We start from the raw sequence: 111365 nt of genomic DNA, 5'->3' as shown, positions 1-111365 counted from the left end.
GGTGCTCGTCATGGCGCTGATGGACGGCCGCGAGCGCCATGTGTTCGGCCGCCGGACGCTGCCCGAGATGGATCTCGCGTCGGTGGCCTGCGCCATTCAGAACATGTGGCTCGCGGCGCGCGCCGAAGGCATCGGCATGGGATGGGTGTCGCTTTTCGATCCGCAGGAGATCGCCGACGTGCTCGCGATGCCCGCAGGCGCGCGGCCCGCGGCGATTCTCTGCGTCGGACACGTCGAGCGGTTCTACGACGCGCCGATGCTGGAAACCGAGGGCTGGGCCACGCGCCGGCCCCACGAAGAATGCGTCTTCGAGAACCGGTGGCCGGCGCGTTGACTTCTTAACAGGCTGTCGGCCTGACGCGTTCCACTTCCAGCCCGAAGAGCGGGCGCAGGCGCGTGCCGAGCACGTTGCCGAAGAACGCCGCCACGAGCCACAGCCAGCCGTGCAGGCTGCCCGACACGATGCCGCTGAAGTACGCGCCGATATTGCATCCGTACGCGAGCCGCGCGCCGTAGCCGAGCAGCAGACCGCCGACGATGGCGGCGATCAGCGAGCGCATCGGCACGCGCCAGACCGGCGCGTAGCGGCCCGCGAGCGCGGCGGCGAGCATCGCGCCGAGCACGATGCCGATATCCATCACGGACGTCACATCGTGCGAGACCGGCGCGGCGAGCGTCGCGGCGTTCGGCTTGCTCATCCAGTACGGCCAGCTCGCGACGTCGAAGCCGATGGCGGAGGCCGCCTTCGCGCCCCACAGCGCGAACGCGGACGTGACGCCCCACGGCCGGCCCGACAGCGCGAGCGTCGCGAAGTTGAGCACCGCGAGCGCCAGCGCGCCGGCGAGAAGCGGCCACGGACCATGCAGCCACGGCGACGTGTGCGCGGGCTGCACATGTGCGGCGACGAGCTTGCCGTGCCGGCGCTTTTCGATGACGACCGTCAGCGCGGCGATCAGCGCGAACACGATCCAGTTCACCGCGAGCGCGGGCGCAAGACCCAGCGACTTCACGAGCGAGATGGGCTGCAACGAAGGCAGCGCGGTCCAGAACGGCATATGCGCGGTCGCGATCACCGATCCGACGATGAACGCCGCAAGCGTCACGATCATGCGCCTGCTGCCGCCGCCGACCGTATAGAGCGTGCCGGATGCGCAGCCGCCGCCCAGTTGCATGCCGATACCGAACAGAAACGCGCCCACGATGACCGACGTTCCCGCAGGCGAAACCAGCCCGGTCACGGGCATGCCGAAAAGCGACCCGGCGGCGAGCGCTGGAAAGAACAACGCGACGCCCACGGCCAACATGAGCATTTGCGCGCGCAGGCCGGCGCCACGGCCATCGGCAATGAAAACGCGCCACGCGGACGTGAAGCCGAACGCGGCGTGATAGAGCGCGACGCCGAGCAGCGCGCCGACCACATACAGCGCGGCCTGACGCGCGCCGGCAGTCTGCGCGAGATAGAGCACACCGGCGAGCAGGAGGAGGCCGGCGACGGTCAACGGCTTCGGGTTGATCTCGGTGCGGCGGCGAAGAGGGCTGGCTAAATCGGACATGATGAGTCGAGGCGGTGAATTTGCGTAAACCCCTATATTGTCGGCCTATTTCGGGGTTCTTGCTCGCGGCCGCTCGGTCACCGCTCGGTCACCGCTTCGTCACCGCTTGGTCACCGCTTGCCTGCTTCGGCCTCCTTGCCGTAGCCCGTGAGTTCGAGATAGCCGCGTCCGCCCTTGCCTTCCGCCTGACCTTCGCCCTTCACCGTCACGGCGCCTTCCCAATACACCGCGCCGGTGGATTCGCGCGAGTCGAGTTCCTGATCGTCGATGAGCGGCGCAAGACGCCAGCGCATCGCGCCGACGCGCACCGTCGTCGCGACCGGATAGCGCGTGTTCGTGCGCGGCGAGCGCCACTGGCGTTCCGGCGTGAACTCGACATCGCCAGGGCCGAACTGCATCATGCGGCCATCGCGGTCGCGCAGCGCGGCGTGCGCCCAGACCGCGCGGCCGTCGCGGCTGCGGACCTTGAACGCCATCAGCGCGGAACCGTCGTCGAGGTTCGCGCCGAGCCAGTCCCAGCCGGCGGCGTCGGCGGGTAGCAAGGTGCTCGACCACTCGTGATCCAGCCACGCGCTGCCGTTGACATCGACCGTATCGCCCGTGCCTTTCGCCGAGGGGCGCGTGACGCTTCCCGTCACCTGCAACTGCGGTTCGCTGTAGTAATAGCTCGCTTCTTCCGGCGACGGCCCCTTGCGCGAATAGCCGCCCTCGCCCTGAATCATCGGCGGCTGCGTCGGCGAGAACGTGAGATGCAGCGCGAAGCCGGCGGCATCCGCGCTCACGCTGTAGCGGCCATCGGCTTCGCGGACCATGCGCCATGCGTCGAGCTTGACGTCGGTGTTGCCGTTCGCCGCATATGCGAGCCCAAAGCCCTGCCGCGCGATGTCCTGATCGTGCACGAGCCGCCCGAACGCCGGATCGGAGAGCGCGGCGTGCGCGACGATGACCTGCGACGGATCGAACGCGCCGCCGCCGCCCTTGCCCGTATTCGAGCGAAAGAACGTGATCTGGAAGCCGAGCGGCTTCTTGTCCGGCGTTTGCAGCCAGCCGGTCGCATACCACCACTCCGTGCGGTACGCGGGATGCGCGCCGCTGTCCTGCGGCCAGTCGATCGCCCGGCCCGGCACGACCGCGGCGAACGGCGCATCGGCGGCGAGCGCGCTCGTCGAGAAGCACGCGGCCAGCGCAAGAAGCATCGCGATGAAGGAGCTGAACGAGCGCATCACCAGTCCTCCCGCACGGCGCGCACCGCATCGACCGATACGGCGCGCCGCCCCGCCAGCACCGCCGTCGTGCAGGAAGACACGAGCATCACCACGCCGATGACGACGAGCATCGTCCACGGCACATGCAGCGACATGGTCCAGTGGAACGATTGCGGATTGACCACGAAAACGAGGATCAGGCTGATGGCGAAGCCGAGCACGCAGCCCATGACGATACCGAGCAGCGTCAGCAGGCCGCCTTCGGAGGCGAGCAGCGCGAGGATCTGTTTTCGCGTCACGCCGACATGGCGCAGCATGCCGAATTCGCGCGAGCGCGCGAGCGTCTGGACCGAGAACGTCGCCGCGACGCCGAACAAGCCGATGATGATCGCCACCGCTTCGAGCAGGTACGTCACCGCGAAGCTGCGGTCGAAGATCGTCAGCGTGCGCGAGCGGATGTCGCCGGGCTGCGAGAACTCCAGCGCGTCGCCGAACGGCAGGCTTTGCAGCGCCGCGATGACCTGCCCTGCCCGCACGCCGGGGCGCAGCGTGATGGCCACTTCGGTCGCGCCCATGTCGCCCGTCAGCCGCCGATAGTCCGCGAGCCGCAGTTGCAGCGCGCCCGTCTGCCGCACATAGTCGCGCCAGATGCCCGCCACGACGAAATGTTCGTCCGCGCCGCCGAGCGGCAGTGTCACGCGCTGGCCAGTGCGATAGCCGTACAGATCGGCCATCGCCTCGGACGCCCACACCGGCGTTTCGTCGGCGCGCCACGCTTCGGGCGGCAACGTCGCGCCGGTCATTTGCAGCATCGCGCCGGGGTCGGCGCCGTTGATCTCGCGGGCGATCACCGCGACGGGCGGTTTCGAGGCATCGAGCGTCACCTGCGACGAGCGCGAGAACGCCGCGCGCGCGACGCCGCCCGTGGCCGCGATCTGCGCCTGCTGCTGCGGCGTGAGGCCGCCCGTATCGCCGGTGGATGCGAGCCGCGCATAGACATCGGCGGAAAGCAGATGCTCCAGCCAGTCAACCACCGATATCCGGAAGCTCGCCACCATGATCGCCATTGCGACGATCAGCGTGAAGCTCGACAGCACGCCGCCCATGGCGATCGACGCCTGGCCCGGCGCGTTCGCAAGCCGCGCGAGCGCGAGCGTGCCCACCGCGCTGCGGCTATGGTTGCGGCGCAGCCACGCGTAAGCCGCGCTCGCCGCGCCGAAGACCATCGCCGTGAGCCGCGGCATCAGCGCGATCCCGCCCACCAACAGAAGCGCGACGGCGAGATAGCCCGCGATGGGCGCATCGTCGATAGGCGGCGCCTGCGTGAGCGCCGCGCCCGCGACGAGGCACAGGAGCGCGGGCCACGGCGTCGAAAGCGGCGAGAGCGCGGCTTCCTCGCTGCCCGCTTTCAGCGCCGGCGCAGGGCGCGCGCGAACCGCTTCGAGCGCGGGAACGAACGTGCCCGCGAGCGCGACGCCCAAACCGAGCGCGAGAAAGATCGCGGTCGAGACCGGCTCGAAATGCACGCGCGGCTGCACGCCCGGGAAGTAGCCGCCGCCGAGATCGCTGCCGAAAAAGCGCAGTGCGAGCCCGGCCACCGCAAAGCCGAGCGCGATGCCCAACAGCGCGCCCGCCACGCCGAGCAACGCGCCCTCGGTCATGATCTGCCGCACGAGCTGGCCGCGCGTCATGCCGAGCACGCGCAGCATCGCGAACTGCGCGCGGCGTCGCACGACGCCCGCCGCCTGCGTCGAGAAGACGAGGAACGCGCCGGTGAAAAGCGCAACGAGCGCGAGCACGTTCATGTTGATGCGGTAGGCGCGCGACAGCCTGTCGGTGCGGCTTTCGGTGTCGCGCGTCTCCGCGACGACGAAGCGCGGGCCCAGTTCGTCCTGCAACGCGCGGCGAAACGCTTCGCGATCGACCCCGCGGGCGAGTTGCAGGTCCACGCGCGAGAGCCGCCCCTGCACGCCGAAGCGCGACTGCACGGCGGCGATATCCATCACGCCGATACGCTGACCCGGCAACGCCCGCACGATGCCGCCCGCCACGCGCAAGCGCACCGGCGACGTGCCGTTCTGCAAATCGACGTCCGCGCCGACGCGCGTGTTCAGCCATTGCTGCGCGGCGGTCGACAGAAAGATGGCGTCGTCCGACAAGACGTCGAGCGGCGTCTGCGGCGACGGCACGCCGGTCAGATCGGGCGCGATGCGCTTTGCGCGAAACACGTCGATGCCGAGCACCTTGAGCGGCGCGCTCTGCTTCGGCACCGCGACATCGAGTTCCAGCACGGGGCTCGCCACGACGACGCCCCGGCGCATGGCGAGCATCGGATAAAGGCGCTCATCGATGAACTGTTGCGCGCCGCGCACCTGCAAGTCCGCCTGCCCCGACAGACTGCGCGCGGCGGCGGAGAATTCGTTGAAGGCCGCGCTGTTGATGAGTTGCACCGCGTAACCGAGCCCGACGCCGAGCGCGATCGTCAGCACGGCGACGAGCGCCCGCCCGCGATGACTGCGCCATTGAGCGCCCAGCAGCCAGCGCGCGAGCATGCGATGACCGGCGGCACGCGCCGTCATCGCGCGCGCGACTCGTTGAACGCCGCAAGGGACGCGGCTTCGTGCAGCGTGCCGTCGGCGAGGATCAGCACACGGTCGGCGAATGCGGCGGCAGCTTCGGAATGCGTGACCATGATCACGGCCGCGCCGGTCGCTTTCGTTTCAGCGTGAAAGAGGCCGAGGATTTCGTGCGCGGTTTGCGGATCGAGATTGCCGGTCGGTTCGTCCGCAAGTATCAGCCGCGGGCGATGCACCAGCGCCCGCGCGATGGCCACGCGCTGAAGTTCGCCGCCGGAAAGCTGGCGCGGCAGATCGTTCTGACGATTGAAGAGACCGACGGCGGCGAGCATGCCGTGGGCGGGCGTGGTCGGCAGGCCGTTCAGGAGCAGCGGCACAGCGACGTTCTGCACCAGCGTGAGATGCGGCAACACGTGGAACGCCTGAAACACGAAGCCGAGCTTTTCGCGACGCGTTTTGGTGGCGGCTTCGTCGCTCATCGCGGAGATGGGCACGCCGTCGATCAGAATCTCGCCGCTGTCGGGGGCGTCGAGGCCCGCGATCAGATTGAGCAGCGTGGATTTCCCCACGCCCGAGTCGCCCATGATCGCGATGAATTCGCTCGCGCCGAGCGTGAAGTCCAGCCCTGCAAGAATGGTTCTGCCGGGACCATAGGTTTTGTGAAGGCGGCGGCATTCCAGGGCGGGGCGTGTCATAGGCAAGCGCGCTCAGTATCCTCGGGTGACGAGTATTATGCCTAAGGTGTTTCTTCCGATGTGAAAGCTCGTTCGCGTTGCTCATTCGACTGATGTTTCGGCGGCCATCGGAATGTTGGATGGCGTCGTGTCATGCCGCGACCCCAATAATGGGGCGTTCGTTAGGAATGCTTGGCTTTTTTGGCGAGATTCGAAGACACCGCACTTTAATTCGATGTGCGAACGATCGAGCGAGGACCGCGACTAGCGCCATTCGCGCCCTCACTGCGCCGGCTTCGCCGCATCGGCTTCGGCCGGCTTATCCCAGCCGAACGCCTGCACATCCGTCACCGCGCCGCCGACCGCCACGACGCCGCGGATCTCGCCGGGCATCGGCAGCACCACTCCATGCCACGATGCATCCGCGCCGCTCTCCCCGCGTTCGGCGCGCGTCTTCGCGATGCGCGCTGCATCCGCGAGCGCATCGACCGCGAGGCCGACCCCGACGCTCGCCGCGCCCAGCGCGATCACGATCCAGATGCCCGAATACGCGACATCGACGTGAACGCTGCGCTTGCCGCGCGGGTCGGTGGCGATGATGCGCTCGTCCGGGCCGTCCTCGACCTGAACTTCTTGCGGACGGCAATCGAACATCTGCGAGACGACGAGCCGCAGCGTCGCGCGGGCCACGCCGAAACGCCGCCCGATGGCCGAATGCGGATGCAGCCGCGCGCGCCTGCGCTCCGCGACACTCAGCCAACTCCCGACATTCGACGCCGACGCGAAGCGGAATTCGCTCGTGACAAGCCAGACGCACAACTCGCCGCTCGCGGGCGGCCGGTCAACGGCGCGCGATTTCGCGAGGTCGTGATAACGCCACGCGGCGTCATTGGCCAGTTTCAGCGGGAACGACGTGCAGACGCCCTGCATCATGCACAAAGGCTCAGTCGAAGGGCGAAGGAATGCGGCATGGCGGCGACCTCTCAGGTTGTTTTTGTGGGGCGCCCGCCGGGCGGGCCAACCTGCATTTTCCGGAACGGTTCCTTAACAAACGCTTATGAGATGGCCTTCATTCAGCATGCAATGATATGCAGTTGGCGCGCATGGCACCCGCATGCCGGAATATTGATTGCTGCCCTCTCCGACCACCTGTCATTCCGGAGACTCCCTATGCCACAAGCCGCTCTGTTCACTCCCACGCGCGTGCGCAACCTCGAACTGGCGAACCGCATCGTCATTGCACCGATGTGCCAGTACTCGGCCGAAGACGGCTGCATGAACGAATGGCATCTGATCCATCTCGGCCAGCTCGCGTTGTCGGGCGCGGCGCTGCTCACTATCGAGGCGACCGCCGTGCTGCCCGAAGGCCGCATCACGTGGGCCGATGTCGGCCTATGGAATGACGAAACCGAAGCCGCCCTCGAACGCACGCTGAAGGGCATTCGCCGCTGGTCCGACATGCCGATCGCCATCCAGTTGAGCCACGCGGGCCGCAAGGCATCGACGGAAGTGCCGTGGGAAGGCGGCGCGCAGCTCCCGCCCGACGACGCGCATGGCTGGCAGACCGAAGCGCCTTCGTCCGTGCCGTTCGAAGAGAGCGAAACGCCGCCCGTCGCGCTGGATCGCGCGGGGCTCGAGCGCATCCGCGATGCCTTCGCCGCTTCGGCGAAACGCGCCGCGCGACTCGGCATCGACCTCATTCAGATTCACGCGGCGCACGGTTATCTGCTGCATCAGTTTCTGTCGCCGCTTTCGAACCGGCGCGACGACGAATATGGCGGCTCGCTCGAAAACCGCATGCGCTTTCCGCTCGAAGTCTTCGACGCCGTGCGCGGCGCCTTCCCCGAGGACCGGCCGGTGACGGTTCGCGTGTCCGGCACGGACTGGGTGGAAGGCGGCTGGGATATCGAACAGACCATCGCCTTCGCGCGCGCACTGGAGGCGCGCGGCTGCGATTCGATCCACGTGTCGAGCGGCGGCCTGCACCCGGCGCAAAAGATTCCCGTCGGTCCCAGCTATCAGGTGCCGCTTGCGCGCGCGGTCAAGGGCGCGGTGAAGATGCCGGTCGTCGCGGTCGGGCTCATCACCGGCATCGAGCAGGCGGAGAGCATCATCGGAACGGGCGACGCGGACATGATCGCGCTCGCCCGCACCGCGCTCTACGACCCGCGCTGGCCGTGGCACGCGGCGGCGCAACTGGGCGCGCACGTGCGCGCGCCAAAGCAGTATCTGCGCTCGCAGCCGCATCAATATAGGGACTTGTTCGAAGAGGACTGAGGCCCCGCGCGAACGTCGCGGCGTGCTATCTTCAAGCCGTCGCGCGTCGCCGCGTCATGTGGTGCGATCATGAGTCAAGTCCGCTATCCGCTCGGACCCGACGACCGGGTGCATCTTCTCTGCTGGCTCACATGCGGCTTTCTCGGCGCGTACTATCTCGAAGGCGCGTGGCCCGAACCGTCGTTTCAGGTGCGCGCGGCGCATCGCTGGCTGGACAATCACAACCGCGCCGCCGACTGGATTGAGACCGCGAAGCTCTCCGTCACCGCGCAGGCGCTCGCGTCGCGCTTCTGTCCGCTGCTCGATACCGAAGCCGGACGCAGCGCTATCGAAAAGATCATCGAAGGCGACGATCTCGACTACGAGAGCGAACTCGTTCAGCGCATTTTCCACGCCTGCGTCGTCCAACTGACGGACCGGCGGCGGCCCTCGCGCTAAGGTCGCGCACCCCCCGCGCGCGGCGTTGTATTCGTCCGACAGAACGCCCTTCTTCCCACGCTTATTTCACTTGACAAGCCGGTTGCCCGCGCCTTGCAGCAAGCCTTCGGCCGCGCGGTTTTTTTCTGCGGCGCGAATGTGCGGTAGCACACACTTCGGCGCTCGGGCGCGTTGCTAAATTCGTGCCGCCTGCTCGCACATCGATGTTCGCCCTCTCGCTAGCCGATGACGGCGCGGCTACACCGTCAGCGGCCAAAAGACGACAAAACAAATCGACACAGCCCGGAGGGTGTATGCAGCGCAGCATCGGTTCTTTCAGTCGCGCCTCGCGGCTTCGGCCGCTTTCGGCCATCGTGCCGCTTATCGTCGGTCTTCACTGCGCGCACGCCGCGCCCCCGCTTCCGAGCGGCGGCCAGTTCGCCGTGGGCAGCGGCTCGATCACCGGCGGCGGCCGGTCGCTCGTGATCGACCAGACTTCGCCGCGCGGCGTGATCGACTGGAAGAGCTTTTCCATTGGCAGCGGCCGGCAGGTCACGTTCAACAACGGCAACGGCGCGACGCTCAATCGCGTGACGGGCGGCGATCCGTCCACCATTCTCGGCCAGCTCACCGCGAGCGGCAGCGTGTATCTCATCAACCCGCAAGGCGTGGTGATCGGGCCGGGCGGCGTAATCGCGACGGGCGGGCGCTTCGTCGCGTCGTCGCTGAACGTGAGCGATGCGGCCTTCATGAAGGGCGGCGATCTCACCTTTTCCGGCGACGGCCGCGGCGTCGTCGTGAATCTCGGCAAGATCGGATCGAGCGGCGGCGATGTCTTCCTCGTCTCGCGCACGGCCGCAGTGAACGCCGGCTCCATCGACGCGCCCAAGGGCAGCGCCGAACTGGCGGCGGGCGCGCAAGTGCTGCTGCACGATTCGTCGAGCGGCCAGCAGATTTTCGTGCAGACGGGCAGCCACGGCACGGTCGCGAACGCGGGCGTGATCCACGCGGCGCAAGCGAGCCTTCAGGCCGCCGACGGCAACGTCTACGCGCTCGCGGGCAACAACGCGGCGATCCGCGCGACCGGCACCGCGAAGCGCGACGGCCACGTGTGGCTCGTCGCCGACCAGGGCGCGGTGCATGCGGCGGGAACCCTCGCCGCGACGAATGCGAACGGCAGCGGCGGCACGGTCGAAACCCGCGCGGCCACGCTCGACGTCGCGAACGCAAACGTTGTCGCTGGCGAGTGGTCGCTCTCGTCGCCGACGCTCGCCATCGACAGCGCCACCGGGAACGCGTTGTCGCGCAGCCTCGCAAACGGCACGTCCGTGAATGCGCAGTCCGGCGGCGATCTGACCGTGAACGGCAACGTGCAATGGAACGGCAACGCGTCGTTGACGCTCGGCGCAGGGCATGGCGTCACGGTAGCGCAGACATCAACTATCGCGAACACGGGCGGCGGCAATCTCACCCTGCGCGCCGATGCGAAAGGCGTCGACAATGGCGGCAGCGTGATCAATCGCGGCAAGATCGACTGGTCGGGCAGCACGGGCATTGTGAGCGCGCTCTACGACATGAACGGCAGCTACGCGCCCGGCACGCTGCTCACGCACGCCGGCTGGACGGCCGCGCCGTATAGCGGCGTCGTCACGCAGATCACAGCGTACAAGCTCGTCAACACGCTCGCCGATCTCGGCCGCGTCTCGGAGAACCTCGCGGGCAACTATGCGCTCGGCAAGGACATCGACGCGAGCGCGACCGCGTATCCCAACTTCTTTACGCCGATCGGCGCGACGCCCGACACGCCGTTCACCGGCCAGTTCGACGGCTTCGGCCACACCATCGACCGGCTCGCGTCCAGTGATTCTTCGTCGTCGGGATACGTCGGCATGTTCGGGGTGATCGGCGCGAGCGGCGTCGTGCGCGACATCAAGCTGACGAACGCCAGCGTCGGCGGCGGCGCGCCCGGAACCTACGGTCTGCTCGCCGCGCAGAACAACGGCCTGATCACGTATGCCTCGACCTCGGGCGACGTGTCGTACGGCGGCTTCGGCGGCGGAGGAAACGGCGGGCTCGTCGGCGCGAACAACGGCCGCATCGAGCGTTCGTCGAGCAGCGCGACGGTCGGCTATCAGGGCCCGTCCGGCGGCCTCGTGGGCGTGAATACCGGGACCATCGCGCAGTCGTATGCGACCGGCGACGTCAGCGGCGGCTCGCATGCATCGGTGGGCGGGCTCGTCGCGTTCAATACCGGCACGATCACGCAGTCCTACGCGACCGGCAGCACGGGCGGCCAGACCGGCGACGGCGGACTGGTCTACGACAACGGCAGCACGGGCGTCATCAACGAATCGTTCGCGGTCGGTCAGGTCGGCGGCGGCGGACCTCCGTTTGCCGTGTACGGCGGCATCGCGGCGATGAACGAAGGCGTGATCAACAACGTCTACTGGAACCGCGACACGACGACGTTCACGAATGCCGTGGGCGCGAACAACGGCACCGCGCCGGGCGACGCGAACGGACTCTCGAGCGCGCAAATGCGCGTGCCGGGCAACTTCGCGTCGTGGAACTTCAACGCGGGCGGCGCGTGGACGCTGCCTGCAGACGCGACGCACCCGGTCCTCAGCTGGCAGCAGGCGCGCCCCTGAGGCGTCTAGCACGAAGCGCGAGGGGCGGGCAGCCGCCCGCCCTTCAATTTCCGATCAACTTCCGATCACGACGAACACTTCGCCGAGCGGCGCCTTCGATCCGTTCGGCACCACCGCTTTCAGCGGGAACCCGAACGTTCCTCGCACGCTGACGAAACGCCCCATCTGAGAGCGAATGCCCGCGCCGACGCTCGCGAGCGATGCGTTGTTGACCTCGCCCGCTTCGGGAATGCGGTTCCACACGTGTCCGGCATCGAAGAAGACGAACGGCTGCAACGCCGCGACGCCCAGCGTGAACGCGGGCGCGCGCATTTCCGTCTGTACGTTCCAGCCGCGATCGCCTTGCGCCGCATACGGCTCGTAGCCGCGCACGGTCGCATCGCCGCCTAGCCCGAGTTCTTCGCTCGGCAAAAGCGTGTTGCCGGTCCACTGAAATAGCCCTCGCGCGGACACCGAAAATCCCGACGCCCCCAGCGCCGACTCATGCTGTCCCGACAGTTGCACGTACTGATAACGCGGCGTCGCGCCGAGCCGCGCGGCATCGAAGGCGGCTTCGTTGTTGCTGCTGTCGAGACGGCCGGGACTCGCAAAGAGCGACGCGTTCAGATGCGTGCCGCCCGCCGGGTCGCTGTTCGTGAGATCGTAGGCAAGCACGAACTGGTGGATATGCGTGTTCGCGTTGAACACCTGAAAGCCGCCGAATTCGAGGTCGTTGTTCGAGCGCTTGAAGTCATAGCCGAACTGAATCTGCTGCTGCCACGCGCCCGCGTTGTCGAGCGGCGGAAGCAGGCGGTCGTAGCGAAAGCTCAACTGCGAACTAATGCCGGTCTGTCCGTAACTGTCTGGCAGGCGCGGCGTGCTTTGCGCGAATACGCCGAACAGTTCGATGCGATCGAGCCACGGCAGCGGCGCGAAGAAGTTGAATGAGTGCGCAATGAAGCGCGCGCGGTCGGGCCGTCCTTCGATGTCCGGATTGCCCGAAAAGAGGTCGTTGCTGGCCGTCGCCTGATAGCCGATGCGCGCGTCGATGCCGAACAGGTTGCCGTAGTCGAAGCCCGCGAGAAACCGGTCGCGTCCCAGATCGCGCACACCGTCGTTGTTGTAGCCGCCGTAGAGGCGCAGTGGCAGGCGGTCTTCCGTTTGCAACACGACGTCGGTCGTGTTCTGCGCCTCGCCCGGCGCATAGATCACGTCGACGCGGCGATACGGATTCGCGTTGAGCAGCGCGAGTCCCGCTGCCACATCGGCTTCGTGGATCGGCTCGCCGCTCGCAAGCGGCATCTCGCGCGTGAGCAGCGCATCGGAGAAATAGCGGTTGCCCTTCGCCATCACGCGCCCCGCGCGGAACTCGGCGACCGCGACGGTCACCACGCCGTCGCTCACGTCCTGCTCGGGCACGTAGACATCGACGAGCGGCTGTCCCGCGTCGCGATATCGCTGCACGACCGCGCGGCGGATCTGCGCGAGACGCGCGAAGGTAAGCGGCTTGCCGAGATCGGCGGCGAAGGTGTCGAGAAAGGCGGCGTCGACGAGCGGAAGGTCCGTGGACGTGATCGCGCCCTGCGCGGCGGACTGCGCGGCGGATCGGCGATGGCCCGATGCGGCCTCGCCTGCGCGCGCGAACGCAATGCCGCGCAAGTCTTCGATCGCGACGGCATGCGACTCGTCGGCCGGCTGCTGCGGCGGCTGTGGCGCGCGCGGGCGCTCGGCGGCGGGCGGCGCGATCGGCGCGACATCGCGATAAGCCTGCGCGGCGGCATCGCCGATATGCGCGCACAGCGCCGCCACCGCGACGGCCAACGCGCGCATCGGCGGGAAAAGACGCGTCATGCGCCGCGAATGCGCATGGCCGAACTCTCGACGCGGCGGGCAGGCGAGCCGCGCCGCGCATTGTCAGCGTGTGTCACGCCGCCTCCGATGCTGTCCGTTGCTGGGCCGCCGACTATATATCGGCGGCGGTCCGGCCCGCCAGCCTGCGTCCGGCGTGAATGTGCGAAAGCGCACGGTAAGCAGACGAATCGCTCGCAGCCGCTGACGCGCGCGCAACGCATCACGCGCTCACGGCTTCAGCACGACCTTGATGCAGCCGTCTTCCTTGTCGCGGAACGTCTTGTACATGCCCGGGCCGTCCGCGAGCGACACCGTGTGCGTGATGACGAACGACGGGTCGATCTGTCCGTCCTGTATGCGCTTGAGCAAGTCGTCCGTCCAGCGGTTCACGTGCGTCTGCCCCATGCGCCACGTCAGTCCCTTGTTCATCGCGGCGCCGAACGGAATCTTGTCGATGAGTCCCCCGTATACGCCCGGCACCGACAGCGTGCCCGCCGGACGGCACACGTAGATCATCTCGCGCAGCACGTGCGGGCGGTCCGTCTCCAGCATCACGGCCTGCTTCGCGCGGTCGTACATGGCATCGACGGAACGCGTCGCGTGCGATTCCATGCCCACTGCGTCGATGCACTTCTCCGGACCCTTGCCCTGCGTGAGTTCGCCCAGACGTTCCAGCACGCTTTCTTCCTTGAAATTGATGACGGTCGCGCCGCCCGCGCGCGCCATCGCGAGGCGCTCGGGAATATAGTCGATCGCGATCACCTGCTTTGCGCCGAGCAGCACCGCGCTGCGAATCGCCATCTGGCCGACCGGGCCCGCGCCCCAGATCGCGACCGTGTCCGTCGGCTCGATATCGCATTGCACGGCGGCCTGCCAGCCGGTCGGGAAGATGTCGCCGAGAAAGAGCACTTGCTCGTCGGTCAGGCCGTCCGGAATCTTGACGTGCGTCTTGTCCGCAAACGGCACGCGCACGTATTCGGCTTGTCCGCCGGGATAGCCGCCCGTCAGGTGCGTGTAACCGAAGAGGCCCGCTGTCGTGTGGCCGAACACTTTGTCCGCGACATCCTTGTTGCGATTGCTGCGTTCGCACACCGAAAAATTGCCGCGCTTGCACTGATCGCACTCGCCGCAAACGATCGTGAACGGCACGACGATGCGATCGCCCTTTTTGAGCGCGCTGTTGCCCGAGCCGACTTCGACCACTTCACCCATGAACTCGTGGCCCATGATGTCGCCGGATTCCATGCCAGGCATGAAGCCGTCGAAGAGATGCAGGTCCGAACCGCAGATTGCGCACGTCGATACCTTGATGATGGCATCGCGCGGGTGCTCGATGACCGGGTCCGGGACTGTCTCGTAGCGGATGTCTTTCTTGCCTTGCCAAATCAGCGCCTTCATTGTTTGCCTCCAGCGGGAGTGAAAGGTCGGAACGCGTGTCGAATCACTGAGTAGCAAGAGCGTCGACCGCAACGCAAGTGCAGCAACGCGTGTTCCGCGTGACCAGCCGCCAGGATGTCCATGACGAGCTTGCGTCATCGCATACAGCACGTAAGCAATGCAATAACGCTACTCGCGCGGACGGGCCCGCGCATCGAGCGGCGACCTGCCCCAGGCTTGGGAAACGACCGCGCGAACCGCGCCGCGCGTCGCCCCTATCGACGCGATTGGAAAAATCCAACGGCTCAGCGCGCCGTGGGAATACCCACTGCTATTCACTCGATGCGCCCATCCGGTTCTAGCGCTGGACGCTCGATGGCGCTTCCCCGCATCGCTTGTTTGGACCTCTCGCACTTTCATCGAAGGAGCCTGCCATGTTCATCCACAACAAACGTCTGCAGTACACGGTGCGCGTTGCCGCGCCCAATCCCGGCCTCGCCAATCTGCTTCTCGAGCAGTTCGGCGGCCCGCAAGGCGAGCTTGCCGCCGCCATGCGCTACTTCACGCAAGCGGTTACCGAAGACGATCCGGGCCGCAAGGACATGCTCTTCGATATTGCGACCGAAGAGATGAGCCACCTCGAAGTGATCGGCAGCATCGTCGCGATGCTGAACAAGGGCGCGAAGGGCGCGCTGGCCGAAGCGGTGGAGCAGGAAGCCGAGCTGTATCGCTCGATGACGGGCAACGGCAACGATTCGCACACGACCGCGATCCTGTACGGCGCGGGCACGCCGCTGACGAACTCGGCGGGTTATCCGTGGACAGCGGCGTATATCGACACGATCGGCGAGCCGACGGCTGACTTGCGCTCGAACATTGCGGCCGAAGCGCGCGCGAAGATCGTCTATGAGCGCCTCATCAACGTCACGGACGATCCCGGCATCAAGGACGCGCTCGGCTTTCTGATGACGCGCGAAATCGCACATCAGAAGTCGTTCGAGAAGGCGCTGCATTCGATCCAGCCGAACTTCCCGCAAGGCAAGCTGCCGGGCGTGCCGGAGTTCACGAGCGTGTACTTCAACATGTCGAAGGGCGACGACGCACGCGGCCCGTGGAACGAAGGCGGCGACTGGAAGTTCGTCGAAGATCCGCAACCCGCAGTCGATGGTGGCGACGGCACCGCGAGCGTGACCGTGAGCGAGATGGAGAAGGACGCGCTCACCACGATGGCAACGCGCACTGCGTCCGACCCCGCCGCCGACCCGGTGACCGGCGCGGACCTGGGCTCGGGCAAGGCAGTCTGACGCGCGCATCGCGCGACAGCGCCGCAAGAACAAACGGCCGCGATCGTCATGATCGCGGCCGTTTGTGTTGGTGAAGCGTTGGTGAAGCGTTGGTGAAGCGTTGGTGAAGCGTTGGTGAAGCGTTGGTGAAGCGTTGGTGAAACTCAGTGCAGCTTAGAACCGGTGACGCAGACCCACCGCAGCGGCGACCTGATTCTGCGAGGTCGACGGCGACAGCGTGTTGATGATCGCGACGTTCGCGCCTGCGTTGCCGAGCTGGCCGGACGCATGCTGATACACGCCTTCGACATAAACGTCCGTGCGGCGCGACAGCGAGTAGTCGGCTTGCAGCGAAACGGTATGCCACTTCGGATCGCCCGTGCCGTTCGAGCCCGTGAGCTTGCCGTCCGTGTAGGTGTAGGCGGCGTCGAGGTTCAGCGCCGGCGTGAGCGCGTAGCGGCCGTTCAACTCGAAGTTGTTCAGATGCAGGTTCGTGCCGGTCGGGAGCGTGAACGACGTGCCGCCCTGCGACGCCGCGATCAGGCCGTCATAGTGCGTGTTCGTCCACACGAAGCCCACCGTCGCCGGACCGTACGCGTAGTTTACGCCCGCGCCGAACGTGCGTTGCAGGTCCGCCGTCAGGTTGCCCTTGTTGCTCTGTCCCGCCGTCACCGCGCCGCCCGTGTTGAAGTTGCGCGAATTGTTCGTTTGCAGGTAAGCCGCCGCGAAGTTCAGCGGGCCGGCTGTGTACGACGCGCCCGCGCTCCATGCGCGGTTATTCGAGAACTGGCCGGCGTCGTTGCTGAAGCCGTACAGACCGCCGAACTTGAAGCCCGCGTAATTCGCGCTGCGATACTTAACCGAATTCTTGATCGAGAACGAGTTGTCGAGATTGTCGTTATCGAACGGATGCGCGCTCAGGTTGTTGCCATAGCCCGCGCCTGCTTCGGAAAGCGGCCCGAGAAAATCGACCATTGAATCATATTGACGGCCGAGCGTGACAGTACCGAACTGATCGCTTTGCAGACCGACATACGCCTGGCGATTGAACATGCCGTCCTGATTGAAGCCGCCGTTATTCAGGTTGAAGCCGCTCTCCAACTTGAAGAGCGCGTGCAACCCGCCGCCCAGATCTTCGCTGCCGCGCAAGCCGAAATACGTATCGGAGACGGAACCGCTGCCTTGCTGCCAATTGCTGTGGCCACCGGCGTTATTCGCATACACGAGGCCGGCGTCCAGCATGCCGTATAGCGTGACGCTGCTTTGTGCCTGTGCAGAAGCCGCAAAGGCGCCGAGCACGCCCACAATGAGGAGATTTCTTTTCATGATTGCTGTGTGTCCTGATTTAGAGCAAAGGCTTCCCGAGGCGATGCGCCTTGTCCCCGGGAGGCTCGACACACTTTAAGCAATGCGCTCTCATACGTCGCGTTATTCGACGCGTTTTGCCGGGTAAGAATCTATTGCTAAAACTGGAATGAGCATGCTTGAGCGCGGGTTAATGCTTTACGGTCAATCGCTTAGTGCCATCGAAACTCGACGCTCGCTCATTTCGATGTTGCACATGGACCACGCTATTCATGCGCCATCTGGAGAGGTGCTTTGCAGATGAGCGCGTTGATCGACGCAATCGCGCTCGCTAATCTTTCGAAGGTCTAAAGTCTTTGACACGAGTTGCAGTCTGAGGACACGGGGCGGTTTCGCGAGAGGAGACCGCCCCGCTTTTCCATTGCCCGTCAAGCTGCAGGATCGAGCTTCACCTTGATCCATCCCGGCTGGCGCAAATCGAATGCCTTATAAGCCTCGATGACGTTCATCATCGGCTCGCGCGTCGTCAACACGCGAAGCGGATCGAACGAGCCGTTGCTCACGCGCTCGATCAACGCCGGCGTGATCGAGCGATGGTTGCAGTTGCCCATCTTGATGGTGAGGTTCTTGTTCATCGCGATGCCGAGCGGGAAGAAGCGATCGTTCGGCGGGTATACGCCGATCACGCCGAGCGTGCCCGCCTTCGCGAGCGCGGCAACGGCCCAGTCGATCGCCTGCGTCGGCGCATTGCCGGGCGTCCAATTGTTGCCGTCCTGATTGCGCTCGGGCGTGACCGTCTGGCTTTCCTGTTCCGCCTGCTTGATCTTGTCTTCCGACGCGGCCGGCCCGCCCTCTGGATGCACCGCATCCACGCCGACCGCGTCGATTGCACGATCCACGCCGATGCCGTTCGTCAGTTCCAGAATTGCCTGCACCGGGTCTTCCTGATCGAAGTTCACCGTTTCCGCGCCCTGCGCGCGCGCCATATCGAGACGATCCTGCAAGCGGTCCACAGCGATCACGCGGCCCGCGCCGAGCATCCATGCGCTCGCAATCGCGAATTGGCCCACCGGCCCCGCGCCGAACACCGCGACGGTATCGCCCGGACGCACTTCCGCCAGTTGCGCGCCGAAGAAGCCGGTCGGGAAGATATCGGAGATGAGAATGGCGCGCTCGTCGTCGACGTTCTCCGGCAACTTGATCAGGCTCGCGTTCGCGAGCGGCGTGCGCGCGAACTCGGCTTGCAGGCCGTTGATCGGACCCGTGGCTTTCGGTCCGCCATAGAACGCGGTGCCCGCGGACGGACCGTTCGGGTTCGCGAGGTCGCATTGCGCGGTGTAGCCCTGCCGGCAGTATCCGCAGCATCCGCACGAAATGGTCGACGGAATCAGCACGCGATCGCCGCGCTTCAGGTTGCGCACGCCCTTGCCGATTTCTTCGATGATGCCCACGCCTTCATGACCGAGGATCGTGCCCGGCACCATGCCGGAAAACGTGCCGCGCACCATGTGCAAGTCCGTGCCGCAGATGGCGCTCGCGGTGAGCCGGACCACCGCGTCGTGATCGTGCTGAATCGTGGGGTCCGCTACGTTGTCGAGCGATATGTTGCCTATGCCGTGAAACACGACTGCTTTCATCGTCTGACTCCCGGAAAGATTGATCGAACGATGATTCAGCAACACGCGCGCCCGTGAGTTCGGGCATAACCGTTGCGACGAACGGTATGTTGAAACCGCTAATTCCGAAAGGAGAGTCACATGAACAAGGACGCGACCGAAGGCATCAAGGAACAGGTGAAGGGTTGGGTGGATACGGCCATCGGCACCGTGACCGGTGACGAGGACCGCAAGCTCAAGGGCGATGTCGAGATCACCAACGGCGCGAGCCGCAAGGACTACGCCGATCAGAAGGACAACATCGAAAAGGGCGTCGAGGATCCGGGCGAACCGACCAACACGTAAGCCCTTTTCTTTCCGTCACGCCGCGCGCTTCACATAGCGCGCGATGAAGGTGCGCGTCTCGTCGTCCGGGAAGCGCACCGCCACGCGATCCGCGCTCACCATTTCCACCACGCCATCGCCATAGCGGCGCACGCGCACGCGGTCGCCCTGATTGAACGTCGGTGCGCTGCGCTTCGGCTTCGCTTCTTTCTCGTGCTCTTCCGACAGCGCCTGTTCGCGCACTTCGCGCGGGCTCTCCTGCACTTCCGGCGGATGCAGGCAGTTGTCGCACGAACCGCACGCGCCGCCGCCGAGTTCGTCGTCGGGCGCCTGATAGTTCACTTCCGGCTTGCCCGCGGACGGCTGCGAAGGAACGTCGTCGTCCACGTCGTCGGCGAAGTAGTCGAGCAACATGCGCCACCGGCACTGCGCGCTCTGCGCATAGCTGATCATGCGTTCCAGCACGGCGCGATCGCGTCCGGCGCGCGCCGCGTAGCCCTGAGCGGCATCGTCCAGTTGCGCGATGGCCGCGCCGTCGTCAATCAGCTTCATGCCGCCGCGCCGCGTGCGACGCGTCACGCCCATATCGTTGAGCAGCGTGGCCGCGACGCGCAGCTTGTTCACGCCGACGTGCGGCAACGCTTCGCGCAGGCGTTCCAGCGGCTTTTCGAGCGTCTGGCTCGCGTTTTCGCGCGCGAGGTCGCGCACCGTCTCGGCCACGCGCCGGATCGTCTCCGCGCTCGGGTAGCGGCCGCCGAGAAAGAACTGCTGAACCTGCTTGTCCTTCAGTTCGAAAAGCAGGATGCACTGGGCCGGCTCGCCGTCGCGGCCAGCCCGCCCGGCTTCCTGATAGTACGCGTCGAGACTGCCCGGCACCTGCGCATGCAGCACGAAGCGAATGTTGGGCTTGTCGATGCCCATGCCGAACGCATTGGTCGCGACCATCACGCGTGCTTCGTCGGCCATGAACGCGTCCTGCGCTTCGGACCGCGCGCTCGCCGCCATCTTGCCGTGGTAGCGCTGCGCCGCGACGCCCGCCTCGCCGAGCGCGGCGTGCAGCGCATCGCATTCGGCCACCGTCGCGCAATAGATGATGCCGCTGCCTTCCAGCGTGCTCGCGAGCTCGATGGCGCGCCGGCGCTTGTCCTCGGGATTCGTCAACTGTTCGACCGAGAAATGCAGGTTGTCGCGGTACACGCCCGTATGGATGACGTTGGCTTGGCGCATCTGCAATTCGCGCACGATGTCCTCGATGACGGCGGGCGTCGCCGTCGCGGTCAGCGCGAGCACGGGCGGGCGGCCGAGCGTCTTCACGGCGTGGATCAGCTCGACGTAAGCCGGGCGGAAGTCGTGGCCCCACTGCGAGATGCAATGCGCCTCGTCGATGACGACGAGCGGCACCGACGGCATGTCCTTCGAAGTGAGCGTCGCGGTGAATTCCGCGTTCACGAGCCGCTCCGGCGTGACGAAGAGAATGCGGACCTCGCCCTCCGTGACCGCTTGCATGGCTTCGCGTTCTTCTGTCGTGGACAACGTGCTGTTAAGGACCAACGCTGCTACACCGGCTTCGGTCAGCTTTGCGGCCTGATCGCGCATGAGCGAGATGAGCGGCGACACGACGACCGTCATGCCGTCCAGTTGCAAGGCGGGCAATTGATAGCACAGGGACTTGCCGGCGCCGGTAGGCATGACGGCGAGGGTGTCGTGGCCGTCGAGAACGCTGCGGATGACTTCGTCCTGGCCCGGCCGCAGATGAGGAAAGCCGAAGACTTTGCGAAGGGCGGTTTCGAGTTCACGGTCGAGCGGTTTGCGCGCGCGGGTGGCGATGCTGCGGGTGGTGTCGTTCATGTCGATGGGCTCGAGTGGCGCGCTGCGCGGTTCGCATCCGGTGGATTCACTAAGGAAGGATGGCACGCGGCGAAAGGAGCAAGCGCCAGACCCACGGCAAACGTTTGAAGAAACCACCATGCCGCGTGTAAAAGTTTTCGCATCGGTCCGTGCGCTAGCCGACGCACGACTGCATTTGGCGTCTGAGTTATCGGCCAAATAAAGTCCAGACGAATAAGGGTGAACGCTAATACCGGCGGGCCTGAGCGCACGTCCGTTTCATTTGGAAACACATTTATCGGTGCGAAAAAGCTTCGAAGGTACGCACCTTGCTCTTGTAGTTGTTTTCCGAATTCACGCTGGACGCTTCCTTATGACACGAACTCTCGCCGCCGCCCCCGCCTTCCGACAGCGTCGCCCGGCCCAGCTCGCAGAGCGCGAACTCAAACACCTCGAACTGATCCTGGCGAGTTTCGTGGAAGGCAGCGCCGCGCCGGGACGCCTGCCGACGAAGTATTGGGATATGCGCGTGGCGCAACTCGACAGCGACTACGAGCTCGTCCCCTCGCAAAGCCAACGCGTCGCCACGCTGCAACGCAAGCTGGCCTTGCTCGATTCGGCGCTCGGCTCCGCCGCCGCCGATGCTCAAGAGAAGCAGAACCGCCGCGTGGCCGCCTGAGCCTTCTGCCGGCAGCAGTTTCCCGCCTATCGACGCACGCTGTGCCAGCGGGCGTCAGCCAAGACTGAGTGAACCGAGCAGCGCTTACTTAGCCCGCCGGATTAGCGCGCGTGCCACGTTGGCCGCGAGATCCGCGCGGAGCTCGGCCCACTTGCCGAGCAGCGACGCATCGTTGGTGAGGAAGTAAGGCGCTTCCGCAAAATCCGTGTTCTTGCCGTCCTGACTTGCGACTTCGAAGACGCGCATGTCCAGGTCATCGCACGTGCCCATGCTTACGAGTTCGCCGAACGAATGCACGCCCGCGATGGCGACATTCTGCACGCCCGCGCCATGCACTACCGCGATGACCGTCTTTCCCATGCGCCAGGCGGCTTCGCGGCTGTCGGCCATGACGAACGCGATCCCCTCGACAGGCGCTGTCAGCGTCACGCGAAAGAGCCGTGATTTGCATACGTCACTGAGTTGAGTGGTCATGTTGGCCGCCGGCGGAAGAAGGAACTCGATAAGCGCGAAGAGCGACATGTTAGCAAGTCATGCTCCCGCCTAGCCACCGCTTTAACGGCAATGGCTTTGCGAGTTCCGCCGACACACGAACTTCGATCACAGCTCGGGGCGCGCGAGATCGGCCTGCACGACCTCGTCGCCGCGGCGCTGCGCCGCTTCGATCGCATCCGACTTCGACGCGTAGGGCCCGAGCGTGTCCGCGCCTTCGAACGGAAACAGCAATCGCCCGTCCGTTTTTCGCACGACCTTCAAGGTGCCGTAATAGCCGCTTGCCGCACTACCGCGATACGACGCATAAATCTGGAAATCACTCTCACTCGCGCCTGGCGTCGGCGCGACGATGCGTGTGGGGAAATAAACTAGCTTGGGGCGTCTGCCACTCGAATACGTCACGAAAATCACCGGTTGAACGCGCGTGAACCTATGTATTTGTTTCGGACGAGTCAGCCCGGGCGCGGTTCGTCGCATCACGATGCGAACTAGCTGCGCTGCGCCTGCCGTCGGAAACGAACATAGGAAAGAAAAGGCCGCTGCGTTTACGGTGAGCAATTGCCAAGCCGGATCGGCTGTCCAAGACGCGCGCCTCGGGCTATGCGCGCGGATCGTCGCAGAACACGGTCGTCGCGTGCTTTCTTTCCACGGTCAGGTTCACCGAGCGCGCGCCGAGCGGACGCGTGCGATGACGCACGCCCGCCGGGACCGTCAGCAGTTGCCCGGCGTGAAGGTGCATCGAGCCGTCTTCGAGGTCGATCACGAGCGTGCCTTCCGTGACGATGAAGGTCTCGTCGGAATCCGGATGCACATGCCATTCGTATGGCGCGCTCATCACGCTCACGTGAACTTCATGGTCGTTGACGGTGGCGACGATGCGATTGAGATAGCCGTCGTTCGGGGTGCGAGCGAGCGTCGTCAGATCGACGGGTGAGATCATTGCGGCTCCTTTCGTGCGAAGCGGTTCGTTCACCGAGCCTAGTCGAGCGTGAGCGCGCGGCGCAAACGAATCGTTTTCGCTTCGTTGCGAAGCGGGCTCACACAACCAGTCGCACGGGATGCAGGGCAGCGGCATCGCGCTCGTTCGTGCCTCAAGACGCCCGAGTCAAGCCGCAAACGCCCGATGAGCAGCAGAGGAAACGGAACGAATCGTCACACACGCCACCCCATACCGCCGCAATGCAGTTACGATAGATCGCGAGCGCTATGCGTCCATCGCTGCGTGCGCGAACATGACGCCGGTCCACAGCCGGCTTCCACTTCAACACTGCGACTCGCCACACCATGCGTCGAATCACTGTCCGAACATCGCCCGTTCACGGCCGGGGCGTCTTCGCCCTCGCGGATCTGCCTGCGGGCGCGCTGCTCTTCGAATACAAGGGCAAGCGTCTTTCGTGGAAGGAAGCGCAACGCATGTACGAGCGCTCCAACGCCGAGGACGGACATACGTTCCTCTTCGGACTCGACGACGGCCGCGTCATCGACGGTGCCCGTGGCGGGAATTCCGCGCGCTGGCTGAATCACAGTTGCGCGCCGAATTGCGAAGCCGAGCAGGACGGCGAGCGCGTCTTTATTCGTTCGCTTCGCCCGATCGGCAAGGGGCAGGAACTCTTCATCGACTATCGGCTCACGGTCGAAGGACGGCGCACGGCGGCGCTCAAGCGCCTCTACGCGTGCCGTTGCCTCGCGGCCAATTGCCGAGGCACCATGCTCTCCGACGAACGCTGACGCGCGCCGCACGGCGCGCATGCTCAGGATTGCCGCGCCGCCGCCGTAAACACAGGCTCACGTTCCCCGCGCGCCGCGCGTCAACCGAATGAGCCTCATGCAGCCCGACAGTCCGCTCAAAGCCGCGTTCCTGCGTCACGAAGCATCGCTCGCGCCGTCCGGCCGCGCGTTCGGCGAGGAAGACAGCGCCGTTTATCGCACGCTGCTCGAATCGACGAAGGCGATCCCGTGGAAGATCGACTGGGCCACCATGCAGTTCAGCTACATTGGGCCGCAGATCGAGCAGTTGCTGGGCTGGCCGCCGTCGTCGTGGAAAACGGTCCATGACTGGGCCGAGCGCATGCATCCCGACGATCGCGACGCGGTCGTGAACTTCTGCGTATCCCAATCGAAGGCGGGCACCGATCACGAAGCCGATTACCGCGCCCTCACGCGCGACGGCGGCTACGTCTGGCTGCGCGACGTCGTGCATGTCGTGCGTGACGCGCACGGCGATGTCGAGGCGCTCATCGGCTTCATGTTCGATATCAGCGAACGCAAGCGCACGGAGGAGCAACTGCTGCAATTGCAGGCGGAACTCGAGCGCCTCTCGTTCAGCGACAGTCTCACCGGCGTCGGCAATCGCCGCAAGTTCGACAGCGTGATCGCACGCGAATGGAAGGCGGCGCAGGCGACGGCGAAACCGCTCTCGCTCGTGTTGACCGACATCGACTTCTTCAAGTCCTACAACGACTACTACGGCCATCTGCAAGGCGACGAGTGCCTGAAGCGCATCGCGCGCGTTCTCGGCGAGGCGGCCGGGCCTTCGCACTTTCTCGGACGCTTCGGCGGCGAGGAGTTCGTCCTCGTGCTCGCCGATACGGACGCCGATGCCGCGCTGGCCGTGGCGGAACGGTGCCGTGCGCGCATCGCCGCGGAAGCCATCGCGCATCTGCGCTCGCCGCATGCTCAGTGCGTGACGGCGAGCTTCGGCGTGGGCACGGTGCTGCCGCGCGACGGCATGGATATCACGGCCTTCATCAATCTCACCGACGCGCAGTTGTACCAGGCGAAAGAGAACGGACGCAACCGGATTGCGGCCGTGGACAGAGCGGCGATGCGTGGCGAGGGCTTCAGGCAGCAGTCGCGTTAGTCGACGGCGCGGCGCGCGGCATCAGCCCGATACGAGCGCGCCAGTTCCCGAGCACGCTGCCTGAGCACCTCGCGGTCGGCGCTCAATGCATCGCGCATGGCCGCTTCGAGTTCGTCGATCGACACGGCACCCGGCACGTTCTTGTCGTCCCAGGTCTGCGCATAGGCGGCCTGCTTGCCGGTTCGCGCCGCTTCGTCCGGATGAAGCATGTTGATGCGAGGCAGTCCATACGCCATCGCGACGATCCGTCCGTGCAGGCTGCTGCCCGCATAGCCCGCGCTCGTCGCGATCAATGCGCAGATATCCCAAATGTCCAGCGACCGGAAGACGAGCGCGCGCTGATGCATGCGGGCCGCAAGCCGCACGTACGCGTCGATGTCGTCGTGCCACGGCGCCGCGCCCGCGCGAAACAGCGCGATGCCGAGGCCGGTCGATGCGGCGAGCGCATCCAGTTCGCGCGCCAGCCGGTCGAGCGTGGCGTCGTCGCCGAAGTCGGCGCTGAACTGCACCGCGAGATGGCCGCGCGGACACGCGCGCCGCACGTCGGCCGCCGGGCCGAGGCGGGCGCGCGAGGCGACGCGTGAATCGAAGAGTTCCGCGATCATCGTCACCGGGTCCGGAACGAGCCTCGCTTCGATGCCTGCGGCACGCAGCATCGCTTGCGTGTGCACGTCGCGCACGCTCAGGTCGTCGCCGCTGCGCAATGTGCTCACGACCTCGTTGCGCAGCGCGGGCTCGCGCGTGCCGAGCGACACGCCGCCCACCGCGTTGAAGCGAATCGACGACGCCTGCGGCCATGTCTCGCGGCCGACGACGTAAGGCGCTAGCGCATTTGTTTTCAACAAAGTGCGCGCATACGCCAAGCGTTCCTCGGCTCGCGCGCCGTATCGCGCGATGGTCGCCTGCGCGTCTTCCGGTTCGTTGAGCATCACGGCGGCTTCCCACGCGTCGCAGGTCAGGAGTTCGCCGCCGGCATGCACGAGCGCGACCGGCTTATCGCGCAGGCGTCCGGCGAGCGTGCCCAGCGCCGCGACCGCATGGCCGCCGTATCGACGCAGGTCTCGCGCGGCCAGTCCCGCGAAAAGCGGTCTGGCGTCAGGCAGGCGTTCGAGAAGCAGACGCTGCTCGACATGCGCGAACAACATGTCGCCGAAGTTGTGGCGGTCGAATGCGCCGAAGATCACGACGGTGGCATTGAGCAATGGGCTTCCTCTGTATGTCCGATCTTCGTTCGCTTCTTCGTTTGCTTGACGCGCCGCAGTGCTGCGCCTATACAGGACGTTCCCGCTTCGAGCACGCGAGGCGGCCGACCGCGACCGGAGCCTTCGATGACGAGCACGACACGCGCCGCGCTGTTCCCTGCCTCGCTTGCCCTACCCTCCGTCGTGTTGTTCGCCGCCTGTTCGACCAGCCCGCCGCCCGTCCCGCCGACGCAGGCCGTCACGACGACGCTGCCATCCGGTGGCGTCTACAAGGGCACGCTCGGCGACGCGGACGCCACGTTGCTCGTACTCTTCGACGGCACCGCCTACCTCTTCTACGCGAGCGGCGGCGCGGGCGTCGGAGGCGTCGTCATCGCGACGAACGGTTCGCAGACGAGCGACGGACGCTTCACAAGCGCGACCGCATTAAATTACCGCATCGGCGCAGCGCCACCGTCGCCGGTGTCGTTCACGGCGGACTTCGCGCACGCGCCGGCCGTCGAAGGAGCGATCACGCGCGGCAGCGGCGGCGAGAGCCAGAGCTTCTCCGCGACGGCGGCGCCGCTGCTCGATACCGCGCCCACGCTCGCCAATGCGGGCGGCCTCTATAGCGGACGCGGCATGGCGCTCGGCGGCTCGACGACGACGCGCATCACCGTCGCCGCCGATGGTTACGCCGCCGGCACGACCAGCGCCGGCTGCATCTTCAAGGGGACGCTGCGCCCGCGCCCCGGCGTCAATGCCTACGCGGTGTCAGCCACCTTTGGTCCCGCGCCCTGCCCGCTACCCGATGCGACGGTGGACGGCAGCGCCATCGTCGACGGCGCGCGCCTCCTGGTCGCGCTGCCGAGCCCGGACCGCTCGAACGTCTTCATCTTCGACGGGCGGAAGTAGCGGCGGCATCGACAATATTCACGCGCCGCTTACATACGGCGTTTCGTGTCCTAACATTGCTTTACCGGGCCAGCGGCGCCGTACCTGCCGGCGCACCGACGCGGAGGCCCGGCGAAGAAAGTCCTGTGGTCGAACACCCTCTTCCGATGCCGTAAATAAAGGAGACAACCGGATGAACGCAACGCTCAAGCTCTTGCCATTGGCCTTCGGCGCGATGCTCGCCTGCATGCCGCCCGCCGACGCAGCGCAGGACAACGTCGGCACCCTGTCCAACTTCCGTCAGACCGGCAATACGCAGCCGCCGGAAACCGTCCCGCAAACCGGTCAGACTGCGGACGCGCTTCGCGAAAACCTGAAGCAAATCAAGCTGCCGCCGGGCTTCAAGATCGACCTGTATGCGGTCGTGCCGGAAGCGCGGCACATGGCGATCGAGCCATCCACGGGCGTGGTGTTCGTCGGCACGCGCAAGAATCGCGTGTGGCAGGTGACGGACAGGACGAAGCAACGCGTCGCGAGCGACGTCGTGCAGTTCGCCTCGTCGGTGACGTTCAAGGTGCCCAACGGCGTGTGCTTCTCGCCGGACGGCGTGCTCTACGTCGCCGAGCAGAACCGCGTGCTAGGTTTTCCGGCCGCGCAGTTCTTCGGCGAAGGGGGCCCGGACGTGGCCGCGGCAGTCGTGGTGCCGCAAGGCAAGCTGATCCCGACGCAGTTCGAGAGCTTCAATCACGGCGCGCGCGCGTGCCGCATCGGACCGGACAAGAAGCTGTATATCGCGCTCGGGCAGCCGTGGAACGTGCCGCCGAAGGACAAGCTCGCGGAACTCGACCGCAACGGACTCGCGGGCATCATCCGCTTGGATCAGGACGGCAAGAACCGCGAAGTGTATGCGCATGGCGTGCGCAATTCCGTGGGGCTCGACTTCAATCCGAAGGACAAGACCTTGTGGTTCACCGACAACCAGGTGGACGGCATGGGCGACGACATGCCGCCCGGCGAGCTGAATCACGCGACGAAGGCCGGCGAGAATTTCGGCTTTCCGTGGTACGGCGGCGGCAAGGTACGCACGGTCGAGTATAAGGATCAGAACCCGCCGGCGGGCGTGGTGTTCCCGCAAGTGGAGTTCGCCGCGCATGCCGCCGACCTCGGCATGTCGTTCTACACCGGCAAGATGTTCCCGCAGAAGTATCAGGGCGGCATCTTCGATGCGGAGCACGGCTCCTGGAACCGCACGAAGCCCATTGGCGCGCGCATCATGTACACGCCGATCAAGGACGACGGCACCGCGGGCGAAACGGAAGTCTTCGCCGAAGGCTGGCTCACGCAGAGCGGCGAATACATGGGCCGTCCGGTCGACGTGCAGATGCTGCAGGACGGATCGCTGCTCGTCTCCGACGACTACGCCGGCGCCATTTACCGCATCTCGTACTCGGGGGCCAAATGAGGCGCGTGAAGCAGACGGCAGCGCTCGCGGCGTTGGTGACGTTGCTTGCGGCGATATCGGACGCGTCGCTCGCGGCGGGAGATATCAAGGCGGGACGCACGAAGGCGGCGCAGTGTCAGGCGTGCCACGGGCTCGACGGCATCTCGAAGCTGCCAGAAGCGCCGAATCTCGCCGGCCAGACGGAGGAATATCTCGTGAAGGCGCTCAACGATTTTCGCTCGGGCGCGCGGCAGAACGAGATGATGTCTGTGGTGGCGAAAGGCTTGTCGGATACGGATGTCGCGAATCTGGCGAGCTATTACCACAGCCTCGGCAAGCAGTGAGGGCGTTGGAATTTTTTCGAAATGAACGCTTGACTTGGCGGACTAAGGGTTTATACTAGCCCTTGTCTCCTCCATGTCTCAACCGATGTGGATTCAAGCCCGCTCTCTCGAGCGGGTTTTTTTTGGTTTTTCGCGCCGAGACTATCCACAGAAATCGGGGAAAAGCCTGTGGACAACGCGCTGACGAATGGCCTAAGCCGTTGACCCGAAAGCATCTAGCACTCGTGCTTCCCAACGCACCCGCTCACTTCCCGTCGCCGACGCACGACAGAACCATCGCGTCCGCGCGGCTCACGTCGGCGGCGAATATCGCTTGGGGCGCAATCGCGATACTCAACTCTTCGGCAGCCGACCCCGGCAGCGCGTAAAGGATCGTGCCCGTCGCGACGAGCGCCACGATCATCGATAAGAACCAAGAAAAGACGTACATCGCCGGCACCTCGCCAAAGAACGCTTCGTCTGGACAGGCGCGTCGAACGTCAGCGCCTGACGCGCAGAGTAAAGCGTCGCGGCGGGTCGCACAGCCCCACGGAGGGAGGGACGTGAAGGAGGGAAGCGCTCGGTCAGCGCGTGTCCGGCGCGGGCACCGGCGAGACGCCTTGCGCCCGGGCGGCGGCGTCCTGGGCGCGCATCGCGCGGATAAAACCGTCGCGTTCGCGCAGGCGGGCCCAGTAACGCGCGACCGGTTCGGCGAAGCGCGCGCTCAAGTCCAGATGCTCCGCCAGCATCAGCGCATAGCCGACGGAAATGTCCGCCGCCGTGAAGCGGCCCGCGCAGAGAAAGTCCTGGCGTTCCAAGAGCGGCGCGAGCGCGCGCAGCCGCGCGTGGAACCATCGCGCGTAGTCTTCCGCGACTTGCGGCTGCCGGCGCTCGGGCGGCTCGAAATGCGTGTAGCGCAGCACGAGCGTCTGCGGAAACGTGAGCGTCGCCTCGCCGAAATGCAGGAAGTTCAGATAGCGGCCGAAGTCGGCCTCATGCACGGAGACATCCAGCACGCCGGGCGAATAGCGCGCCGCGAGATACTGGCAGACCGCGGCGGATTCGGTCATGAAGAGCGCGTCATCGGCGAATGCGGGCACCGTGCCGAGCGGATTCACGTCCATGAAGGCGCGCGCCAGCATGCGCGGCGGGAACGGCAGCATCTTCAATTCATACGGCAGGCCGATTTCTTCGAGCGCCCACAGCGGCCTGAAAGAGCGCGCGCTGACGCAGTGATGGAGCGTGATCATCGCCGTGCTTCCGCGCTCAGGCCAGCCACGAGGGCTTGCGCTTTTCGAGGAAACTGCGCACGCCCTCGCGCCCTTCGTCCGATGCGCGTATCCGCGCGATGCGATCCGCCGTGTCCGACATCAGCGTCTCGTCGATAGCGCTGCCCGCGAGATCCGCGACGAGCCGCTTGCATTCGCGCACCGCGTTCGGGCTGTTCGCGGCGATGCTCGCGGCAATCCCGTCGACGGCGGCGTCGAGCGCATCCGCTGCGACGACCTGATGCACGAAACCGATTCGTAGCGCCTCGGCCGCGTCGAAGCGCTCGGCCGTCACGAAATAGCGATGGGCCGCGCGCGCGCCCATCGCGCGGATCACGTACGGCGCGATGGTCGCGGGCATCAGGCCGAGCTTGGCTTCCGACAGGCAGAAGTGCGCCGTGTCCACGCTCACCGCGATATCGCACGCGGCGACGAGGCCCACGCCGCCCGCGTAGGCGTCGCCTTGCACTCGCGCGATGACCGGCTTCGCGCTCGTATAGATGGTGTTCAGCATGGTCGCGAGACCGAGCGCGTCGGCGCGGTTCTCGGCGTCCGTGAAGCCCGCCATCCGTTTCATGTAGTTCAGGTCCGCGCCCGCGCAGAAAGCCGGGCCGTTCGCGGCGAGGATGATCGCCCGCACGTTGGCGTCGTCGTTGAGCGCGCGAAATGCGGCGGTCAGCTCGACGATAGCCGCGTCGTCGAACGCATTGCGCACGTCCGGCCGGTCGAGCGTCACGCGGGCGATCGGGCCATCGACGGCGAGTTTCAGGCGTTGCAGGTTCATTGCATCGCTCATGTCTTGTCTCCTCGTTTGCCGCAGCATGTGAGTAACGCTCATTTCCTCACGGGCGCAAATCCGCGCCATGCGGCACAGTTTCGTCGATAACGGTAATCGCGGTCAATCGCTTCCTGTGAGGCAGGCTCACACGAAGCCAGCGCCCGCTGGACCTTTATCATGTCACGAACGCGCGTAATATATTCGGCTATATTACGCGGGCTCGTCCGGCCGAACATGCCGCGACACACCAACACAACGAAGAACAGGAGCCGTTACGTGAAGACCCGTTTCATGCGCACGATGCTTGGCACGTTGCTTTCGCTCGCAGCCGGCATGGCCGCGTCCGCTGCGTTCGCCGGCGAAGTACAGGTCGCGGTCGCCGCCAATTTCACGGCGCCCATGCAGGCCATTGCCGCCGACTTCGAGAAGGACACAGGCAACAAGGTCGTCGCCTCGTACGGCGCGACGGGCCAGTTCTACGCGCAGATCAAAAACGGCGCGCCGTTCGAAGTGTTCCTCGCCGCCGACGACACCACGCCCGCCAAACTCGAAAGCGAAAGTCTGACCGTGCCGGGCAGCCGCTTCACCTACGCGACCGGCGCGCTCGCGCTGTGGTCGGCGAAAGACGGCTACGTGGACGACAAAGGCGACGTGCTGAAGAAGAACGAGTTCACGCACCTCGCGATAGCGAATCCGAAGGCCGCGCCCTACGGGCTCGCCGCGACGCAGGCGCTCGACAAGCTCGGGCTGACGCAGGCCGTCGCGTCGAAGATTGTGGAAGGACAGAACATCTCGCAGGCGCAGCAGTTCGTCGCCACGGGCAACGCGGAGCTCGGCTTCGTCGCGCTGTCGCAGATCTACAAGAACGGCAAGATCACGGGCGGTTCGGCTTGGATCGTGCCCGCCTCGCTGCACGAGCCGATCAAGCAGGACGCGGTGATCTTGAGCAAGGGCCGCGACAATCCGGTCGCGAAGCAGTTCGGAGACTATCTGAAGGGTTCGAAGGCTGCGGCGGTCATCAAATCGTTCGGCTATCAACTCTGAGCGGACCATGCCGATCGATTCCGCCGACCTTCAGGCGATCGCGCTGACGCTGGAACTCGCGTCGCTCGCGACGGTGCTGCTGCTCGTCATCGGCACGCCGGTCGCGTGGTGGCTCGCGCGCACCGCATCGCGCATGAAGGGCCCGGTCGGCGCGGTCGTCGCGCTGCCGCTCGTGTTGCCGCCGACGGTCATCGGCTTCTATCTGCTCGTGCTGATGGGGCCGAACGGCATGGTCGGCAAGCTCACGCAGGCGGCGGGCATCGGTCTCTTGCCGTTCACGTTCGCCGGGCTCGTCGTGGGTTCGGTGATCTATTCGCTGCCGTTCGTCGTGCAGCCGCTGCAAAACGCGTTCGAAGCCATCGGCCGCCGTCCGCTCGAAGCCGCCGCGACGCTGCGCGCGGGGCCTTGGGACACGTTCTTCACGGTGGCGTTGCCGCTCGCGCGGCCGGGCATCGTCACGGCGACGATCCTCGGCTTCGCGCATACGGTCGGCGAATTCGGCGTCGTGCTGATGATCGGCGGCAATATTCCGGGGCGCACGCGCGTGGTCTCCGTGCAGATTTTCGATCACGTCGAAGCCCTGGAATACGCGCAGGCGCACTGGCTCGCGGGCGGCATGGTGCTGTTCTCGTTCGTCGTGCTTCTTATGCTCTATTCGACTCGCCGGACGGCGACGGCGCATGTCTGAACTCACGTCACCTTCGCTCATGCTCGACGGCGCGCGCAACAACGCGACGCACGCGGCCATCGAAGCGCGGTTCGTCGTCGAACACGGCGGCTTTTCGCTCAATGTCGAACTGAACTTGCCGGGGCGCGGCGTCACCGCGATCTTCGGCCAGTCCGGTTCGGGCAAAACCACGCTGTTGCGCTGCATCGCCGGGCTCGCGCGGCCGACGCGCGGTCGGCTCGTCGTGAATGGCGACGTGTGGCTCGACACCGAGCGCCGCGTTTTCCTGCCGACGCATCGGCGCGCGCTCGGCTACGTCTTTCAGGAAGCGAGCCTTTTTCCTCACTTGAGCGTCGAAGAGAACCTGCGATTCGGGCTCAAGCGCGTGCCGCCCGCGACGCGCCGCGTCGATCTGGCGCAGGCCGCCGAACTGCTCGGGATCGCGCATTTGCTCGAACGGATGCCGGCGGGTTTGTCGGGCGGCGAGCGGCAACGGGTGGGCATCGCGCGGGCGCTGCTGACGAGCCCGCGTCTGTTGCTGCTCGACGAGCCGCTCGCCTCGCTGGACCACAAGCGCAAGCTCGAAATCCTGCCGTATCTCGAACGCCTGCACGACGAACTCGATATTCCGATGCTCTACGTGAGCCACGCGCCCGAGGAAGTCGCGCGGCTTGCGGATCATCTCGTGCTGCTCGACGCGGGTCGCGCGCTGGCGAGCGGTCCGATTAGCGAGACGCTCGCGCGGCTCGACTTGCCGATCGCCCTCGCCGACGATGCCTCCGTCGTGCTAGAAGGCACGGTCGCTGGCTACGACGCGCGGTATCGGCTGCTGACGCTTGCGCTGCCGGGAGGACGCGCGACGCTGCGCGTGCTACACGAGCCGGTCGCGGAAGGAAAGCAAATGCGCGTCGCGGTGAAGGCGCGCGACGTGAGCCTCATCACCGGCGAGCACGACCATACGCTAAGCAGCGTCCTGAACGTGCTGCCCGCGACGGTGAAGGCCATTGCCGAAGACGCGAATCCGTCGCAGGCGGTCGTGCGGCTGGACGTCGACGGCTTGCCGCTGCTTGCGCGCGTGACGCGCTACTCGATGGATCGCTTGCACATCGCGCCCGGCATGCGCGTGTGGGCGCAGGTCAAGACCGTGTCGCTGCTTGCCTGAGCGCGAGGTGCTGCAACAGCATGATCGTCTTGCCGTCCATGATCTCGCCGCGGTCGATCATCGCCATCGCTTCGTCGAGCGGCGGTTCGATCACCTCGATCTCTTCGCCCTCGTCGATCACGCCGCCGCCGTCGCCGACGCGCATCGCGCCGTCGTACTCGCCGACATAGAAGTAGAGCTTCTCCGTCACCGATCCGGGGCTCATGAACGCCTCGAAGATCTTCTCGATGTGGCCCACGCGGTAGCCCGTCTCCTCCTCCACTTCGGCGCGGATGCGAGCATCGGGCGTTGCGTCGTCCAGCAAACCGCCGGGGGCTTCGATCAGCATTCCGTCATGGCCGTTGACGAACGCGGGCATGCGGAACTGGCGCGTCAGAAGAACGGTGCCGGTACGCGGGTTATGCAGGAGGATGGTCGCGCCATTGCCGCGGTCGTACGTCTCGCGGCTTTGCCGCTGCCAGGTGCCGTCGCGGCGCCGGAAATCGAAGATGACTTTTCTGAGCACGTACCAGTCGTCGGACAGCGTGACTGTCTCGACAACGCGAACGCGTTCTTTCGTGCCGCCTGCATCGGTCATGATCGCCTCGGTTTCAAGTGTTCTTGACACGCATTATTACCGGGTAACACGCCGAAAGAATGCGTCGCCGTGCCGTAATTGAAATTCTTCCGCAACTGGAATAGCGTAGAAGAATGCACGCGTGGCGGCCATGTGGAAGCCGGAAGTTTCCTGCCGCGACGCAAGCAAGCAAGAATCTTTTTTGGAGAAAGTCGTGAATCGCCTGAAGGCTCTTATCGCGATGTCGGTGCTCGCTACCGCCGGTGTGTCGACCACCGCGAGCGCGCATGGCGGCCATGTCGGTATCTGGTTCGGCGCGCCGCTGTATTACCCGGTGGCGCCCGTGCCGTACTACTACTATCCGCCCGCGCCGGTGGTCGCCGTGCCCGCTGCGCCGACCACGTATGTCGAACAAGGACAGGCCGCGGCCGCTCCCGCGCAGCCGAGCGGTTCCTGGTACTACTGCGACGGATCGCGCACGTACTACCCGTATGTGAAGGAGTGCCCCGGCGGCTGGCGCGAAGTGCCGGCGCAACCGCCTGCGCCGTCGAACCAATGATGAAGTGCTAACGAAGTCACGCCCATGAACTACCGAAGGCTCGTATTTCTTCTCGCGCTCACCGGCCTGTCGGCATGCACCGTCATGCCGAGCGGGCCGAGCGTCATGGCGCTCCCCGGCTCCACCAAGACGTTCGACCAGTTCCGCGCCGACGATGCCTCGTGCCGTCAGTTCGCGCTCCAGCAGGTCGGCGGCGTCAGCGCCGATCAGGCCGCGACTAACAGCGCGGTCGGAAGCGCGGTCGTGGGCACCGCGATCGGCGCGGCGGCGGGCGCGGCGTTCGGCGGCGGCTCGGGCGCGGCCATCGGCGCGGGCGCGGGCTTGCTCACGGGCAGCGCGTTTGGCGTCGGCGCGGCGCAGTCGTCCGGCTACGGCGTGCAGCGCAGCTACGACTACGCGTATCTCCAGTGCATGTACGCGGCGGGCGACAAAGTGCCCGTCAGTGGCGCCGTGCGAACCGTCACGCCCAATGGCGCTTACTCGGCCCCGCCGCCCCCGCCACCGCCGCCCGGCGTTCAGCCGCCTCCGCCGCCTTCGACCTGAGTCGAATCAGCGGCGTCGGCGCCAGCTATCGTCGGCGGGGCGCGCGTGTGGATCAAGCGGAGCGACCATTCCCGGCGCCACCAGAAGCCCCGTTACCCAGCCGATGTAAAACCGCAGGTCGCTCCAGAACTCCGCGTTCGTGTAGATGCGAAAGCTCTGCACGTGCGGGAGCCACAGCGCGAGTTGCAGCACGCCGGTCAGTGCGAGCCACGTCGCCGCGACGACAGCCGTCGCGCGGGCGCAGCGGCGAAACGTGGACGGGTCCCATTGCTCGCGCACGACCACGGAACCCGCGATCAGAATCAGCACTGAAGGAATCAGCGTCGTCGCGATGACGCGCCCTCCCCACTCGAAAGTCAGACCGCACAAATAGCCGATCACGACCGCCAGCAATGCCGCCGGCCATGCCGTCGAGCGCGGCCCACGCGCCGCGAGCCACGCGATGGTGATGAAGAACGGCATCGCCGCCCATTGCATCGCCTGCGCCACCGCTTTCGCGAGATTCTCGCCGGCCTGCTCGTTCGAATGGCTCGCGGCGACATACACGGTGATCGCCTCGTGCACGCACACGGCCACCACCGCGAAGCTCAGCGCTTCGCACGCGGCGAAGGCGGGCGACTTGGCGGGCCGTCGATGCGTCGCATCCTCGCCGAGCGCGCGCACGCGCTCCAGCACCGGATCGACGAAGAACGCGAGGATCGCGCCGATCAGAAGCGCCGCGGCGGCGTCTGTCAGCGAAAAGTGTCCGACAAGCGAGACGAGTCCTTGCCACAGAAACTCGGGCGCGGCCGCGCAGACGGCGACCCAAAGCGCAAAAAAGAAGCCGTTCGATGCACGTCTGAGCGGCATGGCCACCTCGATGCGGTTGAAACGGACAGCGACCAGACGCTCAACCTGTCTCCGGCAGCGAAGCCCGCGCAAGACGCGCGGCGAGCGCATCGCACACGCGCGCGCGCAGGTCGGCGGGAATCTCGAAGCATTCGTACGCGAGCGCCTGCGCGACGGTGACGACTTTCATCTCCTGATAGCGGCGTCCGCTGCCGATGAGCGTTTCGAACGCGTTGGCGCGCTCGTTGATCTCGACCGGGTCGGCATCGACCAGCAACACGGCGTGGGCGAGCACGGCGTAGAGCGGCGTGTCGCGTTCATCGGCTGGTTGCGGCGCGCGCCGCCAGTACTGCGCGGTGCCCGCGATCTTGCGCGCATCGTTGCCGGGCCCCCACGCCAGATTGAAGCGTCCATCGCAAAAGGAGCCGTCCACCGCCTGATGATGCGTGAAAACGCCGAGCGTTTGCAGCGCGTCGGCCAGGATGCCGCAGAGATGCACGTAGACCGTCTCGGCGAGCGCGCCCATCGGAGCGCGCACGGGATAGGCAAGGCTCACGTTCACGATGCCCGGTCCTTGCGGCACCAGGCCGCCGCCCGACAGACGCTGCCATACCGGACAGCCGCGCCGCGCGAAGTTCGCGCGGGCATCGGCGAGCGCCGGGTAGCGTTGATAGCTGCGCGGCACCGAGAGCGAGACGGGCGCGGTCCAGATGTGCGCGACGGCATCGCCCGATGCGGCGCGCGCAAGAAGTGCTTCCTCGGCGTCGAGCGGATCGCCGGCAAGCATGGCGGGATCGAGCAAAACGAAAGGCATGGGATCAGGTGAGGGCCGCGCCGGTATCGACGCCACCGGGAGATGGTAGCGAAGATCGGCGGCGGCGGCCAAATGCGTGCAGCGGCTTCGCGTTACACCGGTTCGGACGAGCCGCCCGGCGCGCCGCGAGCACTCGAACCGCGGGTAAACCGCCCCGCGCGCTTTATCGTTCAGGCCATATGATGCTCGAATCAGCACACGAGACATGCGCCGGCTCGCCGAAGCCGGCGGCAAGAACATCAAGAAGGAGACGACCGATGACGAAGATCGCCTACGAAGACTTCGAGCGGCAGGTAGTGCAGCATCACCTGATCAAAGGCAACGTGTACGAAAACGGCGCGGCGCTCGTCGAACGCGCGAACCGGTGGATCGCTGAGAACCGCATCGACGTGTTGAACGTGGAAAGTCTCTCCACCTTCGGCGCCGGTGACGATACCAGCGTCAGCCACTGGTACTCGGGCATTCGCGTCTGGTATCGCACCGAATAGCGCGCTCAGCCGCGGCCGACGAACGGCATCTTGGTCGCCATCACGGTGTGGAACAACACGTTCGCTTCGAGCGGCAAGTTCGCCATGTAGAGCACGGACTGGCCGACGATCTTCACGTCCATCATCGGCTCGACGGCGATCTCGCCGTTCGCCTGCGGCACGCCGCGCGACATCCGCTCGGAGAGTTCGGTAAGCGCGTTGCCGATATCGATCTGGCCGACCGCGATGTCGTACTTGCGGCCATCGAGCGATGCGGACTTCGTCAGGCCCGCGACCGCATGCTTCGTCGCTGTGTAGGCAGCCGAATTCGGACGCGGCGCGCTCGCGGAAATGGAACCGTTATTGATGATGCGCCCGCCTCTCGGCGACTGCGCGCGCATCGTGCGAAACGCCTGCTGCAGGCAATAGAACATGCCGTTCAGATTGACGTTGACGACGCCCTGCCACTGCTCCGGCGTCCAGTCCTCGAACGGACCGGGCGGATTGCTCACGCCCGCGTTGTTGAACAGCAAATCGACGCGTCCGAAGCGCTCCACCGCCGCCTGAAAGAGCCGCTCGACCGATTGCGGATCGGCCACGTCGGTCGGGACGGCCAGACCGCGTTCGCCGGCGCCGGATTCGGCGATAACCGCCTCCAGCGGCGCGCCGCGGCGGCCCGCCAGCACCACCGACCAGCCATCGCCTAGCAGCGCGAGCGCCGCCGCGCGTCCGATGCCGCTTCCCGCTCCGGTCACAACCGCGATCTTCGAATTCTTGTTGGCTGCTTCAGGCATGTCTCCGTTCTCCTGTCGACCGGAGTGGGCGCGCGAGCGTCGTTCTCCGGTTCCATGTGTGGAAGTGTTGGGTGGCGCGCGACAGTGCGCGCGTCGTCGATCAGGCGAACATTATCGGCGAAATGCCTTGCAACGCCGTTTCAATGACTGCTCGTCGCGTCGGTCGCGACCGTGCCGGCCGTGTTGCGCATGGGGCTGCCGTTGCAGAAGATGGCGGTCATCAGCATCGGTACGACTTCGTGCACCACGGCCGTGCTGCCTGCATCGCGCACGCGCGCCTCGACCGACTCCTTCGATCCGACCACGACGACGCCGTACGCCGAATCGTTGATCGGCTCGCCCTTGCCCTGCTTGAAAAGCGCGTCGCCTTGTTCGTAGCCGAGCACGGCGTAGACGCGAAAGCCGTACGCGGTGAGATCGCTGCCGTGCGTCGGCCGGAAAGCGTTGACCGAGTTCGCTTCGACGCGCATTGGGCTGGCGTCGATGTACTGCTCGTCGCGCAGCGGCGCGATGAAGCGATGCGCGCTCGACTTGCAGTCGAGCTGTTGTTCGAGCGGGTAAGCCTGCGACACGCTGGGCAGCAATCCCCCAGCCACAGCGGCGAGCGCGGTAAGCGTTGCGAGAGGAACGGTTTTCATGGCAGCGGCAAGGCAGCGGTTGAGGAGTCTGGTCGTTGAGGTTCCGGCTGTCGGCGCCGGTTTTGTCGCGGAAGTCGCAATTTCTGAGCCAGGTTTCGCGGAATGCGGCACGGTGAACGTTGCGGCGGCATGGAGAACGTGATTCGCGTGATGTGCGTCGAGTGGGCGAACTCGCTATATTGAGCGATTCCCATCGAACAGGACCCGCCATGCCCGCGCTCTCCGACTTTCCGATCACCCGCAAATGGCCCGCGCAGCACCCCGACCGTATCCAGCTTTACTCGCTGCCCACGCCGAATGGCGTCAAAGTGTCGATCATGCTTGAAGAAACCGCCCTGCCCTACGAGCCGCATCTGGTGCGCTTCGATACGAACGATCAGATGTCGGCGGAATTCCTGTCGTTGAATCCGAACAACAAGATTCCAGCGATCATCGACCCGAACGGCCCCGGCGGTGAGCCGCTCGCGCTGTTCGAGTCGGGCGCGATTCTCATCTATCTCGCCGACAAGTCCGGCCAGTTGCTGCCCGAAGACTCGGCGCGGCGTTACGAAGCGATCCAATGGCTCATGTTCCAGATGGGCGGCATCGGTCCGATGTTCGGCCAGCTAGGCTTCTTCCACAAATTCGCGGGCAAGGACTACGAGGACAAGCGGCCGCGCGATCGCTACGTGGCGGAGAGCAAGCGTCTGCTCGGCGTGCTCGACGCGCGGCTCGCTGGCCGCGAGTGGATCATGGGCGACGACTACAGCGTCGCGGATATCGCGGTGTTTCCGTGGGTGCGCAATCTGGTCGGCTTCTATGAGGCGCGCGATCTCGTTCAGTTCGACGCCTACGCGCATGTGCAGCGCGCGCTCGATGCGTTCGTCGCACGGCCGGCGGTGCAACGCGGGCTCGACATTCCGAAGCGCGGGTGACGCGAAGACCGTCGATGCACTGAGACCGTCGCGCGACGCATGATTGCGCGACGTCTGAGGAAATGCGTGAAGCATCAAGCGCTTAGCTGCTCGATGCTCAGGATATCCACATGGTTGATCACTGAAACTGTGGACAACGATACTGCGTTGTCGTGAGCGAGCCGTTCAAAAGATACGAGAGTGAACGCGCTTTTTGCAACCGGTCCACAATAGGCGTTTAACGCGCGCATTTCGCACGACGGGCGAAACACGTTTCGCATCAACGCGTTGGCTCGGCGATGCTCAGGATATCCACACGCTTGTGCACGGAAACTGTGGACAACGCGGTGCTTTGCGACCGCTATGGATGAGCCCGGCGCGCCATGTCTCGATGCGATGCTTCGTTGGACTGGGACGCCATGAACACTCCTTCCTTCTTTGATCTCCGTAGGCGCAGCGCGCGAACGCTGGCCGCCGCTGCGCTCGTCGGGTCCGCATGCGCGGGCGCGCACGCGCAGGCGGTCGGTCAATGCCCCGGTTACGTCGAAACAGATGGCGGCAGCGCATTCGACGTCGCCGCCATCGTGAAGGACAGCGGCTCGCCGCAGTCGGCGCTGGAGCGCGTGCGCCGAGCGGTATCGAAGATAGACGCGGGCGGCGGATGCTCGATCTTCGCCAACGTCCACGCTTGCGAAGAGACGGTGACGCTCGCGCGGAAGGCGATCATCGCGCTGCAGGCGTGCGCGGCGGCATCGGCGCCGAAGGGCACGACGCGCGGCTGAGCGGCGCAGGCGAAAAAAAACGCGTGCCGTCCACTGGACGGCACGCGTTGCGGCCCTGCTCGTACTACTGCGCTCGGGCTTAGCGATCCAGGAACGGACGCAGCTTGTCCGCGCGGCTCGGATGCATGAGCTTGCGCATCGCCTTGCTTTCGATCTGGCGAATACGCTCGCGCGTCACATCGAACTGCTTGCCGAGTTCTTCGAGGGTGTAGTCCGACGCCGTGTCGATACCAAAGCGCATGCGCAGCACCTTTGCTTCGCGCGGCGACAGCGCGTTGAGCGCATCGTCTATGGCGGCACGCATGTTCGCGTGCACGGCGGCATCCGCCGGCGACGCGGCGCCCTGGTCTTCGATCATGTCGCCAAGCGTTGCATCGGCGTCCTCACCGACCGGCGTTTCCAACGATACCGGCTGCTTCGCGATCTTGAGAATCCCGCGTATCTTCTCCTCGGGCATTTCCATGCGCTCGGCGAGCACCGACGGATGCGCTTCCTGGCCGGTCTGCTGCAGAATCTCGCGCGAAATGCGGTTTAGCTTGTTGATCGTTTCGATCATGTGAACCGGCACGCGGATCGTGCGCGCCTGATCGGCGAGCGAGCGCGTCACGGCCTGACGAACCCACCACGTCGCGTACGTCGAGAACTTCCAGCCACGGCGATATTCGAACTTGTCCACCGCCTTCATCAGACCGATGTTGCCTTCCTGGATCAGATCCAGGAACTGCATGCCGCGGTTGACGTACTTCTTCGCGATCGAAATCACGAGACGCAGGTTCGCCTCGATCATCTCGCGCTTCGCCTGACGCATCTTCAGCTCGGCAGCCGTCATCTGACGGTTGATCTGCTTCAGTTGCTTGAGCGGCATGGCGACAGCGGCTTCGATGTCGATGAGCTTTTGCTGCTCTGCCTGAATGGCCGGCAGACTGCGCTCGAGCGATGCACCGTATTGCTTGGCGCTTGCGGCCGTGCGCGCCGTCCATTCGAGATCGGTCTCATGTCCCGGGAACGACTCGACGAACTTCTCGCGCGGCATGCCGCAGCGGTCCACGGCGATCTGCAGAATGCGACGTTCGATCTCGCGTACTTGCGCGACTTGCTGCTGAACGTTCGCGCACAGACGGTCGATGGTCTTCGCCGTAAAGCGGATCGATCCCAACTCGCGTTGAATCTCGGCGCGCGCGCGTTCGACCGCCTTCGTTGCTGCGGCACCCGAACCTTTCGGATGACTGGCTTGTTCGGCCAACTCGCGCACGCGAGCGAAAATTTCGAGGCAGTCCGCTTTCAGTTGCTTCAAACGCGCTTCGTTCGATGCACCGGCATCGCCACCTTCGATGTCGCCGTCGTCGTCTTCGTCGCTATCCGATTCTTCGGCGTCCGTATCGATGTCCGTCGAATCCGTCACTTCGGAGGCCGAAATTTCTTCTTCCGCTGCGTCGTCTTCCTTGAGACCGTCGACGAGTTCGTCGATCTTGAGCTCGCCGGATTCGACTTGCGCCGCGTCCGCCAGAATGCTCGCCACCGTCGACGGGCATGCGGCGATCGCCTGAATCATCTCGTGCAAGCCGTCTTCGATGCGCTTCGCGATAGCGATTTCCCCGGCGCGCGTGAGCAGTTCGGTCGCGCCCATTTCCCGCATGTACATGCGAACCGGGTCGGTCGTGCGGCCGAATTCCGAGTCGACGGTCGAAAGCGCGTTTTCGGCTTCCTCTTCCGACTGTTCATCGGTCACCACCGTCGGCGCGTTGTCGCTCAACAGAAGCGTTTCGGCGTCCGGTGCTTGCTCGTAGACGGCCACGCCCATGTCGTTAAACGTGCTGACGATGGTTTCCATCGCCGCCGTCTGCGCGAAGTTGTCGGGCAGATGGTCGTTGATTTCGGCATGCGTCAGATAGCCACGCTCCTTGCCCAACTGAATCAACGCGCGCATTTGACGCTGACGCTCTTCATCCTGCTCCGCCGTCATCACGACATCGGGCTGCACGTTGCCGGCCTGGCCCTTTGCTTTGCCTGCGCGTCGGCCCGGCGACTTGCGCGCCGGCGCGACGATATCCAGCTCCGAATCTTCCCGATCAAAACTTGCCATACTTTCTCCTCGACAGGTTTGCTCGGCGATGACAGGTCCCCGGAAGCGAGCGTACGGCCCGCATGGATATCGAATCACTTTCGATCACGGACGGCTTGCTGAGAATCGCATCGAGCAAAGCGCGCAAACCGCGTTCGCGCAGCTTGCGTATTTCAATCGCCTCTAGAGGCGGAACCTTAGAGTATATCAGGGTTTGTTGCGACGCAGCAGGTTTTTCAAAAGGTCTGCTTGATGCGACATGTCGCACCGCGCGGGTCGTGAGATCACGAGTTCACGCAGGTTTTCCGACTCCCGCCTCGATGTCGATTTGGGGACGGCACCGACTGTTTTCAACCTGAGGAGTCGTTTCAGGGCCGTGACGTGTTCCGTGCTGCTCGGCGCTTGCTTGTCGACTTCGTGCTCGCAGATGTGGTCGAAATCCTCCTGCCGCTTAACGCCTTCGACGTTCAACGCCTCGTGCGATACCGGCGAGATGTGGCCACCGTCGAGCGCTGCCACGAAATCGGTGGCCCAAGATCCCACTCGCACGCGAGGACGCGGCTCGTCACGGTGATGCGCCGTGAGTTCCGTGGCATCGGCGGAAACGACATAGCGCGTGAGCCCGTCGCGGCTTACGAATGTTTTGCCGGCGATCGCCCGAGTGGTGTTCACGATGTGCAAGTCTTGCGATTCGCGCGACTGTCGCTGTTCCGTCTCAGCGCGAAGAGTGCGAACTCGGTAGGCGTAATCGATCGGCTTCTTCAGCAGAGCGCGCAGGTAGTTGATCGGATGCTTTGCCCGCTTCAGATGCTCCCATGTGGTCTCTACGACGTCGGAGAGAAGCTTTCCGTGTTGTCGCGCCTCCCCCATGAGTTTGAAGATTAGAAATTCACGAAATCCCAGCAGCCGCAGGCGTTTGAGATCGGCGGGGAGGCGGGCCGGTTGTCTCTTTTGATTAGTAGGGGATAGATCCTTATATATAGCACCGTCTGCCAGGGTGACAGACGGTGCGGTCAAGAAATCGCCCGCGGAGTTGTACACGGGCGCCTGGTTTGACTCGCGCGCAGAACCACTGTCAATCGCGGGCTTCTCGGTCAAACCGAGCAAGTCGGCCGCTTTAGGTGTCAGGTGCAGATAGGCTCTACCGAACAGACCGGCGCTTTGATACCGCGTTTGCGGAGGGCGCGTGATGAATCCCGCTGATTGGAGGTCTTCGAGGCTCCGATAGAACGTGCGCATGGATTGAAGGGCTCGCCCTGTCAAGAGCTCACGTCGGGCGAATATGGCTGCGAAGGGGCGAGCAGCATCGACAGTCCGAGCAAGGGCGGCGAGCACCGCGCGGGCGCGGGCAGGCAGGGCGGACAGGTGATTGGCGCGATGCGCTGCGCGGAAAATGATCCAGGGCAGATTCGACCGGTCACAAGCGTATTCGTCTAGCGCCTGTCGGTCTTCTGGCGCAGGAAGCAGGTCACTATTTTGCGGACGAGAACCAACCTCGCCTGCAACGGAAAGTTGCGCGATATGCATGTCAAGTGCGTCCATTTCGAGAAATGGAGGACAAACGCTTGACTGCCGATCGCGATCCGCTAAACTTCGAGATGTGCACTCGTGACCCGATTGGCGTCGGGAAGCGAACCGGGCGAACAGCAGTTAAGCCCGAATTCAAAAGCCTTCGGTTGGCGCCGAAGGCTTTTGTCTTTATACAGCGTGTCGGTTACATGGCTACCTCGGCCAATTGATGCTTTTCGGACGTTTCCAGCGCAGTGTTAGCGCTTGCCTGACTGCAAAACTCTAAGTCGTTGATTTTTAACGAGTACCTAGTAGGTCACTCATCTTCGGCGGTCTCGCTTAGCGACTTGCTAATGAAATCCGCTATCCGCTGCCCCCAATCATTCGCAGCGCCGGCGTCTTTCTCGAAGAACCGGACTCCTACCACTCCATTCCGAGTCGTTACTTCGCATACCTTCCGCCGTCCTGCGCGCACGACTGTCGCGCTAGGCTGCGCGACCTTGGGCTTCTCAGCAACGAGTGCCACCGCTTTGTCCTGAGTGAAGCTCTCATCGTCGACGAGGCGCTTCACTGCTTCGACCACCTTCTCACTTTTCCCGGCTTCCGCAAGCGCCGCGAGCTTCTGGGCAGCGTTACTCCCGAGGCGCTCAGGCTTTGCGGCCAATATTTCCTTCGCTGCGTCCGGCAGGGCGTCGAACGAGAAAATGCGGCTTACGTGGCTTTTGCTCAGTCCGGCGCTTTCGGCTATCTCAGTGCGCGACAGTCCGCTCAACTCCTGCAGCCGTTTGAAGTTCCAATACTTTTCAAAGTCCGTAAGGGATGGCGATAGCAGGTTCGAGAAGAAAGCGGCGAACTCAATCTCGCCTTCCTCGATGGATGCAACGTTCGCGCGAATGGTGCCGCGTCCGAGTTCGCGATACGCGGCGACCCGGTTGTGTCCGGCCACAATCTCGTACCGCCCGTCTGAAACGGACCGAACCAGAATCGGCGTAGCGAGGGCGTGCTGCGCGAGATTGGTCTTCAGTTCCTGAAACTGCTCGGCCGTGAGCTTTCGGCGACGTCCCGGTACTTCTACGAGCGCGTCGAGCGGCACTTCAAGCGCCGCCCGTTCTTCAAGTTGCGATTCCAGTTCCTTAATGCGAGCCTGCGCCGCGTTGATGCGATGCTGCGCATCCATCAATCTTCCGGGCGAGGTCCGCGGCTCGGTGTTCGCGGGTCGTTGAGACGTGTCAGTCGGCTTGCTGCCGACGTTTGCAGTCTTCGCGAGGAGCCTATCCCCAATCCCCATTTATTCCTCCTTCTGGTTCCACGCGCGGACGAATTGCGCGTCGAGATGCTCTGCGAGCCGGTCGAGCGGCTCTTTGAACCGGTTGTATGCGGCCGTGCTTCCATCCGGTTTTGACAAGTCGTAGACGGTAGAGAGTTGGGCGGATGCTCCCTTCGGCACAGTGGACTCGGGGATCTCGAACGGCAGGACGCGATCGCCGTAGGCTTTTTGCAACCAGCCCCGCACCACGCGAGACACATCGTCCGACTTGGCTTTAGTCAAGATCACGTTCACGAAGTCGAAGCGCTTCTGCTCGAGCACGCCCGGAAGCTTCTTCGCGATGTCCGCGAATAGATGCCAGAACTGAGTCGAACTCGCGAAGTCGAGAGCTTCGGGCGGGCAGGGGAGCAGAATGGCGTCGGACGCGAGCAGCGCATTGATAGTTAGATAGCTGAGCGCGGGCGGCGTGTCGATGACGATCGCGTCATAGTCGTCCGTCAAGGGCAGCAAGCCCTTGCGAACGATCTCCCAGAACTCGAACGTGCTGTCGTTGAGGACCTTCGCGGGTATCTCGAATTCGGCGTCGAAAAGCGACGAGGAAGCCGGAATCAGATCTAGGTTGTGCCAATACGTCTGCTGCACGGCGTAGCGCAGTGTCTCCTGGTCGCCATAGATGAGCGGCAAGAGCGTCTGGTCGTCGGAGATCTCAGCGTCGGGCGCCCAACCGCACAGTTGCGTCGTGGTGCCTTGCGGGTCGCAGTCGATTACCAGCACGCGTCGGCCGAGAAGCGTCAGCGCCTGCGCGGCCGAGACGGCGGTCGTCGTTTTCGCGACGCCGCCCTTGAAGTTCGCCACCGTCACGATCCGCCCGCGCTTACCCTCGGGCCGCCTGACGCGCTCTTTTGTCGCCCGTATCCAGGTGAGTGTTTCTTCCAGCGTGAACTCTTTGCTTCGTCCCGCACCCTTCGACGTTCCTGCCGGCAGTTCGCCCTTGGTCGTCAAATACTGAAACCGTTGCTTGTCGATGCCGCACAGCGACGCAACCTGCGCGCTCGTGAAAGTGGGCGCGCTCTTGCGCGGGTACGGCTCCAGCATCGCGTCGCGGATCTGGTTGAGGATGTCAGTGGCTTGAGCGGCCACCCCCAGCAGCGTTTCGATGGAAACGGATTGATCGACTTCGGGAAGCCGGGCGCTTAACATGGAGTTCGCAGTCACTGGCGGGCCTGGGTAAGCAAATAATTCTTCGGTTTGTGGAAAACATGCTGCAAACCGAAGAATAAACGCCCAACCGGTAAACCTCAAGTAAACTCTGAAGTCGTTTTCCCGCGCTCTCAGGCATTTTTACAACGTTCCCAGCGGCCGCAACGTTGCGTTAAGCGGATTCTGATGACTGTCCGAGCGCGAAAGTCTCTCTTAGAAGTCGTTCGACGCCAAGTAAACGCCGCGAACTATCGCCCTGCAAGTAAACCGATGTGGTCGAAGAGCTTGCATGCCCGAGGCCCCTGCCGATCTCGACGATGTCCGCCCCGTGCGCCAGCGCGTGGGCCGAGTGCGTGTGCCGCAACCAATGCGTGCTCGCGAGCGAGAGGAGCCGCCCGGAGCCAGGGACCTTTTTTTCCGCTGCAGCGGCGGCGTTCGCGAAAATCGCCCTGAACAACTTGCCAATACCGTCGGGCGTGATCGACCCGCCGTTTCGCGCCTGCGCGAGCAGCGGCGTGCGTTCCGGGCAGTCCAGCACGCTGGGAAGCCCGCGCATGGTCAGGTTTTCTTCCAGCGCCTCGACCACGATGGGCGGCAGCAACACGGATCGAGCTGCGCTCCGTCGCGACGCATCGCCGACGCTCAACCGCCAAACCGGCGCGTCGACGCCCCGAAGGCGCCCGACTGACAGCATGTCGGTCGTCGCATGCGCCAATTCGGCGCGGCGCAGGCCTGTGGCGTACGCGAGCAGCAGCGCGAGGCGGTCGCGATGCTCCACAAAGGTGTACTTACGCCGGGTCACGGCGTCGAAAACGAGCTTCCACTGCCCGAAGTCGAGCGACCGCGTCTGTGCATCGAAAATGGGCGGCGTCGCTGCCCGGTCCATTCCGCTGAACGGATTCGTCGCTAAGTAACAGATCCCGACGAGCCATTCGCACATCGCGTTCAATATTGAGCGCGCTGTCTCCCGGCTGCGATCGGACAACGGACCGGCGAACGGCCGCCATGCGGCGAGGCACCGCTCGACGCGGCCTTTCGCGACCCAACGCCCGGGACTCGGATTCAGAAGAAAAGTATGAACATACTCGCTGCAATCCGGCGAAGTCAGTGACGACAGCGGCTTCCTCTTTTCGACCAATGCCCACAGCAGCAGCCGTTCAGCCTCCCGCCGATAAGCCCGCCGCGTGTGGTCGCTTGCAGAACGCGCGTCGAGCCACGCGTTAATCGCCTCGATATCGGTGCGAAGAAGGCAGTTTGAGCCTCGAGCCCGATTCGTCCCGTCCGAGCCGTCGAGCGGGGCAGGGACGCGAATCGCTTCGAGCGGCGCGATAGCAACCGCGTCACCGTTCGCAATGGGACGCTCGGGCACCGCCGGCGTCCACTGTCGCCGCGGCACCAGCGCCAACGGCGAAAGCCTGTGGCCGAGCGCGTCCGAGTGCAGTTGCAGCCAGTCGACGATGCGCTGCGCGCCCTTGGGACCGAGTCGCGGCACTGCGGTGTACCAGCGATGCCGGCGGCGCTCGACCAACGCGATCAAATCCGAGATCGTCTCAATTCCCGCGGCGGTGAGCCGCGCCGCGACTGCCGGCTCGAACCAACCGTCGATCGGATGGTCAGGCCGCGGATCGTGGACCAGCGTCGCTTCCATTCGCGCGAGCGCGTCCGCCTGGCGCCGACGCAGGCGCATGTTTCGCGCGGTTCGCCTATCGACAGTCGGCGAGGCGTCCGCCGGGAACGACTCCCGATACAACGCCAGCAATTCCGCTTCGCCGAATACACCCTCAGGATCGACGCGTTCACGGAATGTCTCGAGCGTAGGCGCGTTTCCGGCAAGTTCGGCGGGCGTCGACGGAATGCTTCCCGGGCGCAATCGGAGAAGATGCGCCGCTTCGGTATCGTGCGCGCGACGCGCCAGCACAGACAGCGTGTCGCGCAAAGCAGCGATGAGCCGGCGCGTGCTGCGCACGTCGCTGCCCGAGTCGCCATACGATGCATGAAGTTGCGCCTCCGACACGCCGTCGAGATAGCCGCGATACAGGGCAAAGTGTTGACGCGTGAGCCGTCGCGTTGCGGCGCCGTCCTGCAAATCAGCTTGAGCGGAAGAAGGTTCTTTTTTGAAATCAACCATTTGGCGCGAGGTTATCAACTCAGTCCGAATTTGACAACGAAAATCGCTACATCTGATAAGTAAGATTATCAATACTCGACGCAAACAGCTGCCCCAAGGCTTGTATCTTTATGACGCCCGGCGCATATTCGTCCACTGACAAGCGCCTTACGGAGGCCCGTGCCCATGCGCGACCCTCGCCCCGCGGACAAAGATGCTCGACCGGACGATGTGCGCCCGAGCTTGCCGGAGGTCCACGCGTCGGTGCGAGTGCCGGTCGGCGGCAGTTGGTTTCGGCGACTCCTTGCGTTCGCAGGACCCGGCTACATGATCTCGGTCGGCTACATGGATCCCGGCAACTGGGCGACAGATATCGCAGGCGGATCGCGCTTCGGCTACACGTTGCTCGCGGTCATCCTCTTGTCGAACCTCATGGCGATCCTGCTGCAGGCACTGGCCGTCCGGCTCGGCGTCGCGACGGGCCGCGACCTCGCGCAGGCATGCCGCGACCATTACTCGCGGCCAGTCAATCTGGCGCTGTGGTTAGCGTGCGAAATGGCGATCATCGCGTGCGATCTCGCCGAAGTCATCGGCACCGCCATCGCGCTAAAGCTGCTGTTCGACATCCCGCTCGTGCTGGGCGCGCTGATCACCGCGCTCGACGCCTTTCTACTGCTGCTCCTCGTCAACAGAGGCTTCCGTTTCCTCGAAGCATTCGTCATCGCGCTGCTGGCCGTCATCGCGGTCTGCTTTGCGTTGCAGATCGCCGCGGCGGCGCCGCCGGTCGCGCAGGTGCTGCGCGGCTTCGTGCCGTCCCCGCAAATCGTCGCGAACCGCGAGATGCTGTACCTCGCGATCGGCATTCTCGGCGCGACGGTCATGCCGCACAACCTGTATCTGCATTCTTCGGTCGTGCAGACGCGCGCCTATGGCGCTTCGGTAGATGCGCGCCGCGACGCCATCCGCTGGGCGACGATCGACAGCACCCTCGCGCTGACGCTCGCGCTGTTCATCAACGCCGCAATCCTCGTCGTGGCGGCGGCCGTCTTTCATAGCAGCGGTCACGATCAGGTGGCGGAAATCGCCGACGCGTTCCATCTCCTGTCGCCGCTGCTCGGTCTCGGCATCGCGTCGACCTTGTTCGCGGTCGCGCTGCTCGCCTCCGGTCTGAATTCGACGGTCACGGCCACGCTCGCCGGGCAAATCGTGATGGAAGGCTTCCTCCAGCTGCGCCTGCCGAACTGGGCGCGCCGCCTCCTGACGCGATCGATCGCCATTACGCCCGTGATCGCCGTCACCGCGATCTACGGCGAAAAAGCCACCGGCCAACTCCTCGTTTTGAGCCAAGTGATCCTGTCGATGCAGCTGCCGTTCGCCGTCGTGCCGCTCGTGCGCTTCGTGTCCGACCGCCAGAAAATGGGCGTCTTCGTCATCGGTCGATGGCTGGCGGCGCTCGCGTGGCTGGTCGCCGGCGTGATTGTCGTGTTGAATGTGAAGCTGCTTGCCGATACGCTGCTTTCCTGACCGACGACTCCGGAGACGCCTGACATGGCTGGGACTTTCATCGACATCGCCGCCCGCGAAGGCGGCCCGATTCGCGCGTACGTGACGCGCCCGGCGCAAGGCTCGGGACCGGGACTGCTGCTGTTGCACGATGCCGCAGGCCTCGACGACTTCGCGCAATCGACCGCCGACCGTTTCGCCGAAGAGGGCTATGTCGTGCTGGCGCCCGACTTGGCGGGGCGCGAGCTGCGGGGCGGCGTGTCGATGGAAAACCTGGCGGCAATCATCGAAGCCCTGCGCGCGCTGCCGGAACATGCTGGCAAAGTGGGCGCGGTCGGCTTCGGCGCAGGCGGACGGCTAGCGGTGCAGGCCGCGGCGAACGCGGACATCGACTGCGCGGTCGCTTACTATCCCGACGACCTCGCCGCCTGCCTCGACGACCTGCGCACCATCCGCTGCCCGATGGTCTTCCATTTCACGGGAACGCAAGCCAGCGACGCCTTCGCCGGCAAGCCACAGATACAGCGCTATATATATAGCGGCTGCGCGTCCGGTTTCGCCGTGCCCGCCGCATCCGCCGACTCGCCGTACGACAAACCTGCCGCGCTGATGGCGTACTCGCGCACGCTCGGCTTGCTGCGCGAGGTGCTCGGTCCGGTCTACGACCTCGACCGCCTGTGGGAACAGCACTGCTACTTCGAATTCGCGACGCGCGACGTCGACGCCGTCATGCCGACCATGGTCGCCGAGCCGTACGTCAATCATGTGCCGACGATGACGGGCGGCGTCGGATACGACGAGCTCAAACGCTTCTACCGATACCACTTCGTCCATTCGAATCCGGCCGACACAAAGCTGATCCCGGTCTCGCGCACGATCGGCGCGGACCGGATCGTCGACGAATTCGTGTTTTGCGCGACGCATGACCGCGAGATCGACTGGCTGCTGCCGGGCCTCGCGCCCACGGGCCGCTATTTCGAAGTGCCGATGCTCGCGGTGGTCCGCTTTCGCGGCGACAAGCTCTATAACGAACACATCTACTGGGATCAGGCGTCGGTGCTGGTGCAGATCGGCGTGCTCGATCCGACCGGCTTGCCTGTCGCCGGTCGCGAAACGGCGCGGAAGATGATCGACGAGACGTTGCCGAGCAACACGCTGATGCGCAACTGGGCATCGAGCGAAGGAAAGCCGGTCTGACACATACATATATAAATGAGGAGACGAACCCGATGACCGACGCAAACACCGCGACAACCGGGACGACACCCGCGACGCAATGCCCTTTCCATTCGACCGCGCCGAACGGCTGCCCGGTGAGCGCGCGCGCCGCGGATTTCGATCCGTTCAGCGACGGCTATCAGCAAGACCCGCCCGAGTACGTGCGCTGGGCGCGCGAAGAGGAGCCGGTGTTCTACAGCCCGAAGCTCGGTTACTGGGTCGTCACGCGCTACGACGACATCAAGGCGATCTTTCGCGACAACCTCACGTTCAGCCCGTCGATCGCGCTGGAAAAGATCACGCCGACCGGGCCGGAAGCGAACGCGGTGCTCGCGTCGTACGGTTTCGCGCTCAACCGCACGCTCGTCAACGAGGACGAACCTGCGCACATGCCGCGCCGTCGCGCGCTGATGGACCCGTTCACGCCCGAGGCGCTCGCGCATCACGAGCCGATGGTGCGCGCACTCACGCGCGAATATGTCGATCGTTTCATCGACGATGGCCGCGCCGATCTCGTCGATCAGATGCTGTGGGAAGTGCCGCTGACCGTCGCGCTGCACTTTCTCGGTGTGCCCGAGGAGGACATGGACACGCTGCGCGAATACTCCATCGCGCATACGGTGAATACGTGGGGCCGCCCGAAGCCGGAGGAGCAGGTCGCGGTCGCGCACGCGGTCGGCAAGTTCTGGCAGTACGCGGGCAAGGTGCTCGACAAGATGCGCGAGGACCCGTCCGGCCCCGGCTGGATGCAGTACGGCATTCGCAAGCAGCAGACACTGCCCGACGTGGTTACGGACTCGTACCTGCATTCGATGATGATGGCCGGCATCGTCGCGGCGCACGAGACCACGGCCAACGCGGCCGCCAACGCGATCAAGCTGCTGCTGCAACACGGCCAGGCGTGGCGCGACATCTGCGAAGACCCGAGCCTGATTCCGAACGCGGTCGAAGAATGCCTGCGGCACAACGGATCGGTCGCGGCGTGGCGGCGGCTCGCGACGCGCGACGTGAAAATCGGCGGCATCGACATTCCGGCGGGCGCGAAGCTGTTGATCGTGACGTCATCCGCCAACCATGACTCGCATCAATTCGCGGACGCCGATCTCTTCGACATCCGCCGAGAAAATGCCAGCGATCAGCTGACGTTCGGCTACGGCGCACATCAGTGCATGGGCAAGAATCTCGCGCGCATGGAGATGCAGATTTTTCTCGACGAACTGACGCGCCGCCTGCCGCACATGCGCCTCGCCGAGCAGCGCTTCACGTACGTGCCGAACACGTCGTTTCGCGGGCCCGAGCATCTCTACGTCGAATGGGACCCCGCGCTGAACCCCGAGCGCACGAATCCGTCGGTGCGCGAGCCGCGCGCGACGGTGCGCATCGGCGAGCCGTCGTCGCATGCGGTGAGCCGCGCGGTGATCGTCGAGTCGGTGTCGATGTGCGCGGATCGCATCGCGCGCGTGCGTCTCGTAGGCGCCGACGGCCGCGCGCTGCCGCGCTGGACGCCGGGCTCGCATATCGACGTCATCTGCGGCGACAGCGGCCTCTCACGGCAGTATTCGCTCTGCGGCGATCCGGCCGATCCGGCCGCCTACGAGATCGCCGTGTTGCGCGAGACCGCGAGCCGCGGCGGCTCGGCATGGGTACACGACAACGTGAAGCCGGGCGCGCACTGGCGCATTCGCGGGCCGCGCAATCACTTCCGGCTCGATCCTGCTGCGCGCAGGCTCGTGCTGATTGCCGGCGGCATCGGCATCACGCCGATCAGCGCGATGGCGCGTCACGCGCGCGAGCACGGCATCGACTATGAGATTCACTACAGCGGCCGCAGCCGCGCGTCGATGGCTTTTCTCGACGACCTGCGCGCGCTGCATGGCGAACGGCTGCGCGTGTACATGTCGGAGGAGGGCGCGCGCAACGACTTCACGGCGCTTCGCATCGAGGCGGGCACGCAAGTCTATGCTTGCGGCCCGGCGCGCATGATGGACGCGCTTTCGACCGCAAGCGCCCGGTGGCCCGAAGGCGCGTTGAAGATCGAACATTTCGAATCCACGCTGGGCGCGCTGGACCCGTCCAGTGAGCACGCATTCGAAGTCGAACTGCGGGATTCGGGTCTGACGTTGACCGTTCCGCCCGATCAGACGCTTCTCGCCACGCTTAGGCGCGCGAATATCGATATTCAAAGCGATTGCGAAGAAGGACTATGCGGTTCGTGCGAGATTCGCGTGCTCGACGGTGAAGTCGATCATCGCGACGTCGTATTGACTAAAGAAGAACGAGTAACCAATACGAGAATGATGGCGTGTTGTTCGCGAGCCAAAGGTATCAAACTGGTATTGGCGATTTAAGCCAGTAGCGGCAAATCGCCGCGATACATCGACACGTCATAACGACGTTACATGTTGGCTGTTTGACTTGGACAAAATGCGCTAATACTAAGCAGATAATGAAAGGTGGCATTGAAGTGGTCCGATGCCTGAAGGAACGGCTGGCGCTGTACGCGCCTGCCGACTGAGCTTCAGCCCGCGAGGGCGACCAAAGCTTTCACAAAGCTTCATCAGACTAGCGCACAATTTCCCCTGCTAAACAGCAGATTTATTGCACGGGCGTTCGACATTCGAGCAAACTACGCGCATCTTTGGTGCGGAATATCTTACCGTAACTAGGGTTATCACCTAGGAATATGAAAACTTTTGTCGATCTTTTGCGTTTAGAATGACTTCTGATTGGTGCGGCGCACAAGCGCACGCCCTGACTTACTTCCCCGACCGGACGAGATTATCGCGTGCAACATTGTATGCGGCGGACTTGCGTTTGCGTATTTTCCGCGCATCGACGCAATCGGGAGAAGGCCGTTGTCGACCTGAGAGTCTAATTAAAAGCCCATGTAAATGGGCACCGTCGTTTGCATCGAAAACGCGTGATTGATTGCGCGAACGAAGCGCATGAAAACCGTGATTCACGAGTTCTGCTGTTCAACGAGGATTGAAGATGAATGACGTAGTGATCGTATCGGCCGCGCGCACCGCGGTCGGCAAATTCGGCGGCTCGCTTGCGAAGATCGCAGCGCCGGAACTGGGCGCGACGGTGATTCGCGCGGTGCTCGAACGCGCGGGTCTAAAGCCCGAGCAAATCAGCGAAGTCATTCTGGGTCAGGTGCTGACCGCGGGCTCGGGGCAGAACCCCGCGCGCCAGTCGGTTATCAAGGCCGGCTTGCCGGAGATGGTCCCCGGCATGACGATCAACAAAGTTTGCGGCTCGGGACTCAAGGCAGTGATGCTCGCGGCCAACGCGATCATCGCGGGCGATTCCGAGATCATCGTCGCGGGCGGCCAGGAGAACATGAGCGCCGCGCCGCACGTGCTGCCCGGCTCGCGCGACGGCTTCCGGATGGGCGATGCGAAGCTGATCGACTCGATGATCGTCGATGGCCTATGGGACGTCTATAACAACTACCACATGGGCACGACGGCCGAGAACGTCGCGAAGGAATACGGGATCACGCGCGAAGCGCAGGACGCGTTCGCGGCGCTTTCGCAGAACAAGGCGGAAGCTGCTCAGAAGAGCGGCCGCTTCAACGACGAAATCGTGCCGGTGTCCATTCCGCAGCGCAAAGGCGAGCCCATCCAGTTCGCCACCGATGAATTCGTGCGCCACGGCGTCACGGCCGAATCGCTCGCGGGACTGAAGCCCGCGTTCTCGAAAGAAGGCACGGTGACGGCGGCCAACGCATCGGGCATCAATGACGGCGCGGCGGCGGTGGTCGTGATGTCGGCGAAGAAGGCCGAAGCGCTGGGTCTCACGCCGCTCGCGCGCATCAAGGCGTACGCGAGCGCGGGCGTCGATCCGAAGATCATGGGCATGGGTCCGGTGCCGGCATCGAAGCGCTGTCTGGAACGCGCGGGCTGGAGCATCGACGATCTCGACCTGATGGAGATCAATGAAGCGTTCGCCGCGCAGGCGCTCGCGGTGCACAAGCAGATGGGCTGGGATCAGGAAAAGATCAACGTGAACGGCGGGGCGATCGCGATCGGGCATCCGATCGGCGCATCGGGCTGCCGCATTCTGGTCACGCTGCTGCATGAAATGCAGAAGCGCGATGCGAAGAAGGGCCTGGCGTCGCTGTGCATCGGCGGCGGCATGGGCGTCGCGCTGGCGGTCGAGCGGCTGTAACGTACATCGCCCGCAGAGTTGGTATCGACGGGCATCGACGGGCAACACATCCCGGCTCCGCGCACCACACCTACACTACAAGCGCGCCCCCGGGAGGCATTCGAGCACCATAGAACCTGAGAGGACTATTAGCATGACTAAGCGTATTGCAGTGGTAACGGGCGGCATGGGCGGCCTCGGTGAAGCTATCAGCATCAAGCTGAACGACGCGGGCTATGCCGTCGTCGTCACGCATTCACCGGGCAACACGATCGTCTCCGACTGGCTCGCCAGCATGGATCGGCAGGGTCGCAAGTTTCGCGCGTATCCCGTCGACGTCTCCGACTACGACGCAAGCCAGCACTGCATCGCGAAAATTCAGCGCGAAGTCGGGCCCATCAGCATTCTCGTGAACAACGCGGGCATCACGCAGGACACCACCTTCAAGAAGATGACGAAGGTGAACTGGGACGCCGTTCTGCGCACGAACCTCGATTCCGTGTTCAACATGACGAAGCCCGTCTGCGAGGAGATGGTCACGCGCGGCTGGGGCCGCATCATCAATATCTCGTCGGTGAATGGCTCGAAAGGGCAGATCGGGCAGACCAACTACGCGGCGGCGAAAGCGGGCATGCACGGCTTCACGAAGTCGCTCGCGCTGGAAGTGGCCAAGAAGGGCGTGACCGTCAACACCATCTCGCCGGGCTATCTCGCCACCAAGATGGTGACAGCCATTCCGCAGGACATTCTGGAGTCCAAAATTCTGCCGCAGATTCCGGCGGGCCGTCTCGGCAAGCCCGAGGAAGTGGCGGCGCTCGTCGCTTTCCTGTGTTCGGACGATGCGGGCTTCGTGACTGGCGCGAACATCGCGATCAACGGCGGCCAGCACATGCATTGATCGCCTTCGCGCGATCACGCATTCCTCGTTCATCGTTCACGGCGGCGTGAAGCAGGCGCTTCGCGTGCGCCTCGTTTGTCCCCCTCGAACGCCGGGCGTTCCACGACGCGCGGCCGCATCTCGCCAATGGAAGACATCCGCCAGGGCACACGTCCCTATAACGTGAATCATCTCGACGCGGCTATCGCGCATCTCGAACAGGTGCTGAATCTGGATGGCGCGAACTCGCTCTTTTCTAAGACTTACTGGCGCTCGCGCGTCGATCAGGCGCTGTCGACGCCGGGTCTCGCGCCGTGCCAGCACGCGCGGCTGCAACGGCTGCTGGATCGCATCAGCGAGTCTTGAGCGATGACGAAGGGCGGCTGCTGTGCCGCGTGATCGTTTCAATCGTCTGATCCGTGAAGGATTCGGCGTACGGCGTTACCATGCGTGCCTCATCGAGATCACGACACGACGCGTATGCCTCATTCATCCCACCAATCATTCGCCGGGCGCGTTGCAGCGGCGCTCAGCGCGGGCTTGTGCATGGCGCTCGCGGCCTGCGGTACGACCACCGCCGTCACCGCCGGCCCGCAGCCCAACGTCTTCACCGTCACGGGCAAGGCCACCGGCACGCGCATGTCATGGGTCACGGCGCGTAACCGGGCGATGGACGCCGCCGACGACTATTGCAAGCAGCGCTCACAGCGCGTCCTCGTCAGATCAGAATCGACGAGCGGCGTGCGATCCCTCGAAGAGCAGACCTCGACGGTGACGTTCACCTGCGTCGCGCAGCCGACGCAGGCGGCAAGCGACTGAGCCTGCACGCTCTTAGCGCGCATGCGTGAGCAGCGAGCGCACGATCGCGGACGCAATCCGACAGCACCAACGGAATGATGCCGCGTTGCATCGCGCCCACGACGCTCGCGCGGACGCAGCCGCTCGTGCCCGCGCCGGCGACGACGTGCGTGTGCACGACTCTTCGACGTCAGCACATCGAGCACTTCCAGCGAGAAGGTGAGGGCATTCGAGTCTTCGCCCGCATTGAGAAACACGGCTACGCGCGACCGGCCAACGCATCTCGTTGGGGAGGCAGCACGCAATCCTGGTCGAGCCGGCGCGGCATCGGTTCAATGGTCCGAGCGGCTTATTCATCAACGCTTCGACTATCGGCACGAAGGCGAGCGATGGCATCTGAACGCCCGCAACGCTACGGCGTTGATGTTTAATGTGGACCTCTAAGCAATCTGCATAGTCCAAAAGAGGAGCAGCGTTTTGCTCGGCATGCATTGCTGCGGCGAGCGCCCCAAACGGAGCGAAGACAAAAGATGCAATGAAACAACTGAGCACGCCGCGTCCAACGCGGCGCACGTCCCGCTACGACATCACTGGCCGATGCCGGCCTTCTTCTGCGCCTTCTGAATGTCCTGCGGATACGACGCGTCGTCGCGCTGCGCCGGGTTGTATCCCGCGCTTTCGAGCTTCTTCAGCTCGGCGTTCTTCTTCGCGCGCGCTTCCTTGCGCGCGGCCTTGCGCTGGGCTTTGGTCGAAGGCGCGGCATCGGTCGTGCTGCTGTTGTCCTGCGCATACGACACGGCCGCGACGGACACGCCGAAGGCGGCCACGATCATCGAGACGGCAAGCTTCTTGGCAAGCGTTACGTTCATATCCTCTCCAGTTTGATTTTCATGGAACATCGGACGATGCACGGCGCGCCGTGATCGACACGGCCGCCGCGCGATGATTGTATGGCGGTTCGCGCCACCGTTCAGCGAACGTGCAACGCGAACGCAGCTTCGCCGCTCAGTCAGATATTGAGCGCGCGCTTGTTCACCGCGAGCGCCGCCTCGCGCATCACTTCCGAGAGCGATGGATGCGGATGCGAAATGATGCCGATATCCTCCGACGCCGCCTTGAACTCCATCGCCACGACCGCTTCGGCGATCAGATCCGACGCGTTCGCCGAGACGATGTGCACGCCGAGAATCTCGTCGGTCTTCGCATCGGCGATCATCTTGATGAAGCCGTCCGTCTCGCCGATGCCGAGCGCGCGGCCGTTCGCCATCATCGGGAACTGGCCGGTGCGGTACTCGCGGCCTTCCGCCTTGAGCGCCTGTTCGGTCTGCCCGACCCACGCGATTTCCGGGTGCGTGTAGATCACCCACGGAATGCAGTTGTAGTCGATATGCGGCTTCTGTCCGTCGATGATCTCGGCTACCAGCACGCCTTCGTCCTCGGCCTTGTGCGCGAGCATCGGGCCGCGCACGACATCGCCGATGGCGTAGACGTTCGGGACCGTCGTCGCACAATGGCCGTCGACGGGAATGAAGCCGCGCTGGTCCGTCGCGAGGCCGATGGAATCGAGCCCGAGGTTGTCGGTGTTCGGCACGCGGCCGATGGACACGATCAGGCGGTCCGCGTCGAGCGTCTGCGCGGCGCCGTCTTTGTCGGTATAGGAGACGGAAACGCCCGCATCCGACGACTTCACGTTTTCGATCTTCACGCCGAGGTGAATGGTTAGTCCTTGCTTCTTGAAGAGCTTGGCGGCTTCTTTCTGGATCGCCGTGTCGGTCGAGGCGAGGAATTCGGGCAGCGCTTCGAGAATCGTCACTTCCGCGCCGAGCCTGCGCCACACCGAACCGAGTTCCAGGCCGATCACGCCCGCGCCGATCACGGCGAGCTTCTTCGGCGCGGAGTCGAAGGCGAGCGCGCCTTCGTTGTCGGACACGATGCGGTTGTCCACGGGCACGTTCGGCAGATGCCGCGCTTTCGAACCCGTCGCGATGATCACATGCTTCGCGGTATGCGTCCCGTCCTGGCCGCCGCCGCCCACTTCAATGCGAAACGCGCCGCCCGCCTTGCCCGCGAGCTTGCCGTGACCTTTGAGCCACGTGATCTTGTTCTTGCGAAACAGGAATTCGACACCGCCCGTGATCTTCTCGACGATGGCTTCCTTGCGTCCGACCATCTTCTTGATGTCGACGTTCAGGTTGTCCATCGAGATGCCGTGATCTCCGAAATGCAGCTTCGCGTTCTCGAACGCTTCGGACGACGCGAGCAGCGCCTTCGACGGAATGCAGCCGACGTTCAGGCACGTGCCGCCGAGCTTGGGCTTGCCGGCCGGGTTGATCCATTCCTCGACGCACGCGACCGACATGCCGAGTTGCGCGGCGCGGATCGCGGCGATGTATCCGCCGGGGCCAGCGCCGATCACGATCACGTCGAAGTCGGCTTTGTTATCCGCAGAGTCTGTCGGGCTCGCCTGTTGCGCCGGAGCAGCGGCGGGCTTTTCAGATGCTGTGGCAGGCGCAGGCGCGGGTGCCGGCGCGGGCGCGGGCGCGGCCGCTGACGGCGCGGCGGCTTTCGCCTCGGTGTCGATGGCGGCGAGCAGTTCGTCGGCGTGGACGATATCGCCTTGCTGCTTGAGCACTTCCGCCAGCACGCCCGATGCGGGCGCGGGCACTTCGAGCACGACCTTGTCGGTTTCCAGCTCGACGAGAATCTCGTCCTGCGTCACGGGGTCGCCCGCTTTCTTTTTCCACGGCAGCATCGTCGCTTCGGTGACGGATTCGGAAAGCTGCGGAACCTTGACTTCAACCCTGGCCATTCAGTTTCTCCTGTCTGCGCTGCTTGATCGATTGAGGACGCGCGTCACCGTTCACCGAAGCACGGCCGCGTCGAAGCCACAGGATACGCCGTGTCCGCGGCGTGCGTGCGCGTCCGTGCGGAGCGTCGCCGCGCAAGCTGCGCCCGGCGGCATCGACAGGTTCAAAAGCAGACTGGGATTGGTGAGCAGGCGGCGCGCCGTTCGAATGGCGGCCGAAGTTGGATGCGGGCGGCGCCGCATGCCCGGAGAGACAATGTACGACGCGCCGCTCGCTGATTGCAGCGAGCGGCGAACATGACCTCAATGCGGCGACGACCAGCCCTTGTAATTGGCGACGTTCTCGCGCGTGACGAGCGTCGACGGCATCAGAATCATCGTGCTGCTCGGCTTCTTGCCGTTCATCAGGTCATAGCCGACGCTCACCGCCTGCTGCGCCATCGACCACGGGTCCTGGCTCGCGGACGCCTGAATCAGCGTATCGGTCTTGAGCGCGTTTTCGATATCCGGCGCGCCATCCACCGACGTAATCACCAGATTCGAGCGATGCAGCTGCTTCGCCGCGAGGTCGCTGCCGATAGCTTGCGGATCGTTGATCGCGAACAGGCCGTCGAGCTTCGGGAAGCGCGTGAGATAGCCCTGCATCGCGTTCATGCCGCCTTCGCGCGAGCCTTTCGCATCCTGATCGTCGGAGAGCACCTTGATGCCCGGGTTCTTCGCGAGCACGGCCTTGCAGCCGTTCACGCGGTCGATCACCGCCGACACTTGCGGCCCGTTCTCGATCACGACGTTGCCCTTGCCGTTGAGCTTCTTCGCGAGGAAGTCGCACGCAATCTGGCCGGCCTGCACGTTGTTGGTCTGCACGGTCGCGTCCGCACCCGCCGCCGCGACGTCCACCGCGACCACGACGATGCCCGCCGCCTTCGCCTTCTTCACCGCCGGCTCGATGGCCTTCGGATCGACGGCGTTCAACAGGATCATGTCGACGTGCGCCGAGATGAAGTTGTCGATCTGCGTGAACTGCTTGTTCATGTCGTAATCGGACGAGACGGCCGTGACCTTCACGTTCGGATTGATGGCCTTCGCCTTGGCTTCCGCGCCCTTCGAGATGGTCACGAAGTACGGGTTGCCGAGCGAGCCCACCGTGATGCCGATGGCTTTGAGCTGCTTATCCGCGGCGTGCGCGGCGAACGTCATCGTGCATCCGAGCGCGAGGGCCATGCTCGCGAACAGCTTGTTGTGCTTGCGCATAGGGTTGTCTCCGGTTGTTTGGTTGATGTTGATGTTGATTGTTGCGACTCTAGGCGATTCTGAGCGGCGCGACCCGACAAGAGTTCATCACGTACGCGCCGATCCTCGCTGGCGATAACGGTCGAGCGCCACCGCGCCGATAATGACGAGGCCCTTGATGATGTACTGCCAGATGTCCGACACGCCGAGCAGCACGAGGCCGTTGGACAACACCGCGATGATGAGCGCACCGACCAGCGTGCCGACGATCGAGCCGACGCCGCCCACGAAGCTGGTGCCGCCGAGAATGACCGCGGCGATGGCGTCGAGTTCATATGACTGGCCGAGTTGCAGGCCGTTCGCCGCATAAAGCCGCGCGGCGGACATCACGGCGCCGAGTCCGGCGAGCAGGCCCGACATCGCGTAGACGAACATCTGGATGCCCCACACCTTGATGCCCGAAAGCCGCGCCGCCTCCGGATTGCCGCCGACCGAATAGATGCGCAGGCCGAGCACCGTGCGGCGCAGGATAAACCACGAGACGATCACGACCGCGAGCGCGATCACGACGAGCCAGGGCACGCCGAGAATCGAATCGTTGCCGATGAACGCGAACGACAGTTGCGGATTGAAGATGGTCGTGTCGTGACCGATCAACCGCGCGATGCCGCGCACGGCGGTCAACGAGCCGAGCGTCACGATGAAAGGCGGCAGCTTGAGCAGCGCGATTAACGCGCCGTTGATGACGCCGAAGCCGAGCCCGACGCCGAGCGCGGCGGGCACGCCGAGCCAGCCCATGCCTTGCAGATTCGACGCGAGCAGCGCCGTGACCGCCGCCGCCGACAGCACCGAGCCGACCGACAGGTCGATGCCGCCCGTCAGAATCACGAAGGTCATGCCCGCCGCAAGCACGATGTTGATCGACGCCTGCTGCGTGACGATCGAGATGTTCTGCAAGCTGAAGAAGCCGTCGGTGACCACGCCGAAGCCGATGCACAGCAGAATCAGCACGGGCAACATGCCCGCCGTGCGCATCAGCACTTGCATGCGCTCGCGATGCTCGATGCGGCGCTGCCGCTGCGTCGCGCTTTCGGCGCTTGCAACGGGTGCCGCGCCGGTGTCGTGGTGTTTCGTCGTGTTAGCCATGTCTGTCTCCCGATAACGTCAAGCCGCCTGACCGAGCGCGGCCCGCGAGCCCGTCGCCAGTTCAATGATTCCTTCCTGCGAGATCGGCGTGCCCGAATGGCCGCCGAGTTCGCCCGCGATCACGCCTTCGCGCATCACCAGCACGCGATCCGCCACGCCGATCACTTCCGGCAGTTCGCTCGATATCACGATCACGCCGACGCCCGATCGCGCCAGGTCGTTGATGATCCGGTAAATCTCCGACTTCGCGCCGATGTCGACGCCGCGCGTCGGTTCGTCGAGGATCAGCACTTCGGGCTTCGTTTCGAGCAGCCGCGACAGCAGCACCTTCTGCTGATTGCCGCCCGACAGCGCGCCCGCATTCACGCGCGCATTCGGCACGCGAATGGACAGCGCCGCGATGGCGTCGCGCGCCCGCGTGTTTCCGCGCGCGATGTCCATCACGCCGGCTTTCGCGTCGCGCCCGGCCACCGCGATGTTGATGTTGTCGCGCACGCTCATGTCGAGGAAAAGACCCTGGCCCTTTCGGTCTTCGGTGAGATAGACGAGGCCCGCGTCGATCGCGTCGCGCGGCGTGCGCAACGCGAGCGGCTTGCCGTGCATCGACACTTCGCCGCGCGTGCGTTCCTCCGCGCCGAAGATAAGGCGCGCAAGCTCGGTGCGGCCCGCGCCGACCAGTCCCGCAATGCCCAGCACTTCGCCCGCGTGCAGATCGAGGCTGCATCCGCGCACGCGGTTGTCGTCGGCCATGTCGCGCACGGACAGCACGACGTGGCCGGGATCGTAAGGCGCGTGCTCTTTCTTGTAGAAGCCGGAAATGTCGCGGCCGACCATCATGCGCACGAGGCTTTCGGCGGACAGTTCGTCGCGCATCAGCGTGCCGACGTAGCTGCCGTCGCGCAGCACCGAGACGCGGTCCGACAACTCGTAAATCTCCGCCATCCGGTGACTGATATAGATGATCGCGATGCCTTCCTCGCGCAGTTGACGCACGAGCTCGAACAGGCGGTCGGTTTCGCGCGACGAGAGCGGCGTGGTCGGCTCGTCCATCACGAGGATGCGGGCGTGCGCGTGCACGGCTCGCGCGATTTCGACCAGTTGCCGTTCCGCGATCGACAAGTCGCCGACGAGCGTATGCGGCTTGAACGCCGCGCCCAAGCGCTTCAACACATCTTCGCAGCCGCGCTCCATGCCGGGCCGGTCGACGAGCGACCACGCGCCTTTACCGCGACGCAGCTCGCGCCCGGCGTAGATGTTCTCGGCCACCGAGAGATTCGGCGCAAGACTCAGTTCCTGATAGATCACGGCGACGCCGAGTGAGCGCGCGGCGAGCGGCCCGTCGATGACGACCGGCTTGCCGTCGATCAGAATCTGCCCGCCGGGGTCCGCTTGATACGCGCCCGAGAGAATCTTCATCAGCGTGGATTTGCCCGCGCCGTTTTCGCCCATCAGCGAATGCACTTCGCCGGGATACACGGACAGGCGCACGTCGTTCAACGCGCGCACGCCGGGAAACGTCTTGCTGATGCCGCGCATTTCGAGCAGCGGCGTGCGTGCCTCCGGCGAAAGGGCAGAGTCATGCGGCATGGTTCACCTCCTGCGATTTGACACCCGCGCCGCGATGCAGCCCCACGCGTGGCGAGAAGTTGAAGAACATCGGCAGCGTGGCCGCGCCGATTGCGCCCGCGTCCGGGCCGAAGTTGCCGCGCACGATTTCCGGCGTGCCGCGCGCTTCGGGCGCGTTCGCGGCCATCGTCGCGGCGAGACGGTCGATCAGGCGGTCGAGCAGGCCGCCGTCGATATCGGAATCGATCACGACCATCGGCACGTCGAGCACGCAGAGCATCGCGCGCAACGCGGGAGCCAGCGCTTCGATGCAGTCGTCGATCCATTCTTCGACCGCGGGCAGACGCCGCTCGATGCACGCTTGCACGTCCATGCGGCTCGCCGCCGGCGCGCCGGAGAAGTGCAGATGCCGCACGAGCGCATTGAGCGATGCGCGCGAGAGCAGGATGTCCCACTGACCGGGCGGCTGCGGTGCGGACGGCAGGCGGCTCGGCCGCACCGGCATCACGCCGATGTCGCCCGCGTTGCCGGTCGCGCCGCGCAGACAGTCGCCGTCGATGGCGACGCCGCCGCCGATGGCCGAGCCGAGAAAGAGATACACGAAGTCGTCGCAATGGCGGCCGTGGCCGTAGAACAGCTCGGCGGTCGCGGCGGCGTTGCCGTCGTTTTCGCCGAAGACGGGCAGGGCGAGCGCGCGGGACAACGCGGCGGGAAAGTCGGTCTGGTCCCACGCGCGGAAGATGTCGGCGCTCGTCGTATCGGCGCTCACGCCCAGTTCGCGCAGCCAGCTGCCGAGGTTGTACGGCTGCGCGACGCCGATTCCGGTCAGACGCTCGCGCTCCGCCACGCTCAAGAGGGCGAGCATGCCTTCGATATCGCGCTGAACGATCTCGAGCACCGCCAACGGATGCGGCAGCACGCGATCCAGCGCGCTTCGGGCGAGCACGTCGCCCGCGAAATTGACGAGCACCGTCTCGATGCTCGTGCGGTCGAGCCGCACGCCGATGCCGAACGCGCCGCGCGGATCGAGCCGGATGAGCGACGCGGGCTGGCCGCGCTGACCTTCGAGCCGCCGTCCGCTGTATTCGATCAAGCCGGCGCGTTCCAGCGACTCGACGATGCTGCCGACCGCCGTGCTCGTCAGGTTCGCGTGACGCGCGAGATCCGCCTTCGACGCCGGTTCGGTGCGGCGCAGCGCCTGCAACAGCAAGCGCTCGTTGTATCGGCGCACGGACGCGGAATTGCTTCCTCTGCCGCTCGGCAATTTCACTGGCTGTCTCCGGTTATCCTGGCAACCGTCATCTGTGTGACGATTAATTAAATCAAGTTGATTTATTTAATACCGGGGCCGACAGGGTGTAAAGCAGGGAAATCCCGAAGGCGGTTTGGCATTCGGCGTGCAGCGATCGGCGCATAGACGCTAAGCTACACCTCGATCGCACTTCGAGCCGCCGCCATGTTCACGCCTTCCACGCCCTCCCACGCCAGCAAGTCCACGCAGTACGACGACCTGCTGCAACAGGCGCGTTCCCTGATCGGCGACGAAGCCGACTTCATCGCGAACGCGGCGAACTTCTCGTCGCTCGTCTATCACTCGCTGCCGGATATCAACTGGGCCGGCTTCTATCTGTTCGATGGCGACGAACTCGTCGTCGGGCCGTTCCAGGGCAAGCCCGCGTGCGTGCGCATCGCGCTCGGACGCGGCGTGTGCGGCACGGCGGCGCGCGAACGCAAAACGCAGGTCGTCCCCGATGTCGACGCGTTTCCCGGCCATATCGCGTGTGATTCGGCGTCGCGCTCGGAAATCGTCGTGCCGCTCGTCGGGAGCGACGGCACGCTGATCGGCGTGTGGGACGTCGACAGCCCCGTGCCCGGCCGCTTCGACGAAGAAGACGCGCGCGGCATGGAAGCGTTATGCGCCGCGTTCATCGCGCTGGCGTGGGAAGAGCGTCCGCAAGCGTGAGTCGTGGTCGCTGCCGTTTGTCTACAATGAGGCGACCGTCGATTCCCGACCCGCCTTCATGATCAGCCTTGCCCGCCGCCGTCTGCTCACCACGTGCGCCCTCGCCGCGAGCGGGCTCGCGTCAGTGCGCCCGACCGCCGCGCAGCCCGGCGGCAAGGCGAGCGTCGCGCTCGTGATGAAGTCCCTCGGAGATCCCTTCGTTCAGTCGATGATCGACGGCGCGAAGAATTATCAGCGGCACTACGCGTCGCAACTCGACCTCACGACCTACGGCACGCTGACGGACAACGACGTGACCGGGCAGAGGCGGATTATCGAATCGCTCGTCGCCGGGAAAGTGGACGCCATCGTGATCGCGCCGACCGATTCCAAAGCGCTCGTGCCGGTGGCCGCGAAAGCGGTCGCGGCGGGCGTCATCGTGATCGCCATCGACAATCCGTTTGACGACGACGCGCAGGAAGCCGCGAACGTCACCATTCCGTTCGTCGGGCCGGATAGCCGGCGCGGCGCGCGGCTCGTCGGCGCGTATCTCGCGTCGAAGCTGAAGGCGGGCGATGAAGTCGGCATCATCGAAGGGCCGCCGAACGACCGCAACGCGCAGCAGCGCACCATCGGCTACAAGGAAGCGATGAGCGCCGCGCAGCTGCGCGTGAGCGCCGTCGACACCGGCGACTGGACCGCGCCGAGCGGCAAGTCCATCGCGCTGCAAATGCTGTATGCGCATCCGGCGCTGCGCGGTTTGCTCTGCGCGAACGACAACATCGCGATGGGCGCGATCGACGCCATTCGCATCGCGGGCAAGAAGGGCCGCGTGCTCGTGACCGGCTACAACAACATCAGCGCGGTGCAGCCGCTCCTCGACAACGGCAGCATGCTCGCGACCGTCGAGCAGTTCGGCGCGCGGCAGGCCGTGTTCGGCGTGGATGTCGCGGTGAAGGCGCTCGTCGAACGGCGCCGTCAGCGCGACTTGTCGCCGTTCATGGAGACGCCGGTGCAGGTGGTGACGCGCGAAAAGACGCGCGCCCCGCGCGCTTAAGCGTTTGCGGCGAGCAAGCCGCGCGCCGCCAGGCTGCGATACAGCGCGCGCACGCCGAAGGTCCACGGCTCGATTTCCGTCGAAAGGCGCACGGTATTGACGAGCGCGCCGAGTTCCGGCGTCGAGATGGTGACGACATCGCCCAGATGATGCGTGAAGCCGCCGCCTTGCGTGTCGCGGTCCTTGATCGGCGAGAACATCGTGCCGAGAAACAGCATGAAGCCGTCCGGATATTGATGATGCGCGCCGTGCGTCTGCGCGACGAGATCGGCGGGATCGCGGCTGATCTCGGTCATGTGGCTCACGCCTTCGAGCACGAAGCCGTCGTCCGCGCCTTCGATGCGCAGCGACACGCTCGTGCCGCGCACCGTATTCAGCGTGAAGCGGCCGTCGAAAAGCCGCACGAACGGGCCGATCGCGCACGACGCGTTGTTGTCCTTCGCCTTGCCGAGCAACAGCGCGCTGCGGCCCTCGATATCGCGCAGATTCACGTCGTTGCCGAGCGTCGCGCCGACGATCTCGCCGCGCCCGTTCACCGCCAGCACGATTTCCGGCTCCGGGTTGTTCCACTGCGAGGTCGGATAGAGGCCGACGTCCGCGCCGAAACCGACCGACGACATCGGCTGCGACTTCGAGAACACTTCCGCGTCCGGCCCGATGCCGACTTCCATGTATTGCGACCACGCGCCGCGCCGCTCGAGTTCTTCCTTCAGCTTCTGCGCGCTCTCCGAGCCCGGCTTGATCTTCGAAAGATCCGCGCCGATCAGCTTGTTGATGGTGTCGCGCACTTCCTGCGCCTTGCTGGCGTCGCCGCCGGCCTGCTCTTCGATCACGCGCTCGAGCAGGCTGACCGCGAACGTCACGCCGCACGCTTTCACGGCCTGCACGTCGCACGGGGCGAGCAGGCGCAAGCCGCCGGGCGCGGCGTCGAGCGTCGCTTGCAGCAGTTCCTGCGCGGTGCCGAGGCGTTCGCCCTGCGCGTTCTTCGCGATATCGAGCGCGTCGGGGCGGTCGAAAAGATCGGCGGTGGTCGGGGCGGCGCGCGTGATGTCGAACACTTCGCCGTTTCGCACCGCGACGACAGCGGGACCATCGACCGGCGCGGGACGCCATACGCGGCCGATCAGCACGGCGTCGGCGAGGTCTTCGGGCAGGCAGGAGGAGACGGAAACGGGCGGCATGGCAGGGTCACCGGGCATCGGAAAAGGGAAAATGATCGTAGCTTGCCGCCCCGTCACTGTCCATTGGGTTGCATGTTTGTCCAACATACTGGACGATGCGAACATCCCCGATGCGACGACTCACATGGAAAAGACCTACGACGTTCCGGCGCTGCGCCGCGCGAACGATATTCTCGAAGCGCTCGCCGACGCCGCCAAGCCCGTGCGCGCCGCCGCGCTCGCGGAGCGCACCGGCCTGTCGCGCAGCACGCTTTATCTGATGCTGGAAACGCTCGCGCGCATGCAGTGGATCGAGAAGCGCGACGACGGCTATGTGATCGGCGTCGGGCTGTTCGAGCTCGGCAATGCCTACGTGCGGCACGATGCGCTGCAGGCGGCGTTTCGCGAGGGCGCGGGCGCGTTCATCAACACGCACAACGAAGTCGTGCAGCTCGCCGTGCTGGATGGCGTGCAGGTGGTGTATGTCGCGCGCGAGGACGCGCACCGGCCGGTGCGACTCGTGTCCGATCTCGGCTCGCGGCTGCCTGCGCACTGCTGCGCGCTCGGCAAGGCGCTGCTCGCGGGACTGGCCGACGAAGCGGTCATCGAGCGGCTGCCCGAGCGCCTCGAAGCGGTCACGCCGCGCACTATCACGCGCCGCGCGGCGCTCTTGCGCGAACTGGCCGCGATACGCACGAGCGGGCTCGCGGTCGAACGCGAGGAAGTGGCCGAAGGACTCGCGTGCTTCGCGGCGTATGTCGGCGTGACGCCGGCGGGCAAGCGCGTCGCGGTATCGACGAGCGTGCCCGTCGGACGGCTCGACGCGAAGCGCGAGAAGCAGATCTCGATGGGCATCGTGCAACTCGCCGCGAAGCTGCGCCAGGCGCTCTGAAGCAATCGCTGGCACGACTGCGCCGTGCAGCTTTTGCCAGCGATTTTGAAAACCGCGCCGGGCAATTAGCGCCCCGAAGACGCGCGGTTTCGTGCCAGTCCGCACGGGCGTTCGGTTCGACCGGTTCCGAGTCATTTGGGAATGCGTCTTGCTCAAATCGTCCGCTCGAATGCCCTGACCGGCAGTCGCATACCGGTCACGCTCGTCACGCAGTATCCGCACGAGGTCCACCCGGCCGCACCGGGATTTCACCCCGAGTCGAACTCCGGACTCCAACCGCAAAGCGAACGCTGATGTCAGATCGAGACGAAACCCAGGACGATGCACGCCCCGGCGCCGCGAAGGACGACGGCAAGCGCGAGTCATCGGAGAAGAACGACCAGGCCGGCAATGACGATAAAGCCAAGAACGGCGACAAGACGAACGGCAACGGCAAGGAAGAGCGCAAAGGGCCCGGCAAGAAGCCGTTGATCATTCTCGGCATCATCGTGGTGGTGCTCGCGATAGGCGCGCTCGTCTGGTGGTTCATGACGCGCAATCAGGAAACCACCGACGACGCCTATACCGATGGCGACGCCGTCACCATCGCGCCGAAGGTATCGGGCTATGTTGTCGCGATGAACATCGACGACAACCGCTTCGTTCATAAGGGCGATCTGCTGATTCGCATCGATCCGCGCGACTATCAGGCGCAGCTCGATCAGGCGAACGCGCAACTCGGTCTCGCGCAGGCGCAGTTGCATGCGGCCGAAGTGCAGCTTCAGGTCGCGCGGGTTCAATATCCCGCGCAACTCGCGCAGGCGCAGGCGCAGGAAGCGAGCGCGCGCGCCAATCTCGCGCAGGCAAGCGCGGCCTACCAACGCCAGCAGTCCGTCGACGTTCGCGCGACCTCGCAACAGAACATCGACGCCGCCACCGCGCAACAGAAAAGCGCGCAGGCGAACGTCGCCGAGGCGCGGGCGCAGGTGCGCACCGCGAGCCTCGTGCCGCAGCAGATCGCGCAGGTCGTCGCGACAGTCGAAGAGCGGCGCCAGCAAGTGCGGCAGGCGCAGGCGCAGGTTGAAACTGCGCAGTTAAATCTCTCGTACACCGAACTGCGCGCGCCCTCCGATGGGTGGATCACCAAACGCAACGTGCAGTTCGGCACGTTCTTGCAGGCGGGCACGTCGATTCTCACGCTCGTCACGACGCGCATGTGGGTGACGGCGAACTTCAAGGAGTCGCAGCTTTCGCGCATGCATCCGGGCGACAAAGTGGATATCGACGTCGACGCGTATCCCGGCCTCTCGCTGCACGGCCATGTCGACAGCATTCAGCTCGGCAGCGGCTCGCGCTTCTCGGCGTTCCCCGCCGAAAACGCGACCGGCAACTTCGTGAAGATCGTGCAGCGCGTGCCAGTGAAGATCGTCATCGATAGCGGCATGAAGCCGGATACGTCGTTGCCGCTCGGGCTTTCCGTGGTGCCCACCGTCATGCTGCGCCACTGAGCCATGAGCGAACCCACCGAACAGGACCACAGCGGCTGGAAGCCGAGCGCGAATCCGTGGCTCATCGCCGTGGTCGTGACGCTCGCGGCCTTCATGGAAGTGCTCGACACGACCATCGTGAACGTGGCGCTGCCGCACATCTCCGGCACCATGTCCGCGAGCTACGACGAGGCGACGTGGACGCTCACGTCCTATCTCGTCGCGAACGGCATCGTGCTGCCGCTGTCCGCGTATTTCTCGAAGATTCTCGGGCGAAAGCGCTACTTCCTGATCTGCATCGCGGCGTTCACGGTGTGCTCGTTTCTCTGCGGCATCGCGACGAATCTCGGACAACTGATCGTCTTTCGCATTTTGCAAGGCTTCTTCGGCGGCGGTTTGCAGCCGAGCCAGCAGTCGATCATTCTCGACACGTTTCCGCCGGAGCAGCGCGGCCGCGCGTTTTCGATCTCGGCGGTGGCGATCGTCGTGGCGCCCGTGCTCGGCCCGACGCTCGGCGGCTGGATCACCGACAACTTCACGTGGCGCTGGGTGTTCCTGCTGAACGTGCCGGTCGGCGTGCTGACGACCATCGCGGTGATGCAGTTCGTCGAAGATCCGCCGTGGGAAAAGCGGCAGAGCCATAAGGACGTGGGCATCGATGTGGTCGGCATCGGCCTGATCGCGCTCGGGCTCGGTTGCCTGCAAGTGTTTCTGGATCGCGGCGAGGACGACGACTGGTTCGCATCCAACTTCATCGTGACCTTCGCGGTGCTCGCGGCGATCGGCATCGTCGGCGCGGCGTTCTGGCTCGTGTACGCGAAAAAACCCGTGGTCGATCTGCGCGTGATGAAGGACCGCAACTTTGCGCTCGGCTCGCTCTCGATTGTCGGCTTCGCTTCGGTGCTCTACGGCAGCGCGGTGCTCATTCCGCAACTCGCGCAGCAGCAACTCGGCTACACCGCGACGCTCGCGGGCCTCGTGCTGTCGCCGGGCGCGCTGCTCATCGTGTTTCTCATTCCGGTGGTCAGCAAGCTGATGCTATGGGTGCAGACGCGCTATCTCGTCGCGTTCGGCTTCTTTCTGATGGGCTGCGCGTTGATCTATTCGCATCACCTCGTGCCGAACGTCGACTATCGCACGCTCACGATGATGCGCAGCGCGCAGTCCGCGGCCATCGGCTTTCTGTTCGTGCCGGTGACGACGCTCGCGTATCTCTCGCTGCCGAAGTCGATGAACAACGACGCGTCCGCGCTCTTCACCATGTTCCGGAACGTGGCGGGCTCCATCGGCATTTCGCTCGCAACCGCGATGATCCGCGAGCGCACGCAAGCGAACATGGCGCATATGGTCGAGCATCTGACGCCGCTGAATCAGCCGTACAACGACACGGTGCAGCGCATCGCGCGAACGCTGATGGACACGGGCCAGACCATGTCGCAGGCGATGGGCGCGGCGACCGGCCAGATGTACAAAACGCTCGTCTCGCAGGCGACGATTCTCGCGTACCTCGACGTGTTCGCCGCGTGCGCGATCTTCTCGTTCCTTTTCATTCCGATCACGTTCTTCTTCTCGCCGGTGAAGGCGTCCGGTCAGGCGGGAGGACATTGACATGACGCAGCGACTTTCCGCTCGACTTTCGATTCCGGTGCTCGCGCTCGCGATGAGCGCCTGCACGGTCGGCCCCGACTTCAAGCCGCCTGTCGCCGATGCGCCCGGCAACTGGAACGACATGCAGCGCGCGCAGAACGCAACGCCGGATGCGCGCGCGCCGCACGCCGACGCGCCTTCCGTGGCGAGCACATCCGCCGATCCCGATCCGCGCTGGTGGAAGCAGTTCGACGATCCTACGCTCGATTCGCTGATCGACCGCGCGGTGGCTGGCAATCTCGATCTGCAAAGCGCGGTGCTGCGCATCGCGCAGGCCCGCGAGCAGAGCGTGTCGGCGGCGGCGCAAGGCTTGCCGCAGATCAGCGCGAACGCGAGCGTCATGCGCGAGCAACTCGGGCTGAAGGGCTTGCTCCAGTCGCAAGGCTTATACAGCCGCATCGACGCGCTGGGCGCGAACGGCGCGCCGATCCGCCAGGGCCTCGACTCCGCGACAGGGCCCGTCACGCTCTTTCAGGACGGCTTCGATGCGTCGTGGGAACTCGATCTTTTCGGGCGCGTGCGGCGCTCGGTGGAATCGGCGAATGCAGAGACGCAGGCGGAAATCGAAAGCCGCAACGACGCGCTGGTCTCGCTGGAAGCCGAAGTCGCGCGCACGTACGCGCAGTTGCGCGGCGCGCAGTCCATCCGTGAAATCACGCTTGCCGAGATCGACGCCGAACAGCAGATTCTCGACCTCACGCGCGAGCAGGCGCGCGTCGGCCTGACGAGCCAGCAGGACGTGCAGAGCGCGAGCGCGCAAGTCGGCGCGTTGCAGGCGCAGGTGCCGTCGCTGGAGGCGCAGATCGCGCAGGCGATGAACGGGCTCGCCGTGCTGACGGGCAGCGCGCCCGGCACGCTGGACGCCGAACTGTCCGATGCGCGCGCGGTGCCGCCCGTGCCGCCGACGGTGCCGGTCGGCGTGCCGTCGACGCTCGCGCGCCGCCGTCCCGACATCCGCCGCGCCGAAGCGCAATTGCATGCGGCCACCGCCGAAGTCGGCGTGGCCGTCGCGCAGTTGTATCCGGACATCTCGCTGACGGGCCAGGTCGGCACGCGAGCGACCAAAGCGAAATACCTCGCGCGCTGGTCGAGTCTTTTCTGGTCGGTCGGGCCGAGCATTTCGCTGCCGATCTTCGAAGGCGGCGCGCTGCGCTCGAACGTTCGCGTGGCGAAGGCGCAAGCCGCGCAGGCGGCGCTGCAATATCGGCAGACGGTGCTCACGGCGCTTCAGGATGTGGACAACGCGCTCGTCGCGTATCGCACGGAACAGGACCGGCGCGCGGCTCTGGTGCGTACCGTGGAGGCGAATCGCGTGAGCCTGCAACTTGCGACGGACAGCTATCGCAAGGGACTGACGGCGTTCGTCACGGTGCTCGATGCCGAGCGCCAGCTTGCGCAAACGCGCGAACAGCTCGCGCAATCGACGGTGAACGTGACGACGGATCTGATCGCCGTGTACAAGTCGCTCGGCGGCGGATGGCAGGACGATGCGCAAGACGGCGCGAGCAAGAGCGCCGATGCAGGCAACGGCTAGCGGCGGCGCTTCTTCCAGTCGTAGTCGGCGGGCGGATCGGCGACGCCAGGTTTGCCGACCGATTGCGGATTCTCGCTGCACAGCGTGACGAAGCCGACCGGTTCGCCTTGCGCCTGGCGCTTGCGCAATGCTTCGGCGAAGCGCAGCGCCTCGGCGAGCGCGGCGGCGTCGAACTGCCGGTGACGCGCGTGGCTTTCGGCTTCCGCCTCGCCTTCGAGCCAGTAGACGACGAACATCGTGTGCCTCCGTAGGGAGCGAGCGTGCCGCTCGCAGGTGAACTGGGTTCTTCTTGGTGCAAGCGTCCGGCCCGCGCGGCGTCCGGGTATTCCCGAGTGCAACGTTCGCGCGCGCCGCACTGTTCGGGCAAACCCTGAATGCTGCGTCGCGGAACGCGCGTTGCTGAAACAGTCGGTCAATCCGAGGCCAAAAAATGCAATCAACGCAACGACAAGCACGCGTACCGGAAGAAGCGGTGTGGCAGATTCCCGTTCGTGCTGCGCATCACGACGAACCGCGCGTGCTCATCGCCGACGACGATTTCGACGCCACGCGCGCCATCTGTCTCGCGTTCGAGGACGCCGACTTCAACGTCCGCGCGGTGCACACGGGGCTCGACGCCGTGGCGCTTACGCGCAAGTGGCGGCCCGGCGTCGTGCTGCTCGATCTGATGATGCCCCTCGGCGACGGCTGGGAAGCGGCCGAAGCGATACGCGCGCTCGATACGTCGATGATGCTGCTCGCGCACACCAGCCGCACGTGCCCCGACGATTGCGCGCGGGCGCGTCGCACCGGATTCAACGGCTATTTCGTAAAGCCGAGTCCGCTGGAACGCATGATCGACGTGATGCGCGCCTATTATTCGACGCACGAACCGCGGCGCGAGCGCGAGTGCTGAAAGCTGGCCGGAGCGGGTGACTAGACTTGCTTGAGACGGCGCAGCGCGTCGCTTCGCGAGGTGCCGGCCGCGGCAGGCGGGCTCAGCAACGCGCTGTCGTTCCGGTCGACCGGCCGCGCGGGCAGCGTGCGTTGCAATCCGGCGCTGAAGCCCTTCCTGAACGCGCGGCGGTAGGTTCGGCGATACGCTTCTTCCGTCGACACTTCGCCGGTGTGGTCGGACAGCGCCTCGGTCAGCGCGCGTTGCTCGTGCGCGAGGGTGCGCAGCAGATCGATCAACACAGGCTGACCGATGCCCGCGCCGTCCCCGCTCGCCAGCACATCCGACAGCGCGGCGACCGCACGCGCGACATCGTTGCTGCGCTTTTCGATCGCCACCGGATGCGCGATGACAGGATGCCCTTCAGGGTTGATCGTGATCTTGACTTGGTCCATCTGCTCTTCCTCGTTGCTCGGTACACGGCGCAACGCGCCCGCTCCTTCGCGAGAAAGCATTCCTGTGCATCCGGACGAACGGCTGCGCGCGGCCGCGCGAAGTGTGCCCGAGTCGATCACGGGCGGCAACTGCCGTGGCGCGTGGATGCAGCGGTTCAGGCGTTGACGCGCCGTGCCGGAACTTCGTCGACCGCGACTGCGGGCGTGTCCATCTCACGATCGACATGCTGCTTTAGCACGTCTTCCCAATATTGGCAGTAGCCGGCCCAGAACGGGACTTGCGTTTGCGCGCAGGCATCCGCCGGCAGCGGATGCGGCAGCATGCGAGCGAGCCGCGCGATCTCCCTGCGCTTCCACTGCAGCAGCGTGCGGCGCGGGCCGCGCACGGCCGGGCAGAGTTCGTTCATGCGCGTGATGGCCAGCCACAGACCTTCGGCCGGATGCGAAGCCATGGTCGTGAGAATCACGGTGTTCGGGCGCGGCCCGCGTTCGTGACACACGACCGCGCCGATCTGCCCGAGGATGTACATGCTTCGTTCGATACGCTCACCGGCTGGCGGCTGCATGGCGCGTCCTTTTTCTGATGGTTGTTTCATGGCGCTCTCGATTGCCTCACGTGCAGCCGGAAGCCGTTGCGACACGGATTCCGGCATCGCGATATTGATACGTTATAGCGTGAGCGCATTACGATACCGTATCGAAAATAATCGGGATCGCATATCGACAAAAATCTACATTGACGACGGGCGCTTTTTGCTGCCGCTGGTCACGGATCACCGCTGCGTGTAATCGATCGGCTCGGGCGGCGCGTTGGCCGCGAGTTCCTGGCGCCGCTGCTCGGTTGCGGCGTGCACGCCCTTGTCGTAGAAGGCTTGCGCGGTGTGTTGTTCGAGCGCGGCGAGCAACGGAAGGCTTTCTTCGGCGAGAGAATGCATGAGATGCAGGATGTCGCGCCTCATCGGCTCGGGCCACGCGCAGAAGTGCTCGAACGCGCCGGGCGCGGCGATCATGCCGACCAGCGACGCAAGCAGTCGCGCGCGGCTTTTGCAATGCTCGCCGATGGGCTCGGCGTGCGAAACGACGACGCGCCCCTGCGCATCCACCGAAATGTCGAAGGACTTCATGCGATACCTCGCTTGCCTCGAATGTCCGCCGTGGCAACGGACGCAAAGCGAGATTACCTGCGCGCGAGGCTTCGATCTGCGCTCAGTTCGGAAACGAAGCCGCGAGCAATCCGAAACAACGCTGGCGAGGATCAGCGCGCATCGAGGCAGAGCACGTGTTGCTCGAAGAGCGCGCGGACGTTTTTGTTCGCGGCGGTGTTGTCGCATGTCGCGGCTGCGACGATTCCCGCCTCGCGCGCAACGAAGATGAACTGCTCGCCGAAGCCCGCCGCGAACGCATAGCGCGGCGCGATCCACCACAGGTAGCCGTACTGCGCGTCCTGCATCGGCGGGCCGCCCTCGCTGTGCACCGACATGGCGTCGTCGATGAACGACGCATCCACGAGTTGCGCGCCTTGCCATGTGCCGCGATCCAGCATCAGCGTGCCGAGCTTCGTCATGTCGCGCGCGCGCAGCATGAGTCCGCGCCCCGCGAACGTATGGCCGTCTTCATCGGCGATCCATTCGCTCGTTTCAATGCCGAGCGGCGCGAAGAGCTTGTCGCGCACATACGCTTCGACGGTCGCGCCCGTCACCGCTTCGACGGCGAGCGACAGCAACTGCACCGCATGCGAGTCATAGCGAAAACGCGTGCCGGGCGCGTCGGCCATCGGACGCGAGAGCACGAAGTTCAGCCGGTCGTCCTCGCCGGCGAGCCGCTCGCACGCGCCGAGCAGACACTTGTCCACTGCGCCTGGTTCGCACTCGAAGCCCGAAGTCATCGTGAGCAGATGGCGCAGCGTGATGCGTCGGACGCGCTCGTCCAGCGCGGGATCGCGCGCCTTCTCGATGATCTCGCTGATCGGCGTGTCGAGGTCCGCGAGCAGCCGCTCGGACAGCGCGATGCCCACGGCCAGCCCCACGACGCTCTTCGTGACCGAATTGACGTTTTCGAGCGTATCGGGCGCGGCGTCGCTGCGGTAATGTTCGAATTCGATGCGGCCGTCCCGCACGACGACGAAGCTTCGCACGGCGCTGTCCTCGCTTTGCAGCGCATCGCGCAGGGCGCTCGGGCTTTGTTCGTCGACGGACCCGCGCGCCGGAGCGTCTTCCGTTTTCATGTGCATGGTGGTGGTTCGAGGCAGAGCGCAGGAAACGCGCGGGTTCGAATCGTGCTGCAAGATGCTGCGAATCGAGCAAGCCGAATGCCACGGCACACTCAAGCAAAAAGGACTTCATTTGCCCGTCCGACGACTCGCAACGCTCTGGCGTCTTGGCCGGGCGTTCGTCCGCGAAAGCCATTCACATAGCGACGGCGCGTCGATGCAACGCATCGCGCGCTTCTTCGCCGTGCATGGCGCGCGCGCCGCGCCGCTCGCGGGCGGCGTGCCGGCGTTGAGCCAGTTGCCGCGCGTGTTCTCGCTGGCGTCCGACGCGCTCACGCGGCATCCCGCGCTCGCGGAAGCGGCGGTGCGCGTGGCGCTGTCGGAGATGGAAGGTCTGTTCACGCCCTACGATGCCGCCAGCTTTCGCAGCGCGTGCGCCCTCGCGCTCGCAGCCGCGCCGCGCGCCGAAATCACCGAGATCAGCGCGGCGCCGCTGCGCTCGGGCATCGCGGAGCAGACGCATGCGGCACGCATCGAAGGCGTGCCGGTCCGCATCACGCTGCTTCGCGCGGACGCACGCCAGGAACTCGCCGATGACCTCCATCTGGCGCTCGCCGCCGCGCGCTTCGCCGAGCGGCGTTCGGCGACGGCCCGCGAGTTGCAGGCGGTGCAGTGGTTGAGCCGCGTGCGCGAGAGCGTGCATTCGATGATCGACCTGCGCCAGCGCGCCGCCGATCAGAGCTATCTGCGCTACCGCCTGCGCGACGACGATCGGCTCGCCGTGCCCGAAGTGCTCTGGGACTTTTGCAACGACGCTGTGCTGACGACGCGCGCGATCGACACCGTGCCGCTGTCGGACGGCCACGCGCTCGCATCGCACGGGCTCAAACAGGCGGATCTCATCGCGACGCTGATCGAGGCGTTCTTCGAAATGGCGCTCGGGCAGGGCGTGTATCACGCGGGGCTGGACGCGGCGGGCGCGCGCGTCAGCATCGATCCCGGCACGCGCGGCAAGATCGTGCTCGAAGCCGACAACGCCATTTCGTTCTTCGCTGCGCATGAGCGCGATTTCATCGTCGGGGTATCGAACTCGCTGCTCGAAGGCGACCACAAGGCGGCGGCGCGCACGCATCTCGAACACGGGCGGCCAGACGAACACGCGGCGCATCACGAAGTGCGCGTCGAATCGACGTATCGCCGAGAAGCGGAGCGGTTTTCGTCGACGGATGCGCGGCAGGGCGCGCACGTCTCGCATTTGTTCGATGCAATCGGCAAGGCGCCCGCCGAGCACATGTTCAGCGCCGCGCACGGGCGCATTGCGTCGCGGGCGGTGCTGCTGTCGCGTTCGATGGAGACGATCGAGCGCATGGCGCATACCGTCGCGCCGGATGTCGATGTGTGGAAGATCGCGCGGCGCGTGATCGCGCGGCTCGCGGCGGACCAGTTCGGCTGCCACGGTCTGCTCGCGCATCTGGCGCAGGAAGCGACGCACTGGCCGCAATTGCTGCCGCGCCTGCCGACTTTGATTGCCAAGCGCGCGGGCGCGTCGCAAGGCAACGCGTTCTGACGCTTTAGCGCGTGGCGGGACTCATGCGCTCGGCGATCGCGCGGCACGCAGCTTTCAGCGGCGCGACGTAGGTTTCCATCGGCGTTTCGCTTTTTCGGAAGAGCGGAATGCTCACGCTGACGCAGCCGAGCGGGGCGCCGTTCGCGCCGACGATCGCGCTGCCGTAGCAGAAGATTTGCGCTTCGTTCTCCTCGCGGTCTTCGGCGTAGCCGCGCGTGTGGCATGCGTCCAGTTCGGCATCGAGCGCGCTTCGGTCGACGATGGTGTTCGGCGTGAATCGCTGGAACGGGATGCCTTGCAGGAGCGCGTCGCGTTCGGCGGGCGAAAGCGTCGACAGATACGCCTTGCCGACCGAGCTCGAATACAACGTGACCCGCGTGCCGATGCGCGACGCCATGCGCACCGCGTGCGGGCTTTCCAGCTTCTCGACGTACACCATTTCCGCGCCGCTTCTCACCGCCAGATGCACGGTTTCCTGCGTGGCATCGCGCAGCGCCTGCAACGCGTCGGCGGCGGCGATGCGCAAGTCGGACCGCTCCCAGCTTCGGCTCGCGAGCGACATCAGGCGCGGGCCGAGCGTATAACAGCCGCCGCGCGCGCTTTCGACGACGAGCCCTTCGGCCATCAACGCGCCGACGATGCGGTACACCGTCGGGCGCGGATAGCCGCTTTGCGTCGTCAGACGCGCGATGGTCGGCGGCTCGGCCGCGTCGGCGATCAGTTGCAGCACCGCCATGAACTTGGAGAACGCGGCGGTGCCGGTTGCCTTTGCGGCGTCGAGAGAGACGGGATCAGCGGCCATGATCGGATAGGGAAGCGGCGGCGCGGCGATTATATCGACGCTCGCTTACGCCACGAGATAGCCGCCGTCCACCGGCACGATCGCGCCGGTCATGAACGCCGCCGCCGGCGACGCCAGAAACGCGACGACGCGCGCCACGTCCTCCGGCAAGCCCCAGCGTTTCATCGGCGTGCGGTCGAGAATGGCTTGCGAGCGGCCGCCGTCGTCCTGAAGCGCCTGCGTGAGCGGCGTGGCGATCCAGCCGGGCGCGACCGCGTTCACGCGAATGCCGTCTGCCGCGTACGCGATGGCGAGCGACTTCGTCAATTGCGCGACGCCGCCCTTGCTCGCGCTGTATGCCGGAACGAGGCCGCCGCCGAAGAACGTGAGCATCGACGCCGTGTTGACGATGCTCCCGCCGCTTTTCGCGAGCAACGGCCGCGCGGCGGCGCACATGCGCATGGTGCCGTTCAGGTTGACGGCGATCACGCGCTCGAACGTCTCGATGTCGTGCTCGTCGCCGCGCTTGATCATGCCCGCGCAGTTCACCAGCACGTCGAGCGCGTCGAGGCGGTTCATGAGATCGGCGGTGCTGGCGGCATCAGCGACATCGAGCGCGGCGACCTCGATGCCGCCGCCGAGCGCGTCGCGCTGCGCATCCGTCGGCGCTATGCCCGCCGCGATCACGCGCGCGCCGAGCGCGGCGAACTGCTGCGCGATGCCTGCGCCGATGCCCTGCGTGCCGCCCGTTACGACGACGGCCTTGCCTTTGAAGAGATCAGTCTGGAAGGTCATATCGGTCAGCCTCAAACGGCGGGCACGGCAGACGCCGGCTGCTCGGAATCCTGAATCGGCACGCGGACGACGAACATATAAACGAGCGCCGCCGCGAACGCCACGCCCGCGCTGATCAGGAACGCGTTGACGAACGAATGCGTCTTGTCGACGACGAGGCCCGTGATGAACGGCGCAAACGAGCCGCCGAAATAGCCGCCGAAGTTCTGAATGCTGCCGAGCGACGCCACCATGTGACGGGGTGCCGCCACCGAGACGAGTGCCCACGCCGCGCCGCTCGCCATGTTGACGAAGAACATCGCCGCCGAGAGATACGTGATCGCGAGCGCGAGGTTCGGCGTGAACGCGGCCGGAACCGTGAACAGCGCCGCGCCGATGAGACCGGTGCAGATCGGCCACTTGCGGCTGCGGATCGGTGCGACGCCGCGCGCCATCAGTCCATCGGCGATAAAGCCCGACGACAGCATGCCGAGCGTGCCCGCCAGATACGGAATCGACACGATCCAGCCGGTCTTCGCGATGGTCAGGTGCCGCTCGTGTTCGAGATACGCGGGCAGCCATGTCAGATACAGCCACACCATGTAGATCACGCCCATGAAGCCGAAAATCATGCCCCACGTGGTCGCTTTGCTGAAGAGGCCGCGCCATTCCGCGAAGCTCATGCTGCGTTCCGCGCGCTGCGCGGGCTCGCCTTCGGTCAAGTGCGCGATTTCCTGCGGCGCGAGCGCAATGTCTCGCCGGTTGCGATACACGATGTACCAGCCGATCGCCACCGCAATGCCCAGCACGCCCATGATGACGAACATGTTGCGCCAGCCGAAGCTGAGCAGCAGCACGGTCAGAATCGGCGGCGCGAGCGCGGGGCCAATGGTCGAGGACGTGACGAAGATGCCGGTCGGCTTGCCGCGTTCGTGTTGCGCGAACCACTCGGAGACGACCTTCGCGCCGGCCGGAAACTGCGGCGCCTCGCCGATGCCGAGCGCGATGCGCGCCGCGAGGAACTGATGCAGGTTGGTGACGAGGCCGCCGAACAACTGCGCGACGGACCAGACGAACATGCCGAGACCGAGCATGATGCGCGCGCCGAAGCGGTCGAGCATCACGCCGATGGGCAATTGCGAGAACGCATACGCGAATGAGAACGCGGAGAGCAGCAGGCCCATCTGCGATGCGGAGAGCCCCAGCTCCTGCGTGACCGAATGATTGGCGATGGACAGCGTGCTGCGGTCCAGATAATTCACGATCCCCGCGAGCGTGAGGAACGTGAGCGCGATCCATTGAATGCGCTTGATGCGTGGCGATTTGCTCTGCATGGTGTCTCCCCGATGCGTTTCGTTGACGCTTCGGCTGCTTATGATGGTTTGGCTATCGATGGACGAACTAGCGGATGAACTAGCGAATGAACTGATCGACGAAATCCGCGCCCAGCCCGACGGCTTCATAGTGCTTGCGGCACATGTCGACCTTGGTGAACACGTCCTCATAACCGGTGTAGTTGCCGTACGGATCGCAATAGAACATCACGCCGTTCACCTGAAAGTAGGTGATCATCTCTTCGACGTCTTCCGGCACGTAGAGCGTATGCGTTTCGCCGGGCGGCTCGAAGACATAGCTGCCTTCGGTCGCGATCCAGTCGTGCTCCAGATACCGCCAGCGGCCTTTGAGCACCATGCCGTGAACAGCCTGCGGATGACGATGCCGCGAGAGCACGCCGGACTTGCGCACGCGCAGCAGGTTCATCCAATAGCCGGTGGACACGTTGAGACAGAGCGGGCGAAACCAGACGTTCTCGGCTTGCGGAACCCATTCGCGCTCGTCGGTCGGTATCGCATGACCGATCACGATTTCTTTCTGCGCTTCCTTGGGATTGGGGAATTGGTACGGCGTCATTGCGTCCGCCGACGGTTTTGGCGCGGGCATCGCGTCTCCTGTGTCCATAATGTGGATCGTGAAATCAAATTATGGACAGATGGTCGCGCCGCTTGCAGGAATTGTCAAGATTTGTCAGCGACCGCAGAAATCGACGGACGAAAAAAAAGCGGGCCCGGAAACCGGACCCGCCTCTTTCACCGATGCCTGCGGCGTTAGCGCGCCATCATCAGCATGTGGACGTTATGCATGACCCATACCGTACCGACGACGATCACAAGCGACATCAGGATCGTGTAGGCAAACGACAGGGCGTGCCAGCGTTGTCCCTTCGACGTGTTCACGTGCAGGAAGAACACCACATGGACCACCATCTGAACGGCGGCCAGCACCGCCAGCCACACGATGCCTTGTTCGCCCGACACTTTGCCCGCCGTGACGAGCCAGAACGAAACCACCGTGAGAACGACGGCCAGCACGAAGCCGACGAGATATCCGCCCACGGTGACGTGCGGAATATCGCTATGCGTTATATGCGTATGAGCCATTAGACGACGCTCGCAAGGTAGACGAAGGAGAACACGCAAATCCAGACGATGTCGAGGAAGTGCCAGAAAAGGCTGAGGCAGGCGAGCCGGCGGATCTGGCGTTCGTTCAGCTCCGGCTTCTGCATGATTTGCAGCGCCAGCACGACGAGCCACACGAGGCCGAGCGTGACGTGCAGACCGTGCGTGCCGACGAGCGTGAAGAACGACGACCAGAACGCGCTGCGCTGCGGGCCCGCGCCTTCAGCGATCAGATGGGCGAACTCGTGCAGTTCGAGCCACAGAAAGCCCGCGCCCAGCACGAACGTGACGAAGAGCCAGGCGAGCACGCCGCCCGTCTGCTTGCGATGCGCCGAGATCATCGCGAAGCCGAACGTCAGGCTGCTCGTAAGCAGCAGGCCGGTTTCGATCGCGACATCGCGCAGGTTGAAGAGATCCTTGGCCGTGGGGCCGCCCGCGAACTGGTTCGCCATCATCGCGAAGGTCGCGAAGAGGGATGCGAACAGCACGCAGTCGGTCATGAGGTAGGACCAGAAGCCGAACACCGAGTGAGACGGCTGGTGTTCGTGCTCGTGCGCGTCATGCGCGGAAAGCGTCGATTGCGACATTTACAGCACCTCCAGTTCCAATTCGCGCCCCGCGCTGGTCTTGGCGGGCGACTTCGGCGGACGGTTCCGCTCTTCAGTCGCCTTCACCGTGGCGGCGGGGATGATGTAGCCGGCGTTCTCGGCAAAGCTGTAGCCGATCACGACCGCAGCGACGCCGATCAGGCCGACGATAGCCAGCCACCAGATATGCCAGATCGCCGCGAAGCCGAATGCCAGTGCGAACACGCCAACGAAGAAACCGGCGCTGGTGTTCGACGGCATATGGATGTCGCGGAACGGACGCGTTTCGACGCGGTTCGTTTCCTTTGCGTGGGCGAAGTCATCGAGTTCACGGACAGCCGGCACATGCGCGAAGTTGTAGACCGGCGGCGGCGAGCTGATCGACCATTCGAGCGTGCGGCCGCCCCACGGGTCGCCCGTGACATCGCGATAAGCCGGCTGATTGCGGCGAATCACGCTCACGACGATCTGCGCGACCTGGAACGCCACGCCCAGCGCGATGATGCCGACGCCGCACGCCGCGACCACGAGATACGGCTGCCATGCGGGGTTGTCGTAGTGGTTCAGGCGGCGCGTCATGCCCATGAAGCCGAGAATGTAGATCGGCACGAACGCGACGAAGAAGCCGACGAACCAGCAGACGAACGCGTTGCGGCCGAGCTTTTCATCGAGCTTGAAGCCGAACACCTTCGGCCACCAGAACTGCACGCCCGCGAAATAGCCGAACACCACGCCGCCGATAATCGCGTTGTGGAAGTGAGCGATCAGGAACAGGCTGTTATGCAAAACGAAGTCCGCGCCCGGGATCGCCAGCATCACGCCCGTCATGCCGCCGAGCGTGAACGTGATGATGAAGCCGATGGTCCACAGAACCGGCGTCGTCAACTGGACGCGGCCGCGATACATCGTGAAGAGCCAGTTGAAGATCTTCACGCCGGTCGGGATCGAGATGATCATCGTCATAATGCCGAAGAAGGCATTGACGTTCGCGCCCGAGCCCATGGTGAAGAAGTGGTGCAGCCACACGAGGAACGACAGCACCATGATGCAGCACGTCGCCCAGACCATCGTCTTGTAGCCGAAAAGCGGCTTCTTCGAGAACGTGGAAACGACTTCCGAGTAGATGCCGAACGCCGGCAGAACCAGAATGTAGACCTCGGGGTGGCCCCAGGCCCAGATCAGGTTCAGATACACCATCGGGTTGCCGCCGGCATCGTTCGTGAAGAAGTGCATGCCGAGATAGCGGTCGAGGCCGAGCAGCGCGAGCGCGACGGTCAGAATCGGGAACGTCGCCATGATGAGCACGTTCGAGCAGAAGGCTGTCCACGTGAACACGGGCAGCTTCATCCACGTCATGCCGGGCGCGCGCATCTTCACGATGGTCACGAAGAAGTTCACGCCGGTGAGCAGCGTGCCGACACCGGACAACTGCAGCGCCCAGATGTAGTAGTCGACGCCGACGCCCGGGCTAAACTGCGTTTCCGACAGCGGCGGATACGCGAGCCAGCCGGTCGCCGAGAACTCGCCGATGAAGAGCGACAAGTTGATCAGCACCGCGGCCATCGCCGTCATCCAGAACGACAGCGAGTTGATGAACGGGAACGCGACGTCGCGCGCGCCGATCTGCAGCGGCACCACGAGATTGAAGAACGCCACGAGCAGGGCCATCGCCATGAAGAAGATCATGATGGTGCCGTGCGCCGAGAAGATCTGGTCGTAGTGATGCGGCGGCAGGAAGCCCGGCGAGTCGAGCGCGACAGCCTGCTGCGCGCGCATCATGACGGCGTCGACGAAGCCGCGCACGAGCATCAGGCCGGCGACGACCAGATACATGATGCCGATGCGCTTGTGGTCAGTCGAAGTCAGGTACTCGCGCCAGAGCCAGCCCCATTTTCCGAACTTGGTGAGAAGGGCGGCCGCACCGAGCGCCATGACCGCCATGAGGACGGTCGCCCCCATGATGATCGGCTCGTGGTACGGGATCGCCTCAAGCGTTAATTTGCCGAACATGGCTTACCCCTTGGTTACGCAATTCGTGCCAACGGTGACATTCCCGTTGTTGTACTTGCCGACGATGTTGTTGAAGAGCTTCGGATCGACGGTCGAGAAATAGCGGACCGCGACCTTTTCGCTCGGACGCGCGACGCCCGCGTAGACGTTCATGTCGAGTGCTTCGGGCGCGGTCTTGACCTTCTTGACCCACGAATCGAAGTCAGCTTGCGACAGGGCGAGCGCGCGGAATTTCATGTCGGAAAAGCCCGCGCCGCTGTAGTTCGCCGAGATGCCCGCGTAGTCGCCGGCGTGGTCGGCTTGCAGGTTCAGACGCGTCTGCATGCCCGCCATCGCGTAGATCTGACTGCCGAGCTGCGGGATGAAAAACGAGTTCATCACGGAGTCCGACGTAATGCGGAAGTTGACCGGCGTGCCGACGGGGAACGCGACCTGATTGACGGACGCAATGCCGAGATCCGGATAGACGAAGAGCCACTTCCAGTCGAGCGCGACCACTTCGACGTTGATCGGCTTCACGTTCGACTGTATCGGCTTGTACGGGTCGAGTTCGTGAGTGCTCTTCCACGTCAGCGTGCCGAGAAACAGAATGATGGCTGCCGGAATCGCCCAGACGACGACCTCGATGGCCGTGGAGTGCGTCCATTTCGGCGCGTACGTGGCGTTCTGGTTAGATGCGCGATAGCGCCAGGCGAAGATCAGGGTGAGCAGAATCACCGGAACGACGACGAGAAGCATCGCGAAAGTCGCGGTGGCGATGAGCGAGCTTTCCGCCGCGCCGATCACGCCTTTCGAATCGAGCACCTCGAGATTGCATCCCGATAAACAGACACTGGCCAACAAACCCGATAACAATGGCGCTGCTAAACGGTGAGTATTTTCATTCATTGCATTCGCTGGTTTTTTGGATCGAAGCGTCCTTGGGAAGACGCCGTTTCACGGCGTTGCGCCGCGACGCGATCATGCCACGCGAGATTTATCGCGATGTTGCGAATCTATGGAATTTGGTCGTAAAACGCGGCGTTGCGACGCTGTGTCGCGCGGGCTATGCCTTTCGAATGAGCGCGCTCTTGCCATGCTTCGAAGCGTGGCCGCGCGAGAGCGGAACCCGCCATTTTGCCGATACTGCCCGACGCTGGCGAGCGTTATGCGCGCGCCATAACGAATGCATCAAAATTTGGCATGTCGAATGATATTTCTTGTCAAATGGTGTAACGCGTGGCATCGGCGGCAACGTAAGCCGTCAAAATGCGAGGCTCGAATCGCAGGCGCACGTTGGCCCATGAGCCGATACCACAACATGAACAAGAAACTCATTCTCCTTGCCGCCAGTCTCTTCGCGCCGATGCTCGCGCACGCCGGTTGCGAGGACATAATGCAGACGTGGGCGAACACGCTGCATCCCGAAAAGACGCTCGATAGCGCGCTCAGCGTTTGCGAGGCGTGGCCCGCGAGTCCCGCGTTGACGCTCGCGGCGCTTGCGTTCTCCGGCGACGGCACACAGTCGAAGGAGGACGCCAACGACCTCGAGGTGCTGGTCGCCGATACCGCGACCGGCGCGATCGTCGCGCATGTATATGAGCCAAGTGCGATCAGGCAGCGCGCAGGCGCGTCGGCCGATATCGCGCTCGACACCGCGCCTTATCAAGTCGCGCCGACGCAGCGCGCGTTCGGCGTGCGCATGAGTTCCGACGGATCGTCTGGGCCCAAGCCACATGGCGAGACATCGCTGAGTCTCTACGCATTCGACGGCCAGACGCTGCGCCCCGTGCTCGACCGACTGACGATCTCGCAGGCGAGCGGCGAATGGGACACGCATTGCGACGGCTGGTACGACTCCACCACGCGTACGCTTTCGACGGGCGCGCCCGGCGCCGAGGGCTATGCTTCGCTGAAGATCGCCGAGATGACGGTGCATAGCGTGTCGCGCATCGCCAAAGGCGTGTGCGTCAATAAAAACGGCGCGCCGAAGCGAAAGAACTTTACGCTCGCCTATCGCGACGGGCGCTACGCTGTGCCGAAGGAATCGCAAAGTAAGGGCTGATGCAAAGTGTAGTGCCTCGTCGCTTTCTATGCGGTCTGTGGTAAGGGCAGTTCGCTACGAGCGACGCATTGCGCCAATACCTTGCTGATTTCCCGTCCTGACATTTCAAGGCTCATGCCCTGATTGACGTTCGTGTTCGAATTACGTCTACGTTCTGGAATCGGCGATCGCGGACGAGGACCGCGAATTGATGTGAAGATCGTCAATGAAAGCAAATGCAGGCTGCTTGTCGACGCCAATGGTCAGGGCTACGATCTTGATGACATGGGCAGATTCGTGGCGTGCCGCTGTCGTCATGCCGACGGCGTCGAAGGACGTCGACGAGTTGACCGTCGCACTGCGCGAAGGCGCATGCGGCTATTTGCCGAAGAACATCGAAGCGGAGGCGCTTTGCGTGGCCCTTCGAAAGGCGGCGGGCGAACCGGTTATCGCCGATGACATCACCGCGAAAGCTCGTCGCAAGCACGCGGCGGCCCGGCGACGCTAGCGGAAGCCGGGCACGAGCCACTGACGTCCTCGCTGGCTAAGAGCGCCGTGAAGATCCACGTGCGAAAGATCTTGCGCAAGCTCAACTGCACGAGTCGCGTCCGGGTCGCGCTCTATGCCGCGGGACACGACGCCGACCGATCGGACGCAGCGACCGCGAAAACTTAGCGGCGCATCGACGGCTCTTGCCAACCTATCAGGCAGTCAGATCATGAATCGAAATCAAGCTGGAATCCAAACTTCTCCGAGCGCGGGAAAGAGCGCGTTCGCGCCGCTCGTCATTCGCGGGCGCAGCGTGCTGCCGATCGTGCAGGGCGGCATGGGCGTCGGCATTTCGGCGCACCGGCTCGCGGGCAGCGTGGCGCGAGAAGGCGCGGTCGGCACCATCGCGAGCATCGATCTGCGTCACCATCACGCCGATCTGCTCGACATGTGCCGCGCCGATCCGTCGCGCGAAACGCTGGAGCGGGCGAATCTGACCGCGCTCGAGCGCGAGATTCGCAGCGCGCGTGAACTGTCGGAAGGTCGCGGCATGATCGCCGTGAACGTGATGAAAGCGGTCAGCGCCCACGCCGACTACGTGCGCGTAGCGTGCGAAGCGCGCGCCGATGCGATCGTGATGGGCGCGGGCTTGCCGCTCGATTTGCCCGATCTCACGCAAGGCTGCGATATCGCGCTGATCCCGATTCTGTCCGACAGCCGCGGCGTCGCGCTCGTGCTGAAGAAGTGGATGAAGAAGGGACGCTTGCCGGATGCCATCGTGATCGAACATCCGGCGCATGCCGGCGGACACCTCGGCGTGAACGACGTCTCCGACATGGACAACGAGCGTTTCGGGTTCGCGCGCGTGCTCGCGGACCTGGAGACCGTATTCGCGTCGCTTGGACTGGCGCGTGCGGACGTGCCGGTGATCGTGGCGGGCGGCATCAACAGCCACGAAGCCGTGCGCACATGGCTCGCGGCCGGCGCGAACGGCGTCCAGGTCGGCACGCCGTTCGCGGTGACAGAGGAGGGCGACGCGCATCCCGAATTCAAGCGCGTGCTCACGCAGGCGACGCCGGACGATATCGTCGAGTTCGTCAGCGTGACCGGCCTGCCTGCGAGAGCCGTGAAGACGCCGTGGCTCATGCGCTACTTGCGCAACGAAGAGCGCATTCGCACGAAGATCGGCGCACGCAAGCAGACGTGCCCGACGGCGCTCGAATGCCTGAGCGCATGCGGATTGCGCGACGGCATCGAGAAGTTCGGGCACTTCTGCATCGACACGAGGCTCGCGGCGGCGCTGCGCGGCGATGTGGGCAACGGCTTGTTCTTCCGGGGGCGCGAGAAGTTGCCGTTCGGCGCGGCGATCCGCAGTGTGCGGGATCTCATCGAACTATTGCTCACCGGCAGCACGCAGGCGGCGGTCGCGGCTTGTTGACTATGCAACGCGCGGCGTTCGTGAGAAACATAACGAAGCCGCCATTCGCGAACGTTCGAACTCGTTCTGTTGGCCGGCAGTCGGGCGCGTCGTAGCCTCTTTGAAGGTGCCAGCCGCATCGGACCGAGGATCAAGAAGACATGGCAAAGCGATTTCCCCTTCATCCGAAGCACCCGGAACGCAATTGCTGGGGCCGCGACCATTACTGCGGAGCGAATGCCCTGCTTTGCGGAAATGGATGGAGCCGCACGCAGCATCCGGCGGAGTTGCTGGGCGAAGACTGGTACACGTTCGGCGACTGGGGGCTTGACGTAGTGGACGAGTCGACGTCCACCACGTCGGCCGCGACGAAGACGCGCTAACGCCTGAATCATCCCGGGAACGCGAAACGCAGTGATCCTCGAGCCTCACGTCGAATTCGGCCTTCTCCTAAACGCCGACCGTTACGGCGTGCCTAGAATTTGGGCAACTCACACCACGCGTTGCCACCGTCATGCCCACGAAGCTCGAATTCGACACCCCGGAAGGCCGTCTGTCGCTGTCCATCGATGATGTTCAATTCATGGCCTACGATGCCGGCGACGCCACGTTGCGTTCGATGCGTCAATTCATCGAGCGCATGCGGGCGATGGGGCTCGGCGCAATCGCCGAATCGCACGCAAGGTTAATCGCGCAGAACAAGCTTCATGGGATCGAGCTTCGCGAAGCACGTCACGACGCCGAGGCGCTCCTCGCGTGCGGCGCAATTGGCGAGGCTATCGAAGACCGAATCACGCCTCGGATCGAGATGCTTCGCGAGGACATTGCGCAGACGCATGCGCAACTGCGCGCGAGCGTCGAACGGCTCGCCGCGCTCTCGTCAGCTTGCCACGAGGCGTTGCAGCAAATTCCCGGATACCGGCCGCCCAGCCGCCTGCGCGACTAATCGGCGACGCCACGCCGCGCGCTAATTTACCCGCCCGAATATCTGCGCAACAGCGCGCTCACATCGATGCGCTGCCCTTGCAGCAACAGCAGCCGCGCGTGCAAGACAAGATTCTCGATGACAAGCAGCGCCGTGGTGAGCATGTAAGTGACGTTCACATCGCCGGGATTGAGCCCGCTCGCCTGCAGGCTGCGATGCCTTTCCAGAAGCGATGTCAAGACAAGACCGCGCAGTTCCGGCTCGCCGAACGGCAGGTCGCCGTAATCGACGGGATCTTCGCGTTCCAATTCCTCGAGCAGCCCTGTCAATTCGCTGATGGTCACTTCCATGGCGTCTCCGGCGAGCGGTTGCGTGGATGGCGGACAGCGTCTTCATGATGCCACGTCGCGAGAAAATGCGGTGGCGGCCGCAACAGGCGCTGCTCTTCGCGCTCAAAAGCTGACTGTCGCTGTGATGGTGTCTGAGTAGGTGCCGGGCGGCTTCGATGGTTGAGCCGGCACCTGACCGTAGACAACAAACGATTGCGACGAGCCGACGCCCGTCCCCGTGTTCGTCGTCGTGCCGTTCGTGCCATCGCCCCACGGCTGAGTGCGGGCCGCGTCGGTGTATAGCTGGTAGTCGACCGTCGCGGCGCCCGATTGAAGCCCTAGCTTGCGCATCGCGACGGTGCCGCCGGCTGTCGTGCCGCCGTCCAGTGCAACGGTGTACGGGGCGCCGGAGACGCACGTCACTTGCACGGTGCTCGTCGCCAGAAGCGGCTGGTTCAGCAGACTCGCCGCGGGAAAGGCGAGCGGCGCCGCGACGATGTTGCAGTCCGCGACGAGGTTCGCGGAAAGCGTGAAGCTCGTTCTCCCGCTAGGACTGATGAAGCTGGTGCAACTCGGCGGCGTGCCCGTGTAGCCCGAGTAGGCGAAGAGCGTGTCGTTGGTCGTGAATGTCAGCGTATAGCTGCCGACGGTGGCCGAAAGCTGATTCGCGTCGACGCGGCCATACATCGTCACATTGGTGGATGCGCTTCCCGCAGTCACGGGCAAATCCAGCTGGACGAGCGGCGGCGATCCCGACGAATAGTACGAGCCCCATGCCGTTTGATGCGACGCGTCGGAATAGATGTTCGCTGTCAGCTTGTTGCCCGACGGTCCGCTCAAAGAGCGCTGCGTGAAAGTGGTACCTGCAGGCGCGCCGAGGCTCAGGCACAGCCTCACGGTCGCCGTCGAAAAGCCGGTGCAACTGACGCCGAGCGTTCCGGCCGCGTCGGCGGGCACGCCGCTGATCGTACTCACCGCGCCGAAGCTGATGTTGCTCGTGGTGAACGTACAGCTTTGCGACCACGCGATACGCGGCAGCACCGCCAACAGCAACGCGCAGAGCGCTAGTCGCCTCCAGTCGAGCGTCCGTCTCGCGGCATCATGCATAGCGTGCGTCCTTGGGATCGAGATTCGGCATAGGCCACGGCGCGTCACGGTTTTCTCGTCGCGCGGCACGCGATCGGACCGAGCTGCGGCATCGTCCGTGCCGTCGATGGATCGAAGGCCACGTCGGCCGCGCAGTCGATGCTCTTGCCGTGGATGGTAACCGCGTTCATCGCGGACAACTGTTCGAAGAAGGCGACACCGTCATAACCGACGACTGCCGACGCGCCCGTGTCCGTCACCGTCGCGATGCTGCCGGGCGGGATTGCATTGCCATCGGCATCGACGAAACTCACCGACGCGCCTCGATAACGGCTCAAGCCGAAGCGCGCCAGCACGCCGGCACGCCGCTCGGGCGCGACATCCATTTGTGTCTTGTCGATCATCGTGTCGGCCGGTAAAGCAAGCGGGTCGATGGCGAGCTGATTGCGCTGATATGACAACAGGTCCGGCACGAGCAGGTAGCCGTCGCGGTTGGTCACGCCGACGACGCGGTTCTCCTGCAGCACGGGCACACGGGCGACGCCGTCCGTCGAGACGAGCGCGAAGCCGTCGCCAAGCGAGCGCGAGGCCAGAACGGTGCCGTCCATTGCCACGATCGCGCCCGCTGCTTGCAACGTGCTCGTCGTGGTGCCATTGAAACGCTGCGCCGTCGCCTGGAAGTCGCCGAAGCTCGCGCGGTAATTCGCGCCGGCAAAGGCATGCCGGTAATCCGCGCCCGCGCCGCCCTGCACCGCCCAGCCCCATCCGCCCGTGAAGTCGGCCGGGCGCGACGCGCTGACATCGGCTGTCGTATGGCCGCCGGATTGCGAAACGGTCGCGCTCGCGGACGCATTGCCGCCCAGACTCAGCGTCAGACCGATCGATCCGCCATAGACGTTGGTCTGCAGGAAGTCGCGAAAGACGCTCGCGAAAAGCGACCAGCGCGCGCCGAGCTGCGCGTTATAGGCGAGCGTGACAACGCGCGCATGGCCCGAGAACGTATCCTTCGAGTCGATATAGCTGACGCTCGCCGACTGCGTGCGAAAGAGCGCCACGGACGCGGTCGCCTGATAGAGGTGTTCGAAGGTCGATGCGCCGCCGAGCGACGCGATGTCGCGATAGCCGCTCGTCGCGCGCGTGCCTTGAACGTTCACCGAGAAGCGCGGGCCGATATATTGATAGCCGAGACTCGCGAGCGCGCCCGACTCGCCGTTCCCGTTGCTGCCCGCCACCGCGGCGCTTAATGTGCCCCGGTTGCCCAAAGCCAGGACCGCGCCGCCGCCGCCGTTGCGCAGATCCTTTGCCGCTTCCGCGTGCGCCTGAAGCGTAAGGCTGTCGCTCATTCCGTAGTTGAAGGTGCCGCTGAATACGGGCGACGAGTCGTACGACCAGGATCGCAGCGTGTAGTCGTTGCGAAGGAAACCGAACTCGACGGAGTAGTCGAAGAGGCCCTTCGCGAGCAGGCGCGTGTCCACATAAAGGGGCACGCTCGTGGTCACGCGCCGGCCCAGCGCGTCGGTGACGACGACCTGCGCGACGCCCGCGCCCGTCAGGCTCGGCGCCTGCGCGATCTGAAACGGACCCGGCGCCACGTCGCCGCTGTATTGCCGCAGCCCGTTGATGTACAGATCCACCGCTGAGGGCACGGCGGCGGAGCCCGTGAACATCGGCAGCGGGAACGTGATGAGGTCGGGACGAAGCGCGAAGTCGCGCCGAATCTGAATGCCCCCGAAGCGAACTGAACGCGACCAGGCCAGCGATCCGGAGATGGCGTCGCCTACCGTCAGCGAGAAGAGCTTCGTGGCGTCGGTGTACGTCCAGTTCGTGTCGAGGCGCGTATAGCGGTTGAGATCGGTGCCGTTCAGGTACGTGCCCGTGTTGTCGAACACGCCGAACGGCGAAAACAACCGCTGCTCGCTCCAGACGCCGAACTGATCGCCATGCACTTCGCCCGACGAGCGTTGATACGTCGCATCGTAATTGAGGACGAAGCCGGTGCCCGGCGTCGCCTTCGGCACGGCGGGCAAGCGGTAGCCAATTTGTTGAGCGATCTGCCGGTCCTTGGCGACTTCGAGCACGGCTTGCTGAGTGCGTGCCACGTAGGTCGCGTGCACGCCCGGTATCGACGCAAGCGCGACCCAGCCATCCGCGCCGGGCTTGACGTCATCCACGCGAATGCCCGCGTTGACCAGCGATTGCGGTTCCGCATAGAGCTCGCCGCCGCGCAATTCGAAGCTCGAAGGTTCGCCCTGGCTCGTCCCATTGACGACGATTTCGAGCACCAGCGATTCTGTCGCCGGCGCAGCCAGAGGAGCGGCTCGCGAAGGCCTGCTGCCGGTGAGACTCGGTAACGCGGCCGGACTGCCGCCTGTTATATCGACCTGCGCGACGGCCGATTGCCCGATGACCGACAGTGCGAACACGACCCGGATGCGGCGGCATCGCCGGCTCAGTCGTGTTCGACGTTTGTCGCGCGCGGCGCTCACGGCGCGGCCCGAAGCGGCGAGTCAGCGCGAACCGCTGCCGACGAGCGGCGCCTTCACGCCGTTGCCGTTTACCGTGGCGGTCACGTCGCCGCTTCGTCCGTGCAATTGCCCAGCGACGCTTGTCAGCGGCCATGAGCGCGTACGGCCGGGCAGCACGTAGCCTAGCAATCCGGCCGCGACAGGCACGCTGGCCCCGGAGACCGTGAGCGAGACCGCGCTCAAGCGCGCGTGCGTCTGTCCGGTGTTGGATACGCGAAGAAAGGGCTGCCCGCTCTTCTCGACAATCGACCAATGCAAGTCGGGCGGCGTAGCCTCGCCCGCTGGCGCAACGAAGAGCGGCACCGAATATCGGAAACGAAACTGCACGCCGTTGCGTCCGCTGCTGCCTTCCGGCGGCAGTTCGTCGATCAACAGCCTGTATGAGCGCTCGCGTTCCGGAGCGGCGCGGTCGGCGCGAATCACGCGGATGACTTGCTGGCCGCCCGCAGGGATTTCGGCGATGGGAGGACTGGCGAGCAGGTCGCGCGTTGGACTGAGGCGGTCCTCTTCGTCGGCCTGGTCCCAATCGAATGCGCGCACTTGAGCGTGAATGGCGACGTCGCTGTCGTTGCGCAGATTGAGCACCTTACCGGCTTCCGTAGCGTCCAGTGCAATTGAAACCGGCGAAATCTGTAACGATGCCGCCTGCGCCGACGTGACCTGAAACATTGGAAAGACGAGCAAGGCGAGAGCAAGCAGTCGACGCATGAGTCGCCTCCTTTTTGGGCGTCCGGTCTCGCCTCATCTGATATAACGCGCGCTGCACAAGCGCAAGCGCCTCGCATGAGCGAGGCGCCTGAAACATCTACAACGGGTGTCGATCAGAACACGACCGTGGCCGTGACGGTGGACGTGTACGTGTCCGCGGCGGGCGTCGCTTGTGCCGGGACGCGGCCGAAGACGGAGATTGTCTGCGCGCTGCCATTGCCGACGCCCGAAACGGTGTCGCTGCCGACCGTTTGGCCCCAGATCTGCGTGTGCGCCGAGTCGCGGAAGAGGTTGTATTGCACGGTGCCCGTGTTCGCCGCGTTCTTGAGCGTGCGGGCGGGGATAGTCGATCCGGCCGGGCTGCCGGCGTCGAGCGCGACGTTGTACGGCGTGCCGACCGTGCAGGTCACGGCGAGGTTCGTCGACTGATCGATGTTGCTCGCAATGACGCCCGTGGACCCGAAGTTAAGCGGATTGGCGGCGATGGAGCAGTCGTCCTGGATGGTCAGCGTCACCTGGAAGGTCGCCGTCTTGCTGGCTGCAAAGAGACTGGGCGACACGCCAAACGCTGTGCTGGCGATCAATGCAACGACTGCGGCTTTCTTGAACACGCTTTTCATGCTGACTCTCTCTAGTGGAAGACGATGGAAAACTGTGCTGTCCGGTCTTCGCGATTCCGAACAGCTTCGACGGACACACAGATTAGTGAGAGAGAACTTCAGAATGAATGAGACGGCTCCTAAATTGAGATGGGGCACGGCGGCGCCACGGATCACGTTTGCCTTTCCGTGACGCGCGCTTCAACGAGTTACAAGCAAGGCGGCGCGGCTTCGGCGCATGCGGGCCGCTTCAATGCGCCACCGCCATGGCCTTTTCCAACGCCGCGATGCCGAACCGCTGCATGATGAAGCTTTGCAGCACCAGGTAGAGGTCCGACTCGCGCGGCCGCGTGCCCCATCGGCTATTGCCGGCGACCGACGCAACCGTGAACCACGAATGCGGCGGAAACAGTTCGACGCGCAGCACGTCGCGCTCCAGAATCCGCAGCCGTCCCGTGTCCGGGTGGAACTCGGCGCTGACTGCGCCGGTCGGCAAATTGATGCTCACCGTCATGGCATTCGCTTTCATCGTGGTCCTCCTCGTGTCGCGTGTGTCGCGTGTGTTAGGCCGGCCGCGTGCATGGCGTCCGGCTCTCTCTCTCGATCGTAGGACGCACATGACGAGCGCCACTGTCTTGCGCCGCTCGCAAGGCGCCGTATTGGCTCCCACGCAACGGCGAAATCCGACGCGCCAGCGCCGCGAAATCGCCCTGACTACCGCGGACTCCACCGTCTCAGCAAAAATATTCCGATAGGCATACAGTAACGAGGCTGCGCGCCGCCGCCGAAGTATCGGCGGGATCGGCAAGAACGGAGCAGCGGCTCGGCAGCACGGCGGCGAGCGTTCGCTGCCACACATAAAAAGCCCGCGCGACCCGTGCGCACACGTCTTTTCAGCCGCGCCTTCCCACCGCGTGAAGGCGCCGGCACCCTGTCCACGCATCAAGATCAAGAGGAAGCGACCATGTTCAAAGCCTATTCCTATGCAGCGTCCGCAGCCGACAAGCCGCTCGGCCCGCTCGAGATTCAACGCCGCGATGTCGGCCCGAACGACGTGCGTATCGACATCCTCTTCTGCGGCGTCTGCCATTCCGATCTGCACATGGCGCGCAACGAATGGGGCGGCACCAACTATCCGGTCGTGCCGGGGCACGAGATCGTCGGGCGCGTGACGGAAGTCGGCTCGGACGTGACGAAGTTCAAGGCGGGCGATCTCGCGGGCGTCGGCTGCATGGTGGACTCGTGTCGCGTCTGCGAGGCGTGCAAGGAAGGTCTGGAGCAGTATTGCGAAAGCCCGGAGAGCTTCGTGCAAACCTACAACTCGCCGGACAAGAAGTCGGGCGGCGTGACGTACGGCGGCTATTCGACGTCCATCGTCGTCGATGAAGCCTTCACGCTGCGCGTTCCCGAGAATCTCGAACTGGCCGCGGTCGCGCCGCTTCTGTGCGCGGGCATCACCACGTACTCGCCGCTGCGTCACTGGGGCGTGAAGCAAGGCGATAAGGTCGGCATCGTCGGTCTGGGCGGCCTCGGCCACATGGGCGTGAAGCTGGCTGCCGCGATGGGCGCGCATGTCGTGCTCTTCACAACGTCGCCGAGCAAGATCGAGGATGCGAAGCGTCTGGGCGCGCATGACGTCGTCGTGTCGAAGGACCCGGACCAGATGGCCAAGCACGCCAACAGCTTCGACTTCATCCTGAACACGGTGGCCGCTTCGCACGATCTCGACCAGTTCATCACGCTGCTCAAGCGTGACGGCACCATGACGCTCGTGGGCGTGCCGGAGCATCCGCATCCGTCGCCGTCGGTCATCAACATGATCTTCAAGCGCCGGTCGCTGGCGGGCTCGCTCATCGGCGGCATCGCGGAGACGCAGGAAATGCTCGATTTCTGCGGCAAGCACGGCATCACGTCCGATATCGAGATGATCCGCATGGACGAGATCAACACCGCCTACGAGCGCATGTTGAAGAGCGACGTGAAGTACCGCTTCGTGATCGACATGTCGACGATCGAGCGGTAACCGAGCGCCCGCGAATGGCCGCGAACGCCCGTCCCACGTCGGACACGCGCATCTGGCACGCGCCCGATCTCGGCGCGGATCTGCTGCGCGGGCGTTTCGCGGACTTCGCCTACGACGTTCACGCGCACGATACCGCCTGCTTCGCGCTGCTCACGGGCGGCGCGATTCGCATCCGCATGCGCGGCACCGAGTTCGTCGCGCGGCGCGGCGATCTGTACGCCATCGATGCCGACGAGCCGCACGCCGGCTGGCCCGTCGACGGCGACGGCTGGACGCAGCGCACGCTGTATGTGGATGTCGCGCATCTGCTGGAGTTGACCGGCGAGAAGCGCGCGGGCGGGCTCATTGGCCCGATCATCCGCGATCCGGCGTTGAGCATGGCGCTTCAGGACGTGCATCGGTCGTCGGAAGTGCGCGGTTCGTCGCTGTATCGCGACGAGCGGTATCTGTCGTTCGCGGCGCGGCTCGCGCAACGTCACATGAAGCAGACCACCGCGCTGCGCGAGACGAACGAGCCGCGCGCGATTGTCACGGCGCGGCGCTTTGTCGAAGATCGTCTCGCCGACCCGCTGCGTCTGCACGAAATCGCGGCGGCGGCCGACTTGCCGCCGTATCGCCTGTTTCGCGCGTTCAGTCGCGAAACCGGCATGACACCGCACGAATACCAGCGGCAGGCGCGCGTGCGCCGCGCGATGGCGCTCATCCGGCGCGGCAATGCGCTCTCCGATATCGCCGCCGAGACCGGCTTCGCGGATCAGGCGCACTTGACGCGCACGTTTCGCCGCATGCTCGGCGTGACGCCCGGCGCGTACAAGGCGGCGACGCGCGGCTGACGCGCATCACTTCAACAGGCCGAGATTCGCGACGGCCTTGCTCACCGGCTTTCTGTCGCCGATCAGCGCGACGCCCACGTAACGCAGCGCGTCGGTGGCGACGGTGGCGACGGCGTCACGGAACGCGGCGTAGTCCGTCGTCTGCTGGCCTTGCTCGGGGAATGCGACGACATCGCAATCAGCGGCGAGCGCCTTGCCGCGAATCGTGGCGAGCTCGTCCTGACTGGCCGCGAGCACCGCGATGCCGACGGGAATCAGCCCCGGATGCGCTACGCCGGACGCATCGACGAGCGGTTCGCCGACGAGCGCCGGGTGCCGCTGCCCGATGGTCAACGCGAGCACCGCCGCCGCGTTCGCGGCTTTGCCCGCGGGCAGCGCGCGGTCCACCACGATCACGCAGCGTTGCGCTCGCGCGCTGGTTTCTGTCGTCTCGCTTGTCATAGAAATTCCCCTTCGGTTGGCAGAAAGCGAAATTGTCGCGGCGCGCGCGCGCGGCGTCTTGAATCCTGTTGCACGCGCGGACGATACGAGTCAGCGCCACGTCACGCAGCATGAAACAAAGTGTCCAGCCGCTTGCCCGAGCCCCGAATGCGAACGCAGAATCGGTGATTGCCTGCATCCCTCATCGAGCTTTCATGACGACCCGAGTCATCAGTTTCTTCGCGAGCCGGGACGCGCACGCGTCGTTCGAGAACCACCGGCGCTATTGCGCGCATCGCGGTTACGCGCAGGAGTTCGTCGATGCGAGCGGCATCGGCTGGACGCATCTGCGCATGCTGCTGAAGTTCCAGACGCTCTTGCGCGCGCTGCGCGCCGCTGCCGACGGCGACTTCGTGCTGCTGCTCACGCAGGACTGCCTGATCGTGAGCGATATCGCTTGCGAAACGCTGATGGCCGCCGCTGAATGCGACACGCTGATCGTCTCGATGGGCGACGCCGCAAGCGATACCGTGATCGGCGCGTTCCAGCTTTGGCGCAGTACGCCTGCGTCCCGCGCGCTTGCCGAACGCCTGTGCGCGGGCGCGCGCTTCGGCGGCGCGCTCGCGAGCGAGTCGGCGCTCTTGCGCATGACGGCGCCACTCGGCTACATGACGCAGATCGACGGCGCGCATGCCGTCGTGCCCGCCGCGTGGCATATCGATCCGATGTGGGCGCGGCTGCGCGTCTTCGCCATCGCGCTCGCCGATATTCCGGACGCGCCGCCGAACGAGGCGGTCCACGCCGATCTGCGCGATCTGATCGCGTCGCACGTGAACGCGTGTCGGGCGAAGGGCGAGGCGTATCTGACGCTGCCTGCTTCAGATATCGCGGAGGACGCCTACGAGGCGCTGCGCCCGGAAGCGCCCATCGCGCTTGCCATGCTGTACACGCCGAACATTCGCGCGTATGGCGCTATCGCCGAGCGCAATCTGCGGCGCTACTGCGCGCGCCACGGCTATGCCTTGCATCTTTATCGCGATATCCCGCCCGAATCGCCGCACGGCGCGAGCGGCAACTGGCTGAAACCGTGGGTGCTGCGCCGGCATTTGCCTCAGCACGAATGGGTGTTCTGGATCGACGCGGACGTGCTCGTGCTCGATCAGTCGATGCCGCTCGAACGTCTGCTTGACCACCGCGACCGTCTGATCGCGATGGACATGAGCTGGCAGTTCAACTCCGGCATCATGGGCTTTCGGCGCACGCAGGCGAACTTCGACGTGCTGGGCGAAGTGGAGCAGGCGATCGGCGGCGTGACGGACAAGTCGTCGACGTACGCGAGCGGCGGCGATCAGGACACGTTCATTCGAGTGCTCACGCGTCACGGCATGGCAGGCGATGCGGAACTCGTCGACTGCATCACGCTAAACACGCCTTATCAGCTTCAGCGTGCGGACAGTTTCATGGTCCACTACATGCACATGTGGCCGTCGCTGCGCGCGCTCGCCATGCATCACGGCGACCTCGCCAGTCAAATGCTGACCGAGCGCCGCCCATAGCGGCAGACGGCGTTTGCCGCGACGCAATATGCTGAAATGCCACGAGAACCTAGTCGTTACCGCATTGCAGAGGCCGAGGCCGCCACCGTGCGGGCGCATCCGGTGAAGTAAAATGCCAGCCTCCTTCCTTTATACGGCGACGCATGTTGCGCAAGGCCTGGCGCGGAGAAGAACGTTTCTGGAAAGTCTGGTGGCTACTCGGCCTGCCTATCCATCTCGCATGGTGGGCGGTGTACTTGTACCTCTGGGGCAGCGGCGTTGCTCCCGAAGCGTTTTTGCTAATTACCATCTGGTTCTGGCCCGGCACGCTGGGCCTGTTCGCCGCGTGCGGCGCGCTTTATCTCGCGTGGTGCACGGCGGCATGGCGCTGCTCGGGTAACGTCGACCGGCGCATGTGGACGTACGTGGCGCGCGTGCTGATCGGCGTGGGGCTCGGCTCGTTTCTGACCGAGTGCGCGCTGATTCTGACCGCGCCCCTGGTGTCCGGCTGAGGACGGATAACCGAATCGACATCCACGACCTATCGAGCATGATCAACGAATTCGTCAAGACCGTGCTCGTGATCGTTGCCGGGCTTTTTCCGATCATCAATCCGCCCGCGGTCGCGCTCGTCGTGTTGAGCATGCTGCCGCATATCAGCGATGCCGAGCGGCAGGAGCTCGCCCGGCGCATCTCGTTGAACAGCTTCGTGATTCTGCTGGTGTCGCTGTCAGTGGGCGCGTACGTGCTCAACTTCTTCGGCATCTCCATCCCGGTGCTGCGCGTGGCGGGCGGCATCGTGGTCTCGATGGCGGGCTGGAGTCTCCTTCAGGCGCCGGACGAAGACGCTTCCGCCGAGCCCGCGCCCAAGCCACGCAGCGGCGCGTCGCTGCGCGCGAAGGCGTTTTATCCGCTGACGCTGCCCATCACCGTCGGCCCGGGCTCGATTGCGGTGGCCATCGCACTCGGCACTGGCTCGCCGCGCCACGGCTTGCAGCCGGTTCATATCGTCGGCGTGACGGTCGGGCTTCTGCTGCTGTGCGCGAGCATCTACGTCTGCGTGCGCTTCGCCGGCTATCTGGAACGGTTGCTCGGCACCGTCGGCACGCAGGTCGCCATGCGGCTCTTCGCGTTCGTCATCTTCTGCATCGGCGTGCAAATTCTCTGGCTCGGGCTTTCCGAATTGCTCGGCTCCGTGCATCTTGTGAGCAGATAGGACTCTGCCGTTCGTAAAAACCCCAAGCGACGCTCGCCGATGATAACGCTACCATCGCGGGCATTGAAATGGTAACGCTACCATCAAGGAGACATCGCTTGACCTACGATCCCACGAAACGCAAGACGCCCGAGGAACTGCGCAGCCATCGCTGGTACGGCGTGAACGACCTGCGCTCGTTCGGGCACCGCTCGCGCACCGCGCAGATGGGCTATCACTCGTCCGATTACATGGGCAAGCCGGTCATCGCCGTGGTCAATACGTGGAGCGAGATCAACTCGTGCCACACGCACTTCAAGCAGCGCGTCGAGGAAGTGAAGCGCGGCATCTGGCAGGCGGGCGGCTTTCCGGTGGAAATGCCCGTGATGACGCTCGCGGAGCCGTTCCAGAAGCCGACGACCATGCTCTATCGCAACTTTCTCGCGATGGAAGTGGAAGAACTGCTGCGCTCATATCCGTTCGACGGCTGCGTGCTGATGGGCGGCTGCGACAAGACCACGCCCGGCCTGCTGATGGGCGCGATCAGCATGGACCTGCCCGCCATCTATCTTCCCGCCGGCCCGATGCTGCGCGGCGACTGGAACGGCCGCACGCTGGGCAGCGGTTCAGACACGTGGAAGTACTGGGCGGAACTGCGCGCGGGCAAGATCACCGAGGACGAGTGGAAGGGCGTCGAAAGCGGCATCGCGCGCTCGCCGGGTCATTGCATGACGATGGGCACTGCGTCCACGATGACGAGCGCCACCGAAGCGCTCGGCCTCACGCTGCCCGGCTTTGCGTCGATTCCCGCCGTTGACTCGCGGCATGCGCAGTATGCGTCGCTCACCGGGCAGCGCATCGTCGAGATGGTGTGGACCGATCTGAAGCCGTCCGACATCCTCACGCCGAAGTCGTTCGACAACGCCGTGACCACGGTGCTCGCGATGTCCGGCTCGACGAACGCGATCGTGCATCTGGTGGCGGTCGCGCGCCGCGCGGGCGTGCCGCTCACGACCGCGCGCTTCGACGAACTGTCGCGCGTGACGCCGGTTATCGGCAACCTGCGGCCGGCCGGGAAGTATCTGATGGAAGACTTCTTCTACGCCGGAGGCCTGCGCGCGATGCTCGCCGAACTCGGCGATTTGATCGATGGTTCGCAACTAACGGTCAATGGCGCGACGCTCGGCGAAAACATCGCGGGCGCCGAAATTTTCAATGACGACGTGATTCGCCGGCTTAGCAATCCGCTCGTGCCGAACGACGGCCTCGCCGTGCTTACCGGCAATCTCGCGCCCGATGGCGCCGTCATCAAGCCGGCGGCGATGGAAGCGCATCTGCTCAAGCATCGGGGGCCGGCGGTCGTGTTCAAGGACTACGGCGACATGGCCGCGCGTATCGACGACGAAGCCCTCGATATCACCGCCGATTCCGTGATCGTCCTTCAGCACGCGGGACCGGTCGGCGCGCCGGGCATGCCGGAGTGGGGCCAGTTGCCGATTCCGCAGAAGCTGTTGAAGCAGGGCGTGCGCGACATGGTCCGGATCTCGGACGCGCGCATGAGCGGCACGAGCTACGGCGCGTGCGTGCTGCATGTGGCGCCGGAATCGTTCGTCGGCGGGCCGCTCGCGCTGGTGAAGGACGGCGACATCGTCGAACTGGACGTGCCCGCGCGCCGCCTGCATCTCGACGTCAGCGACGAGGAACTCGCCGCGCGCAAAGCCGCCTGGACGCCGCCGAAGCGCCCGTTCGAACGCGGCTTCGGCGTGATGCATCAACTGCATGTGACGCAGGCGAACAAGGGCTGCGACTTCGATTTCCTCGAAGAGAAGACGGCCGCGTACGGCGGCGAGCCGGAAATCCACTAATAACGATACCCACACCATGACGACACAAGACATCGCCATTTCCGACGAAACGCTCGACTTGCTGCGCCACGTCAGCACCGCGACGCTCACGACGCAGCTCTTCAAGCGCGGCCTGCGCAACGTGTTCCTGCAAGGCGTCGCGCCGCTCGTGAAGCCCGCGAAGGGCGCGCCGAATCTCGTCGGTCCAGCCTTCACGCTGCGCAACATTCCGGCGCGCGAAGATATCGATCACGTCGGCGTGTTTCAGGACCCGGATCATCCGCAGCGCAAGGCGGTCGAGAGCGCGCCGCCGGGCAGCGTGCTCGTGCAGGATTGCCGCGGCGATCGCACGGTGGCATCGACCGGATCGATTCTCACGACGCGCCTGAAGGTGCGCGGCGTCGCGGGGATGGTGTCGGACGGCTGCGTGCGCGACAGCGGCACCATCGGCGAAATCGGGCTGCCGCTTTTCTGCGCGGGCGCGAGCGCGCCGCTCAATCTGGCCAAGCATCACGCGGTGGACATGAACGTGCCGATCGCGTGCGGCGGCGTGGCCGTGTATCCGGGCGATATCGTCGTCGGCGATGTCGATGGCGTCGTGATCGTGCCGCGTCACATGGCCGAGCAGGTCGCGAAGGATGCCGCCGAGCAGGAACTGCTCGAAGAGTTCGTGACGACGCGCGTGGAAGCGGGCGCGCTCTTGCGCGGCACGTATCCGCCGAATGAGGAAACGCTCGCGGCGTATGCCGAATGGCGTAAGACGCGGGCGTAGCAGGCGTGAGTTTGTTGGCAGCATGCGTGTCCGAACCCGCGCCGAGCGGCGTGGGTGGCGGATCGCGTCGCATCTGACGGCGCAACCGGCCAGCGCCCGGCGCGGCGTGAACGTGTGCGGTGGAGCGAAAACGGCAGGCGGCAGTCTTGCATTGCACTGCAGTCACGCACTGAAGCGCGCCGCTCAGCCGACCGCTCGGCTTCGGTCCTGCCATTGAACAAATCAACTCGCTATCGATGAGACTGCACCGGACCCGGCCACCGTGCACGGAACCGCAATAGAAGCTAAAGCGCCAACCGCAGCAGACACCAAAGCGCCACCCGCAGCCCCGACCGCCCCGCCTTGGAGACACCGTGAACACCCGATCGCCGCTTTCCCGCAACGCGCCGTTGACCGTCGACGAGCCGCGTCTCATCAACCGCCTCGCGTGGCGGTTGATGCCGCTCGTCGGCCTGCTGTATCTCGTCGCGTATATCGACCGCTCGAACATCGGCTTCGCGAAGCTGCAGATGCTCGGCAGCCTGGGCATCTCCGAAGTGGCGTACGGGCTCGGCGCGTCGCTGTTTTTCATCGGCTATCTGATCTTCGAGATTCCGAGCAACGTGCTGCTGCACAAGTACGGCGCGCCGCGCTGGATCGCACGGATCATGCTGACGTGGGGCGTCGTCACCATCCTGCTCGCGTTCACCACGAACGCGACCATGTTCTACATCCTGCGGTTCTTGCTCGGCGCGTCGGAGGCGGGGCTGTATCCCGGCGTCATCTATTACCTGACGCTGTGGTTTCCGCAGCGGCATCGCGTGCGCATGCTCGGGTATTTCACGCTCGGCAGCAGCATCGGCAACATGGTCGGCGCGCCGATCTGCGGCTACCTGCTCGACAAGGCGTGGTTCGGCTTGCAAGGCTGGCAGCTGGTGTTCATCGTGACGGGCGTGCCGTCGGTGCTGCTCACGGTGGTCGTGCTCTTGTGGCTGCCGGCATCGCCGAAGAAAGCGCGCTTTCTCTCCGACGACGAAAAAAGCTGGCTCGACGCCACGCTCGAAACCGAACGCCAGCAGGCGAAAAAAGCCGAGACGAGCCACGCGAACGTCATGCGCGTGCTGACCGAGCCGCGCGTGATCGGCATGGCGCTCTACTACATGATGCTGTCGATGTCCGTCTACGGCGTGAGCTACTGGCTGCCGACGCTGGTGAAGGGCTTCGGCGTGTCGAACACGACCAACGGCCTGCTCAACATCGTGCCGTGGCTCGCGGCGACCGTCGTGCTGGCGTGGCTGCCCGCGAAGCTGCGCGCGGCGAACGGCTCCGACCGCCGCACGACCATGGCGATGCTGACGGCCGCACTGCTCGGCGTCGTCTTCTTCCTCGCGAGCGTGTTCCTGCCGACCAACACGCTGCGCTTTATCGCGCTATGCCTCGGCGCGCCGTGCATGTACTTGCTGCTGCCATGCTTCTGGACGATTCCGCCGAAGTTCCTCACCGGCGCGCGCGCGGCGGCGGGCATCGCGGCGATCAATTCGCTCGGCAATGTCGGCGGGTTCATCGCGCAGAATCTCGTGCCGTGGGTGCGGCAGACGAGTGGCAGCGTGAAGGCGCCGATGCTGATTCCGGCTGCGTGCCTGATGATTTTCGCCGTCGTGACGATGCTGCTGATGCGGCGCGGGAACACACGCGGCGACGCGGCCGTCGATGCGCCCGTGAAGGCCTAAAATGGCGCGCTTTCTCCGATCCGCCTCTGATGCGTCAATCCATGCATGACCAAGCTCGCCGACATCTCTGACGACGCCGCAAAGGCGGGCGCCGCGCCGCGCCGCACGCGCGGCACATCGAAGGGCGTGCGCATCACGGACGTGGCGGCGTCCGCGGGCGTCTCTCCGATCACCGTCTCACGCGTGTTCAACGCGCCGGATACAGTCGCGCCCGAGACGCTCGCCCGCGTGCGCCGCGCGGTGAGCGAGCTCGGTTACGTGCCGAACCGGCTGGCGGGCGGCTTGTCGTCGGCGAAATCGCGGCTGATCGCGGCCATCGTGCCGACCGTCGCGCATTCGCTCTTCTCGGAAACCGTGCAGGTGTTCAGCGATACCATGTCGCGCGCCGGCTATCAGGTGCTGCTCGGCCTGTCCGGCTACAGCGACGAAAACGAGGATCAATTGCTCGACGCCGTGCTGAGCCGCCGTCCGGAAGGCGTGTTGCTGACGGGCGTCGCGCATACGCCGACGCTGCGCGAACGGCTGCGCAAGATCGGCATTCCGATTGTCGAGACGTGGGACATGACCGACGACCCGATCGACATGCTCGTCGGCTTTTCCCACTATCGGATCGGCGCGGCGGTGGCCGAGCGCTTCGTCGCGCGTGGCGCGGCGCATCCGGCGCTCGTCTGCGCGACGGATCAGCGCGCGCTCGCGCGGCGGCGCGGCTTCATCGACACGCTCGCTTCGCACGGCATGCGCGACGTCGCCGATGTGCTGATGCCGCCGCCTTCGTCGGTGGCGCTCGGGAAAGACGCGCTGCGGCGCATTCAGGAGTCGGCGCCCGAGGTCGACGCGATATTCTGCAGCTCGGATCTGCTCGCGCTCGGCGTGGTCTCCGAGGCGCGGCGGCTCGGCCTCGCCGTGCCCGCGCGGCTCGCCGTGTGCGGCTTCGGCGACCTCGACTTCGCCGCGGACACGACGCCCGCGCTCACCACGGTGCGCGTGGATGGCAAGCGCATCGGCGCGACCGCTGCGCGCTGTCTGATCGACCGGCTCGGCGGCGCCGCGCCGGTTGCGCCGGTCGATGTCGGCTTCGAGATCATCGAGCGCGAGACGCTCTGAGGCTTCAGTCGCCTTCGACGAACGCCTTCAGCAAGTGATGCGCGATGGCGAAAGCCTTGGGCGCGTTCAATCCTTGCGGGTGCGTGCCGTCGAGCATCGCGCGGACTTCGTCGCGGCTGAACCAGCGGGCGTCTTCGAGCTCTTTTTCGTCGACGGTGATCTCCGTGCCCGTCGCGCGCGCGAAGCAGCCGATCATCAGCGACGACGGGAACGGCCACGGCTGCGACGCGAAGTACCGCACGTCGGCGCAGCGAATGCCGGCTTCCTCCAGCACTTCCCGATACACCGCGTGCTCGAACGTCTCGCCTGGCTCGATGAAGCCGGCGAGCGCGGAGTACATGCCCGTGGCGAATTGCGGCTGACGACCGAGCAGGCAGCGCTCGCCATCGGTGACGAGCATGATGACCACCGGATCGACGCGCGGAAAGTGCTGCGCGCCGCAGTGGCCGCAGATGCGCCGCCAGCCGGCGCCCGCGCTGTCCGTCGGATTTCCGCAGTTCGCGCAGAAGCGGTGCCGCCGATGCCAGTCCAGCATCGACCGCGCCTCGCCGAGCGCGCTCACGAGCGGCGGCGCGACGAGCCCTTGCATGGCGACCGGGCGCAGTTCGATCGCTTCGACGCTCGCGCCCGGGAGCGCATCGGCGGCGGCCTCGGCGGTCGTATCGACGGTGCAGGCGAAGAGCGCGCGTTGTTCGGCGTCGCGCCCGAGCAGCACGGTCTGCAGCGGCGTGCCGAACTGCGCGGCTTCCTGCGCGAGAAAAAGCGGATCGTGGCCGTCCGTGCGCTTGAACAGCGGCACGTTGTTCACGAAGAGTAGAAAGCGCGTCGCGGCGTCGTCGTTGAGGCTCGCGAGAAACGCTTCGTCGTCGCGCTTCTCGGACATGCGGTCGAGCGGATCTTGCGTGAAACCGATGGCGTCTGGCGGCGTGGGCATGGTGTGTGCGAAGGTCGGCGGCGCGCGCCGGGGAAGAGTCAAGCGAGCATCGTAGCGAAGTTGACGCATCCTTGCTGACGGAGGCGCGGTCGTGGCGACGCGGGCTTTCATGGCCGATCGAAACGTGCGATGAAACCGCGCGCGCCGTTTAGGAATCGTCCGCTGGCGCGTGCCGACGCGCGGCTTCTAGAGTTTCGGTCCCCCCAATTCGGAAAGGAGACGCTCGTGGAGTCGAACGTGACGGTGTCGGTCAACGAGAACGGCCATGCGGTCATCACCCACGCGATGCCGCTCGTGGACTATTGCGTGAAGCGCGCGCAGACGCTGCGCGCGATGGTCGAAGTCGTAAGCAGCGCGCACGGCCATATCGACGGGGCGAGCGAGTGCTCGCCCGCGCTCGCGAAACCGCTGATGGAACTGATCCGCGCTCAAGTCGAAGAACTCGCGCCGCTCTTCCGGGCGCTCGATCAACGCGCGTACGAGAAAGGGTTCGACGACGGCAAGGACGTGAGTTACGCGGACAAGAAGGCGCGCGAGGTCTCGAAGGACGCTTCGCCGTCCGCGTGAGCCGGAAGTCACGCGGGCGAGCTTACATGCGCGCGGCGAGGGTCGTCGCGCTCAGGCGTACTTCGCGATAGATCGTGTTCGGATCAAACGCTTGCGCGCTGCGGCGCTCGTTTTCGAGGCACGCCGCGATGCGCGGCGAAATCACTCCTTTGACGCCCGACAGCACGCGCTCGCAGACGCGCCCGAGATCCTTCAGTTCGTCGCGCGTACTCGCTATGCCGTGTGCGCCCGCGCGCTGCATCGCGCGAATCGCGAGTGGATCGCTGTCGGCAATCAAGGCAACGAGCGGCGTGTGCGGCGCGCATTCGCGCAGCTTGCGCAGGATGCCGAACCTGTCGGCCGCCGGGCGCGCATGCGCACCGAGCGCGCCGCCCACGATCACCAGTTCCCCGTCCGCGTCGCGCAGCTTTGAGAGCAACTGCTCTTCGACCGTCGCGCTCGCGACCACGCGATAACGCTCGCGCGTTTCGAACCACGTCTGCAGTCCCAGCACGATGACCGGCTGCTCGTCTGCGACAACGACCCTTATCTTGTCATTGCGTAACATTTCTTGCCTCGACCCATTGATTGTTTCGTCATTTCCGTGCGAGCGGTTCTCGTGACAGCTTCGCGACGGAACCCCGCACGGTAGCAAAGGCCCAGTCCGGCGACAATGCGGCGCGCGCGGACGCTGCGTCGCACAACAAAATTTTCTCGTTCCGGTGCGCGAAGTTGTCGATTCGCCGCCACGTCGCGCGTCGTCGATATAACCGGCCATGCAGCGCGCCGACCATTCCTATGCGAAGTTCCCAGCGGAGTCCGCCGATGAGTCTGATCCTTTATGCCCATCCTTTTTCGTCGTACTGTCAGAAAGCGCTGATTGCGCTCTACGAGAACGAGACGCCGTTTGCCTGGCGGCCGCTCACGCCCGACGCGCCGCAGTCCATGCGCGAACTCGCCGAGATGTGGCCCATCAGAAAATTTCCCGTGCTGGTCGACGGCGGCAAGCCGGTGATCGAAGCGACGATCATCATCGAATATCTGGACGTGTTCTATCCCGGCCCCGTGCGCCTGATTCCGGACGATCCGCGCGCGGCGCTCGAAGTGCGCTGGATGGACCGCTTCTTCGACAATTACGTGGCCACACCGCAGCAGAAGATCGTGTTCGACTGCATGCGGGCCGAGAATGAACGCGATGCTTGCGGCGTCGCGGACGCACGCGCGATGCTCGACACGTCCTACGCGTTTCTGGACCGCGTGATGGCGAACCGCGAATGGGCCGCGGGCGATGCCTTCAGCCTCGCCGACTGCGCCGCCGCGCCGTTCCTGTTCTACGCGGACTGGACGCATCGGATCGGTGACGTTTATCCGAACGTGATCGCGTATCGCAAGCGGCTGCTCGCGCGGCCGTCGTTCGCGCGGGCAGTCGACGAGGCGCGGCCGTATCGGCCGCTCTTTCCGCTCGGCGCGCCGGATCGCGATTGAGCCGAGTTCAACTCAGGAGAGCCAGCATGACATCACCGACGACGACACGTGTTCGCGCCGCCGACTTGGCGAACCGCGCCAGCATGCGGTTTCCGAACGAAAGCCCCGAATACCGCCGGGCGCGCACCGCGTTGCTCGCGGAGGAAATCGAATTGCGGCGGCACATTGAACGCGTCGCGCAGATGCGGCGCGCGCTGCCGCCCGGCGGCGAGGTGACAGGCGACTACCGCTTCGAAGGCGAGCACGGTGTCGTCGATATGGCCGGTCTTTTCGGCGACAAGCAAACGCTCGTGACATACAGCTACATGTTCGGACCGCAACGCGAGCGCCCGTGTCCGATGTGCACGTCGCTGCTCTCGGCGTGGGAAGGCGAAGCGCGCGATATCGGGCAGCGTGTCGCGCTGGCGGTGATCGCGCGCTCGCCGCTGCCACGGCTCCTCGCCTTCAAGCGGGAGCGCGGCTGGCGCGATCTCAAGCTGTACTCCGATGTGAACGGCGATTTCAGCCGCGATTACCACGCCGTTTCGAAAGACGGCGGCGACGAGCCGGCGCTCAACGTATTCACGCGGCGCGACGGCGTGATCCGCCATTTCTGGAGCGGCGAAATGGATTTCGCGACGGCCGATCCGGGCGAAGATCCGCGCGGCGCGCCGGACCCGATGCCGCTGTGGACCGTGCTCGACATGACGCCGGAAGGACGCGGCACCGACTGGTATCCGAAGCTCGAATACGTCTGAGGCTCCGGCGGCGTATCTGTCAACTTGAGTCATATCTGCGCGACGCGGGTCAACTGCCGCAGCGACATTGCGTTATGGGCGAGCCGGTTCCGGGTGAACCGGCGTTACATGGAGAAGCTCGCTCATGGTCGCAAAGGCATGGATTCGCCGTTCACGCGTGGCCGGTGTCGCATCGGTCGGCGCATGGATGCTGCTGAGCGGCTGCGCGGCACATCGGCCCGCGGTCGCAACGCCGCCGCCGCAGAAAAAACCGCAAGAGGAAAGCGCGCCCGCGGCGGCATCGGCGGTGGATGCGGGGGTTGCGTCGGCGCCCGATGGAGCATCGGCGGCGGCGCCTGAGCCGTCGTCATCGCCCGAAGCGGCCTTCGACGACGCATCGCCTGCGTTCCGGCAAGTCGGCGAGGCGTCGTATTACAGCCGCAAGTTTCAGGGCCGTCGCACGGCGAGCGGCGAGCGGTACGATATGCACGCGCTGACGGCGGCGCATCGCACGCTGCCGCTCGGGACGTATGTGCGCGTCAGCAATCTGTCGAGAACGAAGTCGGTCGTCGTGCGAATCAACGATCGCGGGCCGTTCGTGAAGACGCGCGTGATCGATCTGTCGTTCGCCGCCGCGAGCGTGCTCGGTCTGCAACAGGCCGGACGCGCGCGCGTGGTGCTGGAACCGGTGACGCCCGTCGCGCTGGACCTCGCGCCG

The 111365-nt window shown here is 64.9% G+C and carries 111 protein-coding genes and 2 pseudogenes (2 of these 113 running past the window's edge); 55 read left to right on the top strand and 58 right to left on the bottom strand.

Annotated elements, in window-relative coordinates:
• Positions 1-334, top strand: the 3' portion of a protein-coding gene (gene bluB / locus JYK05_RS26155; protein WP_206470719.1) for a 5,6-dimethylbenzimidazole synthase. It extends 314 nt beyond the left edge of the window; only the last 334 of its 648 coding nucleotides appear in the window; its start codon lies off the left edge, out of view; the stop codon is at positions 332-334.
• 4 nt (positions 335-338) lie between these two features.
• Here bluB and JYK05_RS26150 read toward each other — a convergent pair whose 3' ends face one another.
• The 5 genes from JYK05_RS26150 to JYK05_RS26130 form a co-directional block, all read right to left on the bottom strand.
• Positions 339-1553 carry a YeeE/YedE family protein gene (locus tag JYK05_RS26150; RefSeq protein WP_206470718.1) on the bottom strand — a complete coding sequence of 405 codons (1215 nt, stop codon included), beginning with the start codon at positions 1551-1553 and terminating at the stop codon, positions 339-341.
• 110 nt (positions 1554-1663) lie between these two features.
• Entirely contained in the window at positions 1664-2776 is a 1113-nt protein-coding gene (locus JYK05_RS26145) for a lipocalin-like domain-containing protein (RefSeq protein WP_371826485.1), read from the bottom strand.
• Positions 2776-5337 (bottom strand): FtsX-like permease family protein, encoded by a 2562-nt coding sequence (locus JYK05_RS26140; protein WP_206470717.1) that lies wholly within the window; start codon positions 5335-5337, stop codon positions 2776-2778. The genes JYK05_RS26145 and JYK05_RS26140 overlap by 1 nt, the downstream gene beginning before the upstream one ends.
• Positions 5334-6029, bottom strand: a complete 696-nt coding sequence (locus JYK05_RS26135; protein ID WP_175945713.1) for an ABC transporter ATP-binding protein — start codon at positions 6027-6029, stop codon at positions 5334-5336. Before JYK05_RS26135 ends, JYK05_RS26140 begins: the two co-directional genes overlap by 4 nt.
• Before the next feature lie 261 nt (positions 6030-6290).
• Entirely contained in the window at positions 6291-6941 is a 651-nt protein-coding gene (locus tag JYK05_RS26130; protein WP_206470716.1) for a hypothetical protein, read from the bottom strand.
• A gap of 237 nt (positions 6942-7178) precedes the next feature.
• Here JYK05_RS26130 and JYK05_RS26125 point away from each other — a divergent pair, with 237 nt between their 5' ends.
• The 3 genes from JYK05_RS26125 to JYK05_RS26115 all read left to right on the top strand — a co-directional run bounded on the left by JYK05_RS26125 (position 7179) and on the right by JYK05_RS26115 (position 11350).
• Positions 7179-8285 carry an NADH:flavin oxidoreductase/NADH oxidase gene (locus tag JYK05_RS26125; RefSeq protein ID WP_206470715.1) on the top strand — a complete coding sequence of 369 codons (1107 nt, stop codon included), beginning with the start codon at positions 7179-7181 and terminating at the stop codon, positions 8283-8285.
• Between the two features lie 69 nt (positions 8286-8354).
• On the top strand, positions 8355-8723 hold the full coding sequence (locus tag JYK05_RS26120; RefSeq protein ID WP_206470714.1) for a hypothetical protein: 369 nt from the start codon (positions 8355-8357) through the stop codon (positions 8721-8723).
• A gap of 293 nt (positions 8724-9016) precedes the next feature.
• The gene (locus JYK05_RS26115) at positions 9017-11350 is read left to right on the top strand and encodes a filamentous hemagglutinin N-terminal domain-containing protein (RefSeq protein WP_206470713.1); all 2334 of its coding nucleotides are present in this window, start codon (positions 9017-9019) and stop codon (positions 11348-11350) included.
• Positions 11351-11404: 54 nt separating this feature from the next.
• On the opposite strand, the gene JYK05_RS26110 is transcribed toward JYK05_RS26115, so the two are convergent.
• Together JYK05_RS26110 and JYK05_RS26105 are read right to left on the bottom strand one after the other, a co-directional pair.
• The gene (locus JYK05_RS26110; RefSeq protein WP_206470933.1) at positions 11405-13159 is read right to left on the bottom strand and encodes a ShlB/FhaC/HecB family hemolysin secretion/activation protein; all 1755 of its coding nucleotides are present in this window, start codon (positions 13157-13159) and stop codon (positions 11405-11407) included.
• A 249-nt stretch (positions 13160-13408) separates the two neighbouring features.
• Positions 13409-14578: a zinc-dependent alcohol dehydrogenase gene (locus JYK05_RS26105; RefSeq protein ID WP_206470712.1), complete on the bottom strand. Its 1170-nt coding sequence runs from the start codon at positions 14576-14578 to the stop codon at positions 13409-13411.
• 413 nt (positions 14579-14991) lie between these two features.
• On the opposite strand from JYK05_RS26105, the gene JYK05_RS26100 reads away from it, so the two are divergent.
• Entirely contained in the window at positions 14992-15861 is an 870-nt protein-coding gene (locus tag JYK05_RS26100; RefSeq protein ID WP_175945721.1) for a manganese catalase family protein, read from the top strand.
• A 153-nt stretch (positions 15862-16014) separates the two neighbouring features.
• Here the strand turns inward: JYK05_RS26100 and JYK05_RS26095 are convergent, their stop codons facing one another.
• Positions 16015-17166, bottom strand: coding sequence for a porin (locus tag JYK05_RS26095; RefSeq protein WP_206470711.1), 1152 nt, complete (start codon positions 17164-17166; stop codon positions 16015-16017).
• 407 nt (positions 17167-17573) lie between these two features.
• Entirely contained in the window at positions 17574-18782 is a 1209-nt protein-coding gene (locus tag JYK05_RS26090) for a zinc-dependent alcohol dehydrogenase (protein WP_206470710.1), read from the bottom strand.
• 120 nt (positions 18783-18902) lie between these two features.
• Here JYK05_RS26090 and JYK05_RS26085 point away from each other — a divergent pair, with 120 nt between their 5' ends.
• Positions 18903-19106: a CsbD family protein gene (locus JYK05_RS26085; RefSeq protein WP_175945724.1), complete on the top strand. Its 204-nt coding sequence runs from the start codon at positions 18903-18905 to the stop codon at positions 19104-19106.
• Positions 19107-19121: 15 nt separating this feature from the next.
• Here the strand turns inward: JYK05_RS26085 and JYK05_RS26080 are convergent, their stop codons facing one another.
• Positions 19122-20933 carry an ATP-dependent DNA helicase RecQ gene (locus JYK05_RS26080; RefSeq protein WP_206470709.1) on the bottom strand — a complete coding sequence of 604 codons (1812 nt, stop codon included), beginning with the start codon at positions 20931-20933 and terminating at the stop codon, positions 19122-19124.
• Positions 20934-21285: 352 nt separating this feature from the next.
• Here JYK05_RS26080 and JYK05_RS26075 point away from each other — a divergent pair, with 352 nt between their 5' ends.
• Complete coding sequence (locus tag JYK05_RS26075; protein ID WP_175945727.1) at positions 21286-21591, top strand: hypothetical protein; 306 nt, start codon at positions 21286-21288, stop codon at positions 21589-21591.
• 84 nt (positions 21592-21675) lie between these two features.
• Here the strand turns inward: JYK05_RS26075 and JYK05_RS26070 are convergent, their stop codons facing one another.
• The 3 genes from JYK05_RS26070 to JYK05_RS26060 form a co-directional block, all read right to left on the bottom strand.
• On the bottom strand, positions 21676-22065 hold the full coding sequence (locus JYK05_RS26070) for a hypothetical protein (RefSeq protein WP_206470708.1): 390 nt from the start codon (positions 22063-22065) through the stop codon (positions 21676-21678).
• 126 nt (positions 22066-22191) lie between these two features.
• A complete protein-coding gene (locus tag JYK05_RS26065) occupies positions 22192-22488 on the bottom strand; it encodes a DUF6723 family protein (RefSeq protein ID WP_370650741.1) in 297 nt (98 codons plus the stop codon).
• Positions 22489-22684: 196 nt separating this feature from the next.
• Positions 22685-23026, bottom strand: a complete 342-nt coding sequence (locus JYK05_RS26060) for a cupin domain-containing protein (protein ID WP_206470707.1) — start codon at positions 23024-23026, stop codon at positions 22685-22687.
• A gap of 344 nt (positions 23027-23370) precedes the next feature.
• On the opposite strand from JYK05_RS26060, the gene JYK05_RS26055 reads away from it, so the two are divergent.
• Positions 23371-23814, top strand: coding sequence for an SET domain-containing protein (locus JYK05_RS26055; protein ID WP_175945733.1), 444 nt, complete (start codon positions 23371-23373; stop codon positions 23812-23814).
• 97 nt (positions 23815-23911) lie between these two features.
• Positions 23912-24946, top strand: a complete 1035-nt coding sequence (locus tag JYK05_RS26050; protein ID WP_371826484.1) for a diguanylate cyclase — start codon at positions 23912-23914, stop codon at positions 24944-24946.
• Here JYK05_RS26050 and JYK05_RS26045 read toward each other — a convergent pair.
• Positions 24943-26148 carry a polysaccharide pyruvyl transferase family protein gene (locus JYK05_RS26045; RefSeq protein WP_241270115.1) on the bottom strand — a complete coding sequence of 402 codons (1206 nt, stop codon included), beginning with the start codon at positions 26146-26148 and terminating at the stop codon, positions 24943-24945. The two genes, JYK05_RS26050 and JYK05_RS26045, sit on opposite strands and share 4 nt — an antisense overlap.
• A gap of 126 nt (positions 26149-26274) precedes the next feature.
• On the opposite strand from JYK05_RS26045, the gene JYK05_RS26040 reads away from it, so the two are divergent.
• From JYK05_RS26040 to JYK05_RS26030, 3 genes are all read left to right on the top strand, one after another.
• Positions 26275-27042: a hypothetical protein gene (locus JYK05_RS26040; protein ID WP_241270114.1), complete on the top strand. Its 768-nt coding sequence runs from the start codon at positions 26275-26277 to the stop codon at positions 27040-27042.
• A gap of 172 nt (positions 27043-27214) precedes the next feature.
• The gene (locus JYK05_RS26035; RefSeq protein ID WP_206470705.1) at positions 27215-28483 is read left to right on the top strand and encodes a sorbosone dehydrogenase family protein; all 1269 of its coding nucleotides are present in this window, start codon (positions 27215-27217) and stop codon (positions 28481-28483) included.
• Positions 28480-28806, top strand: coding sequence for a cytochrome c (locus tag JYK05_RS26030; RefSeq protein WP_206470704.1), 327 nt, complete (start codon positions 28480-28482; stop codon positions 28804-28806). The genes JYK05_RS26035 and JYK05_RS26030 overlap by 4 nt, the downstream gene beginning before the upstream one ends.
• Positions 28807-29050: 244 nt before the next feature.
• On the opposite strand, the gene JYK05_RS26025 is transcribed toward JYK05_RS26030, so the two are convergent.
• The 3 genes from JYK05_RS26025 to JYK05_RS26015 all read right to left on the bottom strand — a co-directional run bounded on the left by JYK05_RS26025 (position 29051) and on the right by JYK05_RS26015 (position 30837).
• Complete coding sequence (locus tag JYK05_RS26025) at positions 29051-29236, bottom strand: hypothetical protein (protein ID WP_206470937.1); 186 nt, start codon at positions 29234-29236, stop codon at positions 29051-29053.
• A 133-nt stretch (positions 29237-29369) separates the two neighbouring features.
• The gene (locus JYK05_RS26020; RefSeq protein WP_206470703.1) at positions 29370-30035 is read right to left on the bottom strand and encodes a glutathione S-transferase family protein; all 666 of its coding nucleotides are present in this window, start codon (positions 30033-30035) and stop codon (positions 29370-29372) included.
• 16 nt (positions 30036-30051) lie between these two features.
• The gene (locus JYK05_RS26015; protein ID WP_175946198.1) at positions 30052-30837 is read right to left on the bottom strand and encodes an enoyl-CoA hydratase/isomerase family protein; all 786 of its coding nucleotides are present in this window, start codon (positions 30835-30837) and stop codon (positions 30052-30054) included.
• A gap of 285 nt (positions 30838-31122) precedes the next feature.
• Here JYK05_RS26015 and modA point away from each other — a divergent pair, with 285 nt between their 5' ends.
• The 3 genes from modA to modC are packed head-to-tail and all read left to right on the top strand — an operon-like array spanning position 31123 to position 33704.
• The gene (gene modA, locus JYK05_RS26010; protein ID WP_206470930.1) at positions 31123-31875 is read left to right on the top strand and encodes a molybdate ABC transporter substrate-binding protein; all 753 of its coding nucleotides are present in this window, start codon (positions 31123-31125) and stop codon (positions 31873-31875) included.
• 7 nt (positions 31876-31882) lie between these two features.
• On the top strand, positions 31883-32563 hold the full coding sequence (gene modB / locus JYK05_RS26005) for a molybdate ABC transporter permease subunit (protein WP_206470702.1): 681 nt from the start codon (positions 31883-31885) through the stop codon (positions 32561-32563).
• Positions 32556-33704, top strand: coding sequence for a molybdenum ABC transporter ATP-binding protein (gene modC / locus JYK05_RS26000; RefSeq protein WP_206470701.1), 1149 nt, complete (start codon positions 32556-32558; stop codon positions 33702-33704). The genes modB and modC overlap by 8 nt, the downstream gene beginning before the upstream one ends.
• On the opposite strand, the gene JYK05_RS25995 is transcribed toward modC, so the two are convergent.
• Positions 33679-34281 (bottom strand): NUDIX domain-containing protein, encoded by a 603-nt coding sequence (locus JYK05_RS25995; RefSeq protein WP_206470700.1) that lies wholly within the window; start codon positions 34279-34281, stop codon positions 33679-33681. The genes modC and JYK05_RS25995 overlap by 26 nt on opposite strands.
• 193 nt (positions 34282-34474) lie before the next feature.
• On the opposite strand from JYK05_RS25995, the gene JYK05_RS25990 reads away from it, so the two are divergent.
• Complete coding sequence (locus tag JYK05_RS25990) at positions 34475-34819, top strand: hypothetical protein (RefSeq protein WP_206470699.1); 345 nt, start codon at positions 34475-34477, stop codon at positions 34817-34819.
• Positions 34820-34843: 24 nt separating this feature from the next.
• Positions 34844-35362, top strand: coding sequence for a glycine zipper family protein (locus JYK05_RS25985; protein ID WP_206470698.1), 519 nt, complete (start codon positions 34844-34846; stop codon positions 35360-35362).
• Positions 35363-35368: 6 nt separating this feature from the next.
• Here the strand turns inward: JYK05_RS25985 and JYK05_RS25980 are convergent, their stop codons facing one another.
• The gene (locus tag JYK05_RS25980; protein ID WP_241270113.1) at positions 35369-36211 is read right to left on the bottom strand and encodes a hypothetical protein; all 843 of its coding nucleotides are present in this window, start codon (positions 36209-36211) and stop codon (positions 35369-35371) included.
• 40 nt (positions 36212-36251) lie between these two features.
• A complete protein-coding gene (locus tag JYK05_RS25975) occupies positions 36252-37004 on the bottom strand; it encodes a lipoate--protein ligase family protein (protein WP_206470696.1) in 753 nt (250 codons plus the stop codon).
• A gap of 257 nt (positions 37005-37261) precedes the next feature.
• Between JYK05_RS25975 and JYK05_RS25970 the strand changes: the two genes are divergently transcribed.
• Complete coding sequence (locus JYK05_RS25970; protein ID WP_175945753.1) at positions 37262-37492, top strand: hypothetical protein; 231 nt, start codon at positions 37262-37264, stop codon at positions 37490-37492.
• Positions 37493-37497: 5 nt separating this feature from the next.
• Here JYK05_RS25970 and JYK05_RS25965 read toward each other — a convergent pair whose 3' ends face one another.
• The gene (locus JYK05_RS25965) at positions 37498-38265 is read right to left on the bottom strand and encodes an SDR family oxidoreductase (RefSeq protein ID WP_206470695.1); all 768 of its coding nucleotides are present in this window, start codon (positions 38263-38265) and stop codon (positions 37498-37500) included.
• Between the two features lie 140 nt (positions 38266-38405).
• Positions 38406-38903: a hypothetical protein gene (locus tag JYK05_RS25960; RefSeq protein ID WP_175945755.1), complete on the bottom strand. Its 498-nt coding sequence runs from the start codon at positions 38901-38903 to the stop codon at positions 38406-38408.
• 209 nt (positions 38904-39112) lie between these two features.
• On the opposite strand from JYK05_RS25960, the gene JYK05_RS25955 reads away from it, so the two are divergent.
• Positions 39113-39817: a glutathione S-transferase N-terminal domain-containing protein gene (locus tag JYK05_RS25955; protein ID WP_175945756.1), complete on the top strand. Its 705-nt coding sequence runs from the start codon at positions 39113-39115 to the stop codon at positions 39815-39817.
• Between the two features lie 398 nt (positions 39818-40215).
• On the top strand, positions 40216-40578 hold the full coding sequence (locus JYK05_RS25950; RefSeq protein WP_241270112.1) for a hypothetical protein: 363 nt from the start codon (positions 40216-40218) through the stop codon (positions 40576-40578).
• A 79-nt stretch (positions 40579-40657) separates the two neighbouring features.
• Here the strand turns inward: JYK05_RS25950 and rpoD are convergent, their stop codons facing one another.
• From rpoD to JYK05_RS25925, 5 genes are all read right to left on the bottom strand, one after another.
• Positions 40658-42661, bottom strand: a complete 2004-nt coding sequence (rpoD, locus tag JYK05_RS25945) for an RNA polymerase sigma factor RpoD (RefSeq protein ID WP_175945757.1) — start codon at positions 42659-42661, stop codon at positions 40658-40660.
• A 186-nt stretch (positions 42662-42847) separates the two neighbouring features.
• Positions 42848-44167 carry a replication protein O gene (locus JYK05_RS25940; RefSeq protein WP_206470694.1) on the bottom strand — a complete coding sequence of 440 codons (1320 nt, stop codon included), beginning with the start codon at positions 44165-44167 and terminating at the stop codon, positions 42848-42850.
• A gap of 298 nt (positions 44168-44465) precedes the next feature.
• Positions 44466-45326 carry a ParB/RepB/Spo0J family partition protein gene (locus JYK05_RS25935; RefSeq protein ID WP_241270111.1) on the bottom strand — a complete coding sequence of 287 codons (861 nt, stop codon included), beginning with the start codon at positions 45324-45326 and terminating at the stop codon, positions 44466-44468.
• Between the two features lie 111 nt (positions 45327-45437).
• Positions 45438-46616 (bottom strand): ParA family protein, encoded by a 1179-nt coding sequence (locus JYK05_RS25930; RefSeq protein ID WP_175945763.1) that lies wholly within the window; start codon positions 46614-46616, stop codon positions 45438-45440.
• Between the two features lie 172 nt (positions 46617-46788).
• Positions 46789-48762: a site-specific integrase gene (locus tag JYK05_RS25925; protein WP_241270110.1), complete on the bottom strand. Its 1974-nt coding sequence runs from the start codon at positions 48760-48762 to the stop codon at positions 46789-46791.
• A 147-nt stretch (positions 48763-48909) separates the two neighbouring features.
• Here JYK05_RS25925 and JYK05_RS25920 point away from each other — a divergent pair, with 147 nt between their 5' ends.
• The 7 genes from JYK05_RS25920 (at position 48910) to JYK05_RS25890 (ending at position 57292) form a co-directional block, all read left to right on the top strand.
• The gene (locus JYK05_RS25920; protein WP_206470692.1) at positions 48910-50247 is read left to right on the top strand and encodes an Nramp family divalent metal transporter; all 1338 of its coding nucleotides are present in this window, start codon (positions 48910-48912) and stop codon (positions 50245-50247) included.
• Between the two features lie 24 nt (positions 50248-50271).
• A complete protein-coding gene (locus JYK05_RS25915) occupies positions 50272-51423 on the top strand; it encodes a dienelactone hydrolase family protein (RefSeq protein ID WP_206470691.1) in 1152 nt (383 codons plus the stop codon).
• 32 nt (positions 51424-51455) lie between these two features.
• On the top strand, positions 51456-53792 hold the full coding sequence (locus tag JYK05_RS25910) for a cytochrome P450/oxidoreductase (RefSeq protein WP_206470690.1): 2337 nt from the start codon (positions 51456-51458) through the stop codon (positions 53790-53792).
• Between the two features lie 643 nt (positions 53793-54435).
• Positions 54436-55617, top strand: a complete 1182-nt coding sequence (locus tag JYK05_RS25905) for an acetyl-CoA C-acetyltransferase (RefSeq protein ID WP_206470689.1) — start codon at positions 54436-54438, stop codon at positions 55615-55617.
• Between the two features lie 133 nt (positions 55618-55750).
• On the top strand, positions 55751-56494 hold the full coding sequence (phbB, locus tag JYK05_RS25900; protein ID WP_206470688.1) for an acetoacetyl-CoA reductase: 744 nt from the start codon (positions 55751-55753) through the stop codon (positions 56492-56494).
• A gap of 126 nt (positions 56495-56620) precedes the next feature.
• A complete protein-coding gene (locus JYK05_RS25895; protein ID WP_175945777.1) occupies positions 56621-56839 on the top strand; it encodes a hypothetical protein in 219 nt (72 codons plus the stop codon).
• A 114-nt stretch (positions 56840-56953) separates the two neighbouring features.
• Positions 56954-57292 (top strand): hypothetical protein, encoded by a 339-nt coding sequence (locus JYK05_RS25890; protein WP_175945778.1) that lies wholly within the window; start codon positions 56954-56956, stop codon positions 57290-57292.
• 13 nt (positions 57293-57305) lie between these two features.
• Here JYK05_RS25890 and JYK05_RS26510 read toward each other — a convergent pair.
• From JYK05_RS26510 to JYK05_RS25855, 8 genes and pseudogenes are all read right to left on the bottom strand, one after another.
• Positions 57306-57458: pseudogene (locus JYK05_RS26510) on the bottom strand (isochorismatase family protein); the annotation flags it as partial.
• A gap of 400 nt (positions 57459-57858) precedes the next feature.
• The gene (locus JYK05_RS25880) at positions 57859-58140 is read right to left on the bottom strand and encodes a DUF4148 domain-containing protein (protein ID WP_175945780.1); all 282 of its coding nucleotides are present in this window, start codon (positions 58138-58140) and stop codon (positions 57859-57861) included.
• A gap of 140 nt (positions 58141-58280) precedes the next feature.
• Positions 58281-59693: a dihydrolipoyl dehydrogenase gene (gene lpdA, locus JYK05_RS25875; RefSeq protein ID WP_241270153.1), complete on the bottom strand. Its 1413-nt coding sequence runs from the start codon at positions 59691-59693 to the stop codon at positions 58281-58283.
• A 168-nt stretch (positions 59694-59861) separates the two neighbouring features.
• Positions 59862-60080 (bottom strand): annotated as a pseudogene (locus JYK05_RS26785) (biotin/lipoyl-containing protein); the annotation flags it as partial.
• 300 nt (positions 60081-60380) lie between these two features.
• The gene (locus JYK05_RS25870; protein ID WP_371826483.1) at positions 60381-61328 is read right to left on the bottom strand and encodes an ABC transporter substrate-binding protein; all 948 of its coding nucleotides are present in this window, start codon (positions 61326-61328) and stop codon (positions 60381-60383) included.
• Between the two features lie 87 nt (positions 61329-61415).
• Positions 61416-62453 (bottom strand): ribose ABC transporter permease, encoded by a 1038-nt coding sequence (locus JYK05_RS25865; protein ID WP_206470685.1) that lies wholly within the window; start codon positions 62451-62453, stop codon positions 61416-61418.
• Positions 62454-62471: 18 nt separating this feature from the next.
• Positions 62472-64040 (bottom strand): sugar ABC transporter ATP-binding protein, encoded by a 1569-nt coding sequence (locus tag JYK05_RS25860; RefSeq protein WP_206470684.1) that lies wholly within the window; start codon positions 64038-64040, stop codon positions 62472-62474.
• Positions 64030-65289, bottom strand: coding sequence for an ROK family transcriptional regulator (locus JYK05_RS25855; protein ID WP_206470683.1), 1260 nt, complete (start codon positions 65287-65289; stop codon positions 64030-64032). The genes JYK05_RS25860 and JYK05_RS25855 overlap by 11 nt, the downstream gene beginning before the upstream one ends.
• Positions 65290-65475: 186 nt before the next feature.
• Here JYK05_RS25855 and JYK05_RS25850 point away from each other — a divergent pair, with 186 nt between their 5' ends.
• Both JYK05_RS25850 and JYK05_RS25845 read left to right on the top strand, forming a co-directional pair.
• The gene (locus tag JYK05_RS25850) at positions 65476-65982 is read left to right on the top strand and encodes a GAF domain-containing protein (protein ID WP_206470682.1); all 507 of its coding nucleotides are present in this window, start codon (positions 65476-65478) and stop codon (positions 65980-65982) included.
• 58 nt (positions 65983-66040) lie between these two features.
• Positions 66041-67018: a substrate-binding domain-containing protein gene (locus JYK05_RS25845; RefSeq protein WP_206470681.1), complete on the top strand. Its 978-nt coding sequence runs from the start codon at positions 66041-66043 to the stop codon at positions 67016-67018.
• Here JYK05_RS25845 and JYK05_RS25840 read toward each other — a convergent pair.
• A complete protein-coding gene (locus JYK05_RS25840) occupies positions 67015-68199 on the bottom strand; it encodes a fumarylacetoacetate hydrolase family protein (protein ID WP_175945794.1) in 1185 nt (394 codons plus the stop codon). The two genes, JYK05_RS25845 and JYK05_RS25840, sit on opposite strands and share 4 nt — an antisense overlap.
• Positions 68200-68323: 124 nt before the next feature.
• On the opposite strand from JYK05_RS25840, the gene JYK05_RS25835 reads away from it, so the two are divergent.
• From JYK05_RS25835 to JYK05_RS25820, 4 genes are all read left to right on the top strand, one after another.
• Positions 68324-69070 carry an IclR family transcriptional regulator gene (locus JYK05_RS25835; RefSeq protein WP_175945795.1) on the top strand — a complete coding sequence of 249 codons (747 nt, stop codon included), beginning with the start codon at positions 68324-68326 and terminating at the stop codon, positions 69068-69070.
• 293 nt (positions 69071-69363) lie between these two features.
• On the top strand, positions 69364-70557 hold the full coding sequence (locus JYK05_RS25830; protein ID WP_206470680.1) for an HlyD family secretion protein: 1194 nt from the start codon (positions 69364-69366) through the stop codon (positions 70555-70557).
• A gap of 3 nt (positions 70558-70560) precedes the next feature.
• Positions 70561-72144 (top strand): DHA2 family efflux MFS transporter permease subunit, encoded by a 1584-nt coding sequence (locus tag JYK05_RS25825; RefSeq protein WP_175945797.1) that lies wholly within the window; start codon positions 70561-70563, stop codon positions 72142-72144.
• A gap of 1 nt (position 72145) precedes the next feature.
• Positions 72146-73717: an efflux transporter outer membrane subunit gene (locus JYK05_RS25820; protein WP_206470679.1), complete on the top strand. Its 1572-nt coding sequence runs from the start codon at positions 72146-72148 to the stop codon at positions 73715-73717.
• Here JYK05_RS25820 and JYK05_RS25815 read toward each other — a convergent pair.
• A complete protein-coding gene (locus JYK05_RS25815; RefSeq protein WP_206470678.1) occupies positions 73714-73953 on the bottom strand; it encodes a hypothetical protein in 240 nt (79 codons plus the stop codon). The two genes, JYK05_RS25820 and JYK05_RS25815, sit on opposite strands and share 4 nt — an antisense overlap.
• Before the next feature lie 194 nt (positions 73954-74147).
• On the opposite strand from JYK05_RS25815, the gene JYK05_RS25810 reads away from it, so the two are divergent.
• On the top strand, positions 74148-74612 hold the full coding sequence (locus JYK05_RS25810; protein WP_206470677.1) for a response regulator: 465 nt from the start codon (positions 74148-74150) through the stop codon (positions 74610-74612).
• A gap of 20 nt (positions 74613-74632) precedes the next feature.
• Here the strand turns inward: JYK05_RS25810 and JYK05_RS25805 are convergent, their stop codons facing one another.
• The 4 genes from JYK05_RS25805 to JYK05_RS25790 all read right to left on the bottom strand — a co-directional run bounded on the left by JYK05_RS25805 (position 74633) and on the right by JYK05_RS25790 (position 77276).
• Positions 74633-75046 carry a hypothetical protein gene (locus JYK05_RS25805; protein ID WP_206470676.1) on the bottom strand — a complete coding sequence of 138 codons (414 nt, stop codon included), beginning with the start codon at positions 75044-75046 and terminating at the stop codon, positions 74633-74635.
• 155 nt (positions 75047-75201) lie between these two features.
• The gene (locus JYK05_RS25800) at positions 75202-75642 is read right to left on the bottom strand and encodes a hypothetical protein (protein WP_241270109.1); all 441 of its coding nucleotides are present in this window, start codon (positions 75640-75642) and stop codon (positions 75202-75204) included.
• Between the two features lie 177 nt (positions 75643-75819).
• Positions 75820-76170, bottom strand: a complete 351-nt coding sequence (locus JYK05_RS25795) for a hypothetical protein (RefSeq protein ID WP_175945803.1) — start codon at positions 76168-76170, stop codon at positions 75820-75822.
• A 131-nt stretch (positions 76171-76301) separates the two neighbouring features.
• Entirely contained in the window at positions 76302-77276 is a 975-nt protein-coding gene (locus JYK05_RS25790) for a serine hydrolase (RefSeq protein ID WP_206470675.1), read from the bottom strand.
• A gap of 196 nt (positions 77277-77472) precedes the next feature.
• Here JYK05_RS25790 and JYK05_RS25785 point away from each other — a divergent pair, with 196 nt between their 5' ends.
• Entirely contained in the window at positions 77473-78822 is a 1350-nt protein-coding gene (locus tag JYK05_RS25785; protein WP_241270108.1) for an AarF/UbiB family protein, read from the top strand.
• A gap of 4 nt (positions 78823-78826) precedes the next feature.
• On the opposite strand, the gene JYK05_RS25780 is transcribed toward JYK05_RS25785, so the two are convergent.
• The 8 genes from JYK05_RS25780 to cyoA all read right to left on the bottom strand — a co-directional run bounded on the left by JYK05_RS25780 (position 78827) and on the right by cyoA (position 86318).
• Positions 78827-79624, bottom strand: coding sequence for an IclR family transcriptional regulator (locus tag JYK05_RS25780; RefSeq protein WP_206470673.1), 798 nt, complete (start codon positions 79622-79624; stop codon positions 78827-78829).
• 45 nt (positions 79625-79669) lie between these two features.
• A complete protein-coding gene (locus JYK05_RS25775) occupies positions 79670-80398 on the bottom strand; it encodes an SDR family NAD(P)-dependent oxidoreductase (RefSeq protein ID WP_206470672.1) in 729 nt (242 codons plus the stop codon).
• An 11-nt stretch (positions 80399-80409) separates the two neighbouring features.
• Positions 80410-81711 (bottom strand): MFS transporter, encoded by a 1302-nt coding sequence (locus JYK05_RS25770; protein ID WP_206470671.1) that lies wholly within the window; start codon positions 81709-81711, stop codon positions 80410-80412.
• 79 nt (positions 81712-81790) lie between these two features.
• Positions 81791-82318, bottom strand: coding sequence for a 2,4'-dihydroxyacetophenone dioxygenase family protein (locus JYK05_RS25765; protein ID WP_206470670.1), 528 nt, complete (start codon positions 82316-82318; stop codon positions 81791-81793).
• 164 nt (positions 82319-82482) lie between these two features.
• Entirely contained in the window at positions 82483-82815 is a 333-nt protein-coding gene (gene cyoD / locus JYK05_RS25760; protein ID WP_206470669.1) for a cytochrome o ubiquinol oxidase subunit IV, read from the bottom strand.
• On the bottom strand, positions 82815-83420 hold the full coding sequence (cyoC, locus tag JYK05_RS25755) for a cytochrome o ubiquinol oxidase subunit III (RefSeq protein WP_206470668.1): 606 nt from the start codon (positions 83418-83420) through the stop codon (positions 82815-82817). Before cyoC ends, cyoD begins: the two co-directional genes overlap by 1 nt.
• Complete coding sequence (gene cyoB / locus JYK05_RS25750) at positions 83421-85430, bottom strand: cytochrome o ubiquinol oxidase subunit I (protein WP_206470667.1); 2010 nt, start codon at positions 85428-85430, stop codon at positions 83421-83423.
• A 3-nt stretch (positions 85431-85433) separates the two neighbouring features.
• Positions 85434-86318, bottom strand: a complete 885-nt coding sequence (gene cyoA / locus JYK05_RS25745; RefSeq protein ID WP_206470666.1) for a ubiquinol oxidase subunit II — start codon at positions 86316-86318, stop codon at positions 85434-85436.
• Between cyoA and JYK05_RS25740 the strand changes: the two genes are divergently transcribed.
• The 7 genes from JYK05_RS25740 to JYK05_RS25715 all read left to right on the top strand — a co-directional run bounded on the left by JYK05_RS25740 (position 86285) and on the right by JYK05_RS25715 (position 90305).
• The gene (locus JYK05_RS25740; RefSeq protein ID WP_206470936.1) at positions 86285-86623 is read left to right on the top strand and encodes a hypothetical protein; all 339 of its coding nucleotides are present in this window, start codon (positions 86285-86287) and stop codon (positions 86621-86623) included. The two genes, cyoA and JYK05_RS25740, sit on opposite strands and share 34 nt — an antisense overlap.
• A gap of 107 nt (positions 86624-86730) precedes the next feature.
• Entirely contained in the window at positions 86731-87474 is a 744-nt protein-coding gene (locus tag JYK05_RS25735; protein WP_206470665.1) for a hypothetical protein, read from the top strand.
• Between the two features lie 259 nt (positions 87475-87733).
• The gene (locus tag JYK05_RS25730) at positions 87734-87961 is read left to right on the top strand and encodes a hypothetical protein (RefSeq protein ID WP_206470664.1); all 228 of its coding nucleotides are present in this window, start codon (positions 87734-87736) and stop codon (positions 87959-87961) included.
• 47 nt (positions 87962-88008) lie between these two features.
• Positions 88009-88128 carry a hypothetical protein gene (locus tag JYK05_RS26780; protein WP_371826482.1) on the top strand — a complete coding sequence of 40 codons (120 nt, stop codon included), beginning with the start codon at positions 88009-88011 and terminating at the stop codon, positions 88126-88128.
• A 43-nt stretch (positions 88129-88171) separates the two neighbouring features.
• Complete coding sequence (locus JYK05_RS25725; RefSeq protein ID WP_206470663.1) at positions 88172-89380, top strand: nitronate monooxygenase family protein; 1209 nt, start codon at positions 88172-88174, stop codon at positions 89378-89380.
• Positions 89381-89520: 140 nt separating this feature from the next.
• On the top strand, positions 89521-89742 hold the full coding sequence (locus tag JYK05_RS25720) for a DUF3079 domain-containing protein (protein WP_206470662.1): 222 nt from the start codon (positions 89521-89523) through the stop codon (positions 89740-89742).
• A 131-nt stretch (positions 89743-89873) separates the two neighbouring features.
• A complete protein-coding gene (locus tag JYK05_RS25715) occupies positions 89874-90305 on the top strand; it encodes a hypothetical protein (protein ID WP_206470661.1) in 432 nt (143 codons plus the stop codon).
• 26 nt (positions 90306-90331) lie between these two features.
• Here the strand turns inward: JYK05_RS25715 and JYK05_RS25710 are convergent, their stop codons facing one another.
• The 6 genes from JYK05_RS25710 to JYK05_RS25685 all read right to left on the bottom strand — a co-directional run bounded on the left by JYK05_RS25710 (position 90332) and on the right by JYK05_RS25685 (position 96060).
• Positions 90332-90634: a hypothetical protein gene (locus JYK05_RS25710; RefSeq protein ID WP_206470660.1), complete on the bottom strand. Its 303-nt coding sequence runs from the start codon at positions 90632-90634 to the stop codon at positions 90332-90334.
• A gap of 102 nt (positions 90635-90736) precedes the next feature.
• Positions 90737-91720, bottom strand: a complete 984-nt coding sequence (locus tag JYK05_RS25705) for a spore coat protein U domain-containing protein (RefSeq protein ID WP_206470659.1) — start codon at positions 91718-91720, stop codon at positions 90737-90739.
• 44 nt (positions 91721-91764) lie between these two features.
• A complete protein-coding gene (locus JYK05_RS25700; protein WP_241270107.1) occupies positions 91765-94122 on the bottom strand; it encodes a fimbria/pilus outer membrane usher protein in 2358 nt (785 codons plus the stop codon).
• Positions 94123-94206: 84 nt separating this feature from the next.
• The gene (locus JYK05_RS25695) at positions 94207-94932 is read right to left on the bottom strand and encodes a molecular chaperone (protein WP_175945836.1); all 726 of its coding nucleotides are present in this window, start codon (positions 94930-94932) and stop codon (positions 94207-94209) included.
• Positions 94933-95045: 113 nt separating this feature from the next.
• Positions 95046-95552, bottom strand: a complete 507-nt coding sequence (locus JYK05_RS25690) for a spore coat U domain-containing protein (RefSeq protein WP_175945838.1) — start codon at positions 95550-95552, stop codon at positions 95046-95048.
• Between the two features lie 229 nt (positions 95553-95781).
• Positions 95782-96060 (bottom strand): hypothetical protein, encoded by a 279-nt coding sequence (locus JYK05_RS25685; RefSeq protein WP_175945840.1) that lies wholly within the window; start codon positions 96058-96060, stop codon positions 95782-95784.
• A 435-nt stretch (positions 96061-96495) separates the two neighbouring features.
• On the opposite strand from JYK05_RS25685, the gene JYK05_RS25680 reads away from it, so the two are divergent.
• Positions 96496-97554 (top strand): NAD(P)-dependent alcohol dehydrogenase, encoded by a 1059-nt coding sequence (locus JYK05_RS25680; protein ID WP_175945842.1) that lies wholly within the window; start codon positions 96496-96498, stop codon positions 97552-97554.
• A gap of 14 nt (positions 97555-97568) precedes the next feature.
• Complete coding sequence (locus JYK05_RS25675; protein ID WP_206470658.1) at positions 97569-98387, top strand: AraC family transcriptional regulator; 819 nt, start codon at positions 97569-97571, stop codon at positions 98385-98387.
• 6 nt (positions 98388-98393) lie between these two features.
• Here JYK05_RS25675 and JYK05_RS25670 read toward each other — a convergent pair whose 3' ends face one another.
• Positions 98394-98828, bottom strand: a complete 435-nt coding sequence (locus JYK05_RS25670; protein ID WP_206470657.1) for a DUF2000 domain-containing protein — start codon at positions 98826-98828, stop codon at positions 98394-98396.
• A gap of 194 nt (positions 98829-99022) precedes the next feature.
• On the opposite strand from JYK05_RS25670, the gene JYK05_RS25665 reads away from it, so the two are divergent.
• From JYK05_RS25665 to JYK05_RS25635, 7 genes are all read left to right on the top strand, one after another.
• Positions 99023-100363, top strand: a complete 1341-nt coding sequence (locus JYK05_RS25665; protein ID WP_206470656.1) for a hypothetical protein — start codon at positions 99023-99025, stop codon at positions 100361-100363.
• 143 nt (positions 100364-100506) lie between these two features.
• Positions 100507-100854: a hypothetical protein gene (locus JYK05_RS25660; protein ID WP_206470655.1), complete on the top strand. Its 348-nt coding sequence runs from the start codon at positions 100507-100509 to the stop codon at positions 100852-100854.
• A gap of 38 nt (positions 100855-100892) precedes the next feature.
• Positions 100893-101558 (top strand): MarC family protein, encoded by a 666-nt coding sequence (locus JYK05_RS25655; RefSeq protein WP_206470654.1) that lies wholly within the window; start codon positions 100893-100895, stop codon positions 101556-101558.
• A 98-nt stretch (positions 101559-101656) separates the two neighbouring features.
• Positions 101657-103402, top strand: a complete 1746-nt coding sequence (gene araD / locus JYK05_RS25650; protein WP_241270106.1) for an L-arabinonate dehydratase — start codon at positions 101657-101659, stop codon at positions 103400-103402.
• Between the two features lie 16 nt (positions 103403-103418).
• Positions 103419-104153, top strand: a complete 735-nt coding sequence (locus JYK05_RS25645; RefSeq protein WP_206470652.1) for a ribonuclease activity regulator RraA — start codon at positions 103419-103421, stop codon at positions 104151-104153.
• 437 nt (positions 104154-104590) lie between these two features.
• Positions 104591-105862: an MFS transporter gene (locus JYK05_RS25640; RefSeq protein ID WP_206470924.1), complete on the top strand. Its 1272-nt coding sequence runs from the start codon at positions 104591-104593 to the stop codon at positions 105860-105862.
• A 45-nt stretch (positions 105863-105907) separates the two neighbouring features.
• Positions 105908-106966, top strand: coding sequence for a LacI family DNA-binding transcriptional regulator (locus JYK05_RS25635; RefSeq protein ID WP_206470651.1), 1059 nt, complete (start codon positions 105908-105910; stop codon positions 106964-106966).
• Between the two features lie 4 nt (positions 106967-106970).
• On the opposite strand, the gene nudC is transcribed toward JYK05_RS25635, so the two are convergent.
• Complete coding sequence (nudC, locus tag JYK05_RS25630; RefSeq protein WP_206470650.1) at positions 106971-107900, bottom strand: NAD(+) diphosphatase; 930 nt, start codon at positions 107898-107900, stop codon at positions 106971-106973.
• A gap of 225 nt (positions 107901-108125) precedes the next feature.
• On the opposite strand from nudC, the gene JYK05_RS25625 reads away from it, so the two are divergent.
• Positions 108126-108467: a hypothetical protein gene (locus tag JYK05_RS25625; protein WP_206470649.1), complete on the top strand. Its 342-nt coding sequence runs from the start codon at positions 108126-108128 to the stop codon at positions 108465-108467.
• A gap of 22 nt (positions 108468-108489) precedes the next feature.
• Here the strand turns inward: JYK05_RS25625 and JYK05_RS25620 are convergent, their stop codons facing one another.
• Positions 108490-109014 (bottom strand): response regulator transcription factor, encoded by a 525-nt coding sequence (locus tag JYK05_RS25620; RefSeq protein WP_206470648.1) that lies wholly within the window; start codon positions 109012-109014, stop codon positions 108490-108492.
• Positions 109015-109271: 257 nt separating this feature from the next.
• Between JYK05_RS25620 and JYK05_RS25615 the strand changes: the two genes are divergently transcribed.
• The 3 genes from JYK05_RS25615 to JYK05_RS25605 form a co-directional block, all read left to right on the top strand.
• Entirely contained in the window at positions 109272-109931 is a 660-nt protein-coding gene (locus JYK05_RS25615) for a glutathione S-transferase family protein (protein ID WP_206470647.1), read from the top strand.
• Between the two features lie 26 nt (positions 109932-109957).
• On the top strand, positions 109958-110668 hold the full coding sequence (locus JYK05_RS25610; RefSeq protein ID WP_206470646.1) for a DUF899 family protein: 711 nt from the start codon (positions 109958-109960) through the stop codon (positions 110666-110668).
• A 124-nt stretch (positions 110669-110792) separates the two neighbouring features.
• On the top strand, positions 110793-111365 hold the 5' portion of the coding sequence (locus JYK05_RS25605; RefSeq protein ID WP_206470645.1) for a septal ring lytic transglycosylase RlpA family protein. The gene runs 123 nt beyond the window's last position; only the first 573 of its 696 coding nucleotides appear in the window; its start codon is at positions 110793-110795; the stop codon falls past the right edge of the window.

The organism is Caballeronia sp. M1242 (assembly GCF_017220215.1).
In the GTDB taxonomy this organism is placed as follows: domain Bacteria; phylum Pseudomonadota; class Gammaproteobacteria; order Burkholderiales; family Burkholderiaceae; genus Caballeronia.
This window is presented reverse-complemented; position numbering and strand designations above follow the sequence as displayed.

What these genes read in the sequence shown, in the direction of transcription:
- JYK05_RS26150 (WP_206470718.1), bottom strand. Translation starts at nt 1,553, where the DNA reads ATGTCCGATTTAGCCAGCCCTCTTCGCCGCCGCACCGAGATCAACCCG.
- JYK05_RS26145 (WP_371826485.1), bottom strand. Translation starts at nt 2,776, where the DNA reads ATGCGCTCGTTCAGCTCCTTCATCGCGATGCTTCTTGCGCTGGCCGCG.
- JYK05_RS26140 (WP_206470717.1), bottom strand. Translation starts at nt 5,337, where the DNA reads ATGACGGCGCGTGCCGCCGGTCATCGCATGCTCGCGCGCTGGCTGCTG.
- JYK05_RS26135 (WP_175945713.1), bottom strand. Translation starts at nt 6,029, where the DNA reads ATGACACGCCCCGCCCTGGAATGCCGCCGCCTTCACAAAACCTATGGT.
- JYK05_RS26130 (WP_206470716.1), bottom strand. Translation starts at nt 6,941, where the DNA reads ATGATGCAGGGCGTCTGCACGTCGTTCCCGCTGAAACTGGCCAATGAC.
- JYK05_RS26125 (WP_206470715.1), top strand. Translation starts at nt 7,179, where the DNA reads ATGCCACAAGCCGCTCTGTTCACTCCCACGCGCGTGCGCAACCTCGAA.
- JYK05_RS26120 (WP_206470714.1), top strand. Translation starts at nt 8,355, where the DNA reads ATGAGTCAAGTCCGCTATCCGCTCGGACCCGACGACCGGGTGCATCTT.
- JYK05_RS26115 (WP_206470713.1), top strand. Translation starts at nt 9,017, where the DNA reads ATGCAGCGCAGCATCGGTTCTTTCAGTCGCGCCTCGCGGCTTCGGCCG.
- JYK05_RS26110 (WP_206470933.1), bottom strand. Translation starts at nt 13,159, where the DNA reads ATGCGCGCGTTGGCCGTCGCGGTGGCGGCGCTGTGCGCGCATATCGGC.
- JYK05_RS26105 (WP_206470712.1), bottom strand. Translation starts at nt 14,578, where the DNA reads ATGAAGGCGCTGATTTGGCAAGGCAAGAAAGACATCCGCTACGAGACA.
- JYK05_RS26100 (WP_175945721.1), top strand. Translation starts at nt 14,992, where the DNA reads ATGTTCATCCACAACAAACGTCTGCAGTACACGGTGCGCGTTGCCGCG.
- JYK05_RS26095 (WP_206470711.1), bottom strand. Translation starts at nt 17,166, where the DNA reads ATGAAAAGAAATCTCCTCATTGTGGGCGTGCTCGGCGCCTTTGCGGCT.
- JYK05_RS26090 (WP_206470710.1), bottom strand. Translation starts at nt 18,782, where the DNA reads ATGAAAGCAGTCGTGTTTCACGGCATAGGCAACATATCGCTCGACAAC.
- JYK05_RS26085 (WP_175945724.1), top strand. Translation starts at nt 18,903, where the DNA reads ATGAACAAGGACGCGACCGAAGGCATCAAGGAACAGGTGAAGGGTTGG.
- JYK05_RS26080 (WP_206470709.1), bottom strand. Translation starts at nt 20,933, where the DNA reads ATGAACGACACCACCCGCAGCATCGCCACCCGCGCGCGCAAACCGCTC.
- JYK05_RS26075 (WP_175945727.1), top strand. Translation starts at nt 21,286, where the DNA reads ATGACACGAACTCTCGCCGCCGCCCCCGCCTTCCGACAGCGTCGCCCG.
- JYK05_RS26070 (WP_206470708.1), bottom strand. Translation starts at nt 22,065, where the DNA reads ATGACCACTCAACTCAGTGACGTATGCAAATCACGGCTCTTTCGCGTG.
- JYK05_RS26060 (WP_206470707.1), bottom strand. Translation starts at nt 23,026, where the DNA reads ATGATCTCACCCGTCGATCTGACGACGCTCGCTCGCACCCCGAACGAC.
- JYK05_RS26055 (WP_175945733.1), top strand. Translation starts at nt 23,371, where the DNA reads ATGCGTCGAATCACTGTCCGAACATCGCCCGTTCACGGCCGGGGCGTC.
- JYK05_RS26050 (WP_371826484.1), top strand. Translation starts at nt 23,912, where the DNA reads ATGCAGCCCGACAGTCCGCTCAAAGCCGCGTTCCTGCGTCACGAAGCA.
- JYK05_RS26040 (WP_241270114.1), top strand. Translation starts at nt 26,275, where the DNA reads ATGACGAGCACGACACGCGCCGCGCTGTTCCCTGCCTCGCTTGCCCTA.
- JYK05_RS26035 (WP_206470705.1), top strand. Translation starts at nt 27,215, where the DNA reads ATGAACGCAACGCTCAAGCTCTTGCCATTGGCCTTCGGCGCGATGCTC.
- JYK05_RS26030 (WP_206470704.1), top strand. Translation starts at nt 28,480, where the DNA reads ATGAGGCGCGTGAAGCAGACGGCAGCGCTCGCGGCGTTGGTGACGTTG.
- JYK05_RS26025 (WP_206470937.1), bottom strand. Translation starts at nt 29,236, where the DNA reads ATGTACGTCTTTTCTTGGTTCTTATCGATGATCGTGGCGCTCGTCGCG.
- JYK05_RS26020 (WP_206470703.1), bottom strand. Translation starts at nt 30,035, where the DNA reads ATGATCACGCTCCATCACTGCGTCAGCGCGCGCTCTTTCAGGCCGCTG.
- JYK05_RS26015 (WP_175946198.1), bottom strand. Translation starts at nt 30,837, where the DNA reads ATGAACCTGCAACGCCTGAAACTCGCCGTCGATGGCCCGATCGCCCGC.
- modA (WP_206470930.1), top strand. Translation starts at nt 31,123, where the DNA reads ATGCGCACGATGCTTGGCACGTTGCTTTCGCTCGCAGCCGGCATGGCC.
- modB (WP_206470702.1), top strand. Translation starts at nt 31,883, where the DNA reads ATGCCGATCGATTCCGCCGACCTTCAGGCGATCGCGCTGACGCTGGAA.
- modC (WP_206470701.1), top strand. Translation starts at nt 32,556, where the DNA reads ATGTCTGAACTCACGTCACCTTCGCTCATGCTCGACGGCGCGCGCAAC.
- JYK05_RS25995 (WP_206470700.1), bottom strand. Translation starts at nt 34,281, where the DNA reads ATGACCGATGCAGGCGGCACGAAAGAACGCGTTCGCGTTGTCGAGACA.
- JYK05_RS25985 (WP_206470698.1), top strand. Translation starts at nt 34,844, where the DNA reads ATGAACTACCGAAGGCTCGTATTTCTTCTCGCGCTCACCGGCCTGTCG.
- JYK05_RS25980 (WP_241270113.1), bottom strand. Translation starts at nt 36,211, where the DNA reads ATGCCGCTCAGACGTGCATCGAACGGCTTCTTTTTTGCGCTTTGGGTC.
- JYK05_RS25975 (WP_206470696.1), bottom strand. Translation starts at nt 37,004, where the DNA reads ATGCCTTTCGTTTTGCTCGATCCCGCCATGCTTGCCGGCGATCCGCTC.
- JYK05_RS25970 (WP_175945753.1), top strand. Translation starts at nt 37,262, where the DNA reads ATGACGAAGATCGCCTACGAAGACTTCGAGCGGCAGGTAGTGCAGCAT.
- JYK05_RS25965 (WP_206470695.1), bottom strand. Translation starts at nt 38,265, where the DNA reads ATGCCTGAAGCAGCCAACAAGAATTCGAAGATCGCGGTTGTGACCGGA.
- JYK05_RS25960 (WP_175945755.1), bottom strand. Translation starts at nt 38,903, where the DNA reads ATGAAAACCGTTCCTCTCGCAACGCTTACCGCGCTCGCCGCTGTGGCT.
- JYK05_RS25955 (WP_175945756.1), top strand. Translation starts at nt 39,113, where the DNA reads ATGCCCGCGCTCTCCGACTTTCCGATCACCCGCAAATGGCCCGCGCAG.
- JYK05_RS25950 (WP_241270112.1), top strand. Translation starts at nt 40,216, where the DNA reads ATGAACACTCCTTCCTTCTTTGATCTCCGTAGGCGCAGCGCGCGAACG.
- rpoD (WP_175945757.1), bottom strand. Translation starts at nt 42,661, where the DNA reads ATGGCAAGTTTTGATCGGGAAGATTCGGAGCTGGATATCGTCGCGCCG.
- JYK05_RS25940 (WP_206470694.1), bottom strand. Translation starts at nt 44,167, where the DNA reads ATGCATATCGCGCAACTTTCCGTTGCAGGCGAGGTTGGTTCTCGTCCG.
- JYK05_RS25935 (WP_241270111.1), bottom strand. Translation starts at nt 45,326, where the DNA reads ATGGATGCGCAGCATCGCATCAACGCGGCGCAGGCTCGCATTAAGGAA.
- JYK05_RS25930 (WP_175945763.1), bottom strand. Translation starts at nt 46,616, where the DNA reads ATGTTAAGCGCCCGGCTTCCCGAAGTCGATCAATCCGTTTCCATCGAA.
- JYK05_RS25920 (WP_206470692.1), top strand. Translation starts at nt 48,910, where the DNA reads ATGCGCGACCCTCGCCCCGCGGACAAAGATGCTCGACCGGACGATGTG.
- JYK05_RS25915 (WP_206470691.1), top strand. Translation starts at nt 50,272, where the DNA reads ATGGCTGGGACTTTCATCGACATCGCCGCCCGCGAAGGCGGCCCGATT.
- JYK05_RS25910 (WP_206470690.1), top strand. Translation starts at nt 51,456, where the DNA reads ATGACCGACGCAAACACCGCGACAACCGGGACGACACCCGCGACGCAA.
- JYK05_RS25905 (WP_206470689.1), top strand. Translation starts at nt 54,436, where the DNA reads ATGAATGACGTAGTGATCGTATCGGCCGCGCGCACCGCGGTCGGCAAA.
- phbB (WP_206470688.1), top strand. Translation starts at nt 55,751, where the DNA reads ATGACTAAGCGTATTGCAGTGGTAACGGGCGGCATGGGCGGCCTCGGT.
- JYK05_RS25895 (WP_175945777.1), top strand. Translation starts at nt 56,621, where the DNA reads ATGGAAGACATCCGCCAGGGCACACGTCCCTATAACGTGAATCATCTC.
- JYK05_RS25890 (WP_175945778.1), top strand. Translation starts at nt 56,954, where the DNA reads ATGCCTCATTCATCCCACCAATCATTCGCCGGGCGCGTTGCAGCGGCG.
- JYK05_RS25880 (WP_175945780.1), bottom strand. Translation starts at nt 58,140, where the DNA reads ATGAACGTAACGCTTGCCAAGAAGCTTGCCGTCTCGATGATCGTGGCC.
- JYK05_RS25870 (WP_371826483.1), bottom strand. Translation starts at nt 61,328, where the DNA reads ATGCGCAAGCACAACAAGCTGTTCGCGAGCATGGCCCTCGCGCTCGGA.
- JYK05_RS25865 (WP_206470685.1), bottom strand. Translation starts at nt 62,453, where the DNA reads ATGGCTAACACGACGAAACACCACGACACCGGCGCGGCACCCGTTGCA.
- JYK05_RS25860 (WP_206470684.1), bottom strand. Translation starts at nt 64,040, where the DNA reads ATGCCGCATGACTCTGCCCTTTCGCCGGAGGCACGCACGCCGCTGCTC.
- JYK05_RS25850 (WP_206470682.1), top strand. Translation starts at nt 65,476, where the DNA reads ATGTTCACGCCTTCCACGCCCTCCCACGCCAGCAAGTCCACGCAGTAC.
- JYK05_RS25845 (WP_206470681.1), top strand. Translation starts at nt 66,041, where the DNA reads ATGATCAGCCTTGCCCGCCGCCGTCTGCTCACCACGTGCGCCCTCGCC.
- JYK05_RS25840 (WP_175945794.1), bottom strand. Translation starts at nt 68,199, where the DNA reads ATGCCGCCCGTTTCCGTCTCCTCCTGCCTGCCCGAAGACCTCGCCGAC.
- JYK05_RS25835 (WP_175945795.1), top strand. Translation starts at nt 68,324, where the DNA reads ATGGAAAAGACCTACGACGTTCCGGCGCTGCGCCGCGCGAACGATATT.
- JYK05_RS25830 (WP_206470680.1), top strand. Translation starts at nt 69,364, where the DNA reads ATGTCAGATCGAGACGAAACCCAGGACGATGCACGCCCCGGCGCCGCG.
- JYK05_RS25825 (WP_175945797.1), top strand. Translation starts at nt 70,561, where the DNA reads ATGAGCGAACCCACCGAACAGGACCACAGCGGCTGGAAGCCGAGCGCG.
- JYK05_RS25820 (WP_206470679.1), top strand. Translation starts at nt 72,146, where the DNA reads ATGACGCAGCGACTTTCCGCTCGACTTTCGATTCCGGTGCTCGCGCTC.
- JYK05_RS25815 (WP_206470678.1), bottom strand. Translation starts at nt 73,953, where the DNA reads ATGTTCGTCGTCTACTGGCTCGAAGGCGAGGCGGAAGCCGAAAGCCAC.
- JYK05_RS25810 (WP_206470677.1), top strand. Translation starts at nt 74,148, where the DNA reads ATGCAATCAACGCAACGACAAGCACGCGTACCGGAAGAAGCGGTGTGG.
- JYK05_RS25805 (WP_206470676.1), bottom strand. Translation starts at nt 75,046, where the DNA reads ATGGACCAAGTCAAGATCACGATCAACCCTGAAGGGCATCCTGTCATC.
- JYK05_RS25800 (WP_241270109.1), bottom strand. Translation starts at nt 75,642, where the DNA reads ATGAAACAACCATCAGAAAAAGGACGCGCCATGCAGCCGCCAGCCGGT.
- JYK05_RS25795 (WP_175945803.1), bottom strand. Translation starts at nt 76,170, where the DNA reads ATGAAGTCCTTCGACATTTCGGTGGATGCGCAGGGGCGCGTCGTCGTT.
- JYK05_RS25790 (WP_206470675.1), bottom strand. Translation starts at nt 77,276, where the DNA reads ATGCACATGAAAACGGAAGACGCTCCGGCGCGCGGGTCCGTCGACGAA.
- JYK05_RS25785 (WP_241270108.1), top strand. Translation starts at nt 77,473, where the DNA reads ATGCAACGCATCGCGCGCTTCTTCGCCGTGCATGGCGCGCGCGCCGCG.
- JYK05_RS25780 (WP_206470673.1), bottom strand. Translation starts at nt 79,624, where the DNA reads ATGGCCGCTGATCCCGTCTCTCTCGACGCCGCAAAGGCAACCGGCACC.
- JYK05_RS25775 (WP_206470672.1), bottom strand. Translation starts at nt 80,398, where the DNA reads ATGACCTTCCAGACTGATCTCTTCAAAGGCAAGGCCGTCGTCGTAACG.
- JYK05_RS25770 (WP_206470671.1), bottom strand. Translation starts at nt 81,711, where the DNA reads ATGCAGAGCAAATCGCCACGCATCAAGCGCATTCAATGGATCGCGCTC.
- JYK05_RS25765 (WP_206470670.1), bottom strand. Translation starts at nt 82,318, where the DNA reads ATGCCCGCGCCAAAACCGTCGGCGGACGCAATGACGCCGTACCAATTC.
- cyoD (WP_206470669.1), bottom strand. Translation starts at nt 82,815, where the DNA reads ATGGCTCATACGCATATAACGCATAGCGATATTCCGCACGTCACCGTG.
- cyoC (WP_206470668.1), bottom strand. Translation starts at nt 83,420, where the DNA reads ATGTCGCAATCGACGCTTTCCGCGCATGACGCGCACGAGCACGAACAC.
- cyoB (WP_206470667.1), bottom strand. Translation starts at nt 85,430, where the DNA reads ATGTTCGGCAAATTAACGCTTGAGGCGATCCCGTACCACGAGCCGATC.
- JYK05_RS25740 (WP_206470936.1), top strand. Translation starts at nt 86,285, where the DNA reads ATGGCGCTGCTAAACGGTGAGTATTTTCATTCATTGCATTCGCTGGTT.
- cyoA (WP_206470666.1), bottom strand. Translation starts at nt 86,318, where the DNA reads ATGAATGAAAATACTCACCGTTTAGCAGCGCCATTGTTATCGGGTTTG.
- JYK05_RS25735 (WP_206470665.1), top strand. Translation starts at nt 86,731, where the DNA reads ATGAACAAGAAACTCATTCTCCTTGCCGCCAGTCTCTTCGCGCCGATG.
- JYK05_RS25730 (WP_206470664.1), top strand. Translation starts at nt 87,734, where the DNA reads ATGACATGGGCAGATTCGTGGCGTGCCGCTGTCGTCATGCCGACGGCG.
- JYK05_RS25725 (WP_206470663.1), top strand. Translation starts at nt 88,172, where the DNA reads ATGAATCGAAATCAAGCTGGAATCCAAACTTCTCCGAGCGCGGGAAAG.
- JYK05_RS25720 (WP_206470662.1), top strand. Translation starts at nt 89,521, where the DNA reads ATGGCAAAGCGATTTCCCCTTCATCCGAAGCACCCGGAACGCAATTGC.
- JYK05_RS25715 (WP_206470661.1), top strand. Translation starts at nt 89,874, where the DNA reads ATGCCCACGAAGCTCGAATTCGACACCCCGGAAGGCCGTCTGTCGCTG.
- JYK05_RS25710 (WP_206470660.1), bottom strand. Translation starts at nt 90,634, where the DNA reads ATGGAAGTGACCATCAGCGAATTGACAGGGCTGCTCGAGGAATTGGAA.
- JYK05_RS25705 (WP_206470659.1), bottom strand. Translation starts at nt 91,720, where the DNA reads ATGCATGATGCCGCGAGACGGACGCTCGACTGGAGGCGACTAGCGCTC.
- JYK05_RS25695 (WP_175945836.1), bottom strand. Translation starts at nt 94,932, where the DNA reads ATGCGTCGACTGCTTGCTCTCGCCTTGCTCGTCTTTCCAATGTTTCAG.
- JYK05_RS25690 (WP_175945838.1), bottom strand. Translation starts at nt 95,552, where the DNA reads ATGAAAAGCGTGTTCAAGAAAGCCGCAGTCGTTGCATTGATCGCCAGC.
- JYK05_RS25685 (WP_175945840.1), bottom strand. Translation starts at nt 96,060, where the DNA reads ATGAAAGCGAATGCCATGACGGTGAGCATCAATTTGCCGACCGGCGCA.
- JYK05_RS25680 (WP_175945842.1), top strand. Translation starts at nt 96,496, where the DNA reads ATGTTCAAAGCCTATTCCTATGCAGCGTCCGCAGCCGACAAGCCGCTC.
- JYK05_RS25675 (WP_206470658.1), top strand. Translation starts at nt 97,569, where the DNA reads ATGGCCGCGAACGCCCGTCCCACGTCGGACACGCGCATCTGGCACGCG.
- JYK05_RS25670 (WP_206470657.1), bottom strand. Translation starts at nt 98,828, where the DNA reads ATGACAAGCGAGACGACAGAAACCAGCGCGCGAGCGCAACGCTGCGTG.
- JYK05_RS25665 (WP_206470656.1), top strand. Translation starts at nt 99,023, where the DNA reads ATGACGACCCGAGTCATCAGTTTCTTCGCGAGCCGGGACGCGCACGCG.
- JYK05_RS25660 (WP_206470655.1), top strand. Translation starts at nt 100,507, where the DNA reads ATGTTGCGCAAGGCCTGGCGCGGAGAAGAACGTTTCTGGAAAGTCTGG.
- JYK05_RS25655 (WP_206470654.1), top strand. Translation starts at nt 100,893, where the DNA reads ATGATCAACGAATTCGTCAAGACCGTGCTCGTGATCGTTGCCGGGCTT.
- JYK05_RS25645 (WP_206470652.1), top strand. Translation starts at nt 103,419, where the DNA reads ATGACGACACAAGACATCGCCATTTCCGACGAAACGCTCGACTTGCTG.
- JYK05_RS25640 (WP_206470924.1), top strand. Translation starts at nt 104,591, where the DNA reads ATGCCGCTCGTCGGCCTGCTGTATCTCGTCGCGTATATCGACCGCTCG.
- JYK05_RS25635 (WP_206470651.1), top strand. Translation starts at nt 105,908, where the DNA reads ATGACCAAGCTCGCCGACATCTCTGACGACGCCGCAAAGGCGGGCGCC.
- nudC (WP_206470650.1), bottom strand. Translation starts at nt 107,900, where the DNA reads ATGCCCACGCCGCCAGACGCCATCGGTTTCACGCAAGATCCGCTCGAC.
- JYK05_RS25620 (WP_206470648.1), bottom strand. Translation starts at nt 109,014, where the DNA reads ATGTTACGCAATGACAAGATAAGGGTCGTTGTCGCAGACGAGCAGCCG.
- JYK05_RS25615 (WP_206470647.1), top strand. Translation starts at nt 109,272, where the DNA reads ATGAGTCTGATCCTTTATGCCCATCCTTTTTCGTCGTACTGTCAGAAA.
- JYK05_RS25610 (WP_206470646.1), top strand. Translation starts at nt 109,958, where the DNA reads ATGACATCACCGACGACGACACGTGTTCGCGCCGCCGACTTGGCGAAC.